The organism is Streptomyces sp. NPDC036764, from assembly GCF_055609385.1.
The window spans coordinates 1-110,963 of the sequence record NZ_JBVJPT010000014.1 but is presented as its reverse complement, the minus strand read 5'-3'; the positions used below and the strand labels follow the sequence as shown (position 1 = coordinate 110,963).

Here is a 110,963-nt window from a genome sequence, read left to right as displayed (position 1 = left end):
TCGGGCGAGAGTTCGGAGTTGTCCCAGGCGTAGCCGCCGATGTCGTACCGCCACTGATGTCTGACGGTGTCGTAGGTGTGCATGATGTCGCCGTAGTCCCAGAAGCCGTACCAACGGCGCTGCTCCACCTGGTCCTTGTAGTAGGTGAAGAGGAAGTCGAGGTGATCCTCGATCTTCGCTTTGGCGGGGGTGGAGCGGTCCGGCTCGGAGTACAGCCCCGGTCCGAAGACCTTGGCCTTGATGAGCTGCCCGGGCGGGGCGGCGAGCTGCGGCAGTACCCGTACCGCCTCGGCCTGCTCGGCCAGGACCTCCGCCGACGGCGTCGACTCGTTGGCCCAGAAGAGGAGTTCGCTGGTGCGGGCGATGCCGTACGGCGTCCCGAACTCCGGCTCGTAGTCCTCGTAGGTGATGTTGAGGCCCTCGAGCTGCTCGGGGTAGGTGTCCTGACCCATGCCGTCGTGGTAAAAGCGCAGGTCCATGGGCTGGGCCTCGGGCGACCAGAGCCACAGGGTGACCTCGGCCTGCTCGGTGTGGGCGTCGCGGATGTCGAGCTGGGCGGGGTGCTTCTCCCAGAAGTCCCGGACTCCGAAGGAGAGCCCGCCGCTGACGCCGCCGACGTAGCCGAACCCGGAGGCCCGCCGGCCGCCTCCGGCGCCGATCCAGCCGTAGCCCTTCTTGGTGCGCTTGCGCAGCGTGAAGCCGTCGGCGGAGAGCTGGGAGAGGGTGTAGTCGCCCCATTCGGGGATGTACTGGAGGCGGGTGGTGACGCGCTGGTCCCAGGTGGCCGGGTCGGGCAGCCTCTCCCCCGCGAACTGCGCCGCCTGGACGGCCGCCCCCGGGTCGCGGCGCAGTCCGGTGATGCCCTTGACGGCCTCGCGGAGCATGCCGGTGCCCTCGCCGCCGAGGCGGATGTGTCGGTCGTACGACTGGTCGCGCATCGGCACGGTGAAGCGCACGCCGATGCCGCGGATGAAGTCGCCGCTCGCCTTGCCCGGCTCCTGCGTGCCGTCGTAGGTGATGGTGTGCACCATGCGGAAGGAGTCGGCGCCCGCGTAGAAGTAGAGCCGGATGGAGAAGGGGAGCCAACTGCGGCTGCCCTTGCGGTGCTTGCCGTCGATGCGGACGACCGCGCGGACCGGGCCCTCCTGCTCGACGGTGACCTCGGAGATCGCCCCCTCGAAGCGCTCGGTCCTGACCGCGCCCTGGTCCTCGTCCTCGATCTCGGGCTGCCGGATCAGCACGAGCCGGCCGTTCCTGGCGATCTCCGTGGAGCCGCGGGTGACCGACTTGACGAGGGTCGCGCCCGACTTGCCGATCCTCGCGGTCATGACGCCGGTCGAGACGTCGATGGTGCCGCCGCTCTTGTCGACGGTGACCTTTTTGGCGGGGGCGGTGGCCTCACCGGGGCTCAGCGTAAGCTTGCCGCTGCCCGAACTCACCGCGTGGGCCGTCCACTTGAGGGAGCCGTCGGGCCAGTAGGCGATCGGCCACGACTGCACGGGGACGGCCTTGCCGTCGGCGTCCGTCAGCGCGAACGTCTGGCTCTCCTGGTATGCGCCCTTCGGCCAGGGAACACCGACGGTGGAGCCGGGTGCGGCGCCCAGGCCGCCGTCCTCCAGCCAGTCCAGGGTCACGGGCTCCGCTTCGGCGGCCTCGGCTCCGGGCGCGGCCTGCGCGTCCTTGGCCCCGAGCGCCCAGGCGAACTGGGCGGCGGCTCCGGCGACCGCGGCCGCCTTGAGCAGGGACCTGCGGGGGATGGGGGACATGGCCTTTCCTTTCCGTGCGCGTGCAGGGTATGGGCAGGGGCATGACAGGGAGAGGTTCGGCGCCCGAGGCGCCGGCCTTGCAAAGGGGCACCGCCCGTCAGCGGTGCCGGTACCGCTCCTCCACGGCAACGGCCGCCGCCACGACGGCCCCGGTCACGGGGACCGCCAGCGGCGCGGCGAACCAGGCGGAGGCGGCCACGACGGCCAGCCCGCCGATGATCAGGAAGGACCCGGCGGGGTCGAGCACGGTACGACGCCCGGCGCTCGTGAGCAGCGCCCACCAGCTTGCGCCCGGCGTCCAGAGGGCCGCCGCCCGCAGCAGGGCCACGACGGCACCGATCAGCGCGAACAGCCCGATCGCCCCGACGAGCGGTCCCCCGGGGATCCCGGCCCGCGCGGCCTGGACGTCGACCCAGACCGCGGCGGCCACGGCCCACCCGGCGAGCCCGACGACCCACCCGCCGCGCACGGCCATCCGGAAGTCGGCGACGAACTCCCGCAGGCCGCCGCTCTCGTGAGCGATCCGGCGGTGCAGATGCCGGGCTCCGGCGGCGAAGGCGGCCGGACAGGTCACGACGCCGAGGGATGCCACGGCGATCCATACCCCGGTCAGCAGACACTCGGCGAACACACCGAACTTCTCCGCGAGGACGGACTCCCCGCGTGGCGTACGAGCCTTCAACCGCGCCTGGGCCATCGTGACCGCCTCAGCCCTTCAGTCCGGAGGTCGCCATACCGTCGATCAGATACCGCTGGAAGGCCAGGAAGAAGGCGAGCACCGGCAGCAGGGCGACCAGCGACATGGCGATCATGCCGCCGTAGTTCGCCAGCCCCTCCTGGTCGACGAACATCTTCAGGCCGAGGGAGACGGTGTAATTGTCGGGCTCGTTGAGGTAGATCAGCGGGCCCATGAAGTCGTTCCAGGCGTTGATGAAGGTGAAGATCGCGCTGGTGATCAGGGCCGGCCGGCACAACGGCAGCATGATCGACCAGTAGATCCTGAAGTGCCCGCAGCCGTCGAGGCGGGCCGCCTCGTCGAGTTCCTTCGGCAGGTTCCGCATGAACTGCACCATCAGGAAGACGAAGAACGCCTCCGTGGCGAGGTACTTGCCCAGCAGCAGCGGGGTGTAGGTGTTGATCATCTCCATGTTGCGGAACAGCACGTACTGCGGGATCAGCAGCACGTGATACGGCAGCAGGAGCGTGCCGATCATCAGCGTGAAGAGCAGATTCCGCCCGGCGAACCTGATCCGCGCGAAGGCGTAGGCCGTCAGCGAGCAGGACACCACGATCCCGATCACCGAGCCGACCGCGAGGAAGAGCGAGTTGAAGAAGAAGGTGGAGATGGGGATGTCGGCGATGCCGTCGGCGAGGCTCGTGTAGTTGGACAGGACCGGGTCGCCCGGGAGGAGATCCAGGCTGCCGACGATGTCCTCGCTCTTCTTGAAGGAGCCGCCGATGACCCAGATCACCGGGTAGAGGATCACCGCGAGGATCAGCAGGGACCCGATGTGCCAGGCCAAGGACCCGGGCAGCCTGCGGCGCAGCGCCCCGATCCGCGCGGTCGGGAGATTCGGGGTGCTCATCGGGCGCCCTCCTCGTAGTGCACCCAGCGCTTCTGGGACCAGAACAGCACCGCCGTGACCAGGGCGACCGCGACGAGCAGCATCCATGCCATGGCGGAGGCCAGGCCCATACGGCTGTTCTCGAAGCCCTGGACGTAGAGGTAGCAGGTGTAGACCATCGAGCCGTCGGCCGGACCGCAGGCGTTGCCTCCGGCGCCGCCGCCGACGATGTACGCCGAGCTGAAGATCTGGAAGGAGTGGATGGTCTCCAGCAGGACGTTGAAGAAGAGGACGGGGGAGATCATCGGCAGGGTGATGTTCCAGAACCGGCGGAACGTGCCCGCCCCGTCGACCTCGGCCGCCTCGTACAGCTCGCGCGGGACCTGCTTGAGGCCGGCGAGGAAGATGACCATGGGGGCGCCGAACTGCCAGACGGTGAGCGCCACCAGGCTGTAGATGATCAGGTCCGGGTCACCGGTCCAGCCGCCGACGTCGATCCCGAAGAGCTTCTGCGTACGGTCGACGATCGCGTCGTCCGAGAAGATCGCCTTCCAGACGATGGCGACGGAGACGCTCGCGCCGATCAGGGACGGGGCGTAGAAGGCGGCCCGGTAGAAGGCCTGGCCGCGCCGCTTCTGGGCGAGGAGCAGGGCGACGCCGAGCGCCGCGAGCAGCTTGAGCGGCGTGCCGACGACGACGTACCAGAGCGTGACCTGCACCGAGTGGCGCCAGCGGGGATCGGCGAACATCTCGGAGAAGTTGTCGAGGCCGATCCACTTGGGTGCGTCGAACAGGTTGTAGTCGGTGAAGGCGAAGTAGAGCGAGGCGATCATCGGGCCTGCGGTGAGCAGCAGGAACCCGGCGATCCAGGGGGACATGAAGAGATAGCCGGCCAGGTTCTCCCGGCGGACCCGCCGCTTGAGGGCGGCGGGTCGCTCGGGCTTCACCGGTCCGTGCCGCGGCTCGGAGTCCTTGGTCGGGCCCTCCATCGCAGGGGCGTGTGTCACGGTCATCCCCATCAGACGACGAGAGCCGTCTTCGACTCGGTGAAGAACTGCTTGACGGCCTCGTCGACCGAGCGCTTGCCGAGTGCGAGTTCCTCGGCGATGCGCAGGAACGCGGCCTCACAGATGTCCGCGCCGTTCGGGTGCGGGGTGATCGGCTCCAGGACGCCCGCCTCGACGAGGGAGGTCTCATAGGCGGCGATCCCCTTGTTGACCTCGTCCGTCGGCTGGAAGGCGTCGAACTGGGCCTGCGTGGCGGGCACACCCCGGTCGTAACCCATGATCTTGGCGACCTCGGGTTCGTGCACCATGAAGTCGATGAACTGGGCGACCTCCTTGGGGTGCTCGGTGCGCTTGGAGGCGCTGAGCATCAGGGAGCCGAGGTACTGGCCGGTCTTCTTGCCGTCCGTCGTCGGGATGGGCGCGAGGCCGTACTCGCTCTTGCCCTCGGAGGTGTAGCGAACGGTGAAGTTGTCCCAGGTGAACTCGCCACCTGCGAGCTCGGCGGAGACGGCTGACTTGGGCTTGATCTGGGCGACCTTCTTGGCGTCGGCGTAGACGCCCTCCTCGACGCCCTTCTCGGCCTTGGTCCACCAGTCGGTCAGATCCGCCTCGGTGAAGCCGAGTCCGTCCTCGGTGAAGAACGCCTTGCCGTTCTGGCGCAGGTAGAGGTCGTACAGGTACATGACCCCGTACATGCCGCTGTCGCCCGCGCGCCCGGTCCTGTCGCGGATCTTCTTCATCGCCGCGTCGAAGTCGTCCCAGGTCCAGCCCTGTTCCGGCTTGACGCCCGCCTTGGTGTAGACGGGCTTGTCGATGACCAGGGCCATGGAGTTGGAGCCGACCGGGACACCGAGGAGCTTGCCGTCGATCTCGCCGAACTTGTCCAGGCCCGCGCGGAAGCCGTCCATGGACAGATTGCCCGCCTCGACCTGCTCGCTGAGATCGAGCAGCACATTCTTCGCGTCGTATTTGCGCAGGAATCCAATCGCATTCTGGAACACGTCCGGCGGATTCCCGCCGGAGGCCTGGGTGTTGAACTTCTTCCAGAAGTCCGTGTACGGCTGAAAGTCCGTCTTGACCTTGATCTTCGGGTACTTCTTCTCGAAGAGCGCGATGGTCTTGTTGATCCGTTCGGCGCGGTCCTCGGCACCCCACCATGCGTAACGGATCGTCACCGTCCCGCCGGCGGAGGCACCCCCGTCGCCCCCGCACGCCGTGGTCGAGGCGAGCCCGATCGCGGCGGCCGTGGCACCGGCCGCCTTCAGGATCGTGCGCCTGTCGACATTCCTGTTGGTTCCCACAGTCGGGCCCTCCCCGCAGCATTGCCGCCGCCTGCATGAATCGTTTCAAGTAAGCGCTTGCTGGCACAAGCTACGGAGGGCCTCGGGGTGCGTCAATGATTCGGACAGGAATTTCTTGCGGGCCGGGCGGCAGAGTTGACGGCGCGTGAGGTCCGGCGGGTCGGGCCGAGGGCGCGATCTCGCAGGTGAGGGGCGTACGTCGGCGGATCGAAGGGGGGGGTGGAGGTGCCGTGTGCGAATGGGCTCTCGAACCGAAGGCGGGGCGGTCCCCGACGAGTTGAGGGGCAGGGGGCGCGAGGTGTCGGACCCCGGGGCGCCGTACGACGCACAAACGCCGACGGCCCGCCTGCTCTGTCGCAGACGGGCCGCCGGATCCGGGTGGGCGATACTGGGTTCGAACCAGTGACCTCTTCGGTGTGAACGAAGCGCTCTCCCACTGAGCTAATCGCCCGGGCGCAGGAAGAACATTACCCCATGTCAGGGGGTGCGCGTGACCAGCGCGAACGCGCACCGGCCGACCTCCGCACCCCCCTCGCGGATCACTGGTCCTTGATCTTCCAGGGCATCACGAAGCCGAACTTCCAGAGGTAGAAGCCGAGTATCGCGCCCACGATCACGAGGCCGATCGTCGTCAGGATGATGTTCCGGCGCCGCACCTTCGGGTCGAGCGCCTTCTGGGCGGCTTCGGTGACCTTGCGCTTGGTCCAGCGCAGCACGAGCTGGGCCCACACGAACTCGGTCGCCCAGACGGCCATGCCGCCGAAGATGATCACCCAGCCCGGTCCCGGCAACGGCAGCAGGATGATGCCGGCGACCACTATCGCCAGGCCGATGATGAAGACGCCTACCTGCCAGCTCAGATGCAGCGCTCTACGCGCCTTGATGAACTCCGGCGCTCGCGACCCGAGCCCCTGCTCGCTGTCGTCCTTCACACCATCCACTTCGGTCTCGTCAGTAGCCATGGCAACATCGCCCGGCTCGTTACTCCCCGTATTCATACGGCCAAACCCTACCGGACCGAAACGAGTCACCGGAATGGGCGTACCTCGCGAACAGGTTCTCGGCCGGAAGAGTTACGTAAAGACACGCAAAACCCTCAGAGGGGTTTACAACGGCACCGTAGGTGGCATGTCGATTTCGCCGACGTGCGAATCCCCGAGCGCACACTGAGCGAAAGGCCCTGGCGCTTATGAACACCACGGTCAGCTGCGAGCTGCACCTGCGCCTCGTTGTGTCGAGCGAGTCCTCCCTGCCTGTCCCCGCAGGCCTGCGGTACGACACGGCCGACCCCTACGCCGTGCACGCCACCTTCCACACCGGAGCAGAAGAGACCGTCGAGTGGGTGTTCGCCCGTGACCTCCTCGCGGAGGGGCTGCATCGGCCCACCGGCACCGGCGACGTCCGCGTCTGGCCGTCGCGCAGTCATGGCCAGGGCGTCGTCTGCATCGCCCTGAGCTCTCCTGAGGGCGAGGCGCTGCTCGAGGCGCCTGCGCGTGCCCTGGAGTCCTTCCTGAAGCGGACGGATGCCGCCGTGCCTCCCGGTACGGAGCATCGGCATTTCGACCTCGATCAGGAGCTGTCGCACATCCTGGCGGAAAGTTAGGGCGAGGTCTCCACAAGCCGCCCGGCGCCGTCGACTCGGGGAGACGGCTCGGGCCAAGACAACCGCATACGGCACGCAGCAGCGCCGTCTCCGCACCGCGGGGGCGGCGCTGGTGTGCGTGTGGGCGAAGAGGGCTTGTGGGGCGTGAGAGGAGGCCGTGCCGAGCCCAGGCGGGAACCGTGGGCGCCGCTGTGGCGTTGTAATCGAAGCCGCGTACGGGCGCGGCCCGTGTATGGGCTCCGTGAGCCACTACCATCGGCCAGCATCGGCGGGCACTCCGCCCGACCACCAGGCCAGGGAGCGAAACGTGCTGATCACCCATGACACCCGGTGTGCGCTCGATGCCGTGGTGGACCTGGTGAACACCGTGCCGGAGGGCGACGAGACGTCGGACGGACTGCCGGATGTCGCCGCCCTTGAAGATTTCGTACGAAAGCACGAAATCAGTGATGTCGGGGTGCTGTCGGAGTTCGATCTGTCGGCGGTGCGCAAGGTGCGCGCCCGGTTCGCCGCGATCTTCGCGGCACCGGACGCCCGCACGGCCGCGTCCCTGATCAACGAGCTCGTCGCCGCCGCGGGGACCACCCCTCGGCTCACCGACCACGACGGCTACGACTGGCATGTGCACTACTTCGCCCCCGGCGCCTCCGTCGCCGACCACCTCGCGGCGGACTGCGGCATGGCGCTGGCGTTCTTCGTGGTCGCCGGCGAGGAGGAGCGGCTGCGGCGCTGCGAGGCGCCCGACTGCCGGCACGCCTTCGTGGATCTCTCCCGCAACCGTTCGCGGCGCTACTGCGACAGCCGCACCTGCGGCAACCGTCTGCATGTGGCCGCCTACCGAGCGCGCCGCAAGGAAGCGGCGGGCTGAGCGGCCCGCCCGACACGACATGTGTGTCGACGCGGACCCCGGCGGGTGGCGCCGGGGGCCGCGGGTACGGCTCAGAGCAGCAGCAGATCGTGCAGCGCAGCCATGAGGAGCAGACACCCGATCACCGCAAGGAAGATCATCAGCGGTGGCTGGGAAAGGGCGAAGAGGCACCCACGAGGCTCGTCCTGAGACGGTGTGGCCTCGCTCTGTGTCGTGTCCAGCATCTCGCGGCGATGATGACGTAGTTCCACGTCACCGCGCGATCAACACGCCCGGAATGAGCGGGAGTTCGCTGGATTCCGTGATGTCCGCTTCGGGTCGTGATCATTTACGGCCGCGGCGCGACCCACTGTGTCGTTTCAGCCCCCGTGCGGGGGTCATATGCCGTGCTTCTTGAGGATGGCCTCGATGTCGCTGAAGTCCTCAGAGGCCTGCGCCTTGGGCGCGGTCGCGGGCTGGGTCGACTGACGGGTGCCCGCGCCAAGCGAGGGCGCCGACGCCGTCGGAGCCACCGCATCGCGCTGCGCGGCGGCGCGGGCCTCCTTGCGGTCCTTGCGGGTGCCGCCGCGGCGGCGCTCCACCGCCCGGGTGGTCGAGAACAGCAGCCAGGCGACCCCGAGGACTCCGAAGCCCGCCCAGGCCGTCGGGCTGAACGCGGTGTCCGCCAGCCAGTCGACGACTCCGGTCATCACAAGGCCGAGGGGCACCAGTGAGTACGCGGCGATGCGCGTGGCCGCGAGGAAACGCTTGCGGTACGCCGTGACCGCCGCGATGCCCAGGCCGGCCGCGGCAACGGCTGAACAGACGGTCTCGGCAATCATCCGGGCCTCCATGCAGGCTGGGTCGAGACAGGGCACTTCGTCCCTTCCATCCTGCACCGTGCCGCCCCCGCCCGGCCATCCTTCGACCCGACATCAGGGACATCTCCGGGTCGCATCCTTCGCAGGTGCCGGTCGGGTGGCGGCAGCCGGGGCGCATCTTTCGCAGATGCCGGTCGGGTCGCGGCAACCAGGTCGCATCCTTCGCAAGTGCCGGACGGGTCGCGGCACCCGGGTCCATCCTTCGCAAGTGCCGCCAGCTCGCGGCAGCCGGGTCCATCCTTCGCAGGTACCGGCCGGGTCGCGGCACCCGGGTCCATCCTTCGCAAGTGCCGGCCAGCTCGCGGCAGCCGGGTCCATCCTTCCTTCGCAGGTACCGGCCGGGTCGCGGCACCCGGGTCCATCCTTCGCAAGTGCCGGCCGGGTCGCGACACCCGGGCCACATCCTTCGCAAGTGCCGGCCGGGTCGCGGCAGCCGGGACGGCCTCTGCCGAAGCCCCAGGTCGGATTGGGGCGTCCGGACGGAGGCTGGGAGACTGGGGCCATGAACGACTCCTCCCCCGACCGGCCCGCCGCCCCCGTCCTCGACGTCTGGTGCGAGCTCCAGTGCCCCGACTGCCGCAGCGCCCTGGACGATCTCCGTGCCCTGCGCGCCCGCTACGGCGACCGGCTGGAGCTGCGGCTGCGGCACTTCCCGCTGGAGAAGCACAAGCACGCCTTCGCCGCCGCGCAGGCCGCCGAGGAGGCGTTCGAGCAGGGCAAGGGGTGGCCGTACGTCGAGGCCGTGCTGGGCCGGGTCGAGGAGCTGGACCGTAAGGGGGAACCCTTCCTGGTCGAGGTGGCCCGGGAACTCGGCCTCGACGCCGAGGAGTTCGACACCGCGCTGATCGACGGCCGGCACATCCTGATCGTCGACGCCGACCAGGCCGAGGGCAAGGCGATCGGCGTGACCGGCACACCCACGTACGTGATCGACGGCGAGCGCCTCGACGGCGGCAAGAGCCAGGAGGGCCTGCGCGAACGCATCGAGGAGATCGCGGAGCGACTGCTGGCCGGCGGGGCCGGCGCCTAGGGCTGCCGAGGCTCGGTGCTGGAGAGGTAGCGAGGCTGGGTCCGGGTCCGGAGCGCCAGGACAGGATCTTGGAGCGCCTGGGCCCCGTTCGAGAGCCGACACGGCCGGGGCCCGGAGCACCGCCATCCGGCCATGAAGTCGACACGACCACGCTGCTGGAACCGCTGCGGCTCAGCCCTCAGAGCTCGATGCCACCACTCTGCTGGAGCCGCCGCAGCCCAGCCCCCAGAGCCGACGCAGCCCCAGCCCTCCGCACCCGCCCCGGACCCGATCCGTCACAGGTCCGATTCGTCGCCGATCCGTCCCCCGGTCAGACCCGTCCCCGATCCGTCCCCGATCCGACCGACGAGCCCCGGCTGCCCTAGAGCAGGTCCTTGCCCAGGTTGTACGCGGTCGTCTCGTAGCCCAGCGACTCGTACAACCGCTCAGCCGGGGCGTTGCCGGCGAAGACGTGCAGGCCGACGCGGTCCTTGCCGCCCGCGGCGGCCTGCGCCTCGGCCAGCAGCATCAGGGCGCGTCCGTGCCCGCGGCCGCGGAAACGTGCGTCGGCCTCGACGTCGAGCACGTATGCGGTGTCGGGCCACAGGCCCAGCCACAGCGTGCCGACGGCGTCGCCCTCGTGCTCCAGCACGCTGATCAGCGTGTTCTCGGTGGCGAGCCCGTCCGGCAGGAACTTCTTGTGCCCGTCGTCCGCCTTCTTGTAGGCCTCGGCGGCGGGCACCCCGCTCTCGATCAGACCGCGCGCGAACTCCTCACGCTCATAGGCCAGCCAAGGGCCGAACTCGGCCTCGGTCATCGGCCGCGGCACGCTGCCGGAGGGGAGTTCGGGCGGAGTGCCGTTCAACCGCTTCGTCATGTTGCGGCTGCGCAGGACGTACCCGAGGGCCCGGGCGAGCCGGAGCGCGACGTCGGCGCCGCCCGGCACGGACGCCTCGACGCGCTTGCAGCCCCAGCCGCGCAGGACCTCCTCGGCGGCCAGCGCGGCCACCGTGGCACGACCGCGCCTGCGGTCCGGCTCCTCGATGCGCAGCTCGGAGATACAGGCCACGGTCGGGCCGTACTCGGCGTGCGTGGCGAGACGTATCCCACCGACGGGACGGCTGTTCACGCACACCTGGTAGCGGCGCGAGCGCGTCCCGTCCGCGTTGTGCTGAAGCGGCTCGGTCGGCCGCAGGGTCGTGGTCATCAGGGCTGTTCTACCCACACTGCCGGCGCGCGGCAGCCCATTTTCCGGTCCTACGGATCCAGGTCGTGCCCGGACCGCTCCTCGAAGATCCGCATGGCCTTGGCGGTCACCGGGCCCGGCGCGCCCGGCAGTTCGCGGTCGTCGACGCGGTGCACGGCCTGGACGTCCCGCAGGGTGGAGGTGAGGAAGACCTCGTCGGCCCGCTCCAGCACGTCCAGCGGCAGGTCGGTCTCCCTGGCGCCGGTCCACTCGGCGGTGAGCGCGCGTGTGATGCCCGCGAGGCAGCCCGAGGCGACCGGCGGGGTGTGGATCTCGCCGTCGAGGACGACGAAGACGTTCGAGCCGGTGCCCTCGCAGAGTTGGCCGACGGTGTTCGCGAACAGGGCCTCACTCGCGCCGTGTTCATGGGCGCGGGCGAGCGCGACGACGTTCTCGGCGTACGAGGTGGTCTTCAGGCCGGTGACGGCGCCGCGTTCGTTGCGGGTCCAGGGGACCGTGATCACGGCCGTGGAGTCGGGCCGGCGGGTGGTCTCGCCGAGGGCGACGACGAGGGTCGGGCCCCGGTCGCCGCGGTCGGAGCCGAGGGGGCCGTGGCCGCCGGTGTAGGTGATCCGCAGTCGGCCGAGCGGCATCGGGTTGGCCGCCAGGACGGCGGCGCAGGCACGGCGGACCTCGTCGTGATCGGGCTCGGGCAGGCCGAGACCGAGCGCCGAGCGGGTCAGCCGGTCGAGGTGCCGGGTCAGCGCGAACGGACGGCCGTCCACCGCCTTCACGGTCTCGAAGATGCCGTCGCCCACGGTCAGCCCGTGGTCGAAGACGGAGACACGGGCGGACTCGCTGTCCTGGAGCCCGCCGTCGAGCCAGATCCTCACGATTGCAGTCCCTCTCCACTCACCTCGTACGCCCCCGACGCTACCGCGAGCAGCCGGGACGCCTTCAGCTCGGTCTCCCGCCACTCCCCCTCGGGATCCGATCCCCAGGTGATCCCCGCGCCGGTCCCGAACCGCAGCGCCCCTTCGCCCCGGTCGATCCAGAACGTACGGATCCCGACGGCCAGCTCGCCGACGCCCCGGTCGGCGTCGACCCACCCGATGCCGCCGCAGTACGGCCCGCGGGGTGCCGTCTCCAGCGCGTCGATGATCCGCAGTGCGCTCGACTTGGGCGCGCCGGTGACCGAGCCGGGCGGGAAGGCGGCGTCGAGCAGTTCCGGCCAGCCGGCGTCGGCGCGCAGCTCGCCGCGCACGGTGGACACCAGGTGGACGAGGCCCGGGTGCTTCTCCACGGCGCACAGATCGGGGACGGTCACGGTCCCGGTGGCGCACACGCGGCCGATGTCGTTGCGCACCAGGTCCACGATCATCACGTTCTCGGCGAAGTCCTTCTCCAGCAGGTCCGCCTCGGTACGCCCGGTGCCCTTGATCGGCCCGGACTCGACGACACGCCCGTCGCGGCGCAGGAAGAGTTCGGGAGAAGCGGTGGCGATCTCGACCCCGTGCCCGGGCAGCCGGATCGTTCCTGCGTACGGCGCCGGGTTGCCGAGGGCCAACAGAGCGGTCAGGGCGTCCACATCGGCACCCGCCCCGATCGGCGCGCTCAGCACCCGGCACAGATTGGCCTGGTAGACCTCACCGGCCGCGATGTGCTCACGAATACGCCGTACACCCGCCGTGTACGCGGCGCGATCGAGGGACGACATCCAGTCATCGGCCGCGGGGCCCAGCCACTGCCCCGGCACCGGGGCGGGCACGGGCTCCTCGCGTACGTCCCGGAAGCGGGCGCAGGTCAGACCGCCTTCGAAGTCGGCGCAGACGGCCCAGAAGCCGCTGGAGTCCAGGGCCGCGGGGTCGCTGGTGACGTCGAGGAGGCCGGTGGCGACGCGGTCGCCGAAGCGGGCGAGGGGCGGGAGGTCGAGCACGCAGTCGAGTCTATGGCCGGTGTCCTGCGGGTGACCTGGCCATGTCCCTTCGGGGAGCTCCGACGGGTCCCTGAGCAGGTGCAGCGCAGCACGCTGCACAAACGCGTTTTTGTGCTGGCCCCGGAATCCGCTAGAGTTCAACACGTCGCCGGGCCGCGGGAGCGGAACGAAACGACAAGCGGACGTAGCTCAGTTGGTAGAGCGCAACCTTGCCAAGGTTGAGGTCGCGAGTTCGAGCCTCGTCGTCCGCTCGAAGGAACAGGGGATCATCCCGAACCCCTACACTCCTGGTGGAGTGGCCGAGAGGCGAGGCAACGGCCTGCAAAGCCGTCTACACGGGTTCAAATCCCGTCTCCACCTCCAAGGACGATTAGCTCAGCGGGAGAGCGCTTCCCTGACACGGAAGAGGTCACTGGTTCAATCCCAGTATCGTCCACTGGATCTTCGGATCCCCGCGCGATTAGCTCAGCGGGAGAGCGCTTCCCTGACACGGAAGAGGTCACTGGTTCAATCCCAGTATCGCGCACGCAGCACCCACGACCTGAGGGTTGTGGTCCCGAGGACGATTAGCTCAGCGGGAGAGCGCTTCCCTGACACGGAAGAGGTCACTGGTTCAATCCCAGTATCGTCCACACACCGAAGCCCCCGGTCGATGACCGGGGGCTTCTTCGTGCCGGTGCGGCTAGCTGGAGAACAGCATGTGGCCGAAGCTCTTGTGCCGCTTGTGGCCGTAGTGTCCGCCGTGGTGGCCACCGTGCTGGGCTCCCCAGGCGGGGGCCTGCGGGGCGGCCGCCGGGTAGGCCTGCGGGGCCCCCGGGGGCGGCGGAGCGGGCTGGGACCACTGGCCCTCCAGGCGGGTCAGCGCCTCCAGCTCGCCGTAGTCGAGAAAGATCCCGCGGCAGCCACTGCACTGCTCGATCTGGACACCGTTGCGGTTGTACGTGTGCATCGGCGCATGGCACTTCGGACACTGCATGGTCGGCTCAACTCCTCGCCGGTCGGTCCTGCTTCGTGTATCGCCAGGACAGACTCTGTCCGGCTGCGGTCGGTTGCACCCTACTTCGCCTCTTCTCGGACCAACTCCGGGGGGACGGAAGCCATTCGGTCACAGGCGTCCACGAGGGCCTGCTCGATCTCGTCCGGGCGGCGTCCCTCGGCCGCGGCCTTGGTGATCGCGCGGGCGGCGGTCTGCACGGTGAGGGCGCGGGCGGGGACGTCCAGCGCGAGCCAGGGGTCGCCGTCGGCGGGCACGGCCGGGCCGCCGGCAGCGCGGTAGGCGGTCAGGAACCGGTGCCATTCGTCGGGCGGCAGCAGCCCGCACGCGAACCAGGCGGCCGGCCGGGCCAGGTCCCAGGCCGGCACTCCTACGCCGAGGTCGTCGACGTCTATGAGCCGCCAGGGACCGTCCGGCGCCGGGTGCCGGACGAGCTGACCGAGGTGGAGGTCGCCGTGGCAGAGGGTGGTGGCGTCGGGCTGGGGGGCCTCGTCGCGGGCCCAGGCGGGGAGGGTGGCCCAGGCGCGGAGGACGGGGGTGGCGGGGGTGCTGTCGGCGGTCGCGCGGAGGCGGGACAGGGCGAGGGCGGCCTTTGCGGGTCCGCGCATGGGAGGGAGCGGGGCGGGTGCGGGCGTGCGGTGAAGGTGGGCGAGCAGGGTCGCGGCCGCTTCCCAGGGGGCCGCGTCCGGATCGTCCGGGTCGACCGGGGCGCCGTAGGGCCAGAAGCTCACGGGCCGGTCGTGGAGGTCGACGGGTATGGGAGTGAGCGGGGGCAGGAAGATCTCGGGCAGGCGGGTGGCGACGGACAGGCGGGACGCCAGGTCGGTGACGGTGCTGTCCGGGGCGTGGGCCTTGGCGACGGTGTCCGCGTGCCGGACGACGGTGGCGTCGGGGCGTTCGGCGAGGGTGACGGTCGCTCCGCAGGGACAGGCGGGCGTACGGGAGTGAGCCGCGGCTATGGCTCGTGCGGTGAGGTCGGGCAGGAGCGTGTTCGGGGTCACGGGTGTCCCTTGTGCGCGGGTGGTCTGGGCCGAGAGTACGGGGTGACTGCGTCGGCCTGGCCGGGTCATCGGTACCGCGGCTGTCCAGGTGCTCGGTGTCCGGGCGGGCGCCGCCGGGGCTGCCGCCCCCAGGCCCCCGCTTCGGCCCTGAACGGGCCTCGTCCTCAAACGCCGGACGGGCTGAACATTTGCGGACCGGCACCGAGAGGGAGCCCTGGGTCCGAACGCCGGACGGGCGGTGTTCAATGGGCCCCGGTGGTTTCAGGGAAAAGCAATGCCGGCGTAGCTCCCCAGCTACGCCGGCATTTTTGCCGTCCGCCGCACCCCCGTCCCCACGGGGTTTCATGGGTGGATGTCCCCGCCCGGACCGCTCTTCCGGGCCTGGGGTCGCCGCTCAGCGCCCCAGCATCACTCCCACGGACGACGCCTGTGTGGCCACCGTCTCCCAGCCGTCGAAGACGAGAAGGAGAAGGGCCGCCAGGGGAAGGGCCATGAGCGTCGCCACCAGGGGGTGGCGGCGGCCCTGGCGACGGGGACGCAGCATCGTGCGCTCCTGCAGGCGGATCACTGTCCGCGGTGCCGTCTGGGCCATGGTCCCTCTCCTGACCTGTGTCAGTTGTCGTTGGCAGCGGCGGGTGTCTGACCTCGGGGGACGAGTGCTGCACCCGCCGCTTGACCTCAAATCTAGGCGCGTGGCCGCCCCGGCACGTCATGCCCTCGTACCGATTGGCGGGCCTCCCGGAGGATGAGCCATGACCTGCGGAGTACTCCCCTGGGTGGAGACGAGGTCCTAGGTCTCGGGGTCTTCCCCGAGGGGACGCCCGGCATGCCCCGCTTTGTCATGACTCCTCTCCGAGCTGTCCTCCCTCGGGATCGGCTGCTCGACCAGCGCGAGGACCCGGTTCGCCATGAAGCGGGCCGTACGCACCACGGATCCGCTTCGGGTGACTTCGCTCACTTCCACGACACCTCGACGCACCGCCGTCTCCACCCTGCGGCCCGCCCTGCTCGCCACCACCTCATACGTGCGCGTCGTGTCCCCGGCGTCCACGACTATCTCCACGCGATCACCCTTCACGGGCCCAATCCCCCTTCTGTCACGGGTGGTTGTGGGCACCCCTGCGGCTAAGTCGCCCTGCTCACCCACCCTCTGACCACCCTTCAAGTCTCCCACCCACCACTGACAATCCGTCGGGCCGAGAGGGCGCGGCCTCTGCGCACGGCGGCCCACGGAAACGTAAGCTGTGGCTCGTCAGACGGACCGGGCAGCGGGGATGAACATGGCGATGATGCGCCTGAGGCGCGAGGACCCGCGCGTCGTCGGCTCGTTCAGGCTTCACAGACGGCTCGGCGCGGGCGGTATGGGCGTCGTCTACCTGGGCTCCGACAAGAAGGGTCAGCGGGTCGCGCTCAAGGTGATCCGGCCCGATCTGGCGGAGGATCAGGAGTTCCGCTCGCGCTTCGCGCGTGAGGTCTCGGCGGCACGGCGGATTCGCGGCGGCTGTACGGCACGGCTCGTGGCCGCCGATCTTGAAGCGGAACGCCCCTGGTTCGCCACGCAGTACGTGCCCGGCCCGTCCCTGCACGACAAGGTCGCCGGCGAGGGCCCGCTCGGCGCCGCGGAGGTCGCCGCCGTCGGGGCCGCCCTGAGCGAAGGGCTGGTCGCCGTCCACGAGGCCGGTGTCGTGCACCGGGATCTGAAGCCTTCCAACATCCTGCTGTCCCCCAAGGGGCCGAGGATCATCGACTTCGGCATCGCCTGGGCCACGGGGGCCTCGACCCTCACCCATGTGGGCACGGCGGTCGGCTCGCCCGGCTTCCTCGCCCCGGAGCAGGTGCGCGGCGCCGCCGTCACCCCGGCCACGGACGTGTTCTCCCTGGGCGCCACGCTCGCGTACGCGTCGATGGGCGACTCACCGTTCGGGCACGGCAGTTCCGAGGTGATGCTGTACCGCGTCGTGCACGAGGAGGCGCAACTGCACGGCGTACCGGACGCGCTGTCCCCGCTGGTGCGGGCGTGCCTGGCGAAGGACCCGGAGGACCGGCCCAGCACCCTTCAGCTCTCGCTGCGTCTGAAGGAGATCGCCGCCCGGGAGGCGCAGGGCTTCGCGGACGTACGCCCGCCTGCCCAGCGGTCCCCGGAGTCGGACCGGCCGACCGGGAAACTCGCCGACACCTACGCCGACCAGCAGCGTGCCCAGCGTCGAACGCAGGGCACTCCCCCGCCCCGCGGCACCGCCATGCCGCGGGGCAATGGCACTCCCCGCGTACCGGGCCCCGCGCGCGACACGGCCCCGCCGCCCAGGAGCCCCGGCGGTCCGCAGAGCGGTACGACGTCGGCCCGCCCCGGGGCCCGGCCGATGCCCGGTCCCCGCACCACGCCCCGCTCGCCCAGCGGCGGCCGGCCCGCCCCGCGCGGCGGCAACGGTCGTCCGGCTCCCCGGAACACGGGGACGGGGCGGCGGCCCGCCAACCCTCAGTTGCTCCGGCAGCGGCTGTTCGTGTTCGTCGTGGTGACGCTGCTCGTGGCGCTCGGCATCGCGGCGGCCCAGGGCTGCCAGGGGCCGGACCGCGGGCTCGGCGGGGACGGGAGCGGCGGCGGGGATGTCGTGCGTCCGCAGCAGGAGCAGGTGGAGCCGGACTACGAGCCGCTGGACGAGGAGCCGATGTCCGAGCAATACGACTCGACGCTGGAGATTCCTGAATAGGAGTTCCGGCGCGGGCGCCGGTTCGGGGGGCTTGCGCGCAGTGAACGGCGTCAGAGGAACGCCGGCAGGATCCGTTCGAAGAACTCCCGGTCGCCCTCGAAGACCGGGGTCAGGGACAGGAACTCCTGCGGTGTGACCCAGCGGGCCTCGCCGACCTCGTCCGGGTCGGGCACCACGTCGCCCGTCTCGGCCCGCGCCGTCCACCAGTGCAGGCGGAAGCTGCCGTCGTCGGTCTCCGACTCCCACACCTTGGCCAGCGGTACGACGGTGAGGCCGACCTCCTCGCGGACCTCCCGGACGACGGCGTCCCGCTGGGTCTCCCCCGGCTCGATCCTGCCGCTGACGGGTTGCCAGTAGCCGGGGCGTGCGACGGCGGGGCCGCGGCGGATGGCGAGGACGCGACCCGCGCGGAGGAGGACCGCGACGATCGCCTCACCCCGGCTCAACGGCGGACTCCCTAGAGCTGGGGGCGGCCGGTGGCCACCGCGTAGAAGGCGACCGCGGCGGCCGCGCCGACGTTGAGGGAGTCGACTCCGTGGGCCATCGGGATGCGGACCCATTCGTCGGCGGCGACCAGGGCCTGGGTGGAGAGGCCGTCGCCCTCGGCGCCGAGCATCAGCGCGACCCTGTCCATGCGGTGCGGGGCGGCCTCGTCGAGGGTCTTGGCCTTCTCGTCGGGGGTGAGGGCGAGGAGGGTGAAGCCGGCCTCGCGGACCGATTCGAGGCCCTTGGGCCAGGTGTCGAGCCGGGCGTACGGCACGGAGAACACCGCGCCCATGGAGACCTTCACGCTCCGGCGGTACAGCGGGTCCGCGCAGTCCGGCGAGAGCAGGACCGCGTCCATGCCGAGGGCGGCCGCGGAGCGGAATATGGCGCCGATGTTGGTGTGGTCGTTGACCGACTCCATGACCACCACGCGGCGGGCGGTCTGGAGCAGTTCGGTCGCCGTCGGCAGCGGCTTGCGCTGCATGGAGGCGAGCGCGCCGCGGTGCACGTGATAGCCGGTGACCTGCTCGGCGAGGTCCGGGCTGACCGCGTACACCGGGGCCGGGAGCTCGTCGATGACGTCGCGCATGACATCGACCCACTTGGCGGACAGCAGCATCGACCGCATCTCGTAGCCGGCTTCCTTCGCCCGTCTGATGACCTTCTCGCCCTCGGCGATGAACAGGCCCTCGGCCGGTTCGCGCTTGCGGCGCAGTTCGACGTCGGTCAGGCCCGTGTAGTCGCGCAGGCGCGGGTCGGTGGGGTCATCGACGGTGATGAGATCGGCCACAGGGTGATACTGCCTTGTCCTGGGTGTGGTGCCAACGGTTCGGTACGGGTTGGGTTACCCGCGGTTACGCGGAAGGGTTCGGTCCGCTCGGTCCCACGTGCACGACGTCGCCGATGACGATGACCGCCGGCGGCTTCACCTCATGGTCGAGCACCGCCTGGCTCGCCGTCGCGAGAGTCGCGTCGACCCGGCGCTGAGCGGCCGTGGTGCCCTCCTGGACCAGGGCGACGGGCGTGTCCGGGGACTTGCCGTGGGCGATGAGGGTCTCGGCGACCTTCCCGATCGTGCCGACGCCCATGAGGATGACCAGCGTGCCGGTCAGCTTGGCGAGCGAGGGCCAGTCGACCAGGGAGCGCTCGTCGTCGGGGGCGATATGGCCGCTGACCACGGTGAACTCATGGGCGACGCCCCGGTGGGTGACCGGGATGCCGGCGGCGCCCGGGACCGAGATCGAACTGGAGATGCCGGGCACGACCGTGCACGGGACGCCGGCCTCGGCCAGCGCCTGGACCTCCTCCATGCCACGGCCGTAGACGAAGGGGTCGCCGCCCTTGAGGCGGACCACCGACTTGCCCTGCTTGGCGTGCTCGATCAGGGCGTTGTTGATGGCCTCCTGGGCCATGAAACGGCCGTACGGCAGCTTCGCCGCGTCGATCACCTCGACGCTGGAGGGCAGTTCGGCGAGCAGGTCGCGCGGGCCCAGGTGGTCGGTGATGACGACGTCGGCCTCGGCGAGCAGGCGGCGGCCGCGCACGGTGATCAGGTCCGGGTCACCGGGGCCGCCGCCGACGAGGGCGACGCCGGCGGTGCGGGTGCGGTGGTGCGGGGCGACGAGCGTGCCGTCGCGCAGGCCCTCGACGACCGCGTCGCGGATGGCGGCGGTGTGGCGGGGGTCGCGCCCGCGTGCGTCGGTGGTGAGGACGGCGACCGTGACGCCCTCGCTGTGGCCGGTGGCCGGGGTCCAGGCGGTGGCCGCGTCGGCGTCGTCGGAGCGGACGCACCACACGCGGTGGCGCTCGGCCTCGGCTGAGGCGGCGGTGTTGGCCTCGTGGTCGCTGGTGGCGATCAGGGCGTACCAGGCGTCCGCGAGGTCGCCGTCCTGGTAGCGGCGCCGGTGCCAGGTGACCTCGCCCGCGTCCACCATCGCCTCGACCGACGGGGTCGCCTCGGGTGACACGAGGTGGACGTCGGCGCCCGCCGCGACGAGGGCCGGGAGGCGGCGCTGGGCCACTTGCCCGCCGCCGAGGACGACGACCCGGCGGCCGGTGAGGCGGAGGCCTACGGGGTAGGCGGGGTTTACGGCCATGAGGGTGCGGCTCCCTTTTGCGGCGGCGGTGCGATGCCCTGACGTGCGGATTTTATGCTGCCGGCGGTTCTGACGGTTCGGGTGTCCGGTGGCTGGGCGACCGTGGCGACGTGACTGGGGACCCGGGGTTGCACTCCCCCGGGTCCCCAGTCACGCGGCTACTTCTCGGTGACCCCGGCCGAGTCGAAGGTCGCCACCTCGTGCATCGCCCTCGCGGTGCTCTGCACCAGCGGCAGCGCGAGCAGGGCGCCCGTGCCTTCGCCGAGGCGGAGGTCGAGGTCGACCAGGGGGCGCAGGCCCAGCTTGTTGAGGGCGGCCACGTGGCCGGGCTCGGCGCTGCGGTGGCCCGCGATGCATGCCGCGAGGACCTCGGGGGCGATGGCGCGGGCCACCAGGGCGGCGGCACCGGCGCTGACGCCGTCGAGGATCACCGGCGTACGCAGCGACGCGCCGCCCAGCAGGAGGCCGACGAGCGCGGCGTGTTCGAAGCCGCCGATCGCGGCGAGGACACCGATGGGGTCGGCCGGGTCGGGCTGGTGGACCTCGATCGCGCGGCGCACGACCTCGGTCTTGCGGGCCAGCGTCTCGTCGTTGATGCCGGTGCCGCGGCCGGTGACCTCGGCGGCATCCGCGCCCGTGAAGACGGAGATCAGGGCGGCCGACGCGGTCGTGTTGGCGATGCCCATCTCGCCGGTCAGCAGCGCCTTGTTGCCGGCGGCCACCAGGTCGCGGGCGGTCTCGATGCCGACCTCGATGGCCTGCTTGGCCTCCTCGCGGGTCATCGCGGGGCCGGTCGTCATGTCCGAGGTGCCCGCGCGGACCTTGCGGGGCAGCAGGCCCGGGGTGGCCGGGAGGTCGGCCGCGACACCGACGTCGACGACGCACACCTCGGCGCCCACCTGGCCTGCGAAGGCGTTGCAGACCGCGCCGCCGCCGAGGAAGTTGGCGACCATCTGGGCCGTCACCTCCTGCGGCCAGGGGGTGACGCCCTGGGCGTGCACGCCGTGGTCACCGGCGAAGATCGCGACGGCCGCGGGCTCCGGGATCGGCGGCGGACACTGGCGCGAGAGCCCGGAGAGCTGCGCGGAGATGATCTCCAGCATGCCGAGCGCGCCGGCCGGCTTCGTCATCCGCTTCTGCCGCTCCCAGGCCTCGCCGAGCGCCTTGGCGTCCAGCGGGCGGATCTGGGCGACAGTCTCGGCGAGCAGGTCGTGCGGCTCCTCGCCGGGCAGGGCACGGCGGCCGTACGTCTCCTCGTGCACGACCCAGGACAGCGGGCGGCGCTTGGACCAGCCGGCCTGAAGCAGCTCGGGCTCGTCCGGGAACTCGTCGACGTAGCCCACGCACAGGTAGGCGATGACCTCCAGGTGCTCGGGCAGCCCCAGCGTGCGGACCATCTCACGCTCGTCGAAGAAGCTGACCCAGCCGACGCCGAGGCCCTCGGCGCGCGCGGCGAGCCAGAGGTTCTCGACCGCGAGCGCGGCGGAGTACGGCGCCATCTGCGGCTGGGTGTGCCGGCCGAGGGTGTGGCGGCCGCCGCGGGTCGGGTCGGCGGTGACGACGATGTTCACCGGGGTGTCGAGGATGGCCTCGATCTTCAGTTCCTTGAACTGCTTCGCGCGGCCCTTGGGGAGGGACTTGGCGTACGCGTCGCGCTGGCGCATCGCCAGCTCGTGCATGGTGCGCCGGGTGTCCGCGGAGCGGATGACGACGAAGTCCCAGGGTTGCGAGTGCCCGACGGAGGGCGCCGTGTGGGCGGCCTCCAGGACCCGGAGCAGTACCTCGTGCGGGATCGGGTCGCTGCGGAAGCCGTTGCGGATGTCGCGGCGCTCGCGCATGACCTTGAGGACGGCCTCGCGTTCGGCGTCGTCGTAGGCGGGCGCCGCCGGACCGGCGGGCTGTCGTGTTTCCTCGACCACGGCCGTGCTCTCTTCCGCCTGCTCTTCCTGGTCTTCCTGATCGGCGGCCCTGGTGTCCAGGTCCTCCGCGTGCTGTACGAGTTCGGGGTCGCCGTCGCGGGGTGCGGGCACCGTGGCGACGGGGCCCGGCCCCTCCGCCACCGGCAGCACGATCGGCTGCGGCGGGGTCGGGGCGAGGTGCGGGGTGGTCGGCACCGAGCCCTCGACCTGCACGAACTGGCCCAGGGACTGATCGGGTGCGAGCCCCTGGGGGATGCCGCCCGGCAGAACGGCGACGGCCTCGCCGGGCGCGGTGGGCTCGACGGCCGGTTGCGCCGGGTCGGCGAGCTGCACGGGGTGGGCCTGGGTCCGGAGCTGCGGTCCTGCGGGTTGGGCGACGAACGCCTCGGGAGTCTCGGCCGGTACGCCCTCCACCGGGGCCGCGTGGGATTCGGCGGCATCCGGGACGACGGCTGCGGCGAGCGGCTGCGGAGTCACGACCGGCTCGGCGACGCCGTCCTGGGTCTGCGGGGCGTCGGGGAGGGGGGCCGACGGGGCGACGGCGACTGCCGGGTCCGCGGCGGGCGCGGGATCCTCCACGAGGGCTTCCGTTTCGGCGGCCGGCGCGCCGGCGGCCGCGGCCTGTGCCAGGGCGTCGGCGTCGCAGTTCACCGGAACGCCGTCCTGCGCCGGCAGTTGCTGGGCCTGCGCGAGGTCGGGGTTCGGGACGGCTTCGGGTGCCTGCGCCTGCTGCGGCTCCTGAGCCGGCAGCTCGACCGGAGCGACGGGGTCGCCCTGCTGGGCGGGCTGGTCCGCGTCCGTGGGCTGCGGGGCCGTCGCTTCGGCGGCTACGACCGCGGGGGCGCCGTCGGCGGGCGTGGCACCGGCGTCGGCCGGCTGCGGGGCCGGTGCGACCTGCTCCGCGTCCGCGAGGTGGAGGGCCTGAGAGGCATCCGGGAGGGCCTGGCCGGCCTCGGGGTGCTGAGCTGCTTCGGGAGCCTGGGCGGCCTCCGGGAACTGAGCGGCTTCGGGAGCCTGCGCGGCCTCCGGGAACTGAGCGGCCTCGGGCGGCAGCGCTGCCTCGGGAGAGGAAACGGCCTGCGGGGCGAGAGGCTCGGCGAGCTGCGCGGGGGCCTCGGCGGATACGGGGGCTACGGCGTCGGGCGCCTGGGCGGCCTCGGGGGTGAGGGTGCCGGGGACCTGCGCGGCGTCGGGGGTGAGGGCGCCGGGAACCTGCGCGGCTTCCGGAGCGAGGGTGCCGGGGACCTGCGCTTCCGGAGCGGAGGCGCCGGGAACCTGGGCGGCCTCGGGAGCGAGCGCGCCGGGAGCCTGGGCGTCAGGGGCATAAGCCTCGGGAAGCGGCTGGCTCTGCGGGGCGAGGGCGTCGGCCATGTGGTCGGCCTCAGCGGCGGGAGCTTCAGCAACCGGGGCGGTCTCAGCAGCAGGGGCTTCAGCGACCTGAGCGATATCCCCGGCAGCGCCTTCGGCAACCTGGCCGGCATCAGCGACCGCGTCGCCGGAAACCGCGGCCGCCTCGGCCGCGGGCGCCTCGGAAGGCTGGGCGACCTCAGGCATGGAGCCTTCAGCGACCTGCGCCGCCTCGGTGACCGCAACGGCCTCGCCGACGGGCGCCTCCCCGGACACGAGCGGCTCGGCAGCCTCCGGAGTCCCAGGAACCTCGGCAACCCCAGCGGCCTCGGCACCCTCGGCGCCCTCGGCACCGACCGGAACCTGCCCGATCCCAGCTCCACCCTCCGACGCCTCACCAGCGCCCGGAACCTGTCCGCCGTCCCCGCCGGGCATGGGCCCACCAGCCGGCACGGCCACGCTCACCGGCGCGGCGTCGGCGGCCGGGGACTCGCCACCACCTGCGACAGGCGCGACCGGGTCACCCCCAGAAGCGGGCACAACCCCCGCACCCTCGCCGGCACCCGGGACAGCCCCGCCCCCGGCGACCTCCGCGGCACCCGAGGCCACCGGCCCCTGTGCGCCGTCCTGACCGGGCACCGCCTCGGCGACCGGCGAGACGTCGACGGCCGACGGCTCCTGTCCGGCGTACATGCTCTCCTGCGGAGCGGGCGCGGCGACCCGAGCCACCGCCGCCTGTGCCACGCCGACGGGCTGCTCGGTGGGAACAACCGTTTCGGCAGCCGACGCCTCGGCGCCCGACCGTCCGGGGACCGGAGCCTGGCCGGGGGCGCCCCAGGGCGCCGCGGGCTGCGGGACCGTGGCGTCGGGGTATTCGGGGCCCGACGGGACCGCGCCGGCCTGGCGGACCGGTGTGCCGACGGCACCGCGGTCGGCGAGGGAGCGGACCGGGCTGGCGGAGGCGTCCGGGATGGGCGGCCCGAGGTGCAGGGGGCGGCGCGGGGTGATCGGCGGGATCGGCGACGTGGGAGCCGTCGGGCCGGGGAGGCGGACGCCGGTGAGGTCGACCGAACCGCTGTCGCGGCCGGACATCTCGTGCGGGCCCGGCTCGTGCAGGGCCTCGACGACCGGTTCCGGCGTGGGCGGGACGACCTCGTTGCCCCAGGCACCCTGGGTGCCCGGCATCAGCAGGTCTTCGTCCTCGGCGGTGGTCTCGGAGAGGTAGGTGTACGTACCGTGCGCCGCGGGGGCGCCCGGCTGCTCCACCGTGCCTGCGCTCTCCGGCAGTCCCTCGCCCGGGACCTGGCCGGTGTCGGTCATGCGTACCCCTCGCCCATCGGTTAGTGCTTATACGACCAGCTCACCGGGAACGGCGCACCGACCGCCCCCGCAGTGAAGAACGAGCGTGCTTGCCCAGCGGCACGAACGACCCGTCCCAAAAAGGCGACAAAGCCATTGAGTGGCATTGTCGTGGTCATTCGTCCGTCGCGACAGCTTGATCCGCGACAGGCCGATGTGGACTGCGCCACGTTGCGCGTCCTCCGGTTTCGCCGTACCACACCCACCCCAAACGGGGCATGTTTTTCCGGACATTGACCGACGAAGTGCCGGGCGACCGAGTGCGGTACAACGATCGGCCAGCCTACCGCGCGCGGTACGACAACAGGATCACGGGGACGGGTGGACGGTCACGCCGTGCGATCGGCCGGTGTCCGCCCGTCGCCCGACCGCCGTTCCTCAACGAGGCGCTGAGCGCGGTCCCAACTGCCCGGTGAGCAGGAAGGCGACACTGCGCTCGCGCTCCGTCCAGGCCCGTGTGTCGAGTTCGACGGACTGGAGGAGGGAGCACTCGACGTCGTAGCCGTGTTCGGTGAGGCCGCGGCCGATGAGTTCGGCGTCGTCGCGGGTCGCGGCGTGCGTGACGATGCACTGCGGGCGCCGGTCGGCGACGGCGGAGACGACGGCCGCTCCCCCGCCGCCTACACGGACGACGTCCGGCTCGGGGAGGTTCTCCAGGACGTGCGGGGCGGCGCCGTGGACGATCTGGAGCTGGACCCCGAAGGCACGCGCGTTGGCCTCGGTGCGGGTGCAGGCCTGCGGGTCGCGGTCGACGGCGATGACGGCGGCGCCGGCCCGGGCGGCCTCGGTGGCGAAGGCGCCGCTGGCACAGCCGATGTCCCACACGAGGTCGCCGACGCGCGGGCCGAGCCGGGCGAGTTGGGCGGCGCGCAGCGGTTCGAGTTCGCTCTCACTCATGAGCCCGCCGTAGGACTCCGCGGGCAGCGTCCGGCCGCGCGGTCCCGCGCCCGGGTCGCGTCCGGTGATCCAGCCACCGCCTTCCGTGGCGCCGACCGGGCCGCCGATGACGATGACGACGTTCGGGTCGCGCCAGGTGTGGTCGGCGGCCTTGTCGGAGGTGACGACGGTGACCTGTTCCCGGTCGGTGCCCAGTTCCTCGCAGATCACGAAGGTTCGGTGGACGCCTTCAAGGAGCAGGCCGAGTTCGGCCGGGCCCGCGCCGGGTGAGGTGAGGACGGCGACCTTGGTGTGGGCGCGGCACACATTCACCGCGCGTCGCAGGGTGCGGGGGTGTGCGACGACCACCTGCGCGTCGTCCCACGGCATGCCGGCGCGGGCGAAGGCGGCGGCGACCGAGGAGACGCCGGGCACGACCTCGACCTCCAGGCCGAATTCGGGCGCGCGCAGGGTCCGTACGACGCCGAAGAAGCCGGGGTCGCCGTCGGCGAACACCACCGCCGTGCCTCGATGACCGGCGATGCGGCGGGCGGCGAGGGCGACGCTGCCGAGGCGGATGCGCTCGGCGTTGGGCGGCACCTCGGGGAGCGCCAGGTGGTGGGCGGCACCGGCCACGAGCGTGGCGGCGCCCAGGGCGGAGCGGGCCGCGGCGGTCAGCGGCGAGCCGTCCCAGCCGATCACCGTGACGCGGTCGGCCATCGTCGTCAGTCTCCAGGGTTTTCGCAGGTCGTCATGGGGCGTCCCGAGGGGCAGGCTCCGTGAGGGTACCTGGTCGCCGGTTCGGCACCGCTCGTGCCGGTGGGTTCGTTTTTCGTCAGTTCCACTCGCCGAAGGAGGTGAAGCCGCCGCTGTCGGCCAGTTGGTCCCCGGCGCCATCGAGGTCCTCCGGCAGCAGGCTCCACACGATGAAGTCGGTGCGTACGTCGGCCCAGGTGCCGTCGTCCGTGCGGACGTGCGCTATGCACGCGCCCCGCAGGACGCCCTCGCTGATGCAGCCGATCTTCTGGGCGACCTGCTGGGAGGCGGTGTTGTCGGCGGCCGTGCGCAGCTCGATGCGCTCGAACTTCTGGTCGGTGAACAGCCATTGGGCGGTGGCGAGAGCGGCCTCGGAGGCGTAGCCCTCGCCGCGGGCCCAGGGGGCGACGATGTACGACAACTCGGTGGCGCGCACATGCCAGTTCGTCTTCGTCAGTTGGACGACGCCGACCAGGCGCTGGGTGAGGAACTCGGTGACGGCGAGGTCGAGTCCGCGGCCGGACTCTCGCTCCGTCGGGGCGTACTCGGCGATCCAGGTGCGGGCGCCCTCCTCGGTGAAGGGCTGCGGGACGTCGGTCCAGGCGCCGACCTGTTCGTCGTTCATCATCTCGGCGAGCGCGGGCACGTCGTCCTCGTCGAGGGGACGCAGCACCAACCGCTCCGTGCTGATGGAGATGTTGGGGAAGGTGCTAGTCATGCGACGCTCCGTAACCTTCGACGAACGTTCAAGGCCTGCTGAACTGCCCAGCATGCAGCATGAAAGCACTGAACTGCACCACGGGGCCCACACCAAGTGAAGGAGTGGACCCCGTGCGTGGCGATACGCGTCAAACGCACCGTCAGATACCGGTTGACCTCTTAGAACGCCGCGACGACCGCGCCGTCGTACTTGTCCGCGATGAACTTCTTCACCTCGGGCGAGGTCAGCAGCTTGGCGAGCTTCTCGACGCGCGGGTCGTCCTCGTTGCCCTTCTTCACGGCGAGGAAGTTGCCGTAGGGGTTGTCCTTGGGCGACTCGGCGGCGAGGGCGTTCTTGGCCGGGCTGAGGTCGGCCTCGAGCGCGTAGTTGCCGTTGATGACCGCGGCGTCGACGTCGCTGAGAGAGCGCGGCAGTTGGGCCGCCTCCAGCTCCTTGAACTGAAGGTTCTTCGGGTTGGAGGCGATGTCCTTCGGGGTCGCTTCGTAGCCGACGCCCGCCTTGAGCTTGATCACGCCGTTGGCTTCGAGCAGCTTGAGCGCGCGGGCCTCGTTGGTGGTGTCGTTCGGCAGGGCGACGGTGGCGCCCTTCTTCAGGTCCGTCAGCTTCTTGACGCCCTGGGAGTACACGCCGAGCGGCTCCAGGTGCACCGTGGCGTTCGGCACGGCGACGATGTCGGTGCCGTTCTTCTTGTTGAAGTCGTCCAGGTACGGCTGGTGCTGGAAGTAGTTGGCGTCGACCTCACCCTGCTGGACGGCCGTGTTCGGCGTCACGTAGTCGGTGAACTCCTTGACCTCGAGTTCGAGGCCGGCCTTCTTCGCGAGGTTGTCCTTGATGTAGGTGAGGATCTCGCCCTGCGGGGTCGGCGTGGCGGCGACCTTCAGCGGGGCGCTCGCGTCGGAACCGGAGTCCTTGTCCGAGCCGCAGGCGGAGAGTCCGAGGGTGAGGGCTCCGGCGGCGAGGACGGCAGTGGTGATCTTGGCGGTGTTACGCACGAAAAGTGCCTTTCCTTAATGGTGGTGCAACCCCGTGGTGGTGTTACGGGGAGTTCTGGGGGTCAGACGGTCTTGCTGGTGGCCGTGGAGGCCTTCAGCAGCCGCAGCTTCGGCGCCGGGCCCGACTGGCCGCCGCGGCGGTGCAGGGAGCGGGCCGCGTAGTCGCCGGCTGACTGGATGAGGGAGATGACGACGGCGAGGATCGCGACGGTGATCCACATCAGCTCGGTCTCGAAGCGCTGGAAGCCGTAGCGGATGGCGATGTCGCCGAGGCCGCCCGCGCCGACCGTGCCGGCCATGGCCGAGTAGCCGATGAGGGCGACGATCGTGGTCGTGGTGCTGGCGATGACGGACGGCAGGGACTCGGGCACGAGAACCTTGCGCACGATGGTCCAGGTGTTGCCGCCCATCGACTGCACGGCCTCGACGAGGCCGCCGTCCACTTCGCGGACAGCCGTCTCGACCAGGCGCGCGAAGAACGGGATGGCGCCGATGGCCAGGGGCACGATGGCGGCCTCGCGGCCGATGGTCGTGCCGGTGACCCACCGCGTGAAGCTCATCAGCGCGACCATCAGGATGATGAACGGCATGGACCGGGCTACGTTCACGATCTGCCCGATGACCTTGTTCGCGAGGACGTTCTGGAGCAGGCCGCCCCGGTCCGTGAGGACCAGGAGGATGCCGAGCGGGAGACCGCCGACGACGGCGATCAGGGTGGACCAGCCGACCATGTAGAGGGTGTCCCAACACGCCTGCTCCAGCAGGGGCTGCATCTCGGCCCAGGTCACTTGGCACCTTCCTTCAGCAGAACGGGCTCCTGGCCCAGTACGTCGATCTGCAGGCCCTGTTCGCGCAGGAAGCCGATCGGCACGACGTTGTCCTCGTAGCGGCCCGGCAGTTCGATGCGCATCCGGCCGACCTGGAGGCCGCCGACGGTGTCGATGGCGGCGCCGAGGATCGAGATGTCGATGTTGTAGGTGCGCGAGAGCTGGGAGATGACCGGCTGGGTGGCGGCCTCGCCGTGGAAGGTGACGTCGACGACGGTGCGGTCGTCGCCGGATGCCTCGCCGCCCACCGGGAAGAGCGCGGAGGCGAGTTCCGAGCCGGGGGTGGCGAGCAGTTCGCTGACCGTGCCGGACTCGACGATGCGGCCGTTCTCCATCAGCGCGGCCGAGTCGCAGATCGACTTCACGACGTCCATCTCGTGGGTGATGAGCAGGACGGTCAGGCCGAGCTGCCGGTTGAGGTCGCGCAGCAGCTTGAGGATGGAGCGGGTCGTCTCCGGGTCGAGAGCGCTGGTGGCCTCGTCGGAGAGCAGCACCTTGGGGTCGCCGGCCAAGGCGCGGGCGATGCCGACGCGCTGCTTCTGGCCGCCGGAGAGCTGGGCAGGGTAGGCCCTGGCCTTGTCGGCGAGTCCGACGAGGTCGAGCAGTTCGAGCGCCTTGCGGGAGCGCTCCTTGCCCGACTGGCCGAGGATTTCGAGCGGCAGCTCGACGTTGTCCTGGACCGTCCGGGAGGACAGCAGGTTGAAGTGCTGGAAGACCATGCCGATACGGCTGCGCGCCCGGCGCAGTTCCTTGCCGGCCCGGGGACCGCGGCCCGCGAGGGCGGTGAGGTCCTGTCCGGCGACGGTCACCGTGCCGGCGGTGGGGCGCTCCAGCAGGTTGACGCAGCGGATGAGCGAGGACTTGCCGGCGCCGGACTGGCCGATGACGCCGTACACCTCGCCTTCGCGGACGTGCAGATCGACGCCGTCGAGGGCGGTGACCTCTCGGCCGCGCGAGCGGTAGACCTTGGTCAGGCCCGTTGTGGTGATCACTGGGGGTTTTCCGTCACTGTCGAGTACGCGGGCATGGGTGTGCCCCGGTACGGGAGGAAGGATGTGCGCGGGCACTGTGGTCACGTACGGCGAACGGCGTACGGACATGCCACGGCGGCTGCTTCGGGGCTCCCCCACTCTCGGCTTCGCTCGAGCGGGGGGACCCCCACGGCTCAGGGAGTGGTGCGGGGGCCCTCTAGAAGGCGCACATTCGACACATACAACGAGCACCGGGCGTCATGGTCGCCTCGGTCGCAAGGGTGCGGTCGCTCGTCGTGGTCATGCGATCAGTAAACCAGACTCACGGTCCTTACCGGCCGCCGCTGTCCGCATTCTGGACAGCGGCGGACAGCTCTCAGCCGCGGCGGAGGATCTCCACGGCGTCGGCGCTGACCAGCGCGGACAGGGCGGAGAGGTCCGGTACGACGAGGTCGGCGTCGACCTCGTGAGCCTGATGGGTTGTGGTCAACGCCACGGTGATCATGCCGGCGGCGCGTCCGGCCGCGAGACCGGCGGGGGCGTCCTCGAACACGACGCAGTCGGCCGGGTCGACGCCCAGTTCGCGGGCGGCGAGGAGGTAGGGCTCGGGGTCGGGCTTGCCGCGGGTGATGTCGTCGGCGGTGATCATCGTCTTGGGGAGGATGCCGACGGCGTCGAGCCGGGCCTCGGCGAGGCGGCGGGTGGCGGAGGTGACGACGGCCCAGCGGTCGGCGGGCAGCGAGTCGAGGAACGTCTTGGTGCCGGGCAGCAGTTGCACGCCGTCGTTCGGTACGTCCTCGACCTCCATCGTCTCGATGCGCGCGAGGGCCTCCGGCACGACGTCGGCGGGCAGCAGCTCGGCGACTATCTCGACGGCCGGACGTCCGTGCAGCTCGACCCTGCCGAACTCCTCCGTGATGCCGTAATCCTCGGCCCACCGCGCCCAGCAGCGGTCCACGGAGGCGAGGGAGGAGACGAGGGTGCCGTCGTTGTCGAACAGGAGGGCTTGTGCACGGATCTTCATGTCCCCGACCCTACGGTGCCGCCCGGGGGCGGCCTCATCAGTCCTTTTGGACCGTAATAGGCTCGCCGCATGTTTGATGCCCTGACGCTGGTGACCGGGGTCGCCGCGCTGTTGCTCGCCGCCTGGTGCGGCTGGGCGGCCTACCGTGACCAGCCGACCAAGGACTGGCACTTCATCGGGATGGCCGTGGTGACGGTGCTGGCCCTGGTGCAGCTCGTGGTCGGGATCGTGCTGCTGGCGCGGGGCGAGAAGCCGGAGCAGGGCACGACGATCTTCGTGGCGTATCTGCTGGGGGCGTTCGCGTGCGTTCCGGCCGCGGGCTTCATGTCGCTTGCCGAGCGGTCCAAGTGGGGCTCGGTGACGGTCGCGGCCGGCGGTGTGGTGCTGGCCGTGCTGGAGGTACGGCTCTATGACATCTGGGGAGGCTGAGGTGGCCGTGACCGAGGACGAGCCGACGCGGCTGATCAGCGGACCCGGGGTGCTGCTGGTGTGGCTGTACGGCGTGATGGTCGTCGGGGCCGTGTCGCGGTCGGCGTACCAGATCGCGACGGAGTTCGACCGGGCGCCGCTCGCGTACTCGCTCTCCGCAGTGGCCGGGGTGGTGTACGGGTTCATCACGTACACGCTCGTCAGGGGTGGCGAGAAGGCCCGCAGGGCGGCGCTGGTGTGCTGCGCCGCGGAGTTGCTGGGCGTGCTGACGATCGGCACGTGGACGTTGGTCGAGCCGTCGGCGTTCCCCGACGCGACCGTATGGTCGGACTACGGCATGGGGTACCTCTTCATCCCCGTACTGCTGCCCTTGTCAGCGATCTACTGGCTGCGGAAAGCACGTGCGCAGCACGGGGGTGCCGCCTGAGCTCGTCAGGCGGCCGCGGGCCCGTGGTGGCTGGTCGCGCAGTTCCCCGCGCCCCTTGGGGGCGTTGCCGTCACGCCGTTGCCGCGTACGCCCCCGCTGCCTTCTCCAGGACGATCATCGGGACGCCGTCGGCGCCCTTGGACGTGCCCACCGCCTCGTAGCCCACCTTGCGGTACAGGCGGAGGTTGCCCTCGCTGCGGTGGCCGGTCTCCAGGCGGAACCTCTTGGCGCCACGCTGCTCGGTCAGGGCCGCTTCCGCCGCGCGCAGGAGCCTCGCGCCGATGCCGTGGCCCTGGAGGCGGGGGTGGACGCAGAGCTTGCCGATGGCGGCGGCGCCTTCCGCGGTGACGCTGCCGCGCACCGAGCCGACCACCTCCTCGCCGAGCCGTGCCACGAAGACGCAGTCCGCGACCACCTCGGCCCGGACCGAGTCCAGGGTTTGAACGAGCGGGTCGATGCGGTAGTTGCCATACAGCGCCGCTTCGCTCTGGAAGCACAGGTACTGCAACCTGAAGATCTGCTCCGCGTCCTGCTCGGTCGCCGCAGAAATGGTCACGCTCATGCCCATGTGCGCACGCCTCCCGCTCACCTGATCGCCTGTCGTTCCTCACTCCTATCCCCGCGCACTGCGGGCCGCAACCTCCGGTGTCAGCAATCTGCGCAGACATCCCAGGCATCTGGAACGTTCCGGGCCGAGACTGCCCTGTGAGATACCCAACTCCCCCGCGATTTCCCGGTATGTCAGGTCGTTCGGGGAGAGGAGCGCCTCCACGAGCCGGGGGCAGCGGCCGGGCAGCCGGCGGACCGCTTCGCGCAGGGCCCGGTGGCGGGCGGCGGCGAGGGCGAGGTGTTCCGGGTCGTGGCGGTCGGAGTCGGCGGCGGGCTCGCTGTCGTAGGGCTGTTCCCTTCGTGTCGTACGGCGGCTGCGGCGGGCCTCGGAGCGAACGGCCCTGCGCAGCCAGCCCTGCGGGTCGACGGGCGGACCGTCCGAGTCGAGGCGTTCCAGGAGGCGGAGCCAGACCGCCTGTTCCAGGTCGCCCGGCTCCGCTCCGGAGGCGGGTGCCTCGGCATGGGCCTCCGCGGCGAGCAGTGGGCGCAGGGCGGCAACCAGGTCGTGCGTCATATGCGGCACGACGCGGCCGCCCGGGCAGGAGGTTGCCCGGGCGGCCGACGGTCACCCCAATCGGGGCGGGGGCCTCAGCCGTTGACGAAGTCCTCGCGGGCCAGCAGGCCCGTGTCGGGGTTGTCGGTGAAGACACCGTCGATGCCCGTCGCGAAGTACGTCTTGTAGGCGCCGAAGACGTCGCCGTAGGCGTCCGCGTCGGTGCCCTTGCGGAAGTTCGCGGGGAGGAAGGGGTTCTCGTTGCGCATCGTGTAGGGGTGCAGGATCAGGCCGACCTTGTGGGCGTCCGCCACCAGCGTGGTGGGCGTGGTGAGGTTGCCGGCGGCGTCCTTCGGGATGACCAGGTCCAGGGTGGGGCCGATGCCCTGGGCGTAGGAGGCGATCTCCCTGAGGCCGGCCGGCTTGATCAGGTCGGCGACGGTACGCGGGTCACCCGTCTCGACGAAGTCCCAGGGGCGGGTGGTCGCGCCGGAGAGCAGGACCACCAGCGGGTTGTCGATCAGCTTGTTCAGCCGCTGGATGCTGGTCGGCTCGAAGGACTGGACGATGACCGGCGAGTTCCGCCTGTCGCGGCCGTACTTGTGCAGGACCTTGGCGAGCCGCTCCTCCAGGGCGAGGCCCTGCTTGCGGAAGTAGGTGGGGTGCTTGAGCTCGGGGTAGATCCAGACCTGCTTGCCGCGCTTGCGGGTCTGCTCGTCCTGCCACCTCAGGACCTCTTCGAAGGTCGGGATCTCCCAGCGACCGTTGTAGAGGGTGTTGTGCGGGCGGTTGGCCGGGATGCGCTCGGTCGCGCGCAGGGTCTTCAGCTCGGCGAGCGTGAAGTCCTCGGTGAACCAGCCGGTGGTGGCGACGCCGTCGAGGGACTTCGTCCTCTTGCGGTCGGCGAACTCGGGGTGGTCCGCGACGTCGGTGGTGCCGCCGATCTCCGGCTCGTGCCGGCAGACGAGATGGCCGTCCTTGGTGGGCACCAGGTCGCCCGCCTCGACGATGTCGGCACCCATGTCCAGGGCGAGCTGGTAGGAGCCGAGGGTGTGCTCGGGCCGGTAGCCGCTGGCGCCGCGGTGGCCGATGATCGTCGGCTTGGGCAGGCTCTTCACTCCACCGCCGCCCCCGTGCCGGGCCTCCGCCGCCCTCGCCGTACCGGACAGCCCGAGGACCGCGCTGCCCGCGCCGAGCACAGCCGCGCCGAGAAGCATCCGCCGTCCGGTCACGGCCGTCTGCTCGTTCTCCTGGGTTCCCATGAGCGCCCTTCCTGCCTTCTCCTCATCGATGCGGGCCGATCGTAGGTGCGCGTCCATGACAGGGGGGAGACCTCGGGCGTAACTCGCGGGGGACTCCGGATGTCGCATGAGAAAGACGAGGTGACGGCGCGTCGGATTCATCGCGGAGCCGCTGGGCACCCGCACAGGGTGTCCGTGAGCGATGTCCGTCACATCATTGCTCCCGTGTTACCGACGGTCGACGGCGGGTCACCGCAGGTAAACGTACGTCAACGGCGAGTAAGACCTCGGTGAAGTCGGCCTACCCGATGTGCGGGATCCCCTGAACCGCGAGTATCGTCCTCACCTGCACAGACTTATACGAATCCCTTGACACCGGAGGGCCCGTTGTCCCGCTTCGCGCTCATCAAGGCAGTGCTCGGACCGATCATGCGCCTGATGTTCCGCCCACAGGTGGAAGGCGCGGAGCACATCCCGGGCGACGGTCCGGTCATCCTGGCCGGCAACCACCTCACGTTCATCGACTCGATGATCCTTCCGCTGGTCTGCGACCGTCAGGTCCTGTTCATCGGCAAGGACGAGTACGTCACCGGCAAGGGCTTCAAGGGCCGCCTGATGGCCTGGTTCTTCACCGGCGTCGGCATGATCCCGGTCGACCGGGACGGCGGCCGGGGCGGCGTCGCGGCGCTGATGACCGGGCGCCGGATCCTGGAGGAGGGCCAGGTCTTCGGCATCTACCCCGAAGGCACGCGCTCGCCCGACGGGCGGCTGTACCGGGGTCGCACCGGCATCGCACGCCTGACCCTGATGACCGGGGCGCCGGTCGTGCCCTTCGCCATGATCGGCACGGACAAGATCCAGCCGGGCGGGGCGGGCATGCCGCGGCCGCGCAAGGTGACGGTGCGGTTCGGTGAGGCGATGGAGTTCTCCCGGTACGAGGGCATGGACCGGGACCGCTATGTGCTGCGGGCGGTGACCGACTCCGTGATGGCGGAGGTCATGCGGCTGTCGGGGCAGGAGTACGTGGACATGTACGCGAGCAAGGCCAAGGAAGCGGCGTAGCTCCGCTGGTTCGGCCGGCCGGGGTTCGAGGGACTGCCGGCTGTCGGTCGGCTGCGGGTCCGTTGTGGCTTGTCGCGCCCACGCGGCGGAGCCGCACATCGATACAGCCCCGCGCCCCTTTGGGGCGCTGCTCAGGCGGGCCGCTCGGTGTAGCTCCGCTGGTTCGGCCGGTTCGTGGGACCGCCTGTCGTCGGTCGGCTGCGGGGCCGTCGTGGCTTGTCGCGCCCACGCGGCGGAGCCGCACATCGATACAGCCCCGCGCCCCTTTGGGGCGCCACTCGGGCGGGCCGCTCCTTCGGCGGCCCGCCGTTCGTGTGCTCCGCTACGAAGCGGCGTTCTCCAGGCGTTGGCCTCGTAGGAGGAACCATGCCGCCACCGCCGCCGCCAGCAGGACCGCCGCGCCCGCGCCTGCGGCGATCGCCAGGCCGTCCACGAATGAACTGCGGGCCGCGTCCAGCATCGCCTCGGACGTCTGCGCCGGCATGGCCGCCGCCGCCTCCACCGCGCCGCCCAGTGACTCGTGGGCCTCTGCCGGGGTGCCCGTCGGGCCGGTGAAGTCCCGGTAGACGCCGGTCACGATCGAGCCGAGCACCGCGATGCCGAGCGCCGCACCCAGCTCGTACGCCGTCTCCGACACCGCGGACGCCGCGCCCGCCTGCTCCTTCGGTACGGAGGAGAGGATCACGTCGGACGTCACCGTGAAGGAGAAGCCCGCGCCGACGCCGACGACCAGAAGGGCCGCGCCGAGCAGCGGGTAGCCCGTGGAGCCGTCGATCACCGTGAGCACGGCCAGGGCGAGGCCGATCGCCGCGAGACCGCCGGAGACCACGGCCCGAACCGAGAAGCGGCGCGCGACGCGACCGGCGATCAGACCCGCCACGACCGCGCCGATCGCGGCGGGCAGTTCGGCGAGACCCGCCTCGAACGGACCCCTGCCCTGCACGAGTTGCAGGAACTGGGAGAGGAAGAAGACCAGACCGGACAGGCCGAGGATGGTCAGCAGGTCGGCCAGGACCGCGCCGCTGAAGCCGCGCCTGCGGAACAGCCGCATGTCCAGCAGCGGGGTCGGAAGCGTGAGCTGGCGGCGTACGAAGCCGTACAGCGCGCCCGCGCCGAGCAGGCCCGTGGCGAGCGTGACCCATGTGAAGCCGTGGGAGGCCGCCTCCTTGACGGCGTACACGACGGCGATCATGCCGACGAGCGACAGGACGACGCTGATGAGGTCCCACGGGCCGGGACTCGGGTTCCGTGATTCGGGCAGCAGCTTGATGCCGACGAGGACCAGGACCACCATCACCGGCAGGTTGATCAGGAAGACCGAGCCCCACCAGAAGTGTTCGAGCAGGAACCCGCCGACGATCGGGCCGACCGCCGTACCGGCGGACGCGGTCGCGCCCCAGATGCCGATGGCGAGGCTGCGCTCACGCGGGTCGTGGAAGAGGTTGCGGATCAGGGCGAGGGTCGCCGGCATCAGGGTCGCGCCCGCGACACCGAGCAGGGCCCGGGCGACGATCATCATCTCCGGTGTCGTCGCATACGCGTTGAGCACGGATATCGCGCCGAACGCCGTGGCGCCGACGAGCAGGATCCGCTTGCGGCCGATGCGGTCGCCGAGGCTGCCCATCGAGACGAGCAGACCCGCGATCACGAAGGAGTAGACGTCGCCTATCCACAGGAGCTGGTTGCCGGAGGGCTTCAGGTCCTCGCTGATGTAGGGGGTCGCAAGGCCGAGGACGGTCGCGTCGACGGCCACCAGCAGCACGGCGAGCACGAGGACGGACAGCGCCAGCCAGCGACCGGGGCGCTTCGTCACCGCCTCGGTCGTCTCCCCCAAGCTCTCGGCTTCGCTCGAGCAGGGGGGACCCCCATGCTGCAGGGTGCTGGTCATGATTCCTCTCTCCGGATTGCGCCGCCGAGCAGCAGCTCGACGATCATGTGGGTGAAGTCGTTGCGGGCGACCCGGCCCTCGGCGACCGCCCAGGCTCCCGAACCGAGCAGGCCGTAGAGCGCCTCGGTGAGCCACAGGGGGCTGAGGTCGATGCGGAACTCGCCGCTTTGCTGGCCGCGTCGGAAGAGCGCGGCGATGCGTTCGTCGATGCGCGCCCAGCCCGCGTTCTGCTGCTCGCCCTCGAAGAGCTGGTTCTCCGTGTAGAGGAAGGCGAGCAGTCCGGCCGAGGGCTCGATCTCGCGGACCAGCCGGTGCACGGCGTCGCGTGCCGCTCCCTCGTCCAGGCGGGCGGCGTCCAGCGCGGCCTCGCACTCGGCGATGCCCAGCGACTCCAGCGCCCGCACCAGCGCGTCGCGCCCGGCGAACTGCCGGTGCAGGGTGGCGCGGCTGATCCCGGCGGCCTTGGCGACCTCGTCCATGGTCGCGGTGGCTTTGCGGGTCAGCAGGGCTGCGGCGGTGCGCAGCACGTGATCACGATCGACGGCCATGAGACAAGAGTAGCCCATGTGAGACACAGTTGTCTCACATAGGGCATGCGTGACTCATAGTCGCTGATCAGCGGGGTTCCCCGTCAGTGCCAGGGCAACTGCCCGCGCCGCTCCCAGTACGCGCCCGGCTCCTCGACCAGGGCGTCGAGCCGCTCCAACTGGGCCTCGTCGAGGTCCACGGCGGCGGCGTGCAGGTTGGAGGAGAGCTGAACGGTCGTCGCGGCTCCGGAGAGGACCACGCCGGCCCACGGCTGTCGCAGGATCAGGGCGAGGGCGACGGCGTCACAGCCCAGAGAGGTCTCCCGCGCCACGGCCTTGAGCGCGTCCGGTGCGTACGGGTCCGCGAGCCTTCCGTTGGCCATGCCCTCCTTGACGATCACGGTGAGCCCGGCCTCGTGCGCCTCGGCGAGCGCGGGGGCGGCCGAGGTCTCCAGGGCGTTGTACGTCGACTGGACGGTACGGAAGAGGGGCTCGCCGTCGACGGTCACCGCGAGGGCGGCGCGGATGGCGTCGGCCTGGGCGGGACCGCTGGTGGAGAAACCGACGGTGAGGCCGCCGGCGGCCGCTTCGGCGAGCCTCGCGTGCAGGTCCTTGTCGGTGAGGGCGGGGCTGTCAGGGGTCACCGAATGGATCTGGTAGAGGTCGAGCCGGTCGCCGAGGAGTGCGTCGGACTCGGCGCGCTGCCGCTCGTAGGTCTGCAGGCTGTGGTCCTTGACCTCGTGCTTGTCGGCGTCGGTCGTCCAGTCGGCGGTGTAGGTGTAGCCCCATTTGCTGCCCACGACGATGTCGTCGAACGCGGGGCGGGCGCGCAGCCAGTCGGCGAGGAACTCCTCCGAGCGGCCGTAGGAGCGGGCGGCGTCGAAGTAGCGGACGCCCTGGGCGTACGCGGCGTCGAGGAGTTCGTGGGTGCGGGTGCGCAGCGTTTCGACGCTGCGGTTCTCTCCGAGGTCGGCGTCTCGGCCGAGGTTGATGTAGCCGGGGCGGCCGACTGCGGCGAGGCCGAGTCCGATGTGGCAGGTCGGGGTCGTTGCTGTTGCCAGTCGGGCGAAGGGCATCGCGGGCTCCGTTCGGTCGGCTGCCTTGCGGCTTTGCGACCAACGTAACCCGCGACGGCCTTCGCCTCAGAGCCCGGTCCGTGCGTTGGTTCGGCGGCTGCGGGTTGCGGTGCGGCTCGTCGCGCGGTTCCCCGCGCCCCTTCAGGGCGCGGGTCCCAAGGGCGCTGGATCAGATCTGCTTCTTGGCGTTGGCCCAAGCGTGCTGCAGCGCCACGTCCTGCTTCACCTCGGCCAGTTGGACCGCCACCGCGCTCGGGGCCGTGCCGCCACGGCCGTTCCGGGAGGCCAGGGCACCCGGCACGTTCAGCACCGAACGCACCTCCGGCGTCAGATGGGCCGAGATCTTCGCGAACTCCTCGTCCGTCAGCCCGTCCAGTTCCTTGCCCTGCGCCTCGGCGACCTTCACGCACTCGCCGGCGACCTCGTGCGCGACGCGGAACGGGACGCCCTGCTTGACCAGCCACTCGGCGATGTCGGTGGCCAGGGAGAAGCCGGCCGGGGCCAGTTCCTCCATGCGCTCGCGGTTGACCGTGAGGGTCGCCATCATGCCGGTGAAGGCGGGGAGCAGGACCTCGAGCTGGTCGCAGGAGTCGAAGACCGGCTCCTTGTCCTCCTGGAGGTCACGGTTGTAGGCGAGGGGCAGCGCCTTGAGCGTGGCCATGAGGCCCGTCAGATTGCCGATCAGACGGCCGGACTTGCCGCGCGCCAGTTCGGCGATGTCCGGGTTCTTCTTCTGCGGCATGATCGACGAGCCCGTGGAGAACGCGTCGTGCAGGGTCACGAAGGAGAACTCCTTCGTGTTCCAGATGATGACCTCCTCGGCGATCCGGGAGAGGTTCACCCCGATCATCGCGGTGATGAAGGCGAACTCGGCGACGAAGTCACGGGAGGCCGTGCCGTCGATCGAGTTGGCGGCCGACCCGTGCTCGAAGCCGAGGTCCTTCGCCACCGCCTCCGGGTCCAGGCCGAGCGAGGAGCCCGCAAGGGCACCCGAGCCGTACGGCGAGACGGCCGTGCGCTCGTCCCACTGGCGCAGCCGCTCGGCGTCCCGGGACAGCGACTGCACGTGCGCCAGGACGTGGTGGGCGAAGAGCACCGGCTGGGCGTGCTGGAGGTGGGTGCGGCCGGGCATGGCCACGTCCGGGTGAGCCTCCGCGAGGCCGACGAGCGCGTCCTGGAGGTCGGCGATCAGGCCGCCGACGATGCGGGCGTGGTCCCGGAGGTACATCCGGAACAGGGTCGCGACCTGGTCGTTGCGGGAACGGCCCGCGCGCAGCTTGCCGCCCAGGTCCGGGCCGAGGCGCTCCAGCAGGCCCCGCTCCAGGGCGGTGTGGACGTCCTCGTCGGCGATCGTGCCGACGAACTCGCCCGACGCCACGTCCGCTTCGAGACGGTCGAGGCCCGCGATCATCCGGGTCAGCTCGTCCTGGGTGAGCAGCCCCGCCTTGTGCAGCACGCGCGCGTGGGCGCGGGAACCGGCGATGTCGTAGGGCGCCAGCCGCCAGTCGAAGTGGACGGACGCGGACAGCTTGGCCAGGGCCTCGGCGGGACCGTCGGCGAAACGGCCGCCCCAGAGCCGTACGTCACCGCTGTTGCTGCTCACTCGCTGCGCTCCTCGGGAGGTCTGGGTGTGGCACCGCCTCCCCGTGGCGTGAACGGGGAGGCGGTCGTCAGGCTAGTGCGCCCTCACTCAGCTCACATGCATTGACCTGCATGAGTATGCAGAGCGCTGCATGATTCGTCAATTCGGGTCTGGCGCGGCGGAAATTTCAGTGCGCTCTTTGAACACGAGAAACCGCTTACCCGTACTTCACGCCGGACGCAGGCGCCGCGTTCGTAAACGACGACACCTCGAACCCGAGTGAGGAATCCGCATGTCCAGGGCTCTTCCGAAGTACAACAAGCGTCGCGTCACGTTCATCGGTGGCGCCGCCGCTGTGGCGCTGTCCGGCACGGTGATCGCCGGGTTCGCCCTCGCCGGGGAGACGACGGCGCCTTCGAAGAGCGGCGGCGCCAACGCCCGCACGCTCGCCGGACCCGGCACCATCTCCTGCCCGGACGTGAGGTCGAAGCTCCCTGCGGTCCCCGCGACCGCGAAGGCCGAGATCGACCGCAACCTCGCGCTGCTCGACACCCAGATCCAGGAGGCCAACAAGCGGCTGGTCGACACCGTGGGCCAGGGCGGCCCGAACTTCGTCCAGAACGCCATCCTCGGCCCCCTCAAGGACAAGCGAGTGGCGACGGTCAACCGCATGGCGACGGCCATCGGCCGCACGGCCGCCAGACCGCAGGGCCTCGAAGCGCTGGCACCGTGCACCCTCAACGCGGGCGGCAACGCCGGCGCGGCGACCCCGAAGGCGACTCCGGGAAAGCAGACCGGCGGCAACACCGGGAACACCGGAAGCAACGGGAACACGGGCAACACCAACGCCGCCGGCACCATCTCCTGCCCGGACGTGAGGTCGAAGCTCCCGGCTGTCCCCGCGACCGCGAAGGCCGAGGTCGACCGCAACCTCGCGCTGCTCAACACCCAGATACAGGAGGCCAACAAGCGACTCGCCTCCTCGGTCGGCCAGGGCGGCCCGAACTTCGTCCAGAACGCCATCCTCGGCCCCCTGAAGGACAAGCGAGCGTCCACGATCGACCGCATCGCCATCTCCATCGGCCGTACGGCGGCGAAGCCGCAGGGCCTGAACTCCCTGGCCGCCTGCACGCTCACCAAGTGACGTGACAGGCGCTGTGGCCGCCCCGCTGCACGCCGGCCGGGGCGGCCACGGACGCGTCAACCGGACCCCGTAATTCCTTAGACAGGCGAACGATCTCCGTCCATACTCGGTGGACGTGGGAAAAACTCATGACCGCATAGACGGCAGGCTCCGCACGTTCATCGAAGAGCAGCCGCTCTTCTTCACCGCGACCGCTCCGCTGTCCGCGGACGGCACGGTCAACCTCTCCCCCAAGGGCCTCAAGGGCTCCTTCGTCATCCTCGACGAACTCACGCTGGCCTACCTCGACTTCGCCGGCTCCAACGCCGAGACCATCGCCCATCTGCGGGAGAACGGCCGCATCACCCTCATGTGGTGCGCCTTCCAGGGCCCGCCCAACATCGTGCGGGTGCACGGCCGCGGTGAGGCGGTCTTCCGGGACGACCCGCGGTTCAGGGAACTGCTCGGGCACTTCCCCGACATCGACCCGTCCCTGCACGGCCTGCGCGCGATCGTCCTGGTGCGGGCCGAGCACATTCGCGACTCCTGCGGATACGCGGTCCCCCTGATGACGTACGACGAGGACCGCGACCTGCACGGCAAGCGGTTCGCCCGGGAGGACGACGACTCCCTCAGCGCGTACTTCGCCAAGAAGGAGTACATCGCGAGCAGCCTGGACGGCCTACCCGGGCTGCCGTTGCCGCTGCCTCCGTCTAGCGTCTGAGCCATGCGCCCAGGTGTCGTCGCCCTCGCTTCCGCGTCCCTCCTCGTGCTCGGCGCCGCACCGGGCCAGGGGCCGCCGCGGCCGCTGCCCGCGCGCATGGCCGACACCGGCGGCGGCACCCAGCTCATCACCGCCGTCGCGCCCGGGTCCGGCTCGACGTCGGGGAGGGTCACCTGGTGGAGCCGGGTCGACGGGCGCTGGGTGAAGAACGGCTCGGCGTCGGCCCGGTTCGGGGCGAAGGGGCTCGTCGCAGGGAAGAAGCGCAGGCAGGGCACGAACACGACGCCGACGGGGCTGTACGGGCTGCCGTACGCCTTCGGGATCGACAAGGCGCCGCGCGGGACGGCGTACCGGTACCGCCGCGTGCACAAGGGCTCCTGGTGGTGCCAGGACAACGGCTCCCGCGCCTACAACCGGTGGAGCGAGCCGCGGGCCCGTGACTGCCGGGCCGCCGAGTCCGAGCACCTCGTCTCGTACGGGGCGCTGTACGCGCACGCGCTCGTCATCGGCTTCAACTACGACCGTCCCGTGAAGGGGCGTGGCGCCGGGATCTTCCTCCACGTGAAGGGGCGCGGGGCGACGGCCGGTTGTGTGTCGGTGTCGCGGGACGCGATGCGCCGGATCCTCAAGTGGGCCGAGCCCAAGCGCAGACCGCACATCGCGATCGGCACGGCGAGCGGCGCCACGGCGATCACCCGGTACTGACCCGGCACCGAACAGCCACCACTGAACACACGGACCTCCCCGCACGTATCTCTGGGCCAAGGGACCACGCCACCCCCCTTGCTCCCGTTCCCGGAGGAACCGTGACCACCACGATCGCGGGCGGCCGTGCCGCCCGACGCCAGACGATGCGCCGCATCCGACCGCGCCGCTCCCCGGCCGTTCCGCTGGTGATCGCCCTATGGGCGGGCGCTGCGGCAGTGCTGTGGCTGTGGTGGGACAACACCCCGTCCCTGGCGGACAACACCGCCAAGATCATCGCCGCGGGCCGGATCACCGGGCTGCTCGCCGGCTACCTGATGGCACTCGTGGTGCTCCAGATGGCGCGGGTGCCCGCGCTGGAGCGGCGGGTCGGCTCGGACCGGGTCGCGCGCTGGCACGCGATGAGCGGCCGGTACACGGTGTGCCTGGTCATCGCGCACGTCTTCCTGATCATGTGGGGCTACGCGCTCCAGGCCGGCAAGACGCTCGGCGGCATCGTCCAGCAGACGATCGACTCGGTCAACACACTGCCGGACATGGGCAAGGCGGCCATCGGCACCGGGCTGCTGTTCTTCATCGCGTTCATCTCGATCGGGGGCATCCGCCGCCGGATCCCGTACGACACCTGGTACCACGTGCACCTGCTGACGTACGCCGCGGTGTTCCTGACGTTCTGGCACCAGATCACCACCGGCAACGAGTTCGCCGTCGAGCCCACCGCGAAGACCTTCTGGTACGGGCTGTACGGGGCGGTGACCGCGGCCGTCCTCTGGTACCGGGTCATCACCCCGATCCGCCTGAACCTGCGGCACCGGATGTATGTCGAGGCGGTCATCGAGGAGACGCCGGGCATCGTGTCGGTGCTGATCGGGGGGCGCAAGCTGCACCGGATGGGCGCGGAGGCCGGGCAGTTCTTCCGCTGGCGGTTCAAGGCGCCGGGCATGCGGTTCAGCTCCCACCCGTACTCCCTGTCGGCGGCGCCCCGCCCCGACATGCTGCGGATCACGGTCAAGGCGATCGGCGACCACACCTCCCGGCTGCGCGACCTGAGGCCCGGCACCAAGGTGTGGGCCGAGGGGCCCTACGGCGCCATGACCGCCCAGCGTCGCAGCCGGGGCAAGGTGCTGCTGGTGGCGGGCGGCGTCGGCATCACGCCGATGCGGGCCCTGTTCGAGACGCTGCCGGGCGCGTCCGGTGACATCACGCTGCTCTACCGGGCCAACAGCACGCAGGACCTGGCGCTGTGGGACGAGCTGGCGAAGATCGCCGACGAGCGCGGCGCCCGGCTGATGTACGCGGTCAACAGCCCGGACGGCGAGCGGCCCGACATCTCGGCGGAGCGGTTGCAGCAGAAACTCCCCGACATCGACAAGCACGACGTGTTCATGTGCGGGCCGGCCGGCTTCGCACAGTCCGTCTACGAAGCACTGCGCGACGCGGGCGTGCCTGCCCGCCGCATCCATCACGAGTCGTTCGAGATGTGAGCGACGGGACTTCAAGACTTCAGGAGCTGTAGAAGCCATGAGGAAGAGTCACCCCATCCGGCGGGTCGTGCTGGCCGGTGCGGCCACCGTGTCCGGGATCGTGCTGCTGTTGTCGCTGAAACCGGCGTCCGACCCGGGTTCCGCGCAGGCGGCGGGCGTCGGCGCACCGCCGGCGGCCTCGGCCCAGGGCGGCGCCGAGGCGGCCGGGTCCGGCACCGTCACCGGTGACGCGGCGCAGACCCAGTACGGCGCCGTGCAGGTACGGCTGACCGTGAGCAACGGGAAGATCACCCAGGCGGCGGCCGTGCAGGCGCCCAAGGGCGGCCAGAGCGACCAGGTCACCGCGAACGCCGTGCCCAAGCTCAACCAGGCGGCGGTCGCCGAGCAGAGCGCGGACATCGACGCGGTGTCCGGGGCGACGTACACCAGCGCCGGCTACAAGAAGTCCCTCCAGTCGGCGATCGACAAGGCGAAGGCGAGCGGCGGCTCTTCACAGGGATCGGGTTCGCAGGGGTCCGGCTCTCAAGGATCCGGTTCGCAGGGTTCGGGTGCCGCACAGGCCAAGACCGTGACCGGCAGCGTCGCGCAGACCCAGTACGGCCCGGTCCAGGTCCGGATCACGGTCAGCGGCGGGAAGATCACCAAGGCCGAGGCGGTCCAGACGCCCAAGGGCGGCCAGAGCGACCAGGTCACCGCGAACGCCGTGCCCAAGCTCAACCAGGCGGCCGTGGCGGCCGGCAGCGCCGACATCGACGCGGTCTCCGGGGCCACGTACACCAGCGCCGGCTACAAGGAGTCGCTCCAGTCGGCTCTGGACCAGGCCGGTGGCTGACACGGTGGCGGAACCGACGCAAGCTCCCGTCGCGGTACGCCGGGCGGAGGAGGTCATGGGGACGGTCTTCTCCTTCGACGTCCGCGGCGGGGATTCCGGCGCCGTGCAGTCGGCGCTGGAAGAGGCGGTCGCGGGGCTGCACCAGGTCGACGAGGTGTTCAGCACGTACCGCGACGACAGCCAGATCTGCCGGCTGGCGCGCGGCGAGGTGACCATCGACGAGTGCGACCCGATGGTGACCGAGGTCCTCGACTTGGGTGCCGAGGCGGAGCGGCTCAGCGAGGGCTGGTTCAGCACGACCTACGAGGGCCGCTTCGACCCGACCGGCATCGTCAAGGGCTGGTCGGTCGAACGGGCGGCGCGTCGCCTGGCGGACGTCCCCGGTGTGACCGGCGTCAGCGTCAACGGCGGCGGCGACGTCCAGCTCCTGGGCGCTCCGGAGTCCCAACGCCCCTGGCGCGTGGGCGTGTCCGACCCCCTGCGCCCCGGCGGCCTGGCGGCCGTGATCTCCGCCGCCGGCCTCACCGAACTGGCGGTGGCCACCTCCGGCACGGCGGAACGCGGCGCCCACATCGTCGACCCGCGCACGGGCCGCTCCGCGGTGACCGACCTGGTGGCCGTGACCGTGGTGGCCCCGCAGCTCACCTGGGCGGACTGCTGGGCTACGGCGGCCTTCGCCATGGGCTCGCGGGACGCCTTGACGTGGCTGGAGTCGCTGCCCGACGTGGAGGCGTTGCTGATCACTGCGGGCGATGAGGTGCGGTGTACGGGGGGCCTGGCTGCTCGACTCGGGTGAGTGGGCCCACCCAGGGGCGCGGGGCTGTATTTGATCTGCGGCTGCCGCCGCGCGGGCGCGACCGGCCACGAACCACCCGCGGTCGGCGGCGCACCCGCCACCACCCCCCCTCAGTGGCCGTTCTGAGCCAGCCTCAACAAATGGTCGGCGAGAGCCTGACCCCCCGTGGGGTTCCGGCTGATCAACAGCAACGTGTCGTCACCGGCGATCGTGCCCAGGATGTCGTGCAGCTCGGCCTGGTCGATGGCCGAGGCCAGGAACTGCGCGGCCCCCGGAGGGGTACGCAGGACCACGAGATTGGCCGAAGCCTCCGCCGAGATCAGCAGCTCCTGTGACAGCCGCCGCATCCGCTCTTCCTTCGCCGACTCCCCCAGCGGCGCCCGAGGGGTCCGGAAACCCCCCTCGCTCGGCACCGCGTAGATGAGGTCACCGTCGTTGTTGCGGATCTTGACCGCGTTCAGCTCGTCCAGATCCCGGGAGAGCGTCGCCTGCGTGACGCTCAGCCCGTCGTCGGCGAGCAGCTTCGCGAGCTGACTCTGCGACCGCACCGGCTGCCGGTTGAGGATGTCCACGATCCGGCGGTGACGCGCGGTGCGGGTCTGCGGCACGGAAGCCCCGGCGGCCCCGTTGTGCTCGTGCTCCTGCGCCTGACTCATCGTCGTCCCATTCTCCGGATCATGCGTCCCCGTCGGCCGTGTCGGCCCCGTCCAGGATGCCGGGAAGGGCCTGAAGAAGCGCCTCCACTTCGTCGTCCCCGAGGTTCAGCGGCGGCATGAGCCGTACGACATCGGGGGCGGGCGCGTTCACCAGGAATCCGGCGTCCTGAGCCGTCTGCTGCACCTTGGCGGCGAGCGGCTCGGTGAGCACGATACCCAGGAGCAGGCCCTCACCCCGGACACTATCGATCAACCGGTGATCGAGAGCGTCGATTCCGTCGCGCAACTTCTCGCTCTGCCGCTTGACGTTCTCCAGCAACCCCTCGTTCGCGATGGTGTCCAGCACGGCCATCCCCGCGGCACACGCGACCGGGTTCCCACCGAAGGTCGTCCCGTGGTGACCGGGCTGGAGCAGCTCCGCCGCCCGGCCGAAAGCGACCGTCGCGCCGAGCGGCAGCCCGCCGCCGAGCTGCTTGGCGAGGGTGACGACGTCCGGCAGGACGCCTTCGTTCGCCTGGTACGCGAACCAGTGCCCGGTGCGGCCGGTGCCGGTCTGCACCTCGTCCAGGACCAGCAGCGCGCCGGTTGCGGCCGTGATCGCCCGCGCCGCCTTGAGGTAGCCGGCGGGCGGGACCACGACGCCGTTCTCGCCCTGGATCGGCTCGATGATCACCAGGGCCGTCTCCTCGGTGACTGCGGCGGCCAGCGCCTGCGCGTCGCCGTAGGGCACGTGGGTGACGTCGCCGGGCAGCGGCAGGAACGGTTCCTGCTTGGCGGGCTGGCCGGTGAGCGCGAGGGCGCCCATCGTGCGGCCGTGGAAGCCGCCGTCGGTGGCGACCATGTGGGTCCGCCCGGTCAGCCGGCCGATCTTGAACGCGGCCTCGTTGGCCTCGGCTCCGGAGTTGCAGAAGAAGACCTTGCCGTCCCGGCCGAAGAGCTGCAGGAGCCGTTCGGCGAGGGCCACGGTCGGCTCGGCCATGAAGAAGTTGGAGATGTGGCCGAGGGACGCGATCTGCCGGCTCACGGCCTCGACGATCGCCGGGTGGGCATGGCCGAGCGCGTTGGTCGCGATGCCGCCGACGAAGTCGAGGTACTGCCTGCCGTCGGCGTCCCAGACCTTCAGGCCCTCGCCGCGCACGAGAGGGAGCCGCGGGGTGCCGTAGTTGTTCATCAGCGAGCCCTGCCACCGCTGGGCGTACTCCTGATTGACGGTCATTCGGCGTCCCCCTCTGGCGCGTCCGGCACGACCATCGTGCCGATTCCCTCGTCGGTGAAGATCTCCAGCAGGATCGAGTGCTGGACCCGGCCGTCGATGACGCGGGCGGTGGTCACGCCGCCCCGCACGGCATGCAGGCAGCCCTCCATCTTCGGCACCATTCCGGAACTCAACTCCGGCAGCAGCTTCTCCAGTTGGGAAGCGGTGAGGCGGCTGATCACCTCGTCGCTGTTGGGCCAGTCCTCGTAGAGGCCCTCGACGTCCGTGAGGACCATGAGCGTCTCGGCGCCCAGCGCGGCAGCGAGTGCCGCAGCCGCCGTATCAGCATTGACGTTGTAGACATGTCCGTCGTCCTGGCTCCGGGCGATCGACGAGACGACCGGGATACGGCCGTCGGCCAGCAGTGCCTCGATCGCGCCCGTGTCGATGTCGGTGATCTCGCCGACCCGGCCGATGTCGACGAGCTCGCCGTCGATCTCGGGCTGGTGCCGGGTGGCGGTGATGGTGTGCGCGTCCTCGCCGGTCAGGCCGACGGCGAGCGGGCCGTGCTGGTTGAGCAGCCCGACGAGCTCGCGCTGCACCTGTCCGGCCAGCACCATCCGCACGACGTCCATGGCGTCCTCGGTGGTGACGCGCAGGCCCGCCTTGAACTCGCTGACGATGCCGTGCTTGTCGAGGGCGGCGCTGATCTGCGGGCCGCCGCCGTGCACGACGACGGGCTTGAGGCCGGCGTGGTGCAGGAACACCACGTCCTGCGCGAACGCGGCCTTCAGCTCCTCGTCGATCATGGCGTTGCCGCCGAACTTGATGACGACGGTCTTGCCGTTGTGCCGGACCAGCCAGGGCAGCGCCTCGATGAGGATCTGGGCCTTGGGGAGCGCGGTGTGCTTGCGCGCGGGTGCGTTGCTCATGACGAGTAGGCGCTGTTCTCGTGGACGTAGTCGGCGGTCAGGTCGTTGGTCCAGATCGTGGCGGTCTCGGAGCCCGCGGCGAGGTCGGCGACGATGTGCACCTCGCGGTAGCGCATGTCGACCTTCTCGCGGTCCTCGCCGACGCCGCCGTTCTTGCAGACCCAGACGCCGTTGATGGCGACGTTCAACCGGTCGGGCTCGAAGGCGGCCTTCGTCGTGCCGATCGCGGAGAGGACGCGGCCCCAGTTGGGGTCCTCGCCGTGGATGGCGCACTTGAGGAGGTTGTTGCGGGCGATGGAGCGGCCCACCTCGACGGCGTCGTCCTCGGTCGCGGCGTTGATCACCTCGACCTTGATGTCCTTGCTGGCGCCCTCGGCGTCCCGGATGAGCTGCTGCCCGAGGTCGTCGCAGACGGTCCGGACGGCCTCGGCGAACTCCTCGTACTCCGGGGTGATTTCGGACGAGCCGGAGGCGAGCAGCAGAACCGTGTCGTTGGTGGACATGCAACCGTCCGAGTCCACACGGTCGAAGGTGGTGCGCGTCGCCGCCCGCAGGGCCCTGTCCAGTACGTCGCTGTCGAGGGCGGCGTCGGTGGTGAGGACCACGAGCATGGTGGCGAGGCCCGGCGCGAGCATGCCGGCGCCCTTCGCCATGCCGCCCACGGTCCAGCCGTCCTTGGTGACGACGGACGTCTTGTGGACGGTGTCGGTGGTCTTGATGGCGATGGCGGCCTTCTCGCCGCCGTGCTCGGAGAGCTGGGCCGCGGCGGTCTCGACGCCGGAGAGCAGTTGGTCCATGGGCAGCAGCACGCCGATGAGGCCGGTGGAGCAGACGGCGACCTCGATCGCGCCGCGGCCGAGCACCTCGGCGGCCTTCTCGGCGGTGGCGTGGGTGTCCTGGAAGCCCTTGGGGCCCGTACAGGCGTTGGCGCCGCCGGAGTTCAGCACGACGGCCGAGATCTGGCCGCTCTTGAGGGCCTGCTCGGACCAGAGCACCGGGGCGGCCTTGACGCGGTTGGAGGTGAAGACGCCCGCGGCGGCGCGGCGCGGACCGTCGTTGACCACGAGGGCCAGGTCCGGGTTGCCGTTCTCCTTGATCCCGGCGGCGATGCCCGCCGCCGTGAACCCTCTTGCTGCCGTGACACTCACGGTGCGACTCCGATCGTGGAAAGCCCGGTGTTCTCGTGAAACCCGAGGGCGATGTTCATGCTCTGGACGGCGCCACCGGCGGTGCCCTTGGTCAGGTTGTCGATGGCGCTGATCGCGATGATGCGGTTCGCGGCGGCGTCGAATGCGACCTGCACCTGAACGGCGTTCGAACCGTAGACGGACGCAGTGGCGGGCCACTGCCCCTCGGGCAGCAGGTGGACGAAGGGCTCGTCGGCGAACGCCTTCTCGTAGGCGGCACGGACGGACTCTGCGGTGACGCCGTCCTTCGCGGTGGCGCTGCATGTGGCGAGGATGCCGCGGGGCATGGGCGCGAGCGTCGGTGTGAAGGAGACGCCGACCCGCTCGCCCGCCGCCGCGCTGAGGTTCTGGATCATCTCAGGCGTGTGCCGGTGACCGCCGCCGACGCCGTACGGCGTCATGGAACCCATGACCTCGCTGCCCAGCAGATGCGGCTTGGGCGTCTTGCCCGCGCCGGACGTCCCGGAGGCGGCGACGATCACGGCCTCGGGCTCGGCGAGCGCGGCGGCGTAGGCCGGGAAGAGGGCGAGCGAGACGGCGGTCGGGTAACAGCCGGGCACCGCGATGCGCTTGGACCCCTCCAGCGCGGCGCGGGCACCCGGCAGCTCGGGAAGGCCGTACGGCCAGGTGCCGGCGTGCGGGGAGCCGTAGAACCGCTCCCAGTCGCCGGCGTCCTTCAGCCGGAAGTCGGCGCCCATGTCGACGACCAGCGCGTCCGGGCCGAGCTGCTCGGCGACGGCGGCGGACTGTCCGTGCGGCAGGGCGAGGAAGACGACATCGTGCCCGGCGAGCACCTCGGGCGTGGTCTCCTGGAGCACCCGGTCGGCGAGGGGCAGCAGGTGCGGCTGGAGCGCACCGAGCCGCTGCCCGGCGTTCGAGTTGCCGGTCAGGGCGCCTATCTCGACCTCGGGGTGCGCCAGGAGCAGACGCAGCAGTTCCCCGCCCGCGTACCCGCTCGCTCCGGCCACTGCCGCACGTACCGCCATGGATTCCTCCTCCTAGACGGCATGACTATACGTTTCGCCGCAGTTTTATGCAATCACTCATCACCGCGAGGACTCCGCGGCCGAGGCCGAGAAAATCAGCTTTGACCAGGACATGTCCAGGGGCTACTGTCCGCAGGCGCACATCGGGGGATCACGACAGGTGGGGGACATGGCCGAAGGCATCGGCGCGCCCGAGAAGGGCACGAACGTATGGGGGCAGGCCGTCGCGGCGGTCGCGATGGTGACGGCACTCGGCGGAGGACTGTGGGCGTTCGGGCAGACGTCCGAGAGCAGTGGTCCGCCGCCCGCCACCTGCTCCGACGACAAGCCGGCGAAGCCGACCGGGCGGGTGACCGGGGCGGAGCTGTGCGAGGCACTGCTGCGCCCCGACCTCGCCGAGCTGCTGGGGACACCGGCGGAGACCGCGAAGACCGCGAGCGGCAGCGACGGCTCCGTGGGACTCTCCGGCGGCAAGGACATCCCGATGCCCTCCGCCGAGGTCGAGTTCGACACGTACACCGTGACGCTCTCGGCCACCTACGACGACCTCCCCGTGGCCGGGTCCCAGGACCTGCTGGGGGACGCGGAGCAGCGCACGGTCCTGGGCCGGCCGGCGGTCCTGTACTCGGACCGCACGATCAGGATCGCCTTCCGTCTCGACGGTGGCGACGCCGACAGCGGTCCCGGTGTCCCGCTGCGCTCCGTGACGGTGGCGCAGGACGCGAAGGACGGCGGTGGGTCCTACGACGTGACCCTGTGGCGTGCGGACGGCATGGTGCCGGACGACGCCGTGCTGCTGCGGCTCGCCGAGAAGGTGCTGCCGACGGTCCCGGGGTGGACCGCCGGCGGCTGACAGGCTCCGTCACCTCTGCTTGATGCGCAGGAACGTCACGGAGTTCGCCGGGAAGGTGTACGTGAACCTGTCGGCGACCCCCGTGAAGGTCGACGTCGCCGGGGTGACCGGTGCGTCCGTCTCGGTGTTCACCGCGTCCTGGCCGGCGGCGAGGGTGGTGACCCGGGCGCTGGCGGCGACCTTGGCACCGCCGAGGTCGATGGCGGTACGGGCGGCCGCGGCCTGGGCGTTGACGACCTTGACGATCAGGTCACCCGTGGCGGAGTCGCGCGTGACGACCTGACGGAACGGCTCGGCCGGCTTGTCGTCGGTGAAGCCGCCCCACTCCTTGCCGTCGAGGTACAGGGTGACCTGGCGGCCGCGCACCTTGATGTCGATGTCGTAGGCCCGGCCCGTCTCGATCGAGCCGGCCTTGGTGAGCAGCGTCCCCTTGCCGCCGTCCACGGCCTGCTCGACGGCGGACTGGGTGTTGTTCCAGCCGCCCAGGTTCCACCAGTAGTAGTTGCCGGTGTCCTTGACGCCGAAGGCGACGAGGAAGCCCTCCTTGCCGGACTTCTTGGTGGCCTTCACATGCAGGTCGTAGTCGTGCCAGGACGGGTCGCCGGCCTGGACCATGGTGTTCTCGGCGGCGGCGTCCGTCTGGACGTACTGGCCGTCCTGCACGCTCCAGCCGCCGGCACCGGTGTGCGTCCACTTCGAGGCGTCACCGGAGAAGTCGTCGCTCAGCAGGGTCGAGCCGTCCGCCGCGGTGACCTTCACGTCGTCGTACGCGGCGCTCGTCGCCCACGTCGACAGGCCGACCGCACCGGCGATCGGGCCGCTGACGTCTGGCGTGGTGGTGGCCTTGGAGGGGACGACCCGGTCGCCGACGTTGTTCATGAACAGCTTCTGGACTTCGTAGTTGGCCGAGTTCCAGGAGGCGCGGTTGTTGAACCAGATCAGGTCCGGCCGCCACTGGACGTAGTCCTCGTTGGCGAGCAGCGGGGCGTACGAGGCGAGCTTGACGACGTCCGCGTTGCGCTCCAGGCCCGTCATGAACGCGGCCTCCGACAGACCGTTCTTCCAGGCGTTGCCCTGGGAGGCGTACTCGCCGAGGAAGACCTTCGGGCCGCCGCGGTCGTAGGAGTCGTAGCGGTCGTTGTTCTGGAGGAACCAGTTCGGGCTGTTGTAGTAGTGCTCGTCGACCATGTCGACCTTCGCCTCGCGGTTCAGCTTCCAGGCGGTGTCGAAGGTCGTGCCGCTGTCGTCCGGGCCGGAGTTGGAGATGACCGTGATGTCCGGGTACTTGGCCTCGATCGCGGCGCGGAACCGCTGGAAGCGGGCGAAGAACTCGTTCGGCAGGTTCTCCTCGTTGCCGACCTCGATGTGCGTGAGGCGGAACGGCCTCGGGTGGCCCATCCCGGCACGGACCTTGCCCCACTTGGAGGTCGCCGGGCCATTGGCGAACTCGATGAGGTCGAGGGCGTCCTGGATGTGCCGCTTCAGCAGTGCCTCGTCGTCGACGGCCTTGTTCTGGCCGCAGCCGGTCACCAGGGCCGGGACGACGGGCAGCGGCATGGCGCCGATGTCCTCGGAGAGGCGGAAGTACTCGTAGTAGCCGAGGCCGTAACTCTGGTTGTAGCCCCAGAAGTTGGCGTTGGTGGCGCGCTCCTCGACCGGGCCTACGGTGTCCTTCCACTGGTAGGAGCGCTTGCGCTGCCAGCCGGAGGCCTCGCTGTAGTCCTCCATGGAGCCGGTGTTGACCAGGCAGCCGCCGGGGAATCGGACGAATCCCGGGTGCAGGGCGGCGATCTTCTCGGCGAGGTCCTTGCGCAGGCCGTTCGGCTGGTTCCGGTAGGTGTCGCGCGGGAACAGCGACACCATGTCGAGGGCCGCCGCGTCGGTGGCGGCGACGGCGAGGCGGCCGCGGCTGCTGGTGCGGGTCGCGGTGAACGTGGCCCTGTACTTGGCCCAGCTTCCCTTGACGGCCACCTGGCGGGCGCTCGCCAGCGCGCCCGCGGCGTCCTGCAGGGCGACGGTGAGGGCGCTGCCGCGCTCGGCGCGGGCCCACACCGAGAAGTCGTACCGCTTGCCCTGCTCGACCCGGATCCCGGTGTTGTAGCCGGCGTTCGTGACGGACGAACCGGCGCCCAGGGAGAGGTAGTTGCGGTTGCGCTCGTTCAGGCGGCCGACGTCGTTCACGACCTGGCCCGTGCCGTCGACCGTCCAGGAGGTGAGGGGCGTGTACGACCCGTTGTCGGCCGTGGAGTACTCGAAGGACCGGTTCTGCACGAGCTCGGCGTACAGACCTCCGTCCGCGGCCCGGTTGATGTCCTCGAAGAAGACGCCGTACATCGTGTCCTCGATGTTCGCGCCCTTGGCGGCCGGGTCGACGGTGACCGAGTAGTCGGTGACGTCCTCGGCGTGCGCGGCGGTGGTGGGGGTGAGGCCGGCCGCGACCAGGAGGGCGGTGGCGGCTGTGCCGTATCTCCAGCGGGTGCGTGACATGGATACTCCGCGGCTCGATGTTCGAAATATCAGACACTGATCAACACTTCGAACGGCAAGATAGGGAGGGGAATTCGACAGCGTCAACGGGTCGCGCACGCTTTCGAAAGTGTCGGACGGGCCGGGAGGGTCGGGAGGGTGGAACGGATGGGCGAGCTCTGGCCGGTACCGGACGCACTGGCGTATCTGGCCGGGAGCTGGCGCGTCGAGCGATCGGTGCGGGATCTCGCGAGCGGAGACGAGGGGGAGTTCTCCGGCATGACGGTCTTCGGACCGCTGGAGGGCGATGGGGTGCCACAAGGGCGGCTGCAAGGACTGCCGCAGGGGCTGTTGCAGCACGAGTCCGGCACGTTCGTGTGGCGGGGCGTGCCCCGGCCGGCCGAGCGGACGCTGCGCTTCCTGCCGGGGAGTTCACCTGGGACGGCGGACGTGCGCTTCGCCGACGGCCGCCCGTTCCACGACCTGGACCTGACCTCCGGCCGGCATGTCGCCGACCACCCCTGCTCGGCCGACCTCTACCGCGGCGAGTTCACCGTCCGGGACGCGGACCACTGGCGCTCGGTGTGGCGGGTAGGCGGACCGGCCAAGGACCTGGTCCTCACCACCGACTACGCGCGCGAGCGCTGAGGCGACCCCGCGTCGAAGCGGAGGTTCCAGCGGCCCGCGCGACCGGTGACCGCGGTCGTCGAAAGGGGGCGTACGTCGATGTTCCAGTACGTCGACGGCGGCGCCTTCAGGGCGTAGACCAGGGCGGCGCGGATCACCGACGGTTCGGCCACGGCGACGATACGGCCGCCGTCCTCCACGGGCCGGGTGTCGAGCCAGCCGCCGACGCGACCGATGAACTCCAGCAGCGACTCACCGCCGTGCGGAGTGGCTCGCGGGTCGGCCAGCCAGGCGTCCACCGCGTCCGGTTCGCGGGCCATCGCCTCGCCGAGCGTGAGCCCGCGCCAGCGGCCCATGTCACAGTCGCGCAGGGCGAGTTGCACCAGCGGGGCGTAGCCGAGGGCGTCGCCGGTCGCGCGGCTGCGCGGGGTCGGCGAGCAGTAGCGCAGCTCGGACGCGGCCAGCGGCAGCAGGTCGCGCGCGACGCCCTGCACCTCGTCCCAGCCGGCCTGGTCCAGCGGCCGGTCGTCCTGGAAGCGCTCCGCGAGCAGCGGGGAGCTGCGCGCGGCGGCGACGAACGTGACCCGAAGTGACATGCGGTGATGGTGTGACGCCGAAGTGCGCAGGTCAAGAGGGGTTGTGCGGGCGTCACCGAGGGTGGACGAAAGCTTACTGCGGGGTCAGGACCAGGCGGACAAGTGGCTGGAAAACGTGCAGTTGGAAACTTCAAGCAGTGCGCTCGGAACAAGAAGTGCGCTCAGAAGTAGAGCGCCATCCACTGGTCCGGATTCTCGAGCGGCGCGAACCCGAGCTTCGCGTAGACCCCGTGCGCGTCGTGCGTGGCGAGCAGGATGCGCCGGAGCCCGTACGGCCGCAGGTGCTCCCGCACCGCCCCCACGAGCGCCGATCCGATCCCCTTGCCGCGCACCGACGGGTCCACGTAGACATCGCACAGCCATGCGAAGGTCGCCCGGTCGGTGATGATCCGGGCATACGCCACCTGATCCCCCGAAACCGACTCGTACACCCCGAAGTTCAGCGACCCGTCGATCGCCCGGTCCTGCTTCTCCCGCGCCCGCCCGAGCGCCCAGTAGGCGTCGGTGGACAGCCAGCGGTGCACCCGCTCCCGGTCGATACGGTCCGGGTCGACGGAGATCTCGTAGCCCTCGGCCAGGCTCGGGGTGTCGGTCATGCGCCGAGATTCGCAGGACAAGGACACCGACGTCGACCAATTTTCACCGGGCACCGCCAACGCCCCGACGAGCGGTCCCGGCCGGGCACAGCCAACGCCCCGACGACCGTTTTCCGCCGGGCACCGCCAACACCCCAAGGGGCGCGGGGAACTGCGCGACCAGCCACGACGGCGCCGCAGACATACGACGGCCCGGCCCAACCCGGCCCTCCCAGCGGAGCGCTAGAGCACCTCGTCACAGGCCACCCGCAGCCGCCGTACCCCCTCCGTGATCTCCCCCACCCCCGCAACGGCCGCGAAGCTCAACCGCATGTGACCGGCCGGCGGTTCCGCGCTGAAGTACGGGCGGCCCGGGGTGACGGCGACGCCCGCGCGCAGGGCGGCGGAGGTCAGGGCGGACTCTCCCCCAGGGCCGAAAGCCTGGGAGGTGGCCCCAGTGCCGTCGGGAAGGCGGAGCCACAGGTGATAGCCGCCGGACGGGATGTGCGGGAGAGCCAGTTCGGGCAGGTTCAGGCGCAGCGCGGCCGTCATGGTGTCGCGGCGGGTCTTCAACTCCGCGGAGATCGCCCGCAGATGGCGGGGCCAGGCGGGCGAGCCGACCAGCTCCACGGCCGCTTCCTGCAAGGGGCGCGGCACGAAGAAGGAGTCGACGACCTGGATCGCGCGCAGCCGCTCCAGCACCGGGCCACGGGCGGCGAGCGCGCTCACCCTGAAGCTCGGCGAGGTCGCCTTGGTCAGCGAGCAGACGTGGACGACGACGCCGTCGGGGTCATCGGCGACCAGCGGGCGCGGCAGCGGGCCCGCGTCCTCGTGCACCAGCCGTCGTACGAAGTCGTCCTCGACGACGAAGGCGCCGGCGTCGCGCGCGATGCGCAGCACCTCGCCGCGGCGGTCGGGGGCGAGCACCGCGCCCGTCGGGTTCTGGAACAGCGGCTGGCAGACGAAGACGCGGGCACCGGTCGCCCGGAAGGCGTCGGCGAGCAGCGCCGGGCGTACACCGTCCGCGTCGACCGGGACGGGGACCGGGCGCAGACCGGCACCGCGGGCGATCGCGAGCATGCCCGGGTAGGTGGGCGACTCCACCAGCACCGGTGCGCCGGGCGGTGCGAGCGCCCTGAGCGCCGTCGTCAGCGCCGACTGGCCGCCCGCGGTGATCAGCACCTCGGCCGCGGTGACGGCGCCGCCCGCCCCGCCGATGCTGCGCGCGAACCACTCCCGCAGCTCGGGCAGCCCCTCCATGGGCGGCCGCCCCCACGCCCCGGGCCGCCGGCCGGCCCGCGACAGCGCGGCGGCCATCGCCCGCTCCGGCTGCAACGACTGGTGCAGATAGCCGCCGTTGAACTCGATCACACCGGGCGGCGGAGCGGCGAGCGAGACCAGCACCCCAGACGCGTCCACCGAGCGCGGGACGAGCTCCGGCCCGCCTTCCGCGCTGAGGGTGACCTCCTGCCAGGAGGTGTCCCCGACGGGGGCGACGCGCGTGTGCGGTTCGGCGCGGAACGCCCCGGCGCCGGGGCGGGTGACCACGAGACCCTCGGCCGCCAGTTGCGCGAGGGCGCGCGAGACGGTCACCGGGCTCACCCGGAACCGCTCGACGAGCGCACGACTCGACGGCAGCTTTCCCCCGGGAGAGTAGCGGTTCAGCTCCCGCCGCAGTTGGTTCGCCAGTTCACCGACACTGCTACGCTCTTGCATGAGGACCAAGAATAGCGCTACCGCGTCGACCTCGATAGCAGTCACCACCGAACCGACTCGGGCCCCGGCCCCGGCAGCCACGCCTGCCACCCCGTCGCGCGCGACCCTGGGCGGCACCCTCCAGGCCGCCCTCGGTGTCGCGGCGTTCTCCCTCACCTTCCCCGCCACCGCGTGGGGCCTGGAGAGCTTCGGCCCCTGGTCCCTGGTCGCCGTACGCAGTGTGCTCGCCGCGCTGATCGCGGGCGGCTGTCTGCTCGCCATGGGGGTCCCCTTCCCCGCCCGCCGGCACTGGGCGGGCCTCGCGGTGGTCGCCGCCGGAGTGGTCGTCGGCTTCCCCCTGCTCACGACGCTCGCGCTCCAGACGTCCACCACCGCGCACGCGGCCGTCGTGGTCGGTCTGCTGCCGCTGACCACCGCCCTGTTCTCGGCCCTGCGCGTCGGCACCCGCCCCTCGCGGACCTTCTGGCTGGCGGCCCTCGCGGGCGCGGCCGCGGTGGTCGCCTTCACGGTGCAGCAGAGCGGCGGCGCGCTGAGCACCGCCGACCTGTACCTCTTCGCGGCGCTGCTGGTGTGCGCCGCCGGCTACACCGAGGGCGGCAAGCTGGCCCGGGTCATGCCGGGCTGGCAGGTGATCGGCTGGGCGCTGGTGCTGTGTCTGCCGATCGGCGTACCGGCCGCCGCGGCTGCCCTGCTCCACGAACCCGTCCAGCTCTCCTGGCACGGTGTGACCGGGCTGCTGTGGGTCGCGGCGGGCTCGCAGTTCCTGGGTCTGGTCGTCTGGTACCGGGGCATGGCGGCCATCGGCATCCCGAAGGCCAGCCAGTTGCAGTTGGCCCAGCCCCTGCTCACACTGGTGTGGTCGGTGCTCCTGCTGGGCGAGCACCTGACGGTGGCCGCCCCGCTGACGGCCGCGGCGGTGCTCGTGTGTATCGCCGTGACCCAGCGGGCGCGTGGCTGAGCGGGCCCTGACGACCCACTTCCAACCGCCGCTCCACGCCGTAGACTCAAGGCCACGGACCGCTGCTCCCGCACCTGGTGAGGAGGCCCAAGAGATGCGTGCAACCGTGGGCGACCAGCTTGTCCAGCACGGCAGGGTGGTCGGGCAACACGACAAGGTCGGCGAGATCGTCGAAATCCTGGGTCAGGAGGGCAACCCCCCGTACCGCGTCCGTTTCGAGGACGGGCACGAGGGTCTGTGCTCCCCCGGCCCCGACACCGAGATCCGTCACAGGAACACGACGACGAGGTAGCCCGTGCGGCGGCTCGGCCGGCCGGCCGGCCGCAGTCCGGGCGGGCGGATCAGCGCGGGGCAATCGCCGGCTGCTCATAGTGGTCGGCGACCACCCGCGCCATGGCCCCGATCCGGTCCGCCGCCAGGTCCTTCGCGGCGAAGTAGACGTGTCCGCATGTCTCCGGGTGGTCCTTGGCGAACGTGAGGTGCCGCGACAGCTCGGCCGGGTCCTGCCAGGCGGCGGGCTGCGCCGCGTCCCCGGCCTTGTAGAGCGCCTCGCCGACGTAGAGCCGCGTCCTGCTGCCCCGCGCGACCTCCGCCCACCACGGCAGGAGCTTGGCGTAGTCGGCGGCGCCGAAGCCGATGTTCCAGTAGAGCTGCGGGCAGATGTAGTCGATCCAGCCCTCGCGGACCCACTTTCGGGTGTCCGCGTACAGGTCGTCGTAGGTCTCGACACCGCCCCGGGTGTCGGAGCCCAGCGGGTCGCTGGCGGCGTTGCGCCACACGCCGAACGGGCTGATCCCGAACTGTGTGGTGGGCCTGATCTCCCTGATGCCGGCCGCCATCTCCAGGATGAGCTTGTCGATGTTGTCGCGTCGCCAGTCGGCCCGGACCGCGAAGCCGCCGCCGTAGGTGTCGTAGGCCTCGTCGTCGTCGAAGTTCTGCCCGGCCACCGGGTAGGGGTAGAAGTAGTCGTCGAAGTGGACCGCGTCCACGGGGTAGCGCGCCACCGCGTCGAGCATCGCCTGCTGCACGAAGCCGCGGACCTCGGGCAGCCCCGGGTTGTAGTAGAGCTTGCCGCCGTACGACACCACCCAGTGCGGGTTCCGGCGGGCGGGGTGGGTCTCGGTCAGCCGGTCGAGGTCGGTGTGGTTGGCGATGCGGTACGGGTTGCACCAGGCGTGGAGCTGGAGACCGCGGGCGTGGGCCTCCGCCACCGCCGTGCCCAGCGGGTCCCAGCCGGGGTCCTGGCCCTGCGTGCCGGTCAGGACCTGGGTCCACGGCTCGTGCGGCGAGGGCCACAGGGCGTCGGCGGTGGGTCGCACCTGAAGGATCACCGTGTTCAGCCGGCAGCGTACGGCCGTGTCGAGGTGGGCGATCAGTTCGTCGCGCTGTTCGTCGGCGCTGAGCCCCTGCTTGGAGGGCCAGTCCCGGTTGGCGACGGTCGCCAGCCAGACGCCGCGCATCTCGCGGGTCCTCCACCGCCGGTCACGGTTCGCTCCGTCCGCCATGGCGGAACCGGCCGCCATCGCGCCGCCTGCCCCCACGAGCGCCGACAGCGCGGTCACCGTGAACGCCCGCCGTGACAGCCCTGACTTCCGGTGCAGCATCTTCTTCCTACCTCCGTGTGCCGTGGTCAATGGCCTCACCCCGGGACAGATCCGCGCCTTCCGGACCTGACCCGGCGTCAGCCTTTCATGCGGCACCCGAACGATCGATCAAGCTTCGCCGAAGGTAACGTGCAGGTTTGGAGCAGGCGCCGAACAACGGCGGACCTGCCGCAGTCGTGGATCAGCGAAGGGGTCGATGTGACCGGCATCTCCGGAGATATTGCACGCGTCGGTGTGGTGGGCTGCGGCCAGATGGGAGCGGGCATCGCCGAGGTGTGCGCCCGCGCCGGGCTGGACGTGAAGGTCGCCGAGACCACCGGCGAGGCCCTGGAGATCGGCCGCACCCGGCTGTTCAACTCCCTGGACAAGGCCGCCGAGCGCGGCAAGATCAGCGAGGCGGAGCGGGACGAGACGCAGGCGCGGCTGTCCTTCACCACCGACCTCGGCGAGTTCGCCGACCGCGATCTCGTGATCGAGGCCGTCGTGGAGAACGAGCAGGTCAAGACCGAGATCTTCCAGGTGCTCGACCAGGTCGTGACCCGGCCCGACGCGATCCTCGCCTCCAACACCTCCTCGATCCCGCTGGTGAAGCTCGCGGTCGCCACCTCGCGCCCGGACCAGGTCATCGGCGTCCACTTCTTCAACCCTGCCCCGGTGCAGAAGCTCGTCGAGCTGATCCCGGCGCTCACGACCTCCGAGGGCACGATCGCCCGCGCCCAGTCCTTCGCCGAGAAGCTGCTGGGCAAGCACGCCATCCGCGCCCAGGACCGCTCGGGCTTCGTGGTGAACGCGCTGCTGATCCCGTACCTGCTCTCCGCGATCCGGATGTTCGAGTCGGGCATCGCCAGCCGCGAGGACATCGACAACGGCATGGAGCTCGGCTGCGCCCACCCGATGGGCCCGCTGAAGCTGTCCGACCTCATCGGTCTGGACACGGTCGCCTCGGTGGCGGACAGCATGTACGACGAGTTCAAGGAGCCGCTCTACGCCGCTCCCCCGCTGCTCCAGCGCATGGTGGACGCGGGCCGGCTGGGCCGTAAGACCGGCTCCGGCTTCTACACCTACGGCTGATTACAGTCGGTCAGATTCCGGCCATTCGCACGGGCCCGGCACCGAACAGGTGCCGGGCCCACGCCATTCACACACCGTGTGCGCGCCGGGCTCGCATATGCCGCTCGCACACTCTCCCCATGCGTCCACCAGGCGAGTTCACTTTCCCTGCGCATGCCAGGGATTCGAGATGACTACGGAAAGGAGCGGACACGTGACCACCGATCCCGAGCATCCAGTCGTATCTGGAGAACTCGCAGAGTTACGACGCCGCCTCGACGTCGCCTACGCCCGCGTGGAGGGCGGGCTGACTCTGCTCACGCACCGCACCGAGGAGACCGCCAAGGAACTCGACGACCTGAACACCCGGATCCACACACTGGAACACGCGCGCTGGCCGCTGCCCGCGGTCGCCGCCCTCACCGCCGTGGGTGCTCTCGTCGTGGCGATCTGGCAGGCCGTGGGGCACTAGCCCGCGATCGGGCGCCCCCGCGGGGACGTCGTATCAGGGCAGGACGTCCTGTCCGAGCCTGAGATGGTGCAGCAGCAGTAACGCGGCCGCCATGTTGGCGGCCGGGACCTCCCCACGGGCGACCATGTCGGGGACGAGCTTGAGCGGGACCCATTCCCGGCGGTCCGACTCGAAGTCGTCCACGGGATGCCCGACGTACTCGCCCTCGTCGGCCCAGTAGATGTGGTGCCGGGCGTCGGTGAGCCCGTTGGAGGGCTCCACGCTCATGAGGTGGTGCAGGGGTCCCGGCCGCCAGCCGGTCTCCTCCTCGAGTTCCCTGGCGGCCGCGCGGGCGATGTCCTCGCCGTCCTCGACGACGCCCGCCGCGAGTTCCCACCCCCAACTGTCGGTGATGAAACGGTGGCGCCACAGGAGGAGGACTTCATTGGCCTCATTGACCACCGTGGCCACCGCGACCGGCCGCAGCCGTATCAGGAAGTGGTCCAGGTGCCGGCCGTCGGGCAGCTCCACGTCTGCCAGATTGACGGTGAACCAGCGGTTTTCGTACACAGTTTGTTCGTTCCGTTTCGTCCACTGCACGGTTCTGCCACCTTCCGTCGAGTAAGTGGCAATATCGCAGCAGGGACTATGAGGTGTCGGTGTTCGAGTACCCGCGTGCACCGGCCTACAGCGGTACGCGAAGTGCTCCGTCGATGAGTTCGGCGGCCTCGGCGGTACCCGCGCCGCCGCTGCGCACCAGGTGTTCGCGTACCGCGCGGAGTCTGTCGCGCAGGCGCTGGGACTCCATTCCCCGCGCCTGCTCGGCCATCTGCACCGCGGTGGCCACCGCCTTGTCGGCGTTGCCCTGGCGCAGCTCGATCGTGCTGAGCATGGCCAGCCGGTGCACCCGGCCCCGGTCGTGCGCGGGGTTGTCGACGGCGGCCACGGCGTGCTCCCCCGCGGCCACGAGCTCCCCGAGACTGAGCAGCGCCTCCGCCACCTGGACGTTGACGAGGCCGGGCTGGACATAGCCCGTTTCGTCGGGTTCGTATCCGCGGTGGATGCGTTCGGCGGCCTGCTCGGCACGCCGGATGCAGGACAGGGCGCTCGTGCCGTCGCCGAGGTGGGCGTACGCCTTCGCCTGCATCGCGTACAGATCGGAGGCGAGCGCCGGGGTGATGTGCTTGCCGGCGGCCCGCAGCGCGGCCTCCGCGAAGGCGACGGCCTGCCGGAACTCCCGCATGAACAGCGCCTGGTTGACCAGCAGTGCGATGACGTACGCGCCGAGTCCCCGGTCCCCGCTGGCCTTGGCGAGCCTGAGCGCCTGATGGAAGTAGCGCTGGGCCAGCCCGTGCGCGTCGGAGTCGTAGGCGCAGATCCCCGCGATGGCCACCAGCCCGCCCGTGGCCCGGTGCAGTTGGCGCCCGGTGGCGTCGGTGTAGCTGCCACGCAGCAGCGGGGCGGCCTCGGCGTTGAGGAAGCCGACGATCCGGGTGCGGGTCGCCATGCCGCCCGCCTTGCGGTACATCTGCTCGTAGTGGGTGCGGGCGGCCCGCAGCATGTCGATGTCGGCGGAGGTGACCCGGTGCCGTCCCCCGCGCGAGACGTCGACGTCCTCGGGCGGGTTCTCCCACTCCCACACCGGCATCACGGCGGGTGTGCCGGTGACCGCGGGGGCGCCCAGTATGTGCGGCCGCTGCTGCTCGTCGGAGCGCCACAGGGCGGTGGCCCGCTCGACGAAGCCCGACAGCGACGTGGTGTGCGCGGAGTTGGGCTCACCGGGGACGCCGAGACCGATGTCGTCGAGTGTGACGGTACGGTGCAGTCGGCCGGCCAGCACCTCGCAGATCAGGTCGGGCACCTGACCGCGCGGCCGCTGCCCCTTCAACCACCGCGCGACGGCGGTGTGTTCGTATCTCAGCGCGAGCCCACGCGCCCGCCCCGCCTGGTTCACGTGTGCTGCCAGCCCCGCGTGCGAGATCCCGGCCTCGTCCAGGATCGCGTCGAGCAGAGTGTTGGGCTGCATGTATGCCCCCCGGGTGGCTCGGTGTCGTCAGACTAGTGCGAACCGGTTCACACGGGGTGTGAACGGAGTACGCGAATCCGTAGCGTGCGCGCGCTGTTGCGCAGAGTTTCCTGCCGGTTGACTGAAATGCCTCGCAAGAGGCCGGCCGGGCCGCCGGCTCCCCCTCGTACAGTGCGGCGGCCCGCATCCGCGCCGTCCGCCCAGCTACCTGCCCGACACTCCGTGGCGGGGCGGACGGCCGCCGCCGGCTTGACCGCCGACTGATCGCCGTTGCACTAAAGGTGATTGGTCGGCCGCGGGTTGCCTGTGGCTGGTCGCGCGGTTCCCCGCGCCCCTACGGAATCGCAGGGGAACCTTGTTCGATCGTTCCGCAGGACCAGCAGCGCTATGTCGTCCGTGGGCCTTCCCCTGGTGTGACGGAGGAGGGCCGTGAAGAGGGTGCGCAGGATCGACTGCGGGGTGATCGGGTGGTCGCGTACGACCTCGACGAGCGCCGCCTGTAGCGAAAAGAACCGGCCTCGTGCGTCCCTCGCATCCTCGACGCCGTCCGTGTAGAGGACCAGGGAGTCGCCGGGGAGCAGGGAGCCGCAGTGCGAGGGGGTCAGTTCGGCCGGGAGGGGGAACGGCCCCAGGGGCGGTAGTGGATCGGCGTGGGCGAGAGTCTCGACTCCTGTGCCGTTCAGCAGATACGGGCAAGGGTGACCGCAGTTGAGAGCGGTCATCTCGCCGTCCCGGCCGATCTCGAGGAGCAGGAGGGTGACGAACTCCTCGGCGACCGGGGTGTCGGGCTCCAGGCCGGAAGCGGGGTGTTCGTCGCGTGACCGCTCGCGCAGATGGCGGGCCAGGGCCCGGTCCAGCCGGTGCAGCACCCGGCCCAGGTCGGGTTCGTCATGGACGGCCTCCCGGAAGCTGCCGAGGACGGCGGCGACCGTACCGATGGCGGCGATGCCGTGGCCACGCACGTCGCCCATGACCGCCCGTACGCCGTGCTCGGTGGCGATGACCTCGTACAGGTCGCCGCCGACCCGGGCACCGCGATCCGCGGAGAGCTGGGCGGCGGCGACGTTCAGCCCGTCGATGCGCGGCGGAAGCGGCCGCAGCAGCACGCTCTGCGCGGCTCCTGCGACCTCGCGCACCTGCCGGAGCTCACGCACCAGGGCGCGCCGGACGTGCAGGATCAGCCCGGTCCCCACGGCGAAGAAGACGGCACTGGTCACGATCCGGGCACCGAGGCCGTCCTGCCGGGCGAGCGGGCAGGCCAGCTTGTAGGTGACCGCCATCGCGCCCCAGGCGATGGGCAGCCCGAACGCGACCACCTTGCGGGGGACCCGAGCCGTGAAGCGGAACATGCCGATGGTCCCCCAATAGGCCCCGACAAAGCAGAACGGACCGGCCTCGAAAGGCCGGTCCGATTCTGTCGGGAGATAGTCCGGAAGTACCAGATCACCCCGAGAAGTCACCCCATCGAGTGAGGTGACCACAACGGCCCCGATGGGGGTGTGGGGGCTTGCCCCCACAAGGGGCGCGGGGAACTTCGCGACCCGCCACGACGAACCCGCAGCCGCCGATCAACAGCAATCCCCCGCCCCTTGGGCGAACTAGCCCCTCAGAACCGCCCCGGTCCGCTCGCCCGCAAGGGCCACCGCAGCATCCCGAGCAGCCGAAGCCTCATCGACGGTCAGCGTCCGGTCCCCCGCGCGGAAGCGCAACGCATACGCGAGGGACTTCTTGCCGTCACCGAGCTGCTCGTCGTTGACGTACACGTCGAACAGCCGGATCGCCTCGAGGAGTTCACCCGCGCCCTCACGCAGCGCGGCCTCCACCTCGGCGGCCGGCACCGGCTTATCCACGACGAGGGCTACGTCCTGCGTGGCCACCGGGAACGTGGAGATGCTCGGCGCCTGGGGCGTGCCGTCGCCGACCTGCTCCAGGGCGTCCAGGTCCAGCTCCATCGCGCAGGTGCGCGCCGGCAGACCGAGGGCCTTGAGCACCCGGGGGTGCAGCTCGCCCGCGTGACCGACGACCGTCTCCGTGCCGTCCACGACCACGGCGAGCTCGGCGCACCGGCCGGGGTGCCACGGCCCGTACTGGCCGCCGCGCACGATCAGCTCGGCACCGGCCTCGCGGGCCACGAGCCGGGCCGCCTCGATGGCGTCGGCCCAGTCGGCCGGACGTCCGGAACCCCACCAGCCGGCCTGCTCACGCGCGCCGGCGAGGACGGCGGCCACGTGCCGCGGCTGCTCGGGCAGCACGGCGTCGAGCGCGGCGAGCTCCTCGTCGGTCGGACGGCGGTCGACCGAGAGATGACCCGCGGTGCCCTGCTTCTCGTTCGGGAGGAAGACCAGCCCGGTCTCGAACAGCGCCAGGTCGTGCGAGCCCCGCCCGTCGTTGCGCCGCAGTGCGCCGAGCAGGCCCGGCAGCAGCGACGTGCGCAGCGCGGGCTCCTCGTCGTTGAGCGGGTTGACCAGCTTCACGACGCGGCGGGCCGGGTCGTCGGCGGCCAGGCCGAGCTGGTCGAAGACCTGCTCGCTGACGAAGGGGTAGTTCGGCGCCTCGACGTAGCCGGCCCCGGCCAGCGCGCGGCCGACCCGGCGATGCAGGCGCTGACGGTGGGTCAGGCCACGGCCGGACGGCGGCTTGGGCAGCGTGGAGGGCAGGTTCTCGTAGCCCTCCAGGCGGATGACCTCTTCGGCCAGGTCGTTCGGCTCCAGGAGGTCGGGCCGCCACGACGGCACGGTGACGATCAGTTCGTCCTGCCCGTAGACGTCGCAGCCGATCTGCTGGAGTCGCCGTACGACGGTCTCGCGGCCGTACTCGACTCCGGCGACCTTGTCCGGGTGGTCGGCCGGGGTGGTGATGGTGTGCGGTCCGGAGGGCGTGACGACCTCGGTGACGCCGGCCTCGGCGGTACCGCCCGCCAGCAGCACCAGGAGGTCCACCGTCCGCTGGGCGGCCGCGGCGGCCGCCGCCGGGTCGACGCCGCGCTCGAAGCGGCGGGACGCCTCCGAGGACAGCTTGTGGCGGCGGGCCGTGCGCGCGATGGAGACCTGGTCGAAGTGGGCGGCCTCGATGACGACGTCGGTGGAGGCGTTCTCCGTGTCGTCGTGGTCGGCGATCTCCGTGTTGGCGCCGCCCATGACGCCGGCGAGGCCGATCGGCCCGCGCTCGTCGGTGATGACGAGGTCCTCGGAGTGCAGCTTGCGCTCGGTGCCGTCGAGGGTGACGAGCTTCTCGCCCTCCTCGGCCCGGCGCACCCCGATCGTGCCCTGCACCAGGGCCCGGTCGTAGGCGTGCAGCGGCTGGCCGAGCTCCATCATCACGTAGTTGGTGACGTCGACGGCGAGCGAGATCGGGCGCATGCCGACCTTCTGCAGGCGGCGCTGGAGCCAGATCGGCGAGCGCGCCTCGGGGCTGAGGCCGGTCACCGTACGGGCGGTGAAGCGGTCGCAGCCGATCGGGTCCGAGACCTGCACCGGGTAGCCGAAGGCGTTCGGGCCGGGCACGTCGAGCAGCGCCGGGTCGCGCAGCGGGAGGCCGTAGGCGATGGCGGTCTCGCGGGCGACGCCGCGGATGGACAGGCAGTCGCCGCGGTTGGCGGTGACGGCGATGTCCAGGACCTCGTCGACCAGCTCCAGGAGCTCGATGGCGTCCTTGCCGACCTCGGTCTCCGGCGGCAGCACGATGATGCCGTGGGTGCCGTCGTCGCCCATGCCCAGCTCGCTGGTGGAGCAGATCATGCCGTGGGACGTCCGGCCGTAGGTCTTGCGGGCGCTGATCGCGAAGCCGCCGGGCAGCACGGCGCCCGGGAGGACCACGACGACCTTGTCGCCGACCTGGAAGTTGCGGGCGCCGCAGATGAGTTCCTGGGGCTGGCCGGTGCCGTTGGCCTGGCCGACGTCGACGGTGCAGAAGCGGATCGGCTTCTTGAACTCCGTCAGCTCCTCGATGGTCAGCACCTGGCCGACGACGAGTGGGCCCTTGAGTCCGTCGCCGAGCTGCTCGACGGTCTCGACCTCCAGACCGGCGGAAATGAGCTTGGCCTGGACGTCGCGCCCGGTCTGAGTCGCCGGCAGGTCGACGTACTCCCGCAGCCAAGAAAGCGGGACCCGCATCAGATCTCCATCCCGAACGGCCGGGTGAACCGGACGTCACCCTCGACCATGTCTCGCATGTCTTCGACGTTGTGGCGGAACATCAGCATCCGCTCGATGCCGAACCCGAAGGCGAAGCCGCTGTACTTCTCCGGGTCGACACCGCAGGCGGTGAGGACCCGCGGGTTGACCATGCCGCAGCCGCCGAGCTCGATCCAGCCCTCGGAGGAGCAGGTACGGCAGGGCCGGTCGGGATTGCCCACGGACTCGCCCTTGCACACGTAGCAGAGCATGTCCATCTCGGCGCTCGGCTCGGTGAAGGGGAAGAAGTTCGGCCGCAGCCGGGTCTTCATGCCCTCGCCGAACAGGGACTGGACCATGTGGTCCAGGGTGCCCTTGAGGTCCGACATGGTGAGGCCCTCGTCGACGGCGAGCAGCTCGACCTGGTGGAAGACCGGGGTGTGGGTGGCGTCCAGCTCGTCGGTGCGGTACACGCGGCCGGGGCAGATCACGTAGACCGGCAGCTCCCGGTCGAGCAGCGAGCGGATCTGCACGGGCGAGGTGTGGGTGCGCAGCACGACACCGGACTCGGTGCCGCCCTCCGGGCCCTGCACGAAGAAGGTGTCCGCCTCGCCGCGCGCCGGGTGGTCCGGGCCGATGTTGAGCGCGTCGAAGTTGAACCACTCCGCCTCGACCTGCGGGCCCTCGGCGACCTCGTAGCCCATGGCCACGAAGATGTCCTCGATGCGCTCCGAGAGCGTGGTGAGCGGGTGGCGGGCGCCGGCCGGTACGCGGTCGTGGGGCAGTGTGACGTCCACCGCCTCCTCGACCAGTACGCGCTGGTCGCGCTCGGCCTCCAGCTCGGCCTGGCGGGCGCCGAGTGCCTTGTTCACCGCGCCGCGGGCCTGCCCGACCCGCTTGCCGGCCTCGGCCTTGGCGTGCGGGGGCAGTGCGCCGATCTCGCGGTTGGCGAGGGACAGCGGGGAGGTGCCGCCGGTGTGGGCGACCTTGGCCTCCTGGAGCGCGTCGAGGGAGTCCGCGGCGACGAAGGCGGCGAGCGCCTCGTCCCGCATGCGCTCGATCTCTTCCGGTTTCAAGGCCTCGACCTCTACAGGGTCGTACGACTTATTCGGTGCCGACATCTCTTCCCGTGCTTCCGATTGGCTGGCTGAATGCCCCGTCTCGACCTGGAGACGCTTCGTCTCTGGTTTTGGACGCAAAGGTGCCAATGGCCGAGTCTAACGGGGTTGGGGTATGCGAATGCGCCCGTGGTGCCTCAGGCCATGAAGGCCGGGGCCGCCACGGGCAACGTAAATCGGAACTGTGCTCCGCCGCCGGGGGCACGGCCGACCGTGATGGTGCCGCCGTGGGCCTCGACGATGCCCTTGACGATGTAGAGCCCGAGGCCGGTGCCGCCGCGCTTGCTGCCCCGCCAGAAGCGGGTGAAGACGCGGTTCATGGACTCCTCCGGGATGCCGGGCCCCTCGTCGCTCACGGTGACCGACGTGCCGACGTCCTCGCCCTCTCGGGGGGACGTGGTGGCCGTGATGTCAATGGTGACCGTTCCGTCTCCGTGCCGCACCGCATTTTCGATGAGGTTGCTGAGCACCTGGTCGATCTTGTCCGGGTCGGCCCACAGGGCGGGCAGCGGCTGCTCGATGCGCAGCAGGAACCGGTCGGCCACCTGGCCGGCGGCGACGTACGCCTGGATGTGCCGCCCCACGGCCGCGCCTATGTCGACGGGCTGGCGGCGCACTTCGAGGCGCCCGCTGTCGATGCGCGAGATGTCGAGCAGCTCGGCGATGAGCCGGGTGACGCGGTCGGCGTCGGCGTCGACGGTCTCCAGCATCAGGCGCTTCTGGTCGTCGGTGAAGCGTTCCCACTTGGCGAGGAGCGTGGCGGTGAAGCCCTTGACCGAGGTCAGCGGGGAGCGCAGCTCGTGGGCGACGGTCGCGATCAGCTCGGCGTGACTGCGCTCGGTGCGGCGGCGGGCCTCGGTGTCGCGCAGCGAGACGACGACGCGGTGCACGGGCCCGGTCGGCTCGGTACGGACATAGCGCGCGGAGACCAGCACCTCGCGCCCGCCGGGCAGCAGGAGGTTGCGCTCGGGCTGCCGGCGCCTGATGGCCAGTCCGCCGTAGGGATCGGTGAGCTGCCACCAGCGGCGCCCCTCCAGATCCTCTAACGGCAGGGCCTTCTCCAGGCGCTGCCCGAGGGCGTCGGCGGCACGCACGGAGGTCATGCGCTCGGCGGCGGCGTTGAAGCAGATGACGTGCCCGTGCTCGTCGGCGACGACGAGGCCGTCGGGCAGGTCGTCGGGATCGAAGCCGAGCTCGGCGGGGTCACCGCTCCGGGACGCGGACGGCCGCGGCACCCGTTGTGCTCCCGGTGCGCTGCTCGTGCCGACACTCATCCCCGTACCCCACCTCTCACGACGGCTGAGGGGCCCCCGAGCTGGTCACCCTACTAGCTCTCGGTGACGCTGCGGCACCCTCCGGAGGCGCGCTGTGCACGGGCCGACGCATAGAGACATACGGCGGCGGCGGTGGCGAGGTTCAGACTCTCGGCCTTCCCGTGGATCGGGACGCGCACGACGGCGTCGGCCAGCGCGCGGGTCTCCTCCGGGAGCCCCCATGCCTCGTTCCCGAACACCCAGGCGGTCGGCCCGCCCATGCTCCCCTTGTCGAGCTCGTCGTCGAGGTCGCGGTCCCCGGCCCCGTCGGCGGCGAGGATCCGCACCCCGGCTTCCTGGAGTCCGGCGACGGCCCGCTCGACGGGCACCCCCACGGCGACCGGAAGGTGGAACAGGGAGCCGACGGAGGCCCGCACGGCCTTGGGGTTGTAGAGGTCGACGGAGGCATCGGTGAGGACGACGGCCTCGGCGCCGGCGGCGTCTGCGCACCGCAGCACGGTCCCGGCGTTCCCGGGGTCGCGCACATGCGCGAGCACGGCGACGAGCCTGGGCCGGGCGGCGAGGATCTCCTCGAAGGGGGTGTCGATGAACCGGCAGATCCCGACGAGCCCCTGGGGCGTGACGGTGGTGGAGATCTCGGCGATCACCTGCTCGTCGGCGAGGTGCACCCGCGCGCCGGCGGCCCGGGCCTCGCCGAGGATGTCGGCGTAGCGCTCCGCGGCCTCGACGGTCGTGAACAGCTCCACGAGCGTGGACCCGTACGCCGCCGCCTCCCGCACGGCCTGCGGCCCCTCGGCGAGAAACAGCCGCTCCTTGCCCCGGAAGTTCCGCTTGGCGAGCCGCCGGGCGGCGGAGACGCGAGGGGAACGGGGGGAGATCAGCTCGGGGCTGACGGGGGGCATGGGCTTCACCTTGGAGTTGCGGGATTCACGAACAACAGGACCCGCAGACCTCCTCGGCCTGCGGGTCCCTCAGTCACGTCGGCCTAGGCCAAGCGCAGTGTCACGCCGCCTTCGGGGCGTTGACGTCGCTCGGCAGCGCCTTCTGGGCGACCTCGACGAGCGCGGCGAACGCGTTCGCGTCGTTGACGGCCAGCTCGGCGAGGATCTTGCGGTCGACCTCGACGTTCGCGGCCTTCAGACCCTGGATGAAGCGGTTGTACGTGATGCCGTTGGCGCGGGCAGCGGCGTTGATGCGCTGGATCCAGAGCTGGCGGAAGTCACCCTTGCGCTTCTTGCGGTCGTTGTAGTTGTAGACCAGCGAGTGGGTGACCTGCTCCTTGGCCTTGCGGTACAGGCGCGAACGCTGACCGCGGTAGCCGGAGGCCTGCTCGAGGATCGCCCGGCGCTTCTTGTGGGCGTTCACTGCCCGCTTGACGCGTGCCACTTTTTAACTCCTTGTAGCGGGGCCGCGGTTGGACTCACACGACCCGGTATCGATTGGGTCCCGGTCAGAGATCAGGCGCGAAGTGGTTCCGCGCCCCGATGTCACTTGCCGAGAAGCTTCTTGATCTTCGCGGCGTCGCCCGGGGCCATCTCGGCGTTGCCGGTCAGGCGGCGCGTCACGCGGGACGACTTGTGCTCGAGCAGGTGGCGCTTGCCGGCGCGCTCACGGAGCACCTTGCCGGAGCCGGTGATCTTGAAGCGCTTGCTGGCACCGCTGTGCGACTTGTTCTTCGGCATAGCGCCGTTCTCTCCTCGTCGGTGGCGTTCCGGTGCCCGGTCGTGAAACCGGGCACGGTTGGAACGTCGCTGTTGTATCGGTTACGTCCTGGGGACTCGCGTCCCCCGGGATCACGCCTCGGCGGAAGCCTCGGCGGGTGCCTCGGTCTCCACGGCGCTCTCGGACTCCGCGGCGTTCTGCGACTTGCCGGGGTTGGCCTTCGCTTCTGCCTTGCGGGCTTCCTGCGCCTGGCGGGCCTCGGCCATCGCCTCGGTCTTCTTCTTGTGCGGACCGAGAACCATGATCATGTTGCGGCCGTCCTGCTTCGGGTTCGACTCCACGAAGCCGAGGTCCTGGACGTCCTCCGCGAGACGCTGCAGCAGTCGGTAGCCCAGCTCGGGCCGGGACTGCTCGCGACCACGGAACATGATCGTGATCTTGACCTTGTCGCCCTGCTTGAGGAACCGGACGACGTGACCCTTCTTGGTGTCATAGTCGTGCGGGTCGATCTTCGGCCGGAGCTTCATCTCCTTGATGACCGTGTGCGCCTGGTTCTTGCGCGCCTCACGGGCCTTCATGGCCGACTCGTACTTGAACTTCCCGTAGTCCATGAGCTTGCACACGGGCGGACGGGCGTTCGCCGCGACCTCGACCAGGTCCAGGTCGTACTCCTGCGCAAGCTCCAGTGCCTTGGCCAGCGGGACAATGCCCACCTGCTCGCCACTGGGACCGACAAGTCGCACCTCGGGAACGCGAATCCGGTCGTTGATGCGGGGCTCGGCGCTGATGGATCCTCCTCGGTTAGCACCACACGGCGGTCTGGCGGACAGCCGCGTATGTCTCTTTTCGTAGACCTAACCGCGCCGAAGCACAAAAAATGCCCCGGACGATCACAGGCGGGGCTCCAAGCACTACCGGAGCACCGCCGCGATGATCGCGGGGCGCAATTCGGGCGGCTCCATCGTCCGTACGGAACGATGGGCGCCGCCTGACCGGGGTGACCCGCCGTCCCGGGGGACGATCAGGTGGGAGTTCGGAGCCTCCACTTGTGGGTCGGTACGCATGACCGACCGGTCGAGAACCATCGTACCAAATTTTGCAAGGACCGCTCACCGCGCGGTTAGGGTCGGCCGTATGGCCACGTCGATCTGGCTCTGGTCCGCCGAGGACGTCCCCCATCGTGACGTACTCGGCGAGGAGGAGCGACGGCGGGCCGCGGCGCTGCGGGAGCCTGTGGGGGCCCACTTCACGGCGGCCCGGGTGGCGGTTCGGACGGTCCTCGGGGAGCTGCTGGGGGTGCCGGGCGGCGACATCGTGCTGGGCAACCACCCCTGCCCCGGTTGCGGGGATCCCGGGCACGGGCCGCCGCGGGTGGTGTGGCCCGAGACGTCCCTGTGGATCAGCATGAGCCGTTCGCAGGGCTACGGCGCCCTGGCGGTGAGCACGACCGCCGTCGGGGTGGACGTCGAGACGCACCGGCCGGTCGACCTGCCGGGCCTTGGCCGCACCGCGCTCGCTCCGGCGGAGGTCGCCTGGCTGGACGGGTTCGCCGAGCCGCGGGAGCGGCTGCTCGGCTTCTACCGCTGCTGGACCCGCAAGGAGGCGGTGCTGAAGGCCGTGGGGGTGGGGATGAGCGTCGATCTGCGCCGCTGGGACACCGCGCCCGGGGCCGACCGGGGCACCGTGCGGGACCCGGCACCGGGCCCGGCACGACTGTGGGCGGTGGAGAACCCGCCGTCCCTGCCGGGCACGACCATGGCCGTCGGCCGCCCCGCCTCGTCCGCGGCAGGGGAAGGCGAAGTACGCGTCAGGACCCTCTCCCCGGCTCGGACCGGAGCGGCGGATCTCCAGGCGACCGGTGAGACTACGCTGAAGGGGTTCCGCGCCCTGAAAGAGATGTGAGCGATGACCGACAGTACGCCGCCGCCGTCCGACTTCGACGCCATGACCCGAGACATCGCCGAGGTCCCGGCGGTCGAGGTGATCGTGACGGTCGCCGTGAATCTGATGAGCGCCGCCGCCGTGAAGCTCGGTCTGACCGAGGAGGGCGACAAGTTCAAGGACCTCGACGAGGCCCGCAAGCTGGTGCACGCCCTCGCCGGGCTGCTGGACGCGAGCACGACCGAGATCAGCTCGTTCCACGCGGCGCCGCTGCGCGACGGCCTGAAGTCGCTCCAGCTCGCCTTCCGCGAGGCGTCGATCGTCCCGGACGAGCCCGGTCAGGGGCCCGGCGAGAAGTACACGGGCCCGGTCTACGGCTAGCTCACCCTCGTACGTACAGGGGCTCGCCCGGTGGCGTCGTCCCGGCCGGCAGCAGTGCCAGGTCGAGACCGCGCACCAGGCGGGCCCTCAGTGTTTCGTCGGCGGCGAGCAGCTCGGCGACCGCACGCGCGGCCTCGGCGGGTGCGGCGGAGGCGTCGAGGACGAGGGCGAGGGTGCCGTCGGCCTGGCCGGGCCCGAGGTGGGCGCTGAGCACGGCGGGCACCGTGGACACGGCGGCCCGCACCGCGTCCCGCACGGCCGGATCGGCCAGCGGATCCGTCGTCGTACGCCCTTCGGCGAGCGCGAGCAGCGCCCGCCCCGTCAGCTCGTAGGGCACCGGACCGGCCATGTCCAGCACGATCGTGTCCGCCTTCTCGTGCGCCGCCGCCTCCAGGGCCTGGTTCAGGGGTACGGCGACGGGGCGGGCCGCCGGGTCCCAGCGGGCGAGGGAGTCGGTGGACGTGAAGGCGGGCAGGGCGGTGCGGTTCCCGGCCTTCAGGGTGGGGACTGCCATGTCGCTGGTCTTCTCGCGGCGCAGCCCGTTCTCGTCCTCCTCGACCTCGCCGAGCACGGCCACGACGGGGACGAGCAGCCGGGCGTCCTTGAGCGCCTGCAGGACCGGGCCCTCGGCGGTGCGGTCCTCGGCCCAGGCCGCGAGCGCGGCGCTCAGCCGGGGGTCGACGGAGCCGTCGTCGTCGGAGAACGGGGAGTCGGGAATGTTCTTGTTCGCCACGGTCACCGACCCTATCGGGGGGATGCTGCTGCGCTTGTGCGGCCCCGGTAACCCGCGCGTGACACCCGGTCGCCTGAATCTTCGTTTCTCTGACACGCCTCTAACGTGCGTCTCACGGCATGCACAGACAGACCCCCGACGATCGCGGCATGGAGTCATCCAGAGCCCGCCGCGCCCGTATGCCTCGACGCCGTCCGCTGCTCCACGGCGCCCTCGCGACCTTCGTCGTCCTGGGCGGCACGGCCGCGGGCACCGCGTATGTGAAGACTCGGGCGCATCCCGCGGTGCGGGCCGTATCGTCGGCGGCGACGGCGGCGCCCTCGGCGTCGATCACGGGCGGCGCGGACGGAAAGGCTTCTGTGGATCCGGTGGCGGAACCGACGGTGGACCACGACGCGCTGCTGGCCGGGGCGATGAAGGCGGTGGACGTGGAGGACGGCGCCGCGGTGTCGGTGGCGGTGCTGGACCTGGATTCCGGCGCGAGCGCCACGTACGGCGACGGCCGCTTCGACACCGCGAGCATCGTCAAGGTCGACATCCTGGCCGCGCTGCTGCTCCAGGTCCAGGACGCGGGGCGTGAGCTCACGGCGACGCAGCGGTCGTACGCCACCGAAATGATCGAGTACAGCGACAACACCGCCGCCTCGGCGCTGTGGCGGACGATCGGGAAGGCGGACGGGCTCGACAAGGCGAACGCGCGCCTCGGGCTCACGGACACCGCCGGCGGCGACGGCATGTACTGGGGGCTGACCCGGACCACCGCGGCCGATCAACTCACGCTGCTGCGGCAGGTGTTCGGGGCGGACTCGGAGCTGAGTGCGGACTCGCGGGCGTATCTCAGGTCCCTGATGGCGAAGATCGCGGCCGACCAGCGGTGGGGGGTGTCGGCAGTGGCCGACGGCTCCGCGTGGGCGTTGAAGAACGGCTGGCTGCCGCGCACGGCCACCGGGCTGTGGGACATCAACAGCATCGGGCGGGTGACGGCGGCCGGCACCGACTATCTGGTGGCGGTGCTGTCCGACGGCAACTCGACGAAGGCGAAGGGTGTTTCGCTGGTCGAGGCGGCGGCACGGGCGGCGGTGTCGGTGTTCACCCGTGCGGGCGCGTCCGCTCCACCGGGCGTCATGACGCCCGAGGCCTCGTAGCGGACCCGGCGGCTAGAAGCCGAAGCGGCCTCGGCGACCCCGCCACACGACGACCGCAGACACCAGCAGGAGCCCGCCGGCGCCGCCCGCGAGCCATGCGGTCCAGCTCGTCGCGTCGTCGTCCGAGCGGGCCGTGTCGGGACCCGACCCGAAGTACTCCTCGCCGTACGACGCCGCCTTCAGGTCCTTCGGCTTCATACCGGCGGCCTTCTTGATGGCGGCGGCCGGGTCGACGAAGCCGTAGCCACGCGAGTCGTCGCGGCCGTCGGCCGGGGCGCCTCGGGCCGTGTCCTCCAGGAGCTTCTTGATCTGGGCCGGGGTCAGGCCGGGGTGGGCGGCCTTGACCAGGGCCACCGCGCCGGAGACGAAGGCGGCCGCGGCGCTGGTGCCCCAGCCCTCGTAGTACTTGTGGTCGGGGTCGGCGATGACGACCTTCTCGCCGGGGGCGCTGACCGTGGCGTACCAGCGGCGGGTGGAGAAGGAGGCGCGGGTGCCGTAGCGGTCGACGGCGGTCGCGGCGATGACGCCGGGGTAGGCGGCCGGGTAGGAGATGTGGTCGCCCTTCTCGCCGCCGTTGCCGGCCGAGGCGACGACGACGGCGCCCTTGTTCAGGGCGTACTGCACGGCCTCGTCCTCGCCGGCCTCGGGGTGGGCGGACTTGGAGTCGTCGCCGAGGGAGAGGTTGATGACGTCGGCGCCGTGGTCGGCGGCCCAGCGGATGCCTTCGGCGAGTGCGTTGCCGCGGGTGCTGCGGGCCTTGGCGCGGGCCGGGTCGCCGTCCTCCAGGATCACGCGGACGGGGAGGATCTTGGCCTCGGGGGCGATGCCCATGATGCCGTCGCCGCCTCCGGCGCCATGTCCGTGGCCGGCGATGATGCCGGCCATCGCGGTGCCGTGGCGGGCCCAGGCGCGGTCGCCGCGGTCGGCTCCGAAGCCGACCATGTCCTTGCCCTGGAGGACGTTGCCGACGAGGTCGGGGTGGTCCGCCTCGACGCCGGTGTCCAGGACGGCGACCGTGACGCCCTTCCCCTTGGTGGTCTGCCAGACCTCCTGCGTGTGCATGGCCTCCAGGGCCCACTGCTGGGCACGTATGGAGTCGGCGTGCGCGGCGGTGGGCGGCAGGAGGACGAGGCAGGCGCCTAGGAGGGCGGCGAGGGAGCCGGTGCGCCGGGTCAGGGGGTTCTTCACGCCACTGATCACGGCGGCGGAGGCCGTGTCGTTCAGGTCGCTCTGTGCACCTGCGTTCGCGCCGGGGTTCATGACGACTGCTCCGTGGACGGGCCGACGTTCTTGCGCAGGGCGCGCTCGACGCGGTCGGCGAGGCCCTGTGCCTCGTGGCCCAGGCCGGCCTGGGCGACGGCCGTGGTGGCGCCGGACTCCATGGCCTCCTCGGCGGGCTGCGGGTCGTCGACGGTGCGGTGGTCGGCCCAGCCGGAGACCGCGTAGACGACGACGGGGGCGTCGGTGAGGACGGAGATGCTCCAGGAGGCGCGCTGTTCGACGCCGAAGCCGGCGGCCGGGGTGCCCTTGGCGGCGTACGGGCGGGGCATGAGGTCCGTACGGCGGTCGAGGCCCTCCTTGTTGAAGCGGCTGTCCAGGGAGCGCATCGCGGCGGCGTCGGCGTCGGTGAAGAGCAGACCGACGGTGGTGACGTAGCTCTGGGTGGCGTCGGTGTAGGTGGCGCGCAGGAGGCGCTGGCAGCCGACGGGCGCGAGGGCCTTGCGCAGGAGCGGGTCGAAGGCGCCCGCGCAGCCGGTGTCGGGGGCGACGGCGATCCGCGTCCAGGTCCGGTCGGCACCGCCGGGACCGGCGCCCTTGCCGATCACGGTGGGCGGGAACAGCCGGTCGACGGGTACGCCGTGCCACAGGCTCCCGGCCGCGGCGAAGGTGTCCCGAGCACCGCCGTCACCGGACTCCCCGACCAGCCAACTCCCGGTCACGGCCCCGCCGATGAGTCCGACGCCGAGGACGACACAGGCGGCGGCCACGGCGATCCGCGGCCTGAGGCGCATCCCGAGCGGCCGCGGCCGCGCCTGCTCGTCGTACCCCTCGGGCTCCCCGAACGACACGACGGGCCGCCCGGAACCCGGGGTCATCGGGGCACTCCAGGACAGTGACGGGTCCGGCGAGAACTGGGCGGAAGCCCCATGGCCCCCCGCGGAGTACGGCACACCGACCGACCCTCCGCCGGAGACCGCCGCCCCGTACCCGTCACCGCCCGAAGGCGCCTGAACAGGGGGACGCATGGGCGGCAGAGGCGCGGAGGCGGAGCGGCGAGGGGACTCGGCGGGAGCACCACCAGAGGTGCTCTGGCTGCTGGAAGGGCGGTTCGTCGAGTCGGTCGCGGGGATCGGGCGGAGGCGGAACGTCATCTCCGCGGCGGTCTCGGCGGGGGCGCTCGTACGCCGTGGTGTCGAGGGACGGTCGGCGGGGCGGGGCGGCGTACCGCCGGGCGCGGCCGGGCCGGCGCTCTCGGGGTTCGGTGACGTGCCCATGCCTGGGTGGCGGCCGGTGTTCCCAGGGGCCGGTGACGCGCCCGCGGCAGGGCGGCGGCCGGTGTTCCCAGGGGCCGGTGACGCGCCCGCGGCAGGGCGGCGGGCGGTGTTCTCAGGGGTCGGTGACGCGCCCGGGTGGCCGGTGAGGGGTGGGGTGTCCGGGAAGCGGGCCGAGGCTCGGGGTGGGGGCGGTGCGGTGGGGGTGCCGGTGCCGGGGGACGGGATGCGGGCGCTCGGGTGGGGTTGGGGGGCCGTGGGGGAGCCGGTCGGGCCCGGTGTACGTCCGTCCGGTGAGCCGCCCGTGGGGTCCGGCCTCACGTCGACACCGCCTGGCACCGATCCCTCCGTTCGCGCAGCCTCGCCGCCATCCGTGTCCTCGTCCCGTGCGTCGCCGGTGGCCGGCGGCTGCGGGGGTCTCGGCGGGGTCGACGGGCGGGGCGGGGCGGCGGGCGGCGGGGTCGACGGGCGCGGGGGAATGGGGGCGCGACGCGCTTCCGTGCTCATGCACCCCCCGTTTCCTTCGTCCCCGGGCCCGTCCCTCGTGCGCGGGCCGCCGTTGTCGTTCGCGGTCTGCCGCACCCGGTACGGACTCCTCCGACCAGGCACGCATACCCGCACCGAGGGAGCGTCATCCCGGCGCGAGGCGCGGCCGGGGACGTTCCCACATGCGTGCGCGTCACTCTACGGGTTGAACCTGCGCGAACGGGAACCAGTCCGCGACCCCGTACAGATCTGCCCGGAACGTCCCCCTACCCTGCGGTAATCCCGTCTGGCAGGCTTCGTTCATGACTGCGCGCGCCGCTGACCGGGCCCGTTACGACCGGGCCACCGCCCATCTCGAAGCCCCACTCGCGATCGTGGACCTGGACGCCTTCGACGCCAACGCGGAGGACATGCGCCGCCGGGCCGGCGGCAAGCCGATCCGCGTCGCCAGCAAGTCCGTACGCTGCCGGGCGCTGCTGGAACGCGTCCTCGCGAAGGACGGCTTCGCGGGCCTGATGTCCTTCACCCTCGCCGAGTCGCTGTGGCTGGCGCGCTCCGGGTTCGACGACGTCCTGCTCGCCTATCCGTCGGCCGACCGCGCCGGGTTCGCGGAGCTGACCGGCGACCCCAAGCTCGCCGCCGCCGTCACCGTGATGATCGACGACCCGGCACAGCTCCGGCTGATCGACGCCGCGCGCAACGGCGGCCGCGAAGTGGTGCGGGTCTGCCTGGAGTTGGACACCTCCCTGAGGCTGCTCGGGGGACGGGTGCGCGTCGGCGCCCGGCGTTCGCCCCTGCACTCCCCCGCCCAGGTGGCCGACATGGCGCGGACCGTCGCCCGGCAGCCGGGGTTCCAGCTCGTCGGGATCATGGCGTACGAGGGGCACATCGCCGGGGTCGGGGACTCGGTGGCGGGGCACCCGCTGCGGTCGCGTGCCGTACGGCTGATGCAGGCCACCGCCCGCCGGGAGCTCGCCGAGCGCCGGGCCGAGGTGGTGCGGGCCGTGCGTGCGGTGGTGCCGGACCTGGAGTTCGTCAACGGCGGCGGCACCGGCAGTGTGCAGTTCACGGCCGCCGAGGACGCCGTGACCGAGATCGGGGCCGGGTCGGGGCTGTACGTACCGCGGCTCTTCGACAACTACACGTCCTTCAGCGGGCGTCCGGCCGCGCTGTTCGCCCAGCCGGTGGTGCGCCGGCCGGGGGTCGGGGTCGTGACCGTCCTCGGCGGCGGGTATCCGGCCTCGGGTGCGGCCGGGCCGGACCGGCTGCCGGTGCCGTATCTGCCGGAGGGGCTGCGCTACGACCCGCAGGAGGGGCCCGGCGAGGTGCAGACGCCGCTGCTCGGCTCCCCCGCCGACGATCTGCTGCTCGGCGACAAGGTGTGGTTCCGGCACGCCAAGGCCGGTGAGCTGTGCGAGCGGTTCGACGCGCTGCACCTGATCGAGGGGGACTCGGTGACGGCGACCGTGCCGACGTACCGGGGCGAGGGCCACACGTTCCTGTAGCGGGCCCCGCCGCGCGGCTCAGTCCGTGGTGGACCGGATGCCCTTGGTGAGGCGGTCCATGTCGGCCAGCGGCGGCCCGTCCTCGCCCGCGTCGAAGACGTAGCGGACGACGACGGGTGACCCGGTGCCGACGCCGGAGGGGAAGACGAGGGACTGGACGTAGCCGCCCGGTCCCTTGGCCGTGGTGACCCGCCAGCGCACGAACCAGCCGGCCCGGCCCGCCACCGAGACCGGGCCGGACCCCGTGACCTTGTGGGACTCGATGCCGCCGAAGGGGCGCCGGCCGATGAGGTCGCGGTCGTAGGCGGCGTCGGCCGCTTCCTTGATGTCGGCCTTGGCGATCGCCTCGGGGGAACTCCCGTCGTCCGCGGTCGCCGTGCGCGAGCTGACCTTGCCGTGCCGGCAGTAGCCGAACTCGGCGGGGCAGTCGTAGGTGCCGTCCGTGGTCATCAGGACGTCGGCCTCGGTGAAGGTGCGCGGTCTGACCCAGCCGTCGAGCAACGGCAGGGTGATCCCGTTGAGCTGGTCCGTCACCACCGCCGGGCCGTCGGCGGGGGGCTCGGTGGAGGACTCGGACGGGCTCGGGGTGTCCGAGGCCGGCTCACGGTCCACGGGCGGCGAGCTCGCGAGCGTCGGCGCGGTTTCCGCCTGCCCGCCTCCGTCGTCGTCCCGCAGGACAATCACGCCCGTGACGATCGCCGTGAGCAGGACGGCCCCGGCGGCGATCAGGGCGACGACCTTCGGCGCCTGCCCGGAGCCGCCGCCGGCCGACGGCCGCCGGGGCGTCAGCGACACGGTCGGCTGCGACCCGTACGCCGGCGGGCCGGACACCGGCGGCGTCGGGGCCGCCGGTGCCTCGGGGGCACGCCGGTGCTCGGTCCAGGCCGTGCCGTCCCACCAGCGCTCCATGTGCGGGCCGGAGGGGTCGCGGTACCAGCCGGGCGGGGGCGTCATGCTCATTCCGGCAACTGTAGGGCGGCCTACAGCGGCGTGACGTACGCCCCCGAGATTCCGCCGTCGACCAGGAAGTCGGTGGCGTTGACGAAGGAGGAGTCGTCGCTGGCCAGGAACGCGACGGCGGCGGCGATCTCCTCGGCCTCGGCGAAGCGGCCGACCGGGATGTGCACGAGCCGGCGCGCGGCGCGCTCCGGGTCCTTGGCGAACAGCTCTTGGAGGAGGGGGGTGTTGACCGGTCCCGGGCACAGGGCGTTGACCCGGATACCGTCCCGGGCGAACTGCACGCCCAGTTCGCGGGACATGGCCAGCACGCCGCCCTTGGAGGCCGTGTACGAGATCTGGGACGTGGCGGCGCCCATCCTCGCCACGAAGGACGCCGTGTTGATGATGGAACCCTTGCCCTGCTGCCGCATGTAGGGGATGGCGGCCTTGCAGCACAGGTAGACGGAGGTGAGGTTGACCTCCTGGACCCGCTTCCATGCCTCCAGGCCGGTCTCCAGGATGGAGTCGTCGTCGGGCGGTGAGATGCCGGCGTTGTTGAAGGCGATGTCGACGCTGCCGTAGGTGTCGAACGCCGTCTTGAACAGCGCCTCGACCTGCTCGGGGTCGGTGACGTCGACCTTCACGAAGATCCCGCCGACCTCCTCGGCGGCCGCCTTGCCGCGCTGCTCGTCGACGTCGCCGCAGACGACGTGGGCGCCCTCGGAGGCGAGCCGGCGGGCGGTGGCGAGACCGATGCCGCTGCCGGCTCCGGTGATGACGGCGGTACGGCCGACGAGGCGACGGCACACAATTGCTTCGGTCACTGTGCGGGACCCTCCGTGCTGATGAAGACGTTCTTGGTTTCGGTGAAGGCGGTCAGGGCGTCAGGACCCAGTTCGCGTCCGATGCCGGACTGCTTGAAGCCGCCGAACGGGGTCCAGTAGCGGACGCTGGAGTGGGAGTTGACGGACAGGTTGCCGGCCCGGACCGCCTGGGAGACGCGCAGGGCGCGGCCGACGTCACGGGTCCAGATGGAGCCGGAGAGGCCGTAGTCGGTGGCGTTGGCGAGGGCCACCGCCTCCGCCTCGTCGTCGAAGGGCAGGACGACCGCGACCGGCCCGAAGACCTCCTCGACGGCCACGCGCGCGCGGGGGTCGACGCCGGTGAGGACGGTGGGCGGGAACCAGAAGCCGGGGCCCTCGGGGGCCTTTCCGCGGATGCCCTCGGCGCCCTGGTCGACGTACGAACGCACGCGTTCGAGCTGGGACTTGGAGATCAGCGGGCCCATGTCGGTGTTCTCGTCGGCCGGGTCGCCGACCGTGACGGCCTCGATGGCGGGGCTCAGCAGCTCCAGGAACCGGTCGTAGACGGAGCGCTGGACCAGGATGCGGGTGCGGGCGCAGCAGTCCTGGCCGGAGTTGTCGAGGAAGGACATGGGGGCGGCTGCCGCGGCGGCTTCGAGGTCGGCGTCGGCGAAGACGATGTTGGGGCTCTTGCCGCCGAGTTCGAGGGTGACGCGCTTGAGCAGCGCCGAGCCCTTGGCGAGGACCTGCTTGCCCACGGTCGTCGACCCCGTGAAGACGATCTTCGCGACGCCGGGGTGCTCGACGAGGGCGTTGCCGGCGACGGGTCCGTGGCCGGGCAGGACCTGGAACAGGCCCTCGGGAAGCCCCGCTTCCAGGGCGAGTTCGGCGAGCCGGAGTGCCGTGAGCGGGGTTGTCTCGGCGGGCTTGAGGAGGACCGCGTTGCCGGCCGCGAGCGCGGGGGCGGTGCCCCAGGCCGCGATCGGCATCGGGAAGTTCCAGGGCGCGATGACGCCGACGACGCCGAGCGGTTCGAGGATCGTGACGTTCAGGCCGCCCGCGACGGGGATCTGCCGGCCGGTGAGCCGTTCCACTCCCCCGGCCGCGTAGTCGAGCAGATCGCGGACGTTGCCCGCCTCCCAGCGGGCGTTGCCGACGGTGTGCCCGGCCTCCCTGACCTCCAACTGGGCGAGTTCTTCGAGGTGTTCGTCGACGGCGACGGCGAACCGGCGCAGCAGTCGGGCGCGTTCGCCGGGCGCGAGGGCGGACCACTGGACCTGCGCCTTCGCGGCACGTACGACCGCCGCGTCCACGTCGGCCGCGGTGGCGGCGGGGACGGTGGCGACGACCTCTTCGGTGGCCGGGTTCAGTACCTGGAGCTGGTCGGACAAGGAGTGCCTCACATGCGTTCGAAGGAGCGGCGCAGCTCCCAGTCGGTCACCGCAGCGTCGAAGGCGTCGAGCTCGACGCGGGCCATGTTGCGGTAGTGGGCGACGACCTCGTCACCGAAGGCGGCCTTGGCGATCGGGCTGTTCTCCCAGAGCTCGGCGGCCTCGCGCAGAGTCGTGGGGACGTGCTCGAAGTCGGCGGCGTAGGCGTTGCCCGCGCAGGGCTCTGGCAGCTCAAGCTTGTGCTCGATGCCGTACAGGCCGGCGGCCACCAGCCCGGCCACCGCGAGGTGCGGGTTGACGTCGCCGCCGGGGAGCCGGTTCTCGAAGCGCATGGAGCGGCCGTGGCCGACGACGCGCAGGGCGCAGGTGCGGTTGTCGTAACCCCAGGCGACGGCGGTCGGGGCGAAGGAGCCCGGCTGGAACCGCTTGTAGGAGTTGATGTTGGGGGCGTACAGGAGTGAGAAGTCACGCAGGGCGGCGAGCTGGCCGGCGAGGAAGTGGCGCATGACGTCCGACATGCCGCCCTCACCGTCCCCGGCCATGGCGTTGTTGCCGGCGGCGTCCGCGAGGGAGAGGTGGATGTGGCAGGAGTTGCCCTCACGCTCGTTGTACTTGGCCATGAAGGTGATCGAGACGCCCTCCTGGGCGGCGATCTCCTTGGTGCCGGTCTTGTAGATCGCGTGCTGGTCGCAGGTGACCAGGGCGTCGTCGTACTTGAACGCGATCTCGTGCTGCCCGGGGTTGCACTCGCCCTTGGCGGACTCCACGGTGAGACCGGCGCCCGCCATCTCGTTGCGGATACGGCGCAGCAGGGGCTCGATCCGGCCCGTCCCCAGCACCGAGTAGTCGATGTTGTACTGGTTCGCCGGTGTGAGCCCTCTGTAGCCGGCGTCCCACGCCTGCTCGTAGGTGTCCTTGAAGACGATGAACTCCAGCTCGGTGCCGACGTTCGCCGTGTACCCGTGCTCGGCCAGGCGCTCCAGTTGGCGGCGCAGGATCTGGCGGGGCGCGGCGACCACGGGCGAGCCGTCGTTCCAGGCGAGGTCGGCGATCAGCATGGCCGTGCCGGCGTTCCACGGGACGCGGCGCAGCGTGGCCAGGTCGGGGTGCATGGCGAAGTCGCCGTAGCCGCGGTCCCAGGACGACATGGCATAGCCCTCGACGGTGTTCATCTCGGTGTCGACGGCGAGGAGGTAGTTGCAGCCCTCGGTGCCGTGGTGGAGGACCTCGTCGAGGAAGAAGCGTGCGGCGAACCGCTTGCCCTGGAGCCGCCCTTGCATATCGGGGAACGCCAGGACGACAGTGTCGATCTCACCGCTCGCGACGAGGGCGTGCAGCTCCTCGACGCTCAGCGGGGGTGTGCGGTCTGCCACGGGAGAGCCTCCATTCGGCTACTTCGGTCAGCCGGGAGCCATAAGGTATTGCGCAGGACCATTGATTGGGAAGGGGGTCCGGCCATATGTCGCAGGCGGACACGGAGCACGGGGCGCCCGGGGCCGACGACCGGCTGACGTCGGTGCTGCGGCCGGTGCGGGCCGGCAACGGCTTCGAGGAGGCCCTGGAGCAGATCCTCCAGGTCGTCCGGCTGGGCCTGGTGCCGGGCGGCGAGCGGCTGCCCGCCGAGCGGGAGCTGGCCGACCGGCTGGGGATCAGCCGGGTGACGCTGCGCGAGGTGCTGAAGGTGCTCCAGGACCAGGGTCTGGTGGAGTCGCGGCGCGGTCGCTACGGCGGAACGTTCGTGCTGCCGCGCTCAGCCACCCCGGGCGAGGAGGAGCTGCGCCGCCGCCTGAAGGACGTCGACGTGGAGGACACGCTGCGCTTCCGCGAGGTGCTGGAGGTGGGCGCGGCCGGGCTGTGCGCGGCGCACGGGCTGGACGAGGAGCAGGCGAACCGGCTGCGCGAGGCCCTGGCGCACACGCACGACGCCCCGCTCGCCGACTACCGCCGACTGGACACCCTGCTGCACCTGACACTCGCCGAGCTGTCCGGCTCCCCCACGCTGACCGCCCAGTACGCGGCCGTGCGCGCGACCGTGAACGACCTGCTCGACTGCATCCCGCTGCTGGTGCGCAACCTGGAGCACTCCCAGCGTCAGCACGCGGCGCTGGTGGAGGCGGTGATCGAGGGCAACGCGGAGTGCGCGCGGGAGATCATGCGCGAGCACTGCGGGGGCACGGCGGCACTGCTGCGGGGCTTCCTCGGCTGAGCGGCGCCCGTCCCCGGAGCGGGTGGATTTACCGGCGATTAACGCAAGGGTATTGCGTTCGAGTGGCCCACCCGGCAAAGGTATGGATCCATTCCATTGAGCCGGAGCCCGGTCGACCCCACCGTGCCCGGAAATGCCCGGTGTCCATCGCGCGTGGGGAGTTGGCCATGTCCCTGGGATCCACGAACACACCACCCGCCGCCTCGGAGGCGGACGACTATCTGGAACGCAGAGCCCTGCGTCGCGGCAGCGCCGGCTGGGTGCTGCTGACCGGACTCGGCGTCGCGTACGTCGTCTCCGGCGACTACTCGGGCTGGAACTTCGGTCTGGCCGAGGGCGGTTTCGGGGGCCTGGCGATCGCCATGGTCCTCATGGGCGCCATGTACGCCTGCATGGTCTTCGCCCTGGCCGAGCTGTCCTCGATCCTGCCGACGGCCGGCGGCGGCTACGGCTTCGCCCGCCGCGCCCTCGGCCCGTGGGGCGGCTTCCTGACGGGTACGGCGATCCTCATCGAGTACGTCCTCGCGCCGGCCGCCATCGTCATCTTCATCGGCGACTACGTCGAGTCGCTGGGCCTGTTCGGCCTGGAGTCGGGCTGGCCGATGTACCTGGTCTGCTTCGCGATCTTCCTCGGCATCCATCTGTGGGGCGTGGGCGAGGCGCTGCGCTTCAGCTTCGTGGTCACCGGAATCGCGGTCGCGGCCCTGCTCGTGTTCGCGCTGGCGGCGCTGCCGGACTTCTCCTTCGGCTCGCTGGACGACATCCCGGTCGACTCCTCGGCCACGGGGTCGAACTCCTGGCTGCCCTTCGGCCTGCTCGGCATCTGGGCGGCCTTCCCCTTCGGCATGTGGTTCTTCCTGGGCGTCGAGGGCGTGCCGCTGGCCGCCGAGGAGACCAGGGATCCGGCGCGCACGCTGCCGAAGGCGATCCGCTGGTCGATGGCCGTCCTCGTGGTCCTGGCCGTGGTGACCTTCTTCGCGGCGGCCGGCGCACGCGGCTCGGCGGCGATCCAGGAGGCGGGCAACCCGCTGGTGGAGGCGCTCCAGCCGGGCGGCAAGGCGACGACACTGAGCCGGATCGTGAACTACGCGGGCCTGGCGGGCCTGGTGGCGTCGTTCTTCTCCCTGATCTACGCCGGCTCGCGCCAGCTCTTCGCCCTGTCCCGCGCGGGCTACCTGCCCCGCTTCCTGTCCCTCACCAGCCGCCGCAAGGCGCCGTACCTGGGCCTGCTGGTGCCGGGCACGATCGGCTTCCTGCTGGCGGCGGTCTCGGGCAACGGCGCGCGGATGCTGAACGTCGCGGTCTTCGGCGCGACCATCTCCTACGCCCTGATGTCCCTGTCGCACATCGTGCTGCGCCGCCGGGAGCCGGAGCTGGAGCGGCCGTACCGCACGCCGGGCGGTGTGCTGACGTCGTCGGTCGCGCTGGTGCTGGCGTGCGCGGCGCTGGTGGCCACGTTCCTGGTGGACGTGACGGCCGCGGTGATCGCGCTGGTGGTGTACGGCGTGGCCATCGCCTACTTCGGCCTCTACAGCCGTAAGCACCTGGTGGCCAAGGCACCCGAGGAGGAGTTCGCGGCGCTGGCGGCGGCCGAGGCAGAGTTGGCACGGGACTGAAACGCCGAGAGTGAGGGAGTTGCTGTGGCCAGGCCGCTGATCGGGGTCAGCACCTATCTGGAGTCCGGTGCGCGCTGGGGCGTGTGGGAGCTGGAGGCCGCGCTGCTGCCGGTCGGCTATCCACGGCTGGTGCAGCGGGCGGGCGGCCTGGCCGCGATGCTGCCGCCGGACGACCCGGAGCACGCGGCGGCGGCCGTCGCCCGCCTGGACGGACTGGTCATCGCGGGCGGCCCGGACGTCGAGCCGGTCCGCTACGGCGCGGAGCGTGAGCCGCGCACGGGGCCTGCCGCGCGGGAGCGGGACACGTGGGAGCTGGCGTTGATCGACGCGGCGCTGGCCGCGGGGGTGCCGCTGCTGGGCATCTGCCGGGGCATGCAGTTGCTGAACGTCGCGCTCGGCGGCACGCTCCAGCAGCACATCGAGGGGCACGCGGAGGTGGTCGGCGTCTTCGGCAGCCATACCGTGAAGCCGGTGCCGGGGAGTCTGTACGGCGCTCTCGTGCCGGAGGAGACGTCGGTGCCGACGTATCACCACCAGGCCGTGGACCGCCTGGGCGAGGGCCTCGTCGCAACGGCCCACGCGGCGGACGGCACGGTCGAGGCGCTGGAACTGCCGTCGGGTGAGTGGGTGTTGGGGGTGCAGTGGCATCCGGAGATGGGAGAGGACCTGCGGGTGATGGAGGGGTTGGTACGGGCCGCGGGCGGCTGAGGAGCGAAAATCACCCCCTCCGGCGTTCGAGGAGCGGGGGTCCGGGGGCGGAGACCCTGGCGGGGTCGAAGGGGCGGCGCCCCTGGAGGATGGGACGGGTAGGGGCGGCGGGGGCGGGAGCACTAACCCCGGGTCAGGGCCAGCAGGTCCCGTGCCGGGCCCACCGGCCGGTGTCCCGTCGGCCACACCGCCCGCAGGTCCCGGGCCAGCGAGACATCGGCGAGCGGCACACTCACCAGCCGCCGCATCGACAGCTCCTCCCCCACCGCCAACTCGCTCAGCACGGCCGGCCCCGCCCCACTCACCGCAGCCGCCTTCACCGCGGTGGTCGACGACAGCTCGATCAGCGGACGCGCCAGGCCCCCCAGCGCCGCATCCAGCACCTGCCGAGTCCCCGACCCCTTCTCCCGCAGGATCAGCGGAGTCCCCGCCAGCTCCGACCCCTCCAGCGGCCGCCGCCGACGCGCCCACAGATGCCCCGGAGCCGTCACCACGATCAGGTTGTCGTGGGCGATGACGACGGAGTCCAGCCCGGTCGGCACGTTCAGCCCCTCCACGAACCCCAGATCCGCCTCGTCCGCCAGCAACCGCTCCGCCACCGCCGCCGAGTTCCCGGCCAGCAGCGACACCGCCGTGTCCGGCCGCTGGGCCCGCAGGGCGAGCAGCCAGCCGGGCAGCAGATACTCCGCGATCGTCATGCTCGCCGCCACCCGCAACCGCGAGTCCCGCCGGTCCCGCAGCGCCTGCGCCCCGGCGTCGAACGCCTCCGCCGCCTCCACGATCCGCCGAGCCCAGTCCGTCACCAGCGCCCCGGCGTCCGTCAGCCGGGAGCCCCGCGGCGAGCGGTCCACCAGTGCCACCCCGAGCTGGCGCTCCATCGACCGGATCCGGCTGCTCGCCGCGGGCTGGGTGATCCCCAGCTCACGCGCCGCCCCACCGAGACTGCCGAGCCGCGCCACCGCCAGCAACAACTCCAGCCCACCGAGATCCGGGACCCGGTGTGCCAGGGTTCCCGCGCGAAACTGCCCCTCCGCCGCCTGAGTCATAAGCCCAGTTTATGTCGCCATAGAGGCAAGCTCCCTGGTGGGAGGCGACCGATGCGAAGACCCTGAAACCCATGGTCACCGTCGCCCGTCACCTCGGGCCCCTCCCCCGCCTCGGCACCGTCCGTCACCTCGGACCGAACTGGTACTCCGCCGTCATGGGTACCGCAGCCGTCGCCACCGCCGGAGCCGGACTTCCGTTCCATGTCCCCGGTCTGCGCACCATCTGCACAGGCGTCTGGGCGCTCTCCCTCGTCCTGCTGCTCACCCTGCTCGGCGCCCGGGCCCGGCACTGGACCCGCCACCGCGACCAGGCCCGCGCCCACCTGCTCGACCCGGCCATGGCGCCCTTCTACGGCTGCCTGTCCATGGCCCTGCTCGCCGTCGGCGGCGGTGCCGTCGTCGTCGGCCGGGACTGGATCGGCGGCTCGGCGGCGGTCGCCCTCGACGCCGTGCTGTTCGGCGCCGGTACGGCGATCGGGCTGGCGGCCGCCGTCGCCGTCCCGTACCTCATGGCCGTACGCCATCGCATCGAACCGTCGCAGGCCACGCCCGTGTGGCTGCTGCCGCTCGTCGCACCGATGGTGTCCGCCGCGCTCGGGCCGCTGCTGGTGCCGCATCTGCCGCCGGGGCAGGCCCGGGAGACGCTGCTGCTCGCCTGTGTCGCGATGTTCGGGCTCAGCCTGCTCGCCACCCTGCTGATGCTGCCGCTGGTCTTCGCCCGGCTGATCACCGGCGGCCCGCTGCCGCTCGCCCTCACCCCGACCCTGTTCCTGGTGCTGGGCCCGCTCGGGCAGTCCACCACCGCCGTCGGCGCGTTCGCCGATGTCGCTCCGGGTGTGGTCCCTGCGCCGTACGGCGAGGGCTTCGGGATTCTCGCCGTTCTGTACGGGGTGCCCGTCATGGGCTTCGCGCTGCTGTGGCTGGGGCTCGCCACCGCCCATGTCGTACGCGCCCGGCGGCACGGCATGGGCTTCGCGATGACCTGGTGGGCGTTCACCTTCCCGGTCGGCACCTGTGTCACCGGCGCCGCCGCGCTGGCCCGGCACACCGGGCTCGTCGTCTACGAGGGGCTCGCCGTCGGGCTGTACGCCGTGCTCGTCGTGGCCTGGGCCGTGGCGGCCCTGCACACCGCCCGCGGGCTGCTCAGCGGCGCGCTGCTCCGAGCACCTCGGACAGCACTCGTGGTGCCTCGGCCAGTGACGGGCCGTACCACGTCAGGTGCCGTCCGCTGACCAGCGCGCAAGGCAGGCCGGCGAACGCCTCCGGGCCGTCGTCGGCGGTGAAGCGGTAGGGCTCGTCGGGGAGCACGACGACGTCCGGGGCCGCCGCGAGCAGGTCGTCCAGGGGGACGCGCGGGTAGCGGTCCTCGTGCGTCGCGTACAGGTGGTCCACGCCGAGGCGGGCCAGTACGTCGCCCGCGAAGGTGTCGCGGCCGAGCACCATCCAGGGCCGCCGCCAGATCGGCACCACGGCCGTCGTACGGCGCTGCGGGGCCGGCAGCGACGACCAGGTCCGCTCCGCCTCGTCCAGCCAGCGCGGGCGGGCCGGCGCCCCGCAGGCGTCCAGTACACGTGCCAGCTCGCGAAAGGCCTGCGGTACGTCCCGCACCTCGGTCACCAGGACCTCGACGCCGGCCGCGCGCAGGGCGTCGAGGTCGGGTGCGCGGTTCTCCTCCTCGTTGGCGATCACCAGGTCCGGGGCGAGGGCGACGATCCGGTCCGTCTTCGGGTTCTTGGTGCCGCCGACGCGGGCGACGTCCAGTCCGGCGGGGTGGCTGCACCAGTCCGTGGCGCCGACGAGGGCGCCGGGCACCGAGACGGCCACGGCCTCCGTCAGGGACGGCACCAGGGAGACGACCCGCATCAGCGCCTCGGCCGGTCCCGGACCGCCTCGATGTGCTCCGCCACCGCGACGACGACCACGCGGGTGTCCGGCACGGTCGCCCGCCAGCGGTGGCGCACCCCGCCGGTGAGGTAGAGGGTGTCGCCGCGGCCGAGGCGGTAGGCGCGGCCCTCGGCCTCGATCTCGACGGCGCCGTCGGCGACGTACATCAACTGGTCGTTGCGGAACTGGAATTCACGGCCGGCGTCATGGTCGCCGGTGAACTCCGAGGCGTGCATCTGGTGGTGACCGCGCACCAGGGACCGAGTCCGGGGTTCCGGCGCCAGTTCGGTGGTGTCGGCCCGCACGACGTCGACGCTGCACGCCGGGTCGGCTGCGGCGAGGAGTTCGACGGCGGTCGTGCGCAGCGCGTCGGCGACCTTTTCGAGGGAGCTGCGGCTGGGGCGCGCCCGGTCGTTCTCGACCTGGCTCAGGAAAGGCACCGACAGGCCGCTGCGCTCGGCCACGACGGCGAGGGTGAGGTCCAGCGCACGGCGTCGCCGCCGTACGGCCGCGCCCACCCGAAGGGTCTGTTCTTTGTGGTCGCCCATCGCTCCGGCTCCCTCCTTCGCTCGTCGGTCCACTGTCCTCGCGCCCGACTTCCGGCGCACACCTTCTGTTGAGTTCTCTGCACCCTACGCATGTTCGGCAAACCGTTTCATGCGCCCGTCACATCGACGACACATCGGGGGGAGTACGACCCACAGGTTCACGCCAGCGGATCGGCCCGCGCCACCCGCCGGGCGCCCCCGCGGCACCCCTGACTGCCGTTCAGCACGCGAGCGCCGCTGTTCTGTTCAATGCGTTCGCGCTCCCCCGTGTTCCCTCCTCCGCGCCCGATAGGCGGGCCTGGTCAGAGAGGCGTTGAAGGGGAGCGCGCGGGGGCGGGAAGTCGGTGCCGGTCAGGGGGAGTTCGTACAGGGCAGCTCGGGTGGTGGAATAGCGCTGCGTGGTTGGCCGGATCCTTTTCGTAGCATGCCGGGTGACTATGCGGAGATGCCGCAAGGGGTGGGTCCGCCGTACGGAGGGGAAAAACGTACGGCGTGACCCACCCCTCGGGTGGCGGTCGGGCCCGTCAGGTCACCCGGCCGCCTGGCTCTTCTGCGCGGACCCGGCGACCGGGGCCCACTTGTCCAGCAGGCCCGGGTTCTGCTTCAGCCAGGTGCGCACCGCGTCCTGCTCCTTGCCCTTGCCGGCCTTGGTGATCTGCGACTCCAGGCCAGTGAGCTGCTTCTCCGTCATGGAGAAGTCCTTCAGCCACTCGCCGACCTCGGGGTTGTCGCCGGCGAAGCCCTTGCGGGCCAGCGTGTGCACGCCGTCGCCCTTGCCCCAGGCGCCCTTGGGGTCCTTGAGCTTGGTCAGGTCGTAGTCGCTGTACGCCCAGTGCGGCGACCAGAGCGTGACGAGGACGGGCTCCTTCTTGGCGTACGCGCGCTTGAGCTCGGCGAGCATCGCGGGCGTCGAGCCGTCCACGACCTCGTACGTGCCCTGAAGGCCGTACTTCTTGAGGACGGTGTCCTTGAGCATGCCCATCATTCCGGCGCTCGGCTCGATGCCGATGATCTTGCCCTTGAACTTGGCGGCGTTGTTCTTGAGGTCCTCAAGGGAGTTCACGCCCTTGACGTACGAGGGGACGCTCAGCTCCAGGGAGGTGGGGCCGTACCAGGAGCCGAGGTCCTCGAGCTGCTTCCCGTACTTCTTCCAGTACTCGGCGTGCGTGGTGGGCAGCCAGGAGTCGGTCTCGAAGTCGATCTGGCCGGTGGCGAGGCCGGTGTAGAGGGGTCCGGCGGCGTACTGGCTGGTCGTGACCTTGAAGCCGCGCCGCTCCAGCAGCTCCTTCCACAGGTACGTGGAGGCGATGCCCTCGTCCCACGGGATGTAGCCGATCTTGACCTCCTTGCCCTTGCCGACGTTCGTGGCGGAGGCCTCGGCGGTGCCGGAGGCCGGGCCGAAGACGCCCATGCCGCCCGCGACGAGGGCCAGGGCGGCCACGCCGGCGACGGCGACGACCGGGCGCGGGCGGTAGTTCCAGACCTTGACGCCGCCCGCGGCACGCGCCTTGGCGGCGGCGCGGCGGCCCAGCGGGGAGATCTGCTCGCCGAGCGCGCCGGTGATGCGGTCCAGGTAGATGGCGAGGACGACGATGCCGACGCCCGCCTCGAAGCCGAAGCCGATGTCGAGCTGGCCGATGGCCTCGTTGACCGCGCCGCCGAGGCCGCCGGTGCCGACCATGCCGGCGATGACGACCATGGACAGGCTCAGCATGATCACCTGGTTGATGCCCGCCATGATCGTCGGCAGGGCGAGCGGGAGCTGGACGCGCAGCAGGGTGTCACGTGGTGTGGTGCCGAACGCCTCGGCCGCTTCGACCAGCTCGCCGTCGACCTGGCGGATGCCGAGCTCGGTCATGCGGACGCCGGGCGCGAGCGCGAAGATCAGGGTGGCGATGACGCCGGCGGCGGTGCCCAGGCCGAAGAAGAGGATGGCCGGGATGAGCAGCACCATCGACGGCATCGTCTGGAGCAGGTCCAGGACGGGCCGTACGGTCGCGCTGACCGTCCTGGAGCGGGCCGCCCAGATGCCCAGCGGGACCGAGAGCACCAGGGCGATGACGGTGGCGACCAGGACGAGGGCCAGCGTCGACATGGCCCGGTCCCACAGTTCGAGCGAGTCGATCAGCGCGAACCCGCCGAAGGCGAGGACGCCCGCGACGACGCCGCGCAGCCACCAGGCGAGCACGGCGAAGATGCCCGCGAGAATAAGGGGCTCGGGGGCGGTCAGGACGGCGTTGACGCCGTCGTACATGCCCTCCACGACCGCCTTGATCGCGTCGAAGAGCCAGCCCATGTGAGCGACCAGCCAGTCCACACCGGAGTCGACCCAGTCGCCGAGACGCAGCCTAGGCATGGGCGATCACCTTTCCCTCCGGGTTGTCGCAGGGCGAGGGATCGGCGCTCTCGTCACCGAGGAACCCGACCAGCCGCTGGCGCGGCACGACGCCGATGACCCGGTTGTCCTCGTCGACGACCGTGACGCGGTGCGACAGGCGGGCACTGATCGCGCACAGCTCCACGAAGGAGGTCTCGCTGGTCGCGGTCTCGCAGGCGCACAGCGGGGCGTCGGCGGTGACCGAGGTGTCCATGAGGGCGCCGGCGGTCAGCACGCGCGAGCGGTCGACGTCCTGGATGAAGGAGGCGACGTAGTCGTTGGCCGGGCGCAGCAGGATGTCCTCGGCGGTGCCGGTCTGGACGATGCGGCCGTCGAGCATGACGGCGATGCGGTCGCCGAGGCGCATCGCCTCGTTGAGGTCGTGGGTGATGAAGACGATCGTCTTCTTCAGGCTCTTCTGGAGCTGGAGCAACTGGTCCTGCATGTCACGGCGGATCAGCGGGTCGAGCGCGCTGAAGGACTCGTCCATCAGAAGCAGGTCGGCGTCGGTGGCCAGCGCACGGGCGAGGCCCACGCGCTGCTGCATGCCGCCGGACAGCTCGTCGGGCCAGGACTTCTCCCAGCCGCCCAGACCGCACAGCTCCAGGGCCTCGGCGGCGCGCTTGTCGCGCTCGGCGCGGGGCACGCCCTGGACGGCGAGTCCGTAGGCGGCGTTCTCCAGCACGCTGCGGTGCGGGAACAGCGCGAAGTGCTGGAACACCATGCTGATCTTCCGGGCGCGGACCTCGCGCAGCTCGCGGTCGCCGATCGCGGTCAGGTCCCGGCCGTCGAAGCGGACGTGACCCGCGGTCGGCTCCAGGAGTCCGTTGAGCAGGCGCAGCAAGGTGGACTTGCCGGACCCGGACAGGCCCATGACGACGAAGATCTGGCCGGGTTCGACGGTGAAGGAGGCGTCGATCACGGCGGCGGTGGTGCCGTCGGCGCGCAGCTCCTCACGGTCGGCTCCTTGGCGGAGCCGCTCGACGGCCTCGTTCGGTCGTCTGCCGAACACCTTGTACAGATGCTCGGCCTCTAGCCTGGATGACACGGGGACCTCTCGTCTCGACGGCAAGTGAGGGAGCGACTGGCGCAACAGTTGCGTATAGAGCTTCGCTCCGGCTGCGCGCCTGCCCTGGTTCCCCGCACACAAACGCACAAGTGGTCCAGGCCACAGCACCGCCACACGCCGCGACGGGACGGTCACACGGGGGCCGCTGTCAGTGCCGTACGGCATGATGCGTGGCGTGACCGGACGACTGATGCTCCTCGACACCGCCTCGCTGTACTTCCGCGCCTACTTCGGCGTCCCGGACTCCGTGAAGGCCCCGGACGGCACTCCGGTGAACGCCGTGCGCGGGCTCCTCGACTTCATCGACCGCCTGGTCAAGGACCACCGCCCGGACGCGCTCGTGGCATGCATGGACGCCGACTGGCGGCCCGAGTGGCGGGTCGAGCTGATCCCCTCCTACAAGGCGCACCGGGTCGCCGAGGAGCGCGAGGTCGGGCCGGACGAGGAGGAGGTGCCGGACACCCTGTCGCCGCAGGTACCGGTCATCGAGGCCGTCCTGGACGCGCTCGGCATCGCGCGTGTGGGCGTCGCGGGGTACGAGGCGGACGACGTGATCGGCACCTTCACGGCACGCGCGAAGGGCCCGGTCGACATCGTCACCGGCGACCGCGACCTGTACCAGCTCGTGGACGACGAGCGCGGGGTGCGGGTGCTGTACCCGCTCAAGGGCGTCGGCACCCTCCAGCTCACCGACGAGAGCTGGCTGCGCGAGAAGTACGGCGTCGACGGCGGCGGGTACGCGGATCTGGCGCTGCTGCGCGGCGACCCGAGTGACGGCCTGCCGGGCGTGCCCGGGATCGGCGAGAAGACGGCCGCGAAGCTGCTGGCCGAGTTCGGCGACCTGGCCGGGATCATGGCCGCGGTCGACGACCCGAAGGCGAAACTCACACCCTCGCAGCGCAAGCGGCTGGACGAGTCGCGGCCGTATGTCTCCGTCGCCCCGAAGGTCGTGCGGGTCGCGCAGGACGTCCCGCTGCCCGAGGTCGACACGGCGCTGCCGCACACTCCCCGGGATCCGGCGGGCCTTGACGAGCTGGCGATGCGCTGGGGGCTTGGCGGGTCGCTCCAGCGGCTCCTGGTGACGCTGGGGGCGTGAGACCACGGGCGCCTGCGGCGCGTCCCGATCGCGCGCATGAGGTTCGTGGCGCGGGGAATTCGTTCCGTGTGTGCGCAACATGCACCAGTTCATGAACGTTCATAGCGGCATTCGCCAGGCGGAGGTGCTAACTTAGGTAAACCTAAGCTTGGAACAAGGGAGGCCAGTGATGGCACTACGCCCTGCCCGCAGGCCGCGGAAGCCCCACTCCGCGCAGGTCATCCGTACCGAACGGCTGACCCCGCACATGCAGCGGGTGGTGCTGGGCGGTGAGGGGCTCGCCGGGTTCGCGGCGGACACCTGCACGGACCATTACGTGAAGATGCTGTTTGCGCCCGAGGGTGTGAGCTACCCCGAGCCCTTCGACCTGGAGCGCATCCGCGAGGAGCTGCCGCGCGAGCAGTGGCCGGTGACACGGACGTACACCGTGCGGGCCTGGGATCCCGAACACCGTGAACTGACCCTGGACTTCGTGCTGCACGGCGACGAGGGCCTGGCCGGCCCGTGGGCCATGCGCGTCCAGCCGGGCGAGACCGTGCGTTTCATGGGACCCGGCGGCGCCTACGCCCCCGACCCGGACGCCGACTGGCATCTCCTGGCCGGCGACGAGAGCGCGCTTCCCGCGATCGCCCGCTCCCTGGAGTCGCTGCCGGACGGCGTCACGGCGTACGCCTTCGTGGAGATCTCCAGCCCCGAGGAGGAGCAGAAGATCGACTCCGACGTGGAGGTCATCTGGCTGCACCGCGGCTCACGCCCGGTCGGCGAGCCGCTCGTCGAGGCCGTGCGCGCGCTGGAGTTCCCCGAGGGCCGGGTGCACGCGTTCGTGCACGGCGAGGCGCACTTCGTGAAGGAGCTGCGCCAGTTGCTGCGGGTCGACCGGAGCGTCCCCCGCGAGGACCTGTCCATCTCCGGCTACTGGCGGCTCGGCCACGACGAGGACGGCTGGCAGGCGTCCAAGCGGGACTGGAACGCGCGGATCGAGGCGGAGCAGGAGGGGGCGGCGCCGGCGGCGTAGCCCTGCGGGTAAGTCGGAAGGGGCGGCACCTTTGAAGGTGCCGCCCCTTCCGCCTGCCTGCCCGGAGTTGCCGGACCCAGGCGCTCAGACCGAGCGCTGGTAGGACCGGAACGTTCGGATGGACAGCCACACCGCCGCGACCGCCAGGGCCAGCAGCCCGCCGCCCCGGGTGAGGACGTCGCTCCAGTCGGGGTGGTCGGACATCGCCGAACGGCCCGCGACCATGGCCCAGTTGAGCGGATTGAAGTCGGCGACGTGCCGCATCCAGCCCGGCATCTGCGACGGTGCCATGAAAGCCGAGGACAGGAAGGTCAGCGGCAGCAGCAGGAAGGTGTTGATGCCGATGATCGACTCGCGCTCCTGCACCAGCATGCCGAGTGCATTGGACAGAGCCCCGGAGATCGTGCCGAGCAGGACCGCGGCGACGACCAGGACGGCGATGCCGACGATGCCGCCCGGGTAGTCGGCGCCGCCCAGCAGGCCGAGCAGCACGATGACGACCGACTGCAGGGCGGTGACCAGGCCGTTGTTGACGACGTTGCCGTTCATCAGCGCGGCCCGGCTGACCGGGGTGGTCAGGAACCGGTCGAGCGTGCCGCGCTGGATCTCGTCGAGCGTGGTCATCCCGGCCCACATGTTGGAGCTGAGGGCGCTCATCACGACGACGCCCGGCACCAGGTAGTCGAGGTAGGAGGTGGTGCCGAAGCCGCCGAGCTCGACGACCTTCCTGAAGAGACTGCCGAACAGGAAGAGCCAGATCACCGGCTGGATCAGGGTGATGATCGCTCGGCGGCCCCGTCTTCTTCTGGGCCTGGCCCGCGGTGTGGTCGGGCAGCTACTGGTGGCCGCGTGCTTCGCGGAGCTGGCCGCGCACTATCCGATCTCCGGCGCGATCTACCAGTGGTCGTCACGCCTGTCGAACGTCACCTTCGACTGATTCGCCGGCTGGATACGGTGATCGGCCAGATCGTGGTGATCGCCACGGCCGCGCCGGCGCTGCAGATGGTCCTGCCGGCGCTCTGGTCCGGCTTCCATCTGATCGGCACCGACCCCGCACCCACCTCGGCGGACGGCGCGGCCAACGCGACGCTGATCGGCGTGATCCTGCTGGTCCTCACCACGTTGGTGAACCTCCTGGACAACAAGGTCCTGCGGGCCGGGCGAGGGCCGACAAACGCTCCGACGAGTTCTTTATGATGTTCACCTACCTGCTGCCGGAAGGCCGCGCCTAGGTCTTGGATTGCCCGCGGCGATGCCTCAAACGGACCGCTGGCCTGGTCAGATGACGCTGCTTCGACGGCCGGCCCGTCCGGTCAGTCGCCCTTCACGCGCGCGTGCAGGTGCGTGTCGTGCCAGCCGTCCGCGTGGAGGGCGGCGCTGCGCTTGGTGCCCTCCAGGGCGAAGCCCGTCTTGGTCGCCACGCGGCAGGATGCCTCGTGGCGGACGGCGTGCATGAGTTCCAGGCGGTGGAATCCGATGTCGTCCAGGGCCCAGCGGGCCAGAGCAGTCGTCGCACGGGCGGCGACGCCCTGGCCGCGGGTTTCGACGGTGGTCCGGTGGGCGACTTCGGCAGTCCTTGTGCCAGCCCTCGATCCAGGCGCCGGCCTCCTCCACGAAGTCGGCGGAGGAGGCGACAACCGCGAGGTGAATCTTGGTGGTCAGGCCGCCACCTGTACGGCCAAGCGCATGGTCGTCGGGCTCGCCGCCAGGCCGTCTGGCCCCGTCCGACCCTGATCGTGAGCCCCTCCCATTGGGCATAAGACAGATCTCCACCAGCCATCCCGAGAGCGTTCCATGCCCTTGATCAACATCTCAAGCTTGTTCCAGCCGGGCCAGGTCCTCGTTGTAGTACTGGAGCCGGACACCGGGTGCCGCGTCGAGGTAGCGGGCGGAGATGCGGTGCCAGGCATCCATGTTGGCGTTCCAGTCCCTCATGCTCAGCAGACAGCGGTGCAGTCCTTGCCGCACGGCCTCATCAAGGTGCATACCGTTTGCGATGCGGATGGTGAGCATCTGCTCGGCTTGGAGGAAGTCCTCGATGCGGGCGGCCATGCGCTGGAGGGTCTCCTCAACGGCTGTTTCAAGACCGCAGCCGCGGGCCTGGCTGATCACGGTGACGATATTGGAGGTGTCGGCAGCGCTCCTCTCCTTGGCCAGGGAATGCAAGTCATTGCACCAGGCGCAGTAGTCGACCGTCGCGGTCACGCAGGTCTGGTACTCGGGGCTGTGGTAGAGCTGCGGCGGCAGTTCGGTCTGGGCAGCCAGTTCGACCAGGTCCATCCACATGACCATGGCCACGGAGCGGCGCCGGAGCTCGATGTAGTTGTCGATGGTTTCACTGGCACCGGCGCTGCGGTTGTCGAACTCGCGGTCGTTGGCTGCCACTACTCCGTCCCAGTGCTGGGTGAAGCGGCGCCACCATACGCCGGAGAAGTGGGGGCGGATGCGGCGCAGGATGTCACCGAGGGCTCGCGGTGCCGGATGGTCCGGGTTCGAGCCGACGGGGTCGTGGACAACCTCGTAGATCTGAGTGACCTGCCTGCGCCACTCGTGTTCCTTGCCTTCGATGATCAACCGGTCGTGCTGATCGTCCCAAAGGAAAAACCAGCATGTCAGGTCGGCCAGGATCTGGGCGCCTTCACGGGTGGCGCCATAGGAGTACCGGGTACCCAGGTGGGCGTAGGCAAGCCGGTCGAAGTACTCGGCGGCCATGCCGGGCGACATCATGCCCATCCGCTGGACCCAGCCCTTGGACTGCGCACAGATGCTGCGGGCGCGCGGGTCAATCCTGCCAGTATAGGGAACGGGAACGCTCGGTATCTGCATGCTAGCCCCCCAGGGTGGTGGTAGCGGTCGTCCCTCATGAGGCTCTATTCCGCTTCCAGGCGAAACAGCTGCATGCTCATGCAGAACACGACGCGAAGCGCATATTCCAAACACGCGCTAGTCCGACCGGTCCGAATCTCGACCAGGTCGCCATGAGCGGGCAGGGAGTCGAGGAACTCGACCGGGAGCCGCATCAGCGGCAGTGCATGCCCGGCAAGGGGTAACGCCCTGCGCACTGTCCCGGTGACGAAGGTGGTGGCCATGAGCGGCTCCTCTCCCCCTATGCACTTTGCGCAGTCGGAAGCGCATTTCGCACGCTTCGTCGATCACCTCGCTGCGGGACAGCCTTTTGTGGTGCTCCAGCAGCAGGACGAGGCTGTGCGCGTCATGAATTGTCTGTGACATTTCTTTCCCTCGTTGCATGTGTTGTCGAAAGATCTCGCTCAGTGGAGAAGCCCAGGCGGAAAGGGAACCGAGCAGTTCGGTGGAAATACAAATACGGGAGAGCCGCGCCAATGAGTCGAGGGCGTTCACAAGTGCGCTTGGGCGGTCTGCCGCACGTCCTGATGTCGCCTGGACCGGCTCGAACCGTCGCGCGGCCGGCAAGCCGGCGGTTCTGCGTGGCATGGCAGATGTCGCTGCCGGGCGGGGACAGCAGTTGAGGGATCGGTGCCTGAAGACTTCGCCGTCCGCCGGGCCGTCGACGAGGCGGATACGGTCCGGGGCGTGGCCGAGGGTGCCGGTGACCTCCTCGTGGCCCTGATGACCGGCGAGCGGAATGTTGCAGCGGGTTGGGCAGATACAGCCGGCTTCGCGATGTGTCTCGTTCGCCGGAGGACACGTTGAGTCAATGTCGGACAGTCCCCACCAAACGGTCTGCTCATAGGCCACAGGAGCGGCACCATGGGCGAAGCGGGCGGTCGATAACACGCCTGGGCCGGGTGTGGTCATGCGCCCTCCGTATGGTGGGGTCCGTCGGGCGCCACAGACGCGCGACGGAGGCCTGGGACAGGGACATGGCGGCGGAGACGAGGGCCAGGACGACGTCGGGGCTTCGGGCAATCATGTCCTCGACATGGGAACGCACCAATGACGTTGAGGATTGCACGGATGTGAGCGCCGTCAGCCTAGATCAAGTCCAAATGGTCGATCAGGCGGCCCAAGACGTCCGCACAGTGCGGTGGCCGCCTACCGCTGGCCGGCGTGAACAGGACCAGGGTCTACCTGCGCGAAGATCGTCCAGGCGGGACGTGCGGTGACGTCCGGCCCCCCGAACCCGCCGAGCAACTCGTCGCGCAGGTCGAACGACCCGGTCGGGGGCGTCCTTGGGTAAGTCAGCGATCCAGTGCAGGCCAAACCCGTCGATCTCGCCTGCCAGTTCGACCAGCCGCTCCGCCGACAGTACCCCCACCGGCATTGGAACCCACATCTCCGACAACGCCTGTCCCACAGTTGGTCTCTGGTCCACAGACATCACCCCACGCGCTCGGCCGAAAGGAGGAGCACGCCGCTCTAAGGCCGCTGTTGCGGCTTGTTTGCGGCTTGTTGCGACCTGGACAAGTTTAGAAGTGTGCCAGCCATAAGCCCATGGCGTAAGGCGCACGCATGTACGTACCGATGCGTACGCGACCTAAGAAGTGCGCCCCGAAGAAGACCCGCACTGCGTACTGCCGCGGGATTCGCGCCTCACCTCGCGCGCGCGTACGCCCCACCGATACGAGACAGAGTCCTCGCCGTCGTGCCCCTCGTAGACTTGATCGCGATGAGACGCCGTACTCCGCCCCCACCCTCTCCCCTGCCACAGCGCGAAGGGGTGGATCCGGTGCGGTTTCGGTTGCCGGCGGGGGACGCATGGGCGACCGTGCGCGACCATCTCGTGGCACGGCTCGCGCCCAGGGCCGAGGTGATCGACGGGATGCTGGACGCGGGGCGGATCGTGGACGCCACCGGGAGTCCGGTGTCCAGGGACACGGCGTACCGGCCCGGGATGTATGTGTGGTTCCACCGCGAGCTCCCCGACGAGGAGCGGGTGCCGTTCGCGGTCGACATCGTGTACCGGGACGAACACGTGGTCGTGGCGGACAAACCACACTTCCTGGCCACTACACCGCGCGGAAGCCATGTGGCCGAGACGGCCCTGGCGCGACTGCGGCAGGAACTGGGCACCCCGACGCTGAGCGCGGCGCACCGGCTGGACCGGCTGACGGCCGGGCTGGTGCTGTTCACCGTGCGGCCGGAGGAGCGAGGGGCTTATCAGACGCTGTTCCGCGACAAGCGGGTGGCGAAGGAGTACGAGGCGGTGGCCCCGTACGACCCCTCAGTGGACCTGCCACGCACCCTACGCAGCCGGATCATCAAGGAGCGCGGCGTGCTGGCGGCCCGCGAGGTCGAGGGCGAACCCAACGCCGTTAGCCGGGTCGAGTTGCTGGAGCACCGGATGGGGCGTGCCCGGTACCGGCTCGTACCGCTTACCGGGCAGACGCACCAGCTGAGGGTGCACATGAGCGCCTTGGGAGTGCCGATCCTCGGCGATCCCCTCTATCCGGTGGTGACCGACCCCGCGGCGGCCGGTGACTTCCGGCGTCCGCTCCAACTGCTGGCGCGGGTGCTGGAATTCAACGATCCGATCACGGGGCGCGAGCACCGCTTCGTCAGCCCACGTGTGCTGCGGGCCTGGTCGTCGTACGACGAGTGGGCCGGGTAGCCCTGGCGCCGGGTCGGCTCAGTCGCCGCGCCACCAGCGCAGGAGGCGCCGGAACAGGCCCGGCCGGCTCACCGGTTCGGGGGTCGGCGTCGGGGTCGGCTCCGCGGACGGGGCAGCCGGCTCTGGAGCCGCCATCTGCGGCTTTGGCATGCTGGACTGCCAATTGCCGGGACGCTGTGCCGTCACCGGGTGCGCCGGTCGCGCCATGACGTCTTGCTGAGGCGTGGGCGCGAACTTCACCGGCAGTTCGACCAGGTGCCGGTTCGAGATGGACGCCCGCCAACTCAGCTCGTTTTCCTCGCAGGCGAGTTCGACATCGGGGAGACGGGTCAGCAGCGCGTCGACGCCGACATCGGCGATGGCGCGGCCGATGTCCTGGCCCGGGCACTCGTGAGGACCGCCGCTGAAGGCGAGGTGGGAGCGGTTGCCCTGCATGTTGGCCTTGGTGTCGGGACGGACACGTGGGTCGACGTTGCCCGGCGCAAGACCCACGAGGAGGCCATCGCCCTTGCGGATACGCTGGCCGCCCAGCTCGACCTCCTGCTTCGCGAAGTAGCCCAAGAGAGTGCTGAACGGCGGCTCGTCCCACAGAGACTGCTCGACTGCCTCGGGCACCGTCATCTGGCCGCCGCTGAGCTGGGCCCGGAACCGCGGGTCGGTGAGCACCACTCGCAGTACGTTGGCAAGGAGGTTGGCGGTGGTCTCGTACGCGATGATCAGGACGACACGCAGGTGCTGGCCGACCTCCTCGTCGCTGAGCCGCGCCGGGTGGTTGATCAGGTGGCTGGTGAAGTCGTCCTTCGGTTCCGCTCGGCGGCTGGCGGTTAGCCGCATCAGAACGTCCATGATGTACGCGTTGCTGGCGATGGCGGTCTCGGTACCTTTGGGCAGGTCGCGAGCGGCCTGTACGAGTTTGTCGTTGTACTCGTGGGGCATGCCGAGGATCTCGCACAGCACGATCATCGGCAGGCGCTCGGCGAACCGGCTGACCAGGTCGGCTCGGCCCTCCTCGCAGAACTGGTTGACAAGGTCCTGGGTCGCGCGGTTGATGTAGCGGCGGATGCCTCGGTGGTCGATGGTCGACATGGCGCCGGTGACCGCGCCGCGCAGCCGCAGGTGTTCCTCGCCCTCGGCGTGGCAGCAGATGGGCTGCCACGCGAGGTGCGGCATGAGCGGGTGATCGGGCTTGACGGTGCCATCCTGCATCGAGCTCCACAACCGGGTGTCACGGGAGAACTGCGAGGGGGTACGCACCGTGTGCATGTTCTCCGCATGACCGAGCACCACCCAGATAGGCACGTCCTGGTGCAGCAGCGCGGGAGCCACAGGGCCGTGCTCGGCCCGTAGCTGCTCGTACACGGCCCCCAGGTCCTCCGCTTCGGGGCCGTACAGGCGGCGCAGATCGCCGGGGCCGATGCCGTGTGCGGGACAGCCGGGGGGCGGGGTGGCCATGGGGTCGTCCGTACCAGTCGGGGAGAAGGATTCAGGCGTCACGATGGTCGCTCCGAAGCTGAAGTGTGTACAGGAGGTAATGAGATCCGCCGGTTCGGGCGGTTGAACAAAGCCGAGGCCGTGGGGAGGTCGTACGCGCGCCTCTCAGACAACGCGTATGCGGCTCATGGGACATGAACAGGCCGTACGGCTCCGGGACAGGGGAAGGCAGCCGTACGGCCCGGCCAATACGTGGCTCACGCATGCGCCTTCGCCGTTGCCAGCGAATGCAGAAAGTGCATCAGCGTCATCAGAACGTCCCGGCTGGAGGCACGGCGGCGTACGTCGCACTCGAGGATGGGGATCTCCTCGGGCAGGTCGAGTGCCGTACGGAGTTCGGCGATGGGGTAACGGGGCGCGTCCGGGAAGGTGTTGACGGCCACCACGAAGGGCACGCCGCGCTCCTCCAGTCGCCCCATCACGTCGAAGCTGACCTCGAGGCGGCGAGTGTCGATCAGTACGACCGCGCCCAGCGCACCGTCGAACAAGCCGTTCCACAGGAACCAGAAGCGTTCCTGGCCGGGGGTGCCGAAGAGGTACAGCACCAATTGCTCAGTGATGCTGATGCGGCCGAAGTCCATCGCGACAGTCGTAGCCGTCTTGGTCGCCGAGCCGAAGTTGTCGTCGACGCCGACGCCGGCCTGCGTCATGGTCTCTTCGGTGGTCAGCGGCCTGATCTCGCTGACCGAGCCGACCATCGTCGTCTTGCCGACGCCGAAGCCGCCCACGATCACGATCTTGACCGCCGCCTCGGCCGTCTGCGGCAGCTTGTCCTCGGTCCGGGGGCCGGGGACGGTGTCAGAGCCTTTGAAGTCCATGCATCACCGCTTCGAGGATTGAACGGTCGGCGACGGTCTGACGCACGATCGGGGCGCGTGCCGTCACCAGCCCGGCCGCCAGCATGTCGGTGAGCAGGACCGTGATCACGCTGAACGGAAGGTTGAGATAGGCCGAGAGTTCGGCCACGGACAGGGGGGTGGTGGTGAGCCGGAGCAGCGCCGACTGCTCGGGCGTCGCGGCGGGCGGGGGGTCGGCGCGCGCCACGATTAAGGCGACGAGGTCGAGGTCGCCGTCGCGCTCGCCACCGTCCGGTCCGGCCACCACGAAGAGCCGCTCGGGGTTCTTCTGCTTCCCGGGACCGGGCCCGGGAGGAGGTGAGGGCGGTTGTTCCCTGGGTTGTCGCCGCTGGCGTTGCGGAGGAGTCATACGGTCTGGCCGTTGCGCCTGGGCGGACTGGTGAGATGGGCACCGATGCGGGCGACAAGATCGGACATACGGTTGCTCATCCGGCCGGGTTCGGCGAACGTGTCGGACAGCACGGCGAGATAGGCGTTGGCGCCGGCGGCCATCAAATAGAAGTAGCCGCCGTTGATCTCGATGAGGACCATCTTCATCTTGCCGTCGCTCTTCGGGATCTCCGAGGCGACCGCGCTCGCCAGGCTCTGAAGTCCGGCGCAGGCCGCGGCGACTCGGTCGGCGGTGTCCGGGTCGCCGCCGTAGCGGGCGATGCGCAGTCCGTCCGCGGACAGCACCACGATCATCTGGATGCCCGGTACGCCGTCGTGGAGCTCCTTGAGCATCCAGTCGAAGTTGGCGCGCTGCTGGATCACTTGAGGTCCCCCTCGTCTTCGGCCTCGGCGCCGGCCGGTTGAGTTCGCGGTTGGAGTGTGAGCGGGTCGGGCTTGTCCTTGAGCCCGTCCCAGAACGCCTCGACCCATGCTCCGGGGGCAGGCTCGTCCTTCATCGGGTCGGGCTCGGGCGCGGACGTTGGCGTCGACCAGATGGTCGGCCGGCCCTCTCGTTCGGCCTGCTCAATGGCCGCCTGCTCGGCGATGCGCTTGCTGAGCGGGGTCTTGACCCGGCTCCGGCGCTGGGGCAGCCCGCCCGGAGTCCATTCGGTGACGACCGGGACGTCGTCCTCCATGGAGGCCGCGGCATGGATCTTCGGGCTGGTCGGGCGCCGCTTCTTGGGGGCGCGCTTGGGGCCTTCGAGCGCGTCGGGGTCGTCGGCCTTGGGCGCCGCCCCCGCTCCGATGCCGTGGGCAAGTCCTGGCGCGGGCTCGTTGGTCATCATCTCGCGCGGCACCACGAGGACGGCGCGGACGCCGCCGTACGCGGACGACCGCAGCGAGACCTGCATCTTGTAAGCCGTGCAGAGGCGACCGACGACAGCCAGGCCCAGGCGTGGGGATTCCCCGAGGTCCTGGAGGTCGGTGCCCTGCTTGGCACGTTCGAGCATGCCCTCGACTCTGGCGCGGGCCTCCTCGCTCAGGCTGACACCGGCGTCCTCGATCTCGATCGCGACGCCGGTCTGCACCTCGGTGGCGGTGACGTGCACCTTGGTCTGCGGCGGCGAGTAGCGCGTTGCGTTGTCGAGGAGTTCGGCCGCGGCGTGGATGATCGGCTCGACGGAGATGCCGGCGATGTTGACCTGGACGATGGAGTCCAGGCTGATGCGGCGGTACTCCAGGATCCGGGACATGGCGCCGCGCAGCACGCTGTACAGCGGGACGGGGTCGGGCCACTGGCGTCCGGGGCGGCCGCCGCCGAGCACGGAGATGGAGTCGGCGAGGCGGCCGATCAGCATGGTGCCGTGGTCGATGCGCAGCAGGTCGTCGAAGACCTCGGGGTTGCGCCCGTGGTCCTCCTCCATCTCACGGAGTTCCACGGCCTGTTGGTGGACGATCGCCTGCACGCGGCGGGCGATGTTGACGAAGGAGCGCTGGGCGGAGTCGCGCAGCGCTTCCTCGTGGTCGACGATGTCGAGCATCGACTTGACCAACTCGACCTGCGCCGGGGAGAGCTGGCCGTAGGACGGGTCGAGCTCGGCGAGGTCGCGAATCACCTCGTGGGGTGAATTGCCGCAGCGCAGCGAATAGATGGCGGCCGGCGTGATCTCCGTGGCGAGGCGGGCCATCTCCTCGCCGTGCGCGGCGACTCGCCGTTCCAGATACGCGATGTGACGGGCGTGCTCGGCCCGGGTGTCCCGCAGAGCGCGACCGCGGCGCACCGCTTCGGCCGCGGAGGCCAGCACCAGCAGCATGGCCACGGCACCGCACACACCGACGGCCGTCCGGGCGGGGTCCGCCACCAGGGCGACGGCGGCTCCGATCGCCGCGGCCATCACTATGGCCGGCAGCAACAGCACACGTGCATACGGGAGTTCACGGCGTCGGGGCGGGGATTGAACGCTCACCATGTGGGCCCTCTGAAACTGATCGGGTGGGTGTAGGGGGAGCTTGCAGCGGGGTACGTCATGGGTATGTCGGAATCTTCTGCGCGTTTGGGAACAAGCGCACGATTACACCTCAACTCGGTGCGCTGCGGGCGAGCTTAGTCCGACCGGATCATCGCTGTGTCATATTCAGCAAGCACCTGAAATGGGGTGCGCGACAGCGGTACGCTCGGGCTCATTTATACGCTCAGATCATCTTCGAACACGATCCGTCACATCGTGAAAGTGTTCGAAGATTACTCACCGTGATAGGTGAAGATCGCGTTCCGGACCCCGAGTCGGGCACGCGGCGGGGATGTGGCGTCCGACCACGGCGGACGAGAGCCGCACGACGGGACCGCGGCGGCGGAAACAACAAAGGCAAGGAGGTCGCTCCCTCCTTGCCACTCTCAACTTATAGCGCACTGGGGGGCTTGCGGCAAGGCCCCCCTCTTGCCGCAGAATCTCCCGCCGTAGGCCCAGGACCTGCGGATACGGGAGTCGGATAGTGCGTGTGGTGTTGTCGACCTACGGGTCGCGGGGGGACGTGGAGCCGCTGGCGGCGCTCGCGGTGCGGTCGCGGAGAAGCCGGGCATCCCCGCACGAGCGCCTGATCCACGTGCGCGCGTGAGCCGCACGAGCCGCGTGAGCCGCACAAGCGCGTGAGCCGCACGAGCCGCGTGAGCCGCACAAGCGCGTGAGCCGCACGAGCCGCGTGAGCCGCACGAGCGCGTGAGCCGCATGAGCCGCGCGGGATCGTCCGGGCGCATCGCCGCGCACAACGGCCGCCAACGACCGACCTATGGAGCCAAAGCCTTGAAACCGCTGACCACCAGCGCCTTCGCCCTTCCCGAACGCCTGTCCCCCAAGGCCGACCCGGCGCTGATCGCCGCCGACGAGGAGCACTTCGCCGCCATCGCGGAGTGTCTGGACCAGTCCATCGCCGAGCTGTCCGACCGCCTCGCCGCCGCCCGCAAGGAACCGGGTGGCATGGGCCGCGAGGCGATGGACCGCGACAACGAGATCCACCGGCTCAGCGCCCGTCTGCGCACCCTGCGCCGCTTCGGCCTGGACCTGTGCCTCGGACACATGGTCGGCGCGGACAGCCCCGAGCCGGTCTACGTGGGCCGCCTCGGTCTGACCGACAGCACGGGCCGCCGGCTGCTGGTCGACTGGCGCTCCCCCGCGGCAGAGCCGTTCTTCGGGGCCACCCACGCCAACCCGATGGGCCTGGCCAGCCGCCGCCGCTACCGCTGGACCGAGGGCCGGATCAGCGACTACTGGGACGAGGTGTTCACCCCGGACGCCTTCGCCGGGCATGCCGCGCTCGACGACCAGTCCGCGTTCATCGCGAGCCTGGGAAGCAACCGCTCCCCCCGGATGCGGGACGTGCTCGGCACGATCCAGGCCGACCAGGACGCCATCATCCGCGCCGGATCCCGCGGCGCACTCGTCGTCGACGGCGGTCCCGGCACGGGCAAGACCGTCGTCGCCCTGCACCGCTCCGCCTACCTGCTGTATTCCGACCCACGGCTCGATCAGCGCCGGGGCGGCGTGCTGTTCGTCGGCCCGCACCGGCCGTATCTGACGTACGTCTCCGACGTCCTGCCGAGCCTCGGCGAGGAGGGTGTGCAGACCTGCATCCTGCGGGACCTCGTCCCCGAGGGTGCCAAGGCGAGCGTCGAGGCCGATCCGGAGGTGGCCCGCCTGAAGTCGTCCGCGGATCTCGTGCGGGCGATCGAGAAGGCCGTTCGCTTCTACGAGGAGCCGCCCACCGAAGGCATGACGGTCAGGACCCACTGGTCCGACGTACGACTGACCGCAGGCGACTGGGCGGTGGCGTTCGACGCGGCCGAGCCCGGGACCCCGCACAACGACGCCCGCGACCAGGTCTGGCAGGAACTGCTGACGATCCTGGTCGACAAGCACGAGGAGGACGCCTCCGGCGACGACGGCGAGGTCGCCCCCGACCTGGTCCGCAGGTCCCTTTCGCAGAACCGGGAGCTGCGCACGGCCTTCGACCGGTCATGGCCGATGCTGGAGGCGACCGACCTGGTCGGCGATCTGTGGTCGGTGCCGGCCTATCTGCGGATGTGCGCTCCCTGGCTCGGCCGTGAGGAGGTGCAGCGGCTCCAGCGCGCGGACGCCCACGCCTGGACGGTGTCCGACCTGCCGCTCCTGGACGCGGCACGGCAGCGGCTCGGCGACCCGGAGGCCGCCCGCCTCAAGCGTCGGCACGCGGGCATCCTCGCCGCCCAGCGCGAGCAGATGACGCGGGTCGTCGACAACCTCATCGAGGCCACGGCGAACTCCGGTGCCGACGGTGACGACGGCGAGGGCCTGGTGATCATGCTGCGCGGTCAGGACGCCCAGGTCAGTCTGGTCGACGAGTCCGAGCTGACCGACATCGCCCCGGACCGCCTCGCCGGCCCGTTCGCGCACATCGTCGTCGACGAGGCGCAGGAACTGACCGACGCGGAATGGCAGATGCTGCTCCTGCGGTGCCCGTCGCGCAGCTTCACCATCGTCGGCGACCGTGCCCAGGCCAGGCACGGTTTCACGGAGTCATGGCAGGAGCGCCTGGCCCGGATCGGGCTCGACCGGATCGAACTGGCCTCCCTCAACGTGAACTACCGCACACCGGCGGAGATCATGGCGGAGGCCGAGCCGGTCATCCGCGCCGCTCTGCCGGACGCCAATGTGCCGACGTCGATCCGCAGCGGCGGGCGTCCCGTCGTCCACGGATCGGTTTCGGAGCGGGACTCGATCCTCGACACCTGGCTCGCCGAACACGCCGAGGGCACCGCCTGCGTCATCGGCGACCCCACGTTCCGACCGACCGACCGCGTCCGCTCATTGACCCCGGAACTCTCGAAGGGCCTGGAGTTCGACCTGGTCGTCCTCATGGACCCCGAGAGGTTCGGCGAGGGCATCGAAGGGGCGGTGGACCACTATGTGGCGATGACGCGGGCGACCCAGCAACTGGCCGTCCTGACCAGCACCTCTTGAGGCGCGACAAGCGCATGCCGCCAGGAGCGCGGGGGCGCACCGATATGCGGGCCCCCCACGGGGGGGCGACCAACCAAAACAAACCCCCCCACCCCCCCCCAAACCCCCCCCCCCTTTTCGCGGTTCCCCCTCGTGCCCCCACCCACCCCCCCCTCCGTCGTTTCCCCTTCTCCCCCCT

At 70.9% G+C, this 110,963-nt stretch carries 102 protein-coding genes, 6 tRNA genes and 5 pseudogenes (1 of these 113 running past the window's edge); 38 read left to right on the top strand and 75 right to left on the bottom strand.

The window, feature by feature from the left end:
* From ACZ69Q_RS36245 to ACZ69Q_RS36215, 7 genes are all read right to left on the bottom strand, one after another.
* Window positions 1–1,766: the 5' portion of an exo-rhamnogalacturonan lyase family protein gene (locus tag ACZ69Q_RS36245; protein ID WP_471050525.1), read on the bottom strand. It extends 970 nt beyond the left edge of the window; the window shows 1,766 of its 2,736 coding nt (coding positions 1–1,766); its start codon is at window positions 1,764–1,766; its stop codon lies beyond the left edge, outside the window.
* Window positions 1,767–1,863: 97 nt separating this feature from the next.
* Window positions 1,864–2,463 (bottom strand): hypothetical protein, encoded by a 600-nt coding sequence (locus tag ACZ69Q_RS36240; protein WP_471050523.1) that lies wholly within the window; start codon window positions 2,461–2,463, stop codon window positions 1,864–1,866.
* 10 nt (window positions 2,464–2,473) lie between these two features.
* Entirely contained in the window at window positions 2,474–3,352 is an 879-nt protein-coding gene (locus tag ACZ69Q_RS36235; RefSeq protein WP_471050520.1) for a carbohydrate ABC transporter permease, read from the bottom strand.
* Window positions 3,349–4,350, bottom strand: a complete 1,002-nt coding sequence (locus tag ACZ69Q_RS36230) for a carbohydrate ABC transporter permease (RefSeq protein ID WP_471050517.1) — start codon at window positions 4,348–4,350, stop codon at window positions 3,349–3,351. Before ACZ69Q_RS36230 ends, ACZ69Q_RS36235 begins: the two co-directional genes overlap by 4 nt.
* On the bottom strand, window positions 4,350–5,639 hold the full coding sequence (locus ACZ69Q_RS36225; RefSeq protein WP_471050515.1) for an ABC transporter substrate-binding protein: 1,290 nt from the start codon (window positions 5,637–5,639) through the stop codon (window positions 4,350–4,352). Before ACZ69Q_RS36225 ends, ACZ69Q_RS36230 begins: the two co-directional genes overlap by 1 nt.
* 379 nt (window positions 5,640–6,018) lie before the next feature.
* Window positions 6,019–6,090 (bottom strand) — tRNA-Val (locus ACZ69Q_RS36220).
* An 88-nt stretch (window positions 6,091–6,178) separates the two neighbouring features.
* Window positions 6,179–6,637 (bottom strand): TIGR02611 family protein, encoded by a 459-nt coding sequence (locus tag ACZ69Q_RS36215; protein WP_471050513.1) that lies wholly within the window; start codon window positions 6,635–6,637, stop codon window positions 6,179–6,181.
* A gap of 191 nt (window positions 6,638–6,828) precedes the next feature.
* Here ACZ69Q_RS36215 and ACZ69Q_RS36210 point away from each other — a divergent pair, with 191 nt between their 5' ends.
* Window positions 6,829–7,242: an SsgA family sporulation/cell division regulator gene (locus ACZ69Q_RS36210; RefSeq protein WP_004002642.1), complete on the top strand. Its 414-nt coding sequence runs from the start codon at window positions 6,829–6,831 to the stop codon at window positions 7,240–7,242.
* Window positions 7,243–7,549: 307 nt separating this feature from the next.
* Window positions 7,550–8,110, top strand: coding sequence for a CGNR zinc finger domain-containing protein (locus ACZ69Q_RS36205; protein WP_471050511.1), 561 nt, complete (start codon window positions 7,550–7,552; stop codon window positions 8,108–8,110).
* A gap of 71 nt (window positions 8,111–8,181) precedes the next feature.
* Here the strand turns inward: ACZ69Q_RS36205 and ACZ69Q_RS36200 are convergent, their stop codons facing one another.
* Window positions 8,182–8,334 (bottom strand): hypothetical protein, encoded by a 153-nt coding sequence (locus ACZ69Q_RS36200; RefSeq protein WP_163017197.1) that lies wholly within the window; start codon window positions 8,332–8,334, stop codon window positions 8,182–8,184.
* A 153-nt stretch (window positions 8,335–8,487) separates the two neighbouring features.
* Entirely contained in the window at window positions 8,488–8,931 is a 444-nt protein-coding gene (locus tag ACZ69Q_RS36195) for a hypothetical protein (protein WP_471050508.1), read from the bottom strand.
* A 541-nt stretch (window positions 8,932–9,472) separates the two neighbouring features.
* On the opposite strand from ACZ69Q_RS36195, the gene ACZ69Q_RS36190 reads away from it, so the two are divergent.
* Window positions 9,473–10,000 (top strand): DsbA family protein, encoded by a 528-nt coding sequence (locus ACZ69Q_RS36190; RefSeq protein ID WP_471050505.1) that lies wholly within the window; start codon window positions 9,473–9,475, stop codon window positions 9,998–10,000.
* A gap of 361 nt (window positions 10,001–10,361) precedes the next feature.
* On the opposite strand, the gene ACZ69Q_RS36185 is transcribed toward ACZ69Q_RS36190, so the two are convergent.
* The 3 genes from ACZ69Q_RS36185 to ACZ69Q_RS36175 are packed head-to-tail and all read right to left on the bottom strand — an operon-like array spanning window position 10,362 to window position 13,101.
* Window positions 10,362–11,186 carry a GNAT family N-acetyltransferase gene (locus ACZ69Q_RS36185; protein WP_471050503.1) on the bottom strand — a complete coding sequence of 275 codons (825 nt, stop codon included), beginning with the start codon at window positions 11,184–11,186 and terminating at the stop codon, window positions 10,362–10,364.
* A gap of 50 nt (window positions 11,187–11,236) precedes the next feature.
* A complete protein-coding gene (locus tag ACZ69Q_RS36180; RefSeq protein ID WP_471050500.1) occupies window positions 11,237–12,058 on the bottom strand; it encodes an aminotransferase class IV in 822 nt (273 codons plus the stop codon).
* Window positions 12,055–13,101 carry a chorismate-binding protein gene (locus tag ACZ69Q_RS36175; RefSeq protein ID WP_471050499.1) on the bottom strand — a complete coding sequence of 349 codons (1,047 nt, stop codon included), beginning with the start codon at window positions 13,099–13,101 and terminating at the stop codon, window positions 12,055–12,057. Before ACZ69Q_RS36175 ends, ACZ69Q_RS36180 begins: the two co-directional genes overlap by 4 nt.
* Before the next feature lie 178 nt (window positions 13,102–13,279).
* Here ACZ69Q_RS36175 and ACZ69Q_RS36170 point away from each other — a divergent pair.
* The 5 genes from ACZ69Q_RS36170 to ACZ69Q_RS36150 all read left to right on the top strand — a co-directional run bounded on the left by ACZ69Q_RS36170 (window position 13,280) and on the right by ACZ69Q_RS36150 (window position 13,733).
* Window positions 13,280–13,352 (top strand) — tRNA-Gly (locus tag ACZ69Q_RS36170).
* A gap of 38 nt (window positions 13,353–13,390) precedes the next feature.
* Window positions 13,391–13,464 (top strand) — tRNA-Cys (locus ACZ69Q_RS36165).
* 1 nt (window position 13,465) lies between these two features.
* Window positions 13,466–13,537 (top strand) — tRNA-Val (locus tag ACZ69Q_RS36160).
* Between the two features lie 18 nt (window positions 13,538–13,555).
* Window positions 13,556–13,627 (top strand) — tRNA-Val (locus ACZ69Q_RS36155).
* 34 nt (window positions 13,628–13,661) lie between these two features.
* Window positions 13,662–13,733, top strand: a tRNA-Val gene (locus ACZ69Q_RS36150).
* Window positions 13,734–13,783: 50 nt separating this feature from the next.
* Here the strand turns inward: ACZ69Q_RS36150 and ACZ69Q_RS36145 are convergent.
* From ACZ69Q_RS36145 to ACZ69Q_RS36130, 4 genes are all read right to left on the bottom strand, one after another.
* The gene (locus tag ACZ69Q_RS36145; protein WP_471050497.1) at window positions 13,784–14,077 is read right to left on the bottom strand and encodes a TFIIB-type zinc ribbon-containing protein; all 294 of its coding nucleotides are present in this window, start codon (window positions 14,075–14,077) and stop codon (window positions 13,784–13,786) included.
* An 80-nt stretch (window positions 14,078–14,157) separates the two neighbouring features.
* Entirely contained in the window at window positions 14,158–15,096 is a 939-nt protein-coding gene (locus ACZ69Q_RS36140; protein ID WP_471050495.1) for a phosphotransferase family protein, read from the bottom strand.
* 394 nt (window positions 15,097–15,490) lie between these two features.
* Window positions 15,491–15,688 carry a hypothetical protein gene (locus tag ACZ69Q_RS36135; RefSeq protein WP_471050492.1) on the bottom strand — a complete coding sequence of 66 codons (198 nt, stop codon included), beginning with the start codon at window positions 15,686–15,688 and terminating at the stop codon, window positions 15,491–15,493.
* Window positions 15,689–15,886: 198 nt separating this feature from the next.
* Window positions 15,887–16,174 (bottom strand): hypothetical protein, encoded by a 288-nt coding sequence (locus ACZ69Q_RS36130; RefSeq protein ID WP_471050489.1) that lies wholly within the window; start codon window positions 16,172–16,174, stop codon window positions 15,887–15,889.
* A gap of 196 nt (window positions 16,175–16,370) precedes the next feature.
* Between ACZ69Q_RS36130 and ACZ69Q_RS36125 the strand changes: the two genes are divergently transcribed.
* Window positions 16,371–17,804 (top strand): serine/threonine-protein kinase, encoded by a 1,434-nt coding sequence (locus tag ACZ69Q_RS36125; RefSeq protein WP_471050901.1) that lies wholly within the window; start codon window positions 16,371–16,373, stop codon window positions 17,802–17,804.
* A 50-nt stretch (window positions 17,805–17,854) separates the two neighbouring features.
* Here the strand turns inward: ACZ69Q_RS36125 and ACZ69Q_RS36120 are convergent, their stop codons facing one another.
* The 10 genes from ACZ69Q_RS36120 to ACZ69Q_RS36075 form a co-directional block, all read right to left on the bottom strand.
* A complete protein-coding gene (locus ACZ69Q_RS36120; RefSeq protein ID WP_471050486.1) occupies window positions 17,855–18,250 on the bottom strand; it encodes an NUDIX domain-containing protein in 396 nt (131 codons plus the stop codon).
* Window positions 18,251–18,261: 11 nt separating this feature from the next.
* Window positions 18,262–19,080 (bottom strand): TrmH family RNA methyltransferase, encoded by an 819-nt coding sequence (locus ACZ69Q_RS36115; protein WP_471050483.1) that lies wholly within the window; start codon window positions 19,078–19,080, stop codon window positions 18,262–18,264.
* A gap of 64 nt (window positions 19,081–19,144) precedes the next feature.
* Entirely contained in the window at window positions 19,145–20,386 is a 1,242-nt protein-coding gene (gene cobA, locus ACZ69Q_RS36110) for a uroporphyrinogen-III C-methyltransferase (protein WP_471050482.1), read from the bottom strand.
* A 158-nt stretch (window positions 20,387–20,544) separates the two neighbouring features.
* The gene (cobT, locus tag ACZ69Q_RS36105) at window positions 20,545–24,972 is read right to left on the bottom strand and encodes a nicotinate-nucleotide--dimethylbenzimidazole phosphoribosyltransferase (protein ID WP_471050480.1); all 4,428 of its coding nucleotides are present in this window, start codon (window positions 24,970–24,972) and stop codon (window positions 20,545–20,547) included.
* Window positions 24,973–25,389: 417 nt separating this feature from the next.
* Window positions 25,390–26,607 carry a precorrin-6y C5,15-methyltransferase (decarboxylating) subunit CbiE gene (cbiE, locus tag ACZ69Q_RS36100; RefSeq protein WP_471050478.1) on the bottom strand — a complete coding sequence of 406 codons (1,218 nt, stop codon included), beginning with the start codon at window positions 26,605–26,607 and terminating at the stop codon, window positions 25,390–25,392.
* A gap of 115 nt (window positions 26,608–26,722) precedes the next feature.
* Window positions 26,723–27,361: a GNAT family N-acetyltransferase gene (locus ACZ69Q_RS36095; protein ID WP_471050476.1), complete on the bottom strand. Its 639-nt coding sequence runs from the start codon at window positions 27,359–27,361 to the stop codon at window positions 26,723–26,725.
* A 161-nt stretch (window positions 27,362–27,522) separates the two neighbouring features.
* Window positions 27,523–28,356: a MetQ/NlpA family ABC transporter substrate-binding protein gene (locus tag ACZ69Q_RS36090; RefSeq protein ID WP_471050473.1), complete on the bottom strand. Its 834-nt coding sequence runs from the start codon at window positions 28,354–28,356 to the stop codon at window positions 27,523–27,525.
* A 62-nt stretch (window positions 28,357–28,418) separates the two neighbouring features.
* Window positions 28,419–29,144: a methionine ABC transporter permease gene (locus ACZ69Q_RS36085; RefSeq protein WP_471050471.1), complete on the bottom strand. Its 726-nt coding sequence runs from the start codon at window positions 29,142–29,144 to the stop codon at window positions 28,419–28,421.
* Window positions 29,141–30,175, bottom strand: coding sequence for a methionine ABC transporter ATP-binding protein (locus tag ACZ69Q_RS36080; protein WP_471050469.1), 1,035 nt, complete (start codon window positions 30,173–30,175; stop codon window positions 29,141–29,143). Before ACZ69Q_RS36080 ends, ACZ69Q_RS36085 begins: the two co-directional genes overlap by 4 nt.
* A 355-nt stretch (window positions 30,176–30,530) precedes the next feature.
* On the bottom strand, window positions 30,531–31,178 hold the full coding sequence (locus tag ACZ69Q_RS36075; protein WP_471050467.1) for an HAD family hydrolase: 648 nt from the start codon (window positions 31,176–31,178) through the stop codon (window positions 30,531–30,533).
* Between the two features lie 69 nt (window positions 31,179–31,247).
* Between ACZ69Q_RS36075 and ACZ69Q_RS36070 the strand changes: the two genes are divergently transcribed.
* Together ACZ69Q_RS36070 and ACZ69Q_RS36065 are read left to right on the top strand one after the other, a co-directional pair.
* Window positions 31,248–31,607 (top strand): hypothetical protein, encoded by a 360-nt coding sequence (locus tag ACZ69Q_RS36070; RefSeq protein ID WP_471050466.1) that lies wholly within the window; start codon window positions 31,248–31,250, stop codon window positions 31,605–31,607.
* Complete coding sequence (locus ACZ69Q_RS36065; protein WP_471050465.1) at window positions 31,588–32,034, top strand: hypothetical protein; 447 nt, start codon at window positions 31,588–31,590, stop codon at window positions 32,032–32,034. The genes ACZ69Q_RS36070 and ACZ69Q_RS36065 overlap by 20 nt, the downstream gene beginning before the upstream one ends.
* A gap of 70 nt (window positions 32,035–32,104) precedes the next feature.
* On the opposite strand, the gene ACZ69Q_RS36060 is transcribed toward ACZ69Q_RS36065, so the two are convergent.
* From ACZ69Q_RS36060 to ACZ69Q_RS36050, 3 genes are all read right to left on the bottom strand, one after another.
* Entirely contained in the window at window positions 32,105–32,602 is a 498-nt protein-coding gene (locus ACZ69Q_RS36060; protein ID WP_471050463.1) for a GNAT family N-acetyltransferase, read from the bottom strand.
* Window positions 32,603–32,647: 45 nt separating this feature from the next.
* Entirely contained in the window at window positions 32,648–33,157 is a 510-nt protein-coding gene (locus ACZ69Q_RS36055) for an RNA polymerase sigma factor (RefSeq protein ID WP_471050461.1), read from the bottom strand.
* 74 nt (window positions 33,158–33,231) lie between these two features.
* A complete protein-coding gene (locus ACZ69Q_RS36050) occupies window positions 33,232–34,398 on the bottom strand; it encodes a glycerophosphodiester phosphodiesterase (RefSeq protein WP_471050459.1) in 1,167 nt (388 codons plus the stop codon).
* A gap of 366 nt (window positions 34,399–34,764) precedes the next feature.
* Between ACZ69Q_RS36050 and ACZ69Q_RS36045 the strand changes: the two genes are divergently transcribed.
* On the top strand, window positions 34,765–35,439 hold the full coding sequence (locus ACZ69Q_RS36045; RefSeq protein WP_346182974.1) for a lysophospholipid acyltransferase family protein: 675 nt from the start codon (window positions 34,765–34,767) through the stop codon (window positions 35,437–35,439).
* A 322-nt stretch (window positions 35,440–35,761) separates the two neighbouring features.
* Here the strand turns inward: ACZ69Q_RS36045 and ACZ69Q_RS36040 are convergent, their stop codons facing one another.
* From ACZ69Q_RS36040 to argH, 4 genes are all read right to left on the bottom strand, one after another.
* Entirely contained in the window at window positions 35,762–37,327 is a 1,566-nt protein-coding gene (locus ACZ69Q_RS36040) for an MFS transporter (protein ID WP_471050456.1), read from the bottom strand.
* Window positions 37,324–37,875: a TetR/AcrR family transcriptional regulator gene (locus ACZ69Q_RS36035; protein WP_471050453.1), complete on the bottom strand. Its 552-nt coding sequence runs from the start codon at window positions 37,873–37,875 to the stop codon at window positions 37,324–37,326. Before ACZ69Q_RS36035 ends, ACZ69Q_RS36040 begins: the two co-directional genes overlap by 4 nt.
* An 83-nt stretch (window positions 37,876–37,958) precedes the next feature.
* Entirely contained in the window at window positions 37,959–38,930 is a 972-nt protein-coding gene (locus tag ACZ69Q_RS36030) for an aldo/keto reductase (protein ID WP_471050451.1), read from the bottom strand.
* Window positions 38,931–39,099: 169 nt separating this feature from the next.
* Complete coding sequence (gene argH, locus ACZ69Q_RS36025; protein WP_471050448.1) at window positions 39,100–40,533, bottom strand: argininosuccinate lyase; 1,434 nt, start codon at window positions 40,531–40,533, stop codon at window positions 39,100–39,102.
* A gap of 271 nt (window positions 40,534–40,804) precedes the next feature.
* Between argH and ACZ69Q_RS36020 the strand changes: the two genes are divergently transcribed.
* From ACZ69Q_RS36020 to ACZ69Q_RS35995, 6 genes are all read left to right on the top strand, one after another.
* Window positions 40,805–41,656, top strand: a complete 852-nt coding sequence (locus ACZ69Q_RS36020; protein ID WP_471050445.1) for a hypothetical protein — start codon at window positions 40,805–40,807, stop codon at window positions 41,654–41,656.
* Window positions 41,657–41,771: 115 nt separating this feature from the next.
* Window positions 41,772–42,359: a pyridoxamine 5'-phosphate oxidase family protein gene (locus ACZ69Q_RS36015; protein WP_471050443.1), complete on the top strand. Its 588-nt coding sequence runs from the start codon at window positions 41,772–41,774 to the stop codon at window positions 42,357–42,359.
* Between the two features lie 3 nt (window positions 42,360–42,362).
* Entirely contained in the window at window positions 42,363–43,064 is a 702-nt protein-coding gene (locus ACZ69Q_RS36010) for a L,D-transpeptidase family protein (RefSeq protein WP_471050441.1), read from the top strand.
* Between the two features lie 101 nt (window positions 43,065–43,165).
* Complete coding sequence (locus ACZ69Q_RS36005) at window positions 43,166–44,548, top strand: ferredoxin reductase family protein (RefSeq protein WP_471050438.1); 1,383 nt, start codon at window positions 43,166–43,168, stop codon at window positions 44,546–44,548.
* 37 nt (window positions 44,549–44,585) lie between these two features.
* Entirely contained in the window at window positions 44,586–45,380 is a 795-nt protein-coding gene (locus ACZ69Q_RS36000; protein ID WP_471050435.1) for an FMN-binding protein, read from the top strand.
* Window positions 45,373–46,176 carry an FAD:protein FMN transferase gene (locus ACZ69Q_RS35995; protein WP_471050432.1) on the top strand — a complete coding sequence of 268 codons (804 nt, stop codon included), beginning with the start codon at window positions 45,373–45,375 and terminating at the stop codon, window positions 46,174–46,176. Before ACZ69Q_RS36000 ends, ACZ69Q_RS35995 begins: the two co-directional genes overlap by 8 nt.
* 110 nt (window positions 46,177–46,286) lie before the next feature.
* On the opposite strand, the gene ACZ69Q_RS35990 is transcribed toward ACZ69Q_RS35995, so the two are convergent.
* The 5 genes from ACZ69Q_RS35990 to argC are packed head-to-tail and all read right to left on the bottom strand — an operon-like array spanning window position 46,287 to window position 51,132.
* Window positions 46,287–46,832 carry an arginine repressor gene (locus tag ACZ69Q_RS35990; RefSeq protein ID WP_405579542.1) on the bottom strand — a complete coding sequence of 182 codons (546 nt, stop codon included), beginning with the start codon at window positions 46,830–46,832 and terminating at the stop codon, window positions 46,287–46,289.
* A 19-nt stretch (window positions 46,833–46,851) separates the two neighbouring features.
* Entirely contained in the window at window positions 46,852–48,048 is a 1,197-nt protein-coding gene (locus ACZ69Q_RS35985; RefSeq protein WP_471050429.1) for an acetylornithine transaminase, read from the bottom strand.
* Complete coding sequence (gene argB / locus ACZ69Q_RS35980) at window positions 48,045–48,959, bottom strand: acetylglutamate kinase (protein WP_269643388.1); 915 nt, start codon at window positions 48,957–48,959, stop codon at window positions 48,045–48,047. Before argB ends, ACZ69Q_RS35985 begins: the two co-directional genes overlap by 4 nt.
* Entirely contained in the window at window positions 48,956–50,107 is a 1,152-nt protein-coding gene (gene argJ, locus ACZ69Q_RS35975; RefSeq protein WP_471050427.1) for a bifunctional glutamate N-acetyltransferase/amino-acid acetyltransferase ArgJ, read from the bottom strand. Before argJ ends, argB begins: the two co-directional genes overlap by 4 nt.
* Window positions 50,104–51,132 carry an N-acetyl-gamma-glutamyl-phosphate reductase gene (argC, locus tag ACZ69Q_RS35970; RefSeq protein WP_471050424.1) on the bottom strand — a complete coding sequence of 343 codons (1,029 nt, stop codon included), beginning with the start codon at window positions 51,130–51,132 and terminating at the stop codon, window positions 50,104–50,106. Before argC ends, argJ begins: the two co-directional genes overlap by 4 nt.
* Before the next feature lie 169 nt (window positions 51,133–51,301).
* On the opposite strand from argC, the gene ACZ69Q_RS35965 reads away from it, so the two are divergent.
* The gene (locus ACZ69Q_RS35965; RefSeq protein ID WP_471050422.1) at window positions 51,302–51,985 is read left to right on the top strand and encodes a DUF6215 domain-containing protein; all 684 of its coding nucleotides are present in this window, start codon (window positions 51,302–51,304) and stop codon (window positions 51,983–51,985) included.
* Between the two features lie 9 nt (window positions 51,986–51,994).
* Here ACZ69Q_RS35965 and ACZ69Q_RS35960 read toward each other — a convergent pair whose 3' ends face one another.
* The gene (locus ACZ69Q_RS35960; protein ID WP_471050419.1) at window positions 51,995–54,472 is read right to left on the bottom strand and encodes an alpha-L-arabinofuranosidase C-terminal domain-containing protein; all 2,478 of its coding nucleotides are present in this window, start codon (window positions 54,470–54,472) and stop codon (window positions 51,995–51,997) included.
* A gap of 147 nt (window positions 54,473–54,619) precedes the next feature.
* On the opposite strand from ACZ69Q_RS35960, the gene ACZ69Q_RS35955 reads away from it, so the two are divergent.
* Entirely contained in the window at window positions 54,620–55,099 is a 480-nt protein-coding gene (locus ACZ69Q_RS35955) for a DUF6314 family protein (RefSeq protein ID WP_471050416.1), read from the top strand.
* Here the strand turns inward: ACZ69Q_RS35955 and ACZ69Q_RS35950 are convergent.
* From ACZ69Q_RS35950 to ACZ69Q_RS35940, 3 genes are all read right to left on the bottom strand, one after another.
* Window positions 55,081–55,674 (bottom strand): histidine phosphatase family protein, encoded by a 594-nt coding sequence (locus ACZ69Q_RS35950; protein WP_471050413.1) that lies wholly within the window; start codon window positions 55,672–55,674, stop codon window positions 55,081–55,083. The genes ACZ69Q_RS35955 and ACZ69Q_RS35950 overlap by 19 nt on opposite strands.
* A gap of 161 nt (window positions 55,675–55,835) precedes the next feature.
* The gene (locus ACZ69Q_RS35945; protein WP_471050410.1) at window positions 55,836–56,270 is read right to left on the bottom strand and encodes a GNAT family N-acetyltransferase; all 435 of its coding nucleotides are present in this window, start codon (window positions 56,268–56,270) and stop codon (window positions 55,836–55,838) included.
* A gap of 222 nt (window positions 56,271–56,492) precedes the next feature.
* Window positions 56,493–57,965, bottom strand: coding sequence for an aminotransferase-like domain-containing protein (locus ACZ69Q_RS35940; protein WP_471050407.1), 1,473 nt, complete (start codon window positions 57,963–57,965; stop codon window positions 56,493–56,495).
* Between ACZ69Q_RS35940 and ACZ69Q_RS35935 the strand changes: the two genes are divergently transcribed.
* Together ACZ69Q_RS35935 and ACZ69Q_RS35930 are read left to right on the top strand one after the other, a co-directional pair.
* Complete coding sequence (locus ACZ69Q_RS35935) at window positions 57,964–58,923, top strand: DMT family transporter (protein ID WP_471050405.1); 960 nt, start codon at window positions 57,964–57,966, stop codon at window positions 58,921–58,923. The two genes, ACZ69Q_RS35940 and ACZ69Q_RS35935, sit on opposite strands and share 2 nt — an antisense overlap.
* Before the next feature lie 94 nt (window positions 58,924–59,017).
* The gene (locus ACZ69Q_RS35930; RefSeq protein ID WP_471050403.1) at window positions 59,018–59,215 is read left to right on the top strand and encodes a DUF1918 domain-containing protein; all 198 of its coding nucleotides are present in this window, start codon (window positions 59,018–59,020) and stop codon (window positions 59,213–59,215) included.
* A gap of 49 nt (window positions 59,216–59,264) precedes the next feature.
* Here ACZ69Q_RS35930 and ACZ69Q_RS35925 read toward each other — a convergent pair whose 3' ends face one another.
* Window positions 59,265–60,527 carry a glycoside hydrolase family 10-like protein gene (locus tag ACZ69Q_RS35925; protein ID WP_471050401.1) on the bottom strand — a complete coding sequence of 421 codons (1,263 nt, stop codon included), beginning with the start codon at window positions 60,525–60,527 and terminating at the stop codon, window positions 59,265–59,267.
* 198 nt (window positions 60,528–60,725) lie between these two features.
* On the opposite strand from ACZ69Q_RS35925, the gene ACZ69Q_RS35920 reads away from it, so the two are divergent.
* Both ACZ69Q_RS35920 and ACZ69Q_RS35915 read left to right on the top strand, forming a co-directional pair.
* Complete coding sequence (locus ACZ69Q_RS35920) at window positions 60,726–61,598, top strand: 3-hydroxybutyryl-CoA dehydrogenase (RefSeq protein WP_125524822.1); 873 nt, start codon at window positions 60,726–60,728, stop codon at window positions 61,596–61,598.
* Between the two features lie 193 nt (window positions 61,599–61,791).
* Window positions 61,792–62,049, top strand: a complete 258-nt coding sequence (locus ACZ69Q_RS35915) for a hypothetical protein (RefSeq protein WP_471050397.1) — start codon at window positions 61,792–61,794, stop codon at window positions 62,047–62,049.
* Between the two features lie 33 nt (window positions 62,050–62,082).
* Here ACZ69Q_RS35915 and ACZ69Q_RS35910 read toward each other — a convergent pair whose 3' ends face one another.
* The 10 genes and pseudogenes from ACZ69Q_RS35910 to infC all read right to left on the bottom strand — a co-directional run bounded on the left by ACZ69Q_RS35910 (window position 62,083) and on the right by infC (window position 73,033).
* On the bottom strand, window positions 62,083–62,628 hold the full coding sequence (locus tag ACZ69Q_RS35910) for an NUDIX hydrolase (RefSeq protein WP_471050396.1): 546 nt from the start codon (window positions 62,626–62,628) through the stop codon (window positions 62,083–62,085).
* An 85-nt stretch (window positions 62,629–62,713) separates the two neighbouring features.
* The gene (locus tag ACZ69Q_RS35905; RefSeq protein WP_471050394.1) at window positions 62,714–64,054 is read right to left on the bottom strand and encodes a transcriptional regulator; all 1,341 of its coding nucleotides are present in this window, start codon (window positions 64,052–64,054) and stop codon (window positions 62,714–62,716) included.
* Window positions 64,055–64,329: 275 nt separating this feature from the next.
* A complete protein-coding gene (locus ACZ69Q_RS35900; RefSeq protein WP_471050392.1) occupies window positions 64,330–65,403 on the bottom strand; it encodes a PP2C family protein-serine/threonine phosphatase in 1,074 nt (357 codons plus the stop codon).
* 249 nt (window positions 65,404–65,652) lie between these two features.
* Window positions 65,653–68,166 (bottom strand): phenylalanine--tRNA ligase subunit beta, encoded by a 2,514-nt coding sequence (pheT, locus tag ACZ69Q_RS35895; protein ID WP_471050389.1) that lies wholly within the window; start codon window positions 68,164–68,166, stop codon window positions 65,653–65,655.
* Complete coding sequence (pheS, locus tag ACZ69Q_RS35890) at window positions 68,166–69,287, bottom strand: phenylalanine--tRNA ligase subunit alpha (protein ID WP_471050387.1); 1,122 nt, start codon at window positions 69,285–69,287, stop codon at window positions 68,166–68,168. The genes pheT and pheS overlap by 1 nt, the downstream gene beginning before the upstream one ends.
* Window positions 69,288–69,421: 134 nt before the next feature.
* Entirely contained in the window at window positions 69,422–70,558 is a 1,137-nt protein-coding gene (locus ACZ69Q_RS35885) for a sensor histidine kinase (RefSeq protein WP_471050384.1), read from the bottom strand.
* A gap of 53 nt (window positions 70,559–70,611) precedes the next feature.
* Window positions 70,612–71,460 (bottom strand): TrmH family RNA methyltransferase, encoded by an 849-nt coding sequence (locus ACZ69Q_RS35880; protein ID WP_471050382.1) that lies wholly within the window; start codon window positions 71,458–71,460, stop codon window positions 70,612–70,614.
* A 100-nt stretch (window positions 71,461–71,560) separates the two neighbouring features.
* Window positions 71,561–71,944, bottom strand: a complete 384-nt coding sequence (rplT, locus tag ACZ69Q_RS35875) for a 50S ribosomal protein L20 (protein WP_006141703.1) — start codon at window positions 71,942–71,944, stop codon at window positions 71,561–71,563.
* A 101-nt stretch (window positions 71,945–72,045) separates the two neighbouring features.
* The gene (gene rpmI, locus ACZ69Q_RS35870; RefSeq protein ID WP_003977225.1) at window positions 72,046–72,240 is read right to left on the bottom strand and encodes a 50S ribosomal protein L35; all 195 of its coding nucleotides are present in this window, start codon (window positions 72,238–72,240) and stop codon (window positions 72,046–72,048) included.
* A gap of 111 nt (window positions 72,241–72,351) precedes the next feature.
* Window positions 72,352–73,033, bottom strand: a pseudogene (gene infC / locus ACZ69Q_RS35865) (translation initiation factor IF-3).
* A gap of 321 nt (window positions 73,034–73,354) precedes the next feature.
* On the opposite strand from infC, the gene ACZ69Q_RS35860 reads away from it, so the two are divergent.
* Both ACZ69Q_RS35860 and ACZ69Q_RS35855 read left to right on the top strand, forming a co-directional pair.
* Window positions 73,355–74,122: a 4'-phosphopantetheinyl transferase family protein gene (locus ACZ69Q_RS35860; protein ID WP_471050380.1), complete on the top strand. Its 768-nt coding sequence runs from the start codon at window positions 73,355–73,357 to the stop codon at window positions 74,120–74,122.
* Window positions 74,123–74,125: 3 nt separating this feature from the next.
* Window positions 74,126–74,482: a DUF1844 domain-containing protein gene (locus ACZ69Q_RS35855; protein WP_471050377.1), complete on the top strand. Its 357-nt coding sequence runs from the start codon at window positions 74,126–74,128 to the stop codon at window positions 74,480–74,482.
* Window position 74,483: 1 nt separating this feature from the next.
* Here ACZ69Q_RS35855 and ACZ69Q_RS35850 read toward each other — a convergent pair whose 3' ends face one another.
* Complete coding sequence (locus ACZ69Q_RS35850) at window positions 74,484–75,215, bottom strand: SseB family protein (protein ID WP_471050375.1); 732 nt, start codon at window positions 75,213–75,215, stop codon at window positions 74,484–74,486.
* Between the two features lie 149 nt (window positions 75,216–75,364).
* Between ACZ69Q_RS35850 and ACZ69Q_RS35845 the strand changes: the two genes are divergently transcribed.
* Complete coding sequence (locus tag ACZ69Q_RS35845; protein WP_471050372.1) at window positions 75,365–76,360, top strand: serine hydrolase; 996 nt, start codon at window positions 75,365–75,367, stop codon at window positions 76,358–76,360.
* Window positions 76,361–76,372: 12 nt separating this feature from the next.
* Here the strand turns inward: ACZ69Q_RS35845 and mycP are convergent, their stop codons facing one another.
* Window positions 76,373–77,620 carry a type VII secretion-associated serine protease mycosin gene (mycP, locus tag ACZ69Q_RS35840; RefSeq protein WP_471050369.1) on the bottom strand — a complete coding sequence of 416 codons (1,248 nt, stop codon included), beginning with the start codon at window positions 77,618–77,620 and terminating at the stop codon, window positions 76,373–76,375.
* Window positions 77,617–78,456: a hypothetical protein gene (locus tag ACZ69Q_RS35835; protein ID WP_471050366.1), complete on the bottom strand. Its 840-nt coding sequence runs from the start codon at window positions 78,454–78,456 to the stop codon at window positions 77,617–77,619. Before ACZ69Q_RS35835 ends, mycP begins: the two co-directional genes overlap by 4 nt.
* Before the next feature lie 1,184 nt (window positions 78,457–79,640).
* Here ACZ69Q_RS35835 and ACZ69Q_RS35830 point away from each other — a divergent pair.
* Window positions 79,641–80,843 carry an amino acid deaminase/aldolase gene (locus ACZ69Q_RS35830; RefSeq protein ID WP_471050363.1) on the top strand — a complete coding sequence of 401 codons (1,203 nt, stop codon included), beginning with the start codon at window positions 79,641–79,643 and terminating at the stop codon, window positions 80,841–80,843.
* A gap of 18 nt (window positions 80,844–80,861) precedes the next feature.
* Here ACZ69Q_RS35830 and ACZ69Q_RS35825 read toward each other — a convergent pair whose 3' ends face one another.
* Genes ACZ69Q_RS35825 through ACZ69Q_RS35810 form a run of 4 tightly spaced genes read right to left on the bottom strand, consistent with a single transcriptional unit; the run spans window position 80,862 to window position 85,349 of the window.
* A complete protein-coding gene (locus ACZ69Q_RS35825) occupies window positions 80,862–81,797 on the bottom strand; it encodes a DUF2510 domain-containing protein (protein ID WP_471050897.1) in 936 nt (311 codons plus the stop codon).
* Between the two features lie 26 nt (window positions 81,798–81,823).
* The gene (locus ACZ69Q_RS35820) at window positions 81,824–82,606 is read right to left on the bottom strand and encodes a 3-oxoacyl-ACP reductase (RefSeq protein WP_471050360.1); all 783 of its coding nucleotides are present in this window, start codon (window positions 82,604–82,606) and stop codon (window positions 81,824–81,826) included.
* The gene (locus ACZ69Q_RS35815; RefSeq protein WP_471050357.1) at window positions 82,603–83,976 is read right to left on the bottom strand and encodes an aldehyde dehydrogenase family protein; all 1,374 of its coding nucleotides are present in this window, start codon (window positions 83,974–83,976) and stop codon (window positions 82,603–82,605) included. The genes ACZ69Q_RS35820 and ACZ69Q_RS35815 overlap by 4 nt, the downstream gene beginning before the upstream one ends.
* 8 nt (window positions 83,977–83,984) lie before the next feature.
* Window positions 83,985–85,349, bottom strand: coding sequence for a glutamine synthetase family protein (locus tag ACZ69Q_RS35810; RefSeq protein ID WP_471050354.1), 1,365 nt, complete (start codon window positions 85,347–85,349; stop codon window positions 83,985–83,987).
* 86 nt (window positions 85,350–85,435) lie between these two features.
* Between ACZ69Q_RS35810 and ACZ69Q_RS35805 the strand changes: the two genes are divergently transcribed.
* The 3 genes from ACZ69Q_RS35805 (at window position 85,436) to ACZ69Q_RS35795 (ending at window position 88,506) form a co-directional block, all read left to right on the top strand.
* Window positions 85,436–86,182 carry a FadR/GntR family transcriptional regulator gene (locus ACZ69Q_RS35805; RefSeq protein WP_471050351.1) on the top strand — a complete coding sequence of 249 codons (747 nt, stop codon included), beginning with the start codon at window positions 85,436–85,438 and terminating at the stop codon, window positions 86,180–86,182.
* 167 nt (window positions 86,183–86,349) lie between these two features.
* Window positions 86,350–87,798, top strand: coding sequence for an ethanolamine permease (eat, locus tag ACZ69Q_RS35800; protein ID WP_471050348.1), 1,449 nt, complete (start codon window positions 86,350–86,352; stop codon window positions 87,796–87,798).
* A gap of 36 nt (window positions 87,799–87,834) precedes the next feature.
* Complete coding sequence (locus ACZ69Q_RS35795) at window positions 87,835–88,506, top strand: gamma-glutamyl-gamma-aminobutyrate hydrolase family protein (RefSeq protein ID WP_471050895.1); 672 nt, start codon at window positions 87,835–87,837, stop codon at window positions 88,504–88,506.
* Window positions 88,507–88,628: 122 nt separating this feature from the next.
* Here the strand turns inward: ACZ69Q_RS35795 and ACZ69Q_RS35790 are convergent, their stop codons facing one another.
* A complete protein-coding gene (locus ACZ69Q_RS35790) occupies window positions 88,629–89,552 on the bottom strand; it encodes a LysR family transcriptional regulator (RefSeq protein ID WP_471050345.1) in 924 nt (307 codons plus the stop codon).
* A gap of 71 nt (window positions 89,553–89,623) precedes the next feature.
* Here ACZ69Q_RS35790 and ACZ69Q_RS35785 point away from each other — a divergent pair, with 71 nt between their 5' ends.
* Window positions 89,624–90,784, top strand: a complete 1,161-nt coding sequence (locus ACZ69Q_RS35785; RefSeq protein ID WP_471050342.1) for a TDT family transporter — start codon at window positions 89,624–89,626, stop codon at window positions 90,782–90,784.
* On the opposite strand, the gene ACZ69Q_RS35780 is transcribed toward ACZ69Q_RS35785, so the two are convergent.
* The 4 genes from ACZ69Q_RS35780 to ACZ69Q_RS35765 form a co-directional block, all read right to left on the bottom strand.
* Window positions 90,696–91,415 (bottom strand): helical backbone metal receptor, encoded by a 720-nt coding sequence (locus ACZ69Q_RS35780; protein ID WP_471050339.1) that lies wholly within the window; start codon window positions 91,413–91,415, stop codon window positions 90,696–90,698. The two genes, ACZ69Q_RS35785 and ACZ69Q_RS35780, sit on opposite strands and share 89 nt — an antisense overlap.
* Window positions 91,415–91,984 carry a helix-turn-helix domain-containing protein gene (locus ACZ69Q_RS35775; RefSeq protein ID WP_471050336.1) on the bottom strand — a complete coding sequence of 190 codons (570 nt, stop codon included), beginning with the start codon at window positions 91,982–91,984 and terminating at the stop codon, window positions 91,415–91,417. The genes ACZ69Q_RS35780 and ACZ69Q_RS35775 overlap by 1 nt, the downstream gene beginning before the upstream one ends.
* A 529-nt stretch (window positions 91,985–92,513) precedes the next feature.
* Window positions 92,514–94,340, bottom strand: coding sequence for an ABC transporter permease/substrate binding protein (locus tag ACZ69Q_RS35770; RefSeq protein WP_471050333.1), 1,827 nt, complete (start codon window positions 94,338–94,340; stop codon window positions 92,514–92,516).
* Window positions 94,333–95,409, bottom strand: coding sequence for a quaternary amine ABC transporter ATP-binding protein (locus tag ACZ69Q_RS35765; protein ID WP_471050330.1), 1,077 nt, complete (start codon window positions 95,407–95,409; stop codon window positions 94,333–94,335). Before ACZ69Q_RS35765 ends, ACZ69Q_RS35770 begins: the two co-directional genes overlap by 8 nt.
* A 187-nt stretch (window positions 95,410–95,596) precedes the next feature.
* On the opposite strand from ACZ69Q_RS35765, the gene ACZ69Q_RS35760 reads away from it, so the two are divergent.
* Both ACZ69Q_RS35760 and ACZ69Q_RS35755 read left to right on the top strand, forming a co-directional pair.
* Window positions 95,597–96,526, top strand: a complete 930-nt coding sequence (locus ACZ69Q_RS35760) for a 5'-3' exonuclease (protein ID WP_471050892.1) — start codon at window positions 95,597–95,599, stop codon at window positions 96,524–96,526.
* Window positions 96,527–96,695: 169 nt separating this feature from the next.
* Window positions 96,696–97,541, top strand: coding sequence for a siderophore-interacting protein (locus tag ACZ69Q_RS35755; RefSeq protein WP_471050327.1), 846 nt, complete (start codon window positions 96,696–96,698; stop codon window positions 97,539–97,541).
* A gap of 84 nt (window positions 97,542–97,625) precedes the next feature.
* On the opposite strand, the pseudogene ACZ69Q_RS35750 reads toward ACZ69Q_RS35755, so the two are convergent.
* A pseudogene (locus ACZ69Q_RS35750) lies at window positions 97,626–98,324 on the bottom strand (ABC transporter permease); the annotation flags it as partial.
* Here ACZ69Q_RS35750 and ACZ69Q_RS35745 point away from each other — a divergent pair.
* Window positions 98,324–98,693 (top strand): annotated as a pseudogene (locus ACZ69Q_RS35745) (amino acid permease); the annotation flags it as partial. The pseudogenes ACZ69Q_RS35750 and ACZ69Q_RS35745 overlap by 1 nt on opposite strands.
* A gap of 161 nt (window positions 98,694–98,854) precedes the next feature.
* On the opposite strand, the pseudogene ACZ69Q_RS35740 reads toward ACZ69Q_RS35745, so the two are convergent.
* The 3 genes and pseudogenes from ACZ69Q_RS35740 to ACZ69Q_RS35730 all read right to left on the bottom strand — a co-directional run.
* A pseudogene (locus ACZ69Q_RS35740) lies at window positions 98,855–99,121 on the bottom strand (GNAT family N-acetyltransferase); the annotation flags it as partial.
* Between the two features lie 232 nt (window positions 99,122–99,353).
* Window positions 99,354–100,367 carry a terpene synthase family protein gene (locus ACZ69Q_RS35735; protein ID WP_471050324.1) on the bottom strand — a complete coding sequence of 338 codons (1,014 nt, stop codon included), beginning with the start codon at window positions 100,365–100,367 and terminating at the stop codon, window positions 99,354–99,356.
* Between the two features lie 44 nt (window positions 100,368–100,411).
* Window positions 100,412–100,630, bottom strand: a complete 219-nt coding sequence (locus tag ACZ69Q_RS35730; protein WP_471050912.1) for a hypothetical protein — start codon at window positions 100,628–100,630, stop codon at window positions 100,412–100,414.
* Here ACZ69Q_RS35730 and ACZ69Q_RS35725 point away from each other — a divergent pair.
* On the top strand, window positions 100,629–100,769 hold the full coding sequence (locus ACZ69Q_RS35725; protein ID WP_471050910.1) for a hypothetical protein: 141 nt from the start codon (window positions 100,629–100,631) through the stop codon (window positions 100,767–100,769). The two genes, ACZ69Q_RS35730 and ACZ69Q_RS35725, sit on opposite strands and share 2 nt — an antisense overlap.
* Before the next feature lie 306 nt (window positions 100,770–101,075).
* Here the strand turns inward: ACZ69Q_RS35725 and ACZ69Q_RS35720 are convergent.
* A pseudogene (locus tag ACZ69Q_RS35720) lies at window positions 101,076–101,318 on the bottom strand (hypothetical protein); the annotation flags it as partial.
* A gap of 811 nt (window positions 101,319–102,129) precedes the next feature.
* On the opposite strand from ACZ69Q_RS35720, the gene ACZ69Q_RS35715 reads away from it, so the two are divergent.
* Entirely contained in the window at window positions 102,130–103,071 is a 942-nt protein-coding gene (locus tag ACZ69Q_RS35715) for an RluA family pseudouridine synthase (RefSeq protein WP_471050321.1), read from the top strand.
* An 18-nt stretch (window positions 103,072–103,089) separates the two neighbouring features.
* Here ACZ69Q_RS35715 and ACZ69Q_RS35710 read toward each other — a convergent pair whose 3' ends face one another.
* From ACZ69Q_RS35710 to ACZ69Q_RS35690, 5 genes are all read right to left on the bottom strand, one after another.
* The gene (locus ACZ69Q_RS35710) at window positions 103,090–104,565 is read right to left on the bottom strand and encodes a cytochrome P450 (RefSeq protein ID WP_471050319.1); all 1,476 of its coding nucleotides are present in this window, start codon (window positions 104,563–104,565) and stop codon (window positions 103,090–103,092) included.
* Window positions 104,566–104,759: 194 nt separating this feature from the next.
* Complete coding sequence (locus tag ACZ69Q_RS35705) at window positions 104,760–105,380, bottom strand: GTP-binding protein (protein ID WP_471050316.1); 621 nt, start codon at window positions 105,378–105,380, stop codon at window positions 104,760–104,762.
* Window positions 105,361–105,768, bottom strand: a complete 408-nt coding sequence (locus ACZ69Q_RS35700; protein WP_359451427.1) for a DUF742 domain-containing protein — start codon at window positions 105,766–105,768, stop codon at window positions 105,361–105,363. The genes ACZ69Q_RS35705 and ACZ69Q_RS35700 overlap by 20 nt, the downstream gene beginning before the upstream one ends.
* Window positions 105,765–106,172: a roadblock/LC7 domain-containing protein gene (locus ACZ69Q_RS35695; RefSeq protein ID WP_030946521.1), complete on the bottom strand. Its 408-nt coding sequence runs from the start codon at window positions 106,170–106,172 to the stop codon at window positions 105,765–105,767. The genes ACZ69Q_RS35700 and ACZ69Q_RS35695 overlap by 4 nt, the downstream gene beginning before the upstream one ends.
* On the bottom strand, window positions 106,169–107,761 hold the full coding sequence (locus tag ACZ69Q_RS35690; protein WP_471050313.1) for a sensor histidine kinase: 1,593 nt from the start codon (window positions 107,759–107,761) through the stop codon (window positions 106,169–106,171). The genes ACZ69Q_RS35695 and ACZ69Q_RS35690 overlap by 4 nt, the downstream gene beginning before the upstream one ends.
* A gap of 831 nt (window positions 107,762–108,592) precedes the next feature.
* Between ACZ69Q_RS35690 and helR the strand changes: the two genes are divergently transcribed.
* Window positions 108,593–110,785, top strand: coding sequence for an RNA polymerase recycling motor ATPase HelR (gene helR / locus ACZ69Q_RS35685; RefSeq protein ID WP_471050310.1), 2,193 nt, complete (start codon window positions 108,593–108,595; stop codon window positions 110,783–110,785).
* The last annotated feature ends 178 nt before the right edge of the window (window positions 110,786–110,963 follow it).

Excerpts from the sequence above, each read along its gene's own strand:
- ACZ69Q_RS35955 (WP_471050416.1), top strand. The coding sequence starts at position 54,620 with ATGGGCGAGCTCTGGCCGGTACCGGACGCACTGGCGTATCTGGCCGGG.
- ACZ69Q_RS36020 (WP_471050445.1), top strand. The coding sequence starts at position 40,805 with ATGTCCAGGGCTCTTCCGAAGTACAACAAGCGTCGCGTCACGTTCATC.
- ACZ69Q_RS35770 (WP_471050333.1), bottom strand. The coding sequence starts at position 94,340 with ATGCCTAGGCTGCGTCTCGGCGACTGGGTCGACTCCGGTGTGGACTGG.
- ACZ69Q_RS36075 (WP_471050467.1), bottom strand. The coding sequence starts at position 31,178 with ATGAAGATCCGTGCACAAGCCCTCCTGTTCGACAACGACGGCACCCTC.
- ACZ69Q_RS35700 (WP_359451427.1), bottom strand. The coding sequence starts at position 105,768 with ATGACTCCTCCGCAACGCCAGCGGCGACAACCCAGGGAACAACCGCCC.
- ACZ69Q_RS35950 (WP_471050413.1), bottom strand. The coding sequence starts at position 55,674 with ATGTCACTTCGGGTCACGTTCGTCGCCGCCGCGCGCAGCTCCCCGCTG.
- ACZ69Q_RS36040 (WP_471050456.1), bottom strand. The coding sequence starts at position 37,327 with ATGACCAGCACCCTGCAGCATGGGGGTCCCCCCTGCTCGAGCGAAGCC.
- ACZ69Q_RS35705 (WP_471050316.1), bottom strand. The coding sequence starts at position 105,380 with ATGGACTTCAAAGGCTCTGACACCGTCCCCGGCCCCCGGACCGAGGAC.
- eat (WP_471050348.1), top strand. The coding sequence starts at position 86,350 with ATGTCCCTGGGATCCACGAACACACCACCCGCCGCCTCGGAGGCGGAC.
- ACZ69Q_RS36065 (WP_471050465.1), top strand. The coding sequence starts at position 31,588 with ATGACATCTGGGGAGGCTGAGGTGGCCGTGACCGAGGACGAGCCGACG.
- ACZ69Q_RS36060 (WP_471050463.1), bottom strand. The coding sequence starts at position 32,602 with ATGGGCATGAGCGTGACCATTTCTGCGGCGACCGAGCAGGACGCGGAG.
- ACZ69Q_RS36240 (WP_471050523.1), bottom strand. The coding sequence starts at position 2,463 with ATGGCCCAGGCGCGGTTGAAGGCTCGTACGCCACGCGGGGAGTCCGTC.
- ACZ69Q_RS36135 (WP_471050492.1), bottom strand. The coding sequence starts at position 15,688 with ATGGCCCAGACGGCACCGCGGACAGTGATCCGCCTGCAGGAGCGCACG.
- ACZ69Q_RS36215 (WP_471050513.1), bottom strand. The coding sequence starts at position 6,637 with ATGAATACGGGGAGTAACGAGCCGGGCGATGTTGCCATGGCTACTGAC.
- ACZ69Q_RS35780 (WP_471050339.1), bottom strand. The coding sequence starts at position 91,415 with ATGCGGGTCGTCTCCCTGGTGCCGTCCCTGACGGAGGCCGTGGCCGTC.
- ACZ69Q_RS35940 (WP_471050407.1), bottom strand. The coding sequence starts at position 57,965 with ATGCAAGAGCGTAGCAGTGTCGGTGAACTGGCGAACCAACTGCGGCGG.
- cbiE (WP_471050478.1), bottom strand. The coding sequence starts at position 26,607 with ATGGCCGACCGCGTCACGGTGATCGGCTGGGACGGCTCGCCGCTGACC.
- cobT (WP_471050480.1), bottom strand. The coding sequence starts at position 24,972 with ATGACCGACACCGGCCAGGTCCCGGGCGAGGGACTGCCGGAGAGCGCA.
- ACZ69Q_RS35825 (WP_471050897.1), bottom strand. The coding sequence starts at position 81,797 with ATGACGCCCCCGCCCGGCTGGTACCGCGACCCCTCCGGCCCGCACATG.
- ACZ69Q_RS35730 (WP_471050912.1), bottom strand. The coding sequence starts at position 100,630 with ATGGCCACCACCTTCGTCACCGGGACAGTGCGCAGGGCGTTACCCCTT.
- ACZ69Q_RS36000 (WP_471050435.1), top strand. The coding sequence starts at position 44,586 with ATGAGGAAGAGTCACCCCATCCGGCGGGTCGTGCTGGCCGGTGCGGCC.
- ACZ69Q_RS35715 (WP_471050321.1), top strand. The coding sequence starts at position 102,130 with ATGAGACGCCGTACTCCGCCCCCACCCTCTCCCCTGCCACAGCGCGAA.
- ACZ69Q_RS35930 (WP_471050403.1), top strand. The coding sequence starts at position 59,018 with ATGCGTGCAACCGTGGGCGACCAGCTTGTCCAGCACGGCAGGGTGGTC.
- rpmI (WP_003977225.1), bottom strand. The coding sequence starts at position 72,240 with ATGCCGAAGAACAAGTCGCACAGCGGTGCCAGCAAGCGCTTCAAGATC.
- argC (WP_471050424.1), bottom strand. The coding sequence starts at position 51,132 with ATGGCGGTACGTGCGGCAGTGGCCGGAGCGAGCGGGTACGCGGGCGGG.
- ACZ69Q_RS35935 (WP_471050405.1), top strand. The coding sequence starts at position 57,964 with ATGAGGACCAAGAATAGCGCTACCGCGTCGACCTCGATAGCAGTCACC.
- ACZ69Q_RS35965 (WP_471050422.1), top strand. The coding sequence starts at position 51,302 with ATGGCCGAAGGCATCGGCGCGCCCGAGAAGGGCACGAACGTATGGGGG.
- ACZ69Q_RS35960 (WP_471050419.1), bottom strand. The coding sequence starts at position 54,472 with ATGTCACGCACCCGCTGGAGATACGGCACAGCCGCCACCGCCCTCCTG.
- ACZ69Q_RS35905 (WP_471050394.1), bottom strand. The coding sequence starts at position 64,054 with ATGCAGCCCAACACTCTGCTCGACGCGATCCTGGACGAGGCCGGGATC.
- ACZ69Q_RS36010 (WP_471050441.1), top strand. The coding sequence starts at position 42,363 with ATGCGCCCAGGTGTCGTCGCCCTCGCTTCCGCGTCCCTCCTCGTGCTC.
- ACZ69Q_RS35830 (WP_471050363.1), top strand. The coding sequence starts at position 79,641 with ATGACTGCGCGCGCCGCTGACCGGGCCCGTTACGACCGGGCCACCGCC.
- mycP (WP_471050369.1), bottom strand. The coding sequence starts at position 77,620 with ATGAACCCCGGCGCGAACGCAGGTGCACAGAGCGACCTGAACGACACG.
- pheS (WP_471050387.1), bottom strand. The coding sequence starts at position 69,287 with ATGTCGGCACCGAATAAGTCGTACGACCCTGTAGAGGTCGAGGCCTTG.
- ACZ69Q_RS35900 (WP_471050392.1), bottom strand. The coding sequence starts at position 65,403 with ATGTTCCGCTTCACGGCTCGGGTCCCCCGCAAGGTGGTCGCGTTCGGG.
- ACZ69Q_RS36055 (WP_471050461.1), bottom strand. The coding sequence starts at position 33,157 with ATGACGCACGACCTGGTTGCCGCCCTGCGCCCACTGCTCGCCGCGGAG.
- ACZ69Q_RS36035 (WP_471050453.1), bottom strand. The coding sequence starts at position 37,875 with ATGGCCGTCGATCGTGATCACGTGCTGCGCACCGCCGCAGCCCTGCTG.
- ACZ69Q_RS36210 (WP_004002642.1), top strand. The coding sequence starts at position 6,829 with ATGAACACCACGGTCAGCTGCGAGCTGCACCTGCGCCTCGTTGTGTCG.
- ACZ69Q_RS35945 (WP_471050410.1), bottom strand. The coding sequence starts at position 56,270 with ATGACCGACACCCCGAGCCTGGCCGAGGGCTACGAGATCTCCGTCGAC.
- ACZ69Q_RS35990 (WP_405579542.1), bottom strand. The coding sequence starts at position 46,832 with ATGAGTCAGGCGCAGGAGCACGAGCACAACGGGGCCGCCGGGGCTTCC.
- ACZ69Q_RS36070 (WP_471050466.1), top strand. The coding sequence starts at position 31,248 with ATGTTTGATGCCCTGACGCTGGTGACCGGGGTCGCCGCGCTGTTGCTC.
- ACZ69Q_RS35725 (WP_471050910.1), top strand. The coding sequence starts at position 100,629 with ATGAGCGGCTCCTCTCCCCCTATGCACTTTGCGCAGTCGGAAGCGCAT.
- ACZ69Q_RS36095 (WP_471050476.1), bottom strand. The coding sequence starts at position 27,361 with ATGACTAGCACCTTCCCCAACATCTCCATCAGCACGGAGCGGTTGGTG.
- ACZ69Q_RS35755 (WP_471050327.1), top strand. The coding sequence starts at position 96,696 with ATGGCACTACGCCCTGCCCGCAGGCCGCGGAAGCCCCACTCCGCGCAG.
- ACZ69Q_RS36200 (WP_163017197.1), bottom strand. The coding sequence starts at position 8,334 with ATGCTGGACACGACACAGAGCGAGGCCACACCGTCTCAGGACGAGCCT.
- ACZ69Q_RS36195 (WP_471050508.1), bottom strand. The coding sequence starts at position 8,931 with ATGATTGCCGAGACCGTCTGTTCAGCCGTTGCCGCGGCCGGCCTGGGC.
- ACZ69Q_RS35855 (WP_471050377.1), top strand. The coding sequence starts at position 74,126 with ATGACCGACAGTACGCCGCCGCCGTCCGACTTCGACGCCATGACCCGA.
- ACZ69Q_RS36125 (WP_471050901.1), top strand. The coding sequence starts at position 16,371 with ATGAACATGGCGATGATGCGCCTGAGGCGCGAGGACCCGCGCGTCGTC.
- ACZ69Q_RS35845 (WP_471050372.1), top strand. The coding sequence starts at position 75,365 with ATGGAGTCATCCAGAGCCCGCCGCGCCCGTATGCCTCGACGCCGTCCG.
- ACZ69Q_RS35775 (WP_471050336.1), bottom strand. The coding sequence starts at position 91,984 with ATGGGCGACCACAAAGAACAGACCCTTCGGGTGGGCGCGGCCGTACGG.
- ACZ69Q_RS35690 (WP_471050313.1), bottom strand. The coding sequence starts at position 107,761 with ATGGTGAGCGTTCAATCCCCGCCCCGACGCCGTGAACTCCCGTATGCA.
- ACZ69Q_RS35925 (WP_471050401.1), bottom strand. The coding sequence starts at position 60,527 with ATGCTGCACCGGAAGTCAGGGCTGTCACGGCGGGCGTTCACGGTGACC.
- ACZ69Q_RS35985 (WP_471050429.1), bottom strand. The coding sequence starts at position 48,048 with ATGACCGTCAATCAGGAGTACGCCCAGCGGTGGCAGGGCTCGCTGATG.
- ACZ69Q_RS36145 (WP_471050497.1), bottom strand. The coding sequence starts at position 14,077 with ATGCAGTGTCCGAAGTGCCATGCGCCGATGCACACGTACAACCGCAAC.
- ACZ69Q_RS36185 (WP_471050503.1), bottom strand. The coding sequence starts at position 11,186 with ATGACCACGACCCTGCGGCCGACCGAGCCGCTTCAGCACAACGCGGAC.
- argB (WP_269643388.1), bottom strand. The coding sequence starts at position 48,959 with ATGAGCAACGCACCCGCGCGCAAGCACACCGCGCTCCCCAAGGCCCAG.
- ACZ69Q_RS36190 (WP_471050505.1), top strand. The coding sequence starts at position 9,473 with ATGAACGACTCCTCCCCCGACCGGCCCGCCGCCCCCGTCCTCGACGTC.
- ACZ69Q_RS36050 (WP_471050459.1), bottom strand. The coding sequence starts at position 34,398 with ATGGGAACCCAGGAGAACGAGCAGACGGCCGTGACCGGACGGCGGATG.
- ACZ69Q_RS35860 (WP_471050380.1), top strand. The coding sequence starts at position 73,355 with ATGGCCACGTCGATCTGGCTCTGGTCCGCCGAGGACGTCCCCCATCGT.
- ACZ69Q_RS35760 (WP_471050892.1), top strand. The coding sequence starts at position 95,597 with ATGCGTGGCGTGACCGGACGACTGATGCTCCTCGACACCGCCTCGCTG.
- ACZ69Q_RS36030 (WP_471050451.1), bottom strand. The coding sequence starts at position 38,930 with ATGCCCTTCGCCCGACTGGCAACAGCAACGACCCCGACCTGCCACATC.
- cobA (WP_471050482.1), bottom strand. The coding sequence starts at position 20,386 with ATGGCCGTAAACCCCGCCTACCCCGTAGGCCTCCGCCTCACCGGCCGC.
- ACZ69Q_RS35880 (WP_471050382.1), bottom strand. The coding sequence starts at position 71,460 with ATGCCCCCCGTCAGCCCCGAGCTGATCTCCCCCCGTTCCCCTCGCGTC.
- ACZ69Q_RS35835 (WP_471050366.1), bottom strand. The coding sequence starts at position 78,456 with ATGACCCCGGGTTCCGGGCGGCCCGTCGTGTCGTTCGGGGAGCCCGAG.
- ACZ69Q_RS35735 (WP_471050324.1), bottom strand. The coding sequence starts at position 100,367 with ATGCAGATACCGAGCGTTCCCGTTCCCTATACTGGCAGGATTGACCCG.
- pheT (WP_471050389.1), bottom strand. The coding sequence starts at position 68,166 with ATGCGGGTCCCGCTTTCTTGGCTGCGGGAGTACGTCGACCTGCCGGCG.
- ACZ69Q_RS36230 (WP_471050517.1), bottom strand. The coding sequence starts at position 4,350 with ATGGGGATGACCGTGACACACGCCCCTGCGATGGAGGGCCCGACCAAG.
- ACZ69Q_RS35805 (WP_471050351.1), top strand. The coding sequence starts at position 85,436 with ATGTCGCAGGCGGACACGGAGCACGGGGCGCCCGGGGCCGACGACCGG.
- ACZ69Q_RS35885 (WP_471050384.1), bottom strand. The coding sequence starts at position 70,558 with ATGAGTGTCGGCACGAGCAGCGCACCGGGAGCACAACGGGTGCCGCGG.
- ACZ69Q_RS36235 (WP_471050520.1), bottom strand. The coding sequence starts at position 3,352 with ATGAGCACCCCGAATCTCCCGACCGCGCGGATCGGGGCGCTGCGCCGC.
- ACZ69Q_RS35790 (WP_471050345.1), bottom strand. The coding sequence starts at position 89,552 with ATGACTCAGGCGGCGGAGGGGCAGTTTCGCGCGGGAACCCTGGCACAC.
- ACZ69Q_RS35785 (WP_471050342.1), top strand. The coding sequence starts at position 89,624 with ATGGTCACCGTCGCCCGTCACCTCGGGCCCCTCCCCCGCCTCGGCACC.